The organism is Ramlibacter agri, assembly GCF_012927085.1.
Lineage (GTDB): Bacteria > Pseudomonadota > Gammaproteobacteria > Burkholderiales > Burkholderiaceae_C > Ramlibacter > Ramlibacter agri.
The window spans coordinates 220,551-329,797 of record NZ_JABBFX010000001.1 but is presented as its reverse complement, the minus strand read 5'-3'; the positions used below and the strand labels follow the sequence as shown (position 1 = coordinate 329,797).

General features: G+C 69.2%; 104 protein-coding genes, 1 pseudogene and 1 riboswitch (2 of these 106 cut by a window edge). Of the genes and pseudogenes, 51 read left to right on the top strand and 54 right to left on the bottom strand.

The window, feature by feature from the left end:
• Positions 1 to 378: the 5' portion of a flavin reductase family protein gene (locus tag HHL11_RS01630; protein ID WP_169416639.1), read on the bottom strand. Its footprint begins 132 nt before the window's first position; the window shows 378 of its 510 coding nt (coding positions 1-378); its start codon is at positions 376 to 378; its stop codon lies beyond the left edge, outside the window.
• Positions 379 to 490: 112 nt separating this feature from the next.
• Between HHL11_RS01630 and HHL11_RS01625 the strand changes: the two genes are divergently transcribed.
• Genes HHL11_RS01625 through HHL11_RS01610 form a run of 4 tightly spaced genes read left to right on the top strand, consistent with a single transcriptional unit; the run spans position 491 to position 5,718 of the window.
• On the top strand, positions 491 to 1,270 hold the full coding sequence (locus HHL11_RS01625) for an alpha/beta fold hydrolase (RefSeq protein WP_169416638.1): 780 nt from the start codon (positions 491 to 493) through the stop codon (positions 1,268 to 1,270).
• A gap of 1 nt (position 1,271) precedes the next feature.
• The gene (locus tag HHL11_RS01620) at positions 1,272 to 2,507 is read left to right on the top strand and encodes a serine hydrolase domain-containing protein (RefSeq protein ID WP_169416637.1); all 1,236 of its coding nucleotides are present in this window, start codon (positions 1,272 to 1,274) and stop codon (positions 2,505 to 2,507) included.
• A 10-nt stretch (positions 2,508 to 2,517) separates the two neighbouring features.
• Positions 2,518 to 3,366, top strand: a complete 849-nt coding sequence (locus HHL11_RS01615; protein ID WP_342593158.1) for a M14 family murein peptide amidase A — start codon at positions 2,518 to 2,520, stop codon at positions 3,364 to 3,366.
• 33 nt (positions 3,367 to 3,399) lie between these two features.
• On the top strand, positions 3,400 to 5,718 hold the full coding sequence (locus HHL11_RS01610) for a xanthine dehydrogenase family protein molybdopterin-binding subunit (protein WP_169416636.1): 2,319 nt from the start codon (positions 3,400 to 3,402) through the stop codon (positions 5,716 to 5,718).
• On the opposite strand, the gene HHL11_RS01605 is transcribed toward HHL11_RS01610, so the two are convergent.
• Positions 5,715 to 7,043, bottom strand: coding sequence for a D-amino acid dehydrogenase (locus tag HHL11_RS01605; protein ID WP_169416635.1), 1,329 nt, complete (start codon positions 7,041 to 7,043; stop codon positions 5,715 to 5,717). The genes HHL11_RS01610 and HHL11_RS01605 overlap by 4 nt on opposite strands.
• A 76-nt stretch (positions 7,044 to 7,119) precedes the next feature.
• Here HHL11_RS01605 and HHL11_RS01600 point away from each other — a divergent pair, with 76 nt between their 5' ends.
• Complete coding sequence (locus tag HHL11_RS01600; protein ID WP_169416634.1) at positions 7,120 to 8,058, top strand: LysR family transcriptional regulator ArgP; 939 nt, start codon at positions 7,120 to 7,122, stop codon at positions 8,056 to 8,058.
• Here the strand turns inward: HHL11_RS01600 and HHL11_RS34585 are convergent.
• Positions 8,024 to 8,149 (bottom strand): hypothetical protein, encoded by a 126-nt coding sequence (locus HHL11_RS34585; RefSeq protein ID WP_281068633.1) that lies wholly within the window; start codon positions 8,147 to 8,149, stop codon positions 8,024 to 8,026. The genes HHL11_RS01600 and HHL11_RS34585 overlap by 35 nt on opposite strands.
• Before the next feature lie 107 nt (positions 8,150 to 8,256).
• The gene (locus HHL11_RS01595) at positions 8,257 to 8,679 is read right to left on the bottom strand and encodes a universal stress protein (protein ID WP_169416633.1); all 423 of its coding nucleotides are present in this window, start codon (positions 8,677 to 8,679) and stop codon (positions 8,257 to 8,259) included.
• Between the two features lie 115 nt (positions 8,680 to 8,794).
• Between HHL11_RS01595 and HHL11_RS01590 the strand changes: the two genes are divergently transcribed.
• On the top strand, positions 8,795 to 9,745 hold the full coding sequence (locus tag HHL11_RS01590) for a LysR family transcriptional regulator (protein WP_169416632.1): 951 nt from the start codon (positions 8,795 to 8,797) through the stop codon (positions 9,743 to 9,745).
• Here the strand turns inward: HHL11_RS01590 and HHL11_RS01585 are convergent.
• The 4 genes from HHL11_RS01585 to HHL11_RS01570 all read right to left on the bottom strand — a co-directional run bounded on the left by HHL11_RS01585 (position 9,680) and on the right by HHL11_RS01570 (position 13,354).
• On the bottom strand, positions 9,680 to 10,423 hold the full coding sequence (locus HHL11_RS01585) for an SDR family oxidoreductase (RefSeq protein ID WP_240979982.1): 744 nt from the start codon (positions 10,421 to 10,423) through the stop codon (positions 9,680 to 9,682). The genes HHL11_RS01590 and HHL11_RS01585 overlap by 66 nt on opposite strands.
• Positions 10,424 to 10,487: 64 nt before the next feature.
• On the bottom strand, positions 10,488 to 11,351 hold the full coding sequence (locus HHL11_RS01580; protein WP_169416631.1) for a metallophosphoesterase: 864 nt from the start codon (positions 11,349 to 11,351) through the stop codon (positions 10,488 to 10,490).
• A 16-nt stretch (positions 11,352 to 11,367) separates the two neighbouring features.
• Complete coding sequence (locus tag HHL11_RS01575) at positions 11,368 to 12,336, bottom strand: Bug family tripartite tricarboxylate transporter substrate binding protein (RefSeq protein WP_169416630.1); 969 nt, start codon at positions 12,334 to 12,336, stop codon at positions 11,368 to 11,370.
• Positions 12,337 to 12,397: 61 nt separating this feature from the next.
• Positions 12,398 to 13,354 (bottom strand): LysR family transcriptional regulator, encoded by a 957-nt coding sequence (locus HHL11_RS01570; protein ID WP_169416629.1) that lies wholly within the window; start codon positions 13,352 to 13,354, stop codon positions 12,398 to 12,400.
• A 118-nt stretch (positions 13,355 to 13,472) separates the two neighbouring features.
• Here HHL11_RS01570 and HHL11_RS01565 point away from each other — a divergent pair, with 118 nt between their 5' ends.
• Complete coding sequence (locus tag HHL11_RS01565; RefSeq protein WP_169416628.1) at positions 13,473 to 13,784, top strand: hypothetical protein; 312 nt, start codon at positions 13,473 to 13,475, stop codon at positions 13,782 to 13,784.
• A 12-nt stretch (positions 13,785 to 13,796) separates the two neighbouring features.
• Positions 13,797 to 13,961, top strand: coding sequence for a hypothetical protein (locus tag HHL11_RS01560; protein ID WP_169416627.1), 165 nt, complete (start codon positions 13,797 to 13,799; stop codon positions 13,959 to 13,961).
• Between the two features lie 57 nt (positions 13,962 to 14,018).
• Here HHL11_RS01560 and HHL11_RS01555 read toward each other — a convergent pair whose 3' ends face one another.
• The 5 genes from HHL11_RS01555 to HHL11_RS01535 all read right to left on the bottom strand — a co-directional run bounded on the left by HHL11_RS01555 (position 14,019) and on the right by HHL11_RS01535 (position 19,434).
• Positions 14,019 to 15,269: a D-alanyl-D-alanine carboxypeptidase family protein gene (locus HHL11_RS01555; RefSeq protein WP_240979981.1), complete on the bottom strand. Its 1,251-nt coding sequence runs from the start codon at positions 15,267 to 15,269 to the stop codon at positions 14,019 to 14,021.
• A gap of 262 nt (positions 15,270 to 15,531) precedes the next feature.
• Entirely contained in the window at positions 15,532 to 17,382 is a 1,851-nt protein-coding gene (locus HHL11_RS01550) for a phosphoenolpyruvate carboxykinase (GTP) (protein ID WP_169416626.1), read from the bottom strand.
• A 239-nt stretch (positions 17,383 to 17,621) separates the two neighbouring features.
• Positions 17,622 to 17,768, bottom strand: a complete 147-nt coding sequence (locus HHL11_RS01545; RefSeq protein ID WP_169416625.1) for a hypothetical protein — start codon at positions 17,766 to 17,768, stop codon at positions 17,622 to 17,624.
• Between the two features lie 56 nt (positions 17,769 to 17,824).
• Positions 17,825 to 18,235 (bottom strand): PaaI family thioesterase, encoded by a 411-nt coding sequence (locus HHL11_RS01540; RefSeq protein ID WP_169416624.1) that lies wholly within the window; start codon positions 18,233 to 18,235, stop codon positions 17,825 to 17,827.
• Positions 18,232 to 19,434, bottom strand: coding sequence for a threonine ammonia-lyase (locus HHL11_RS01535; protein WP_169416623.1), 1,203 nt, complete (start codon positions 19,432 to 19,434; stop codon positions 18,232 to 18,234). Before HHL11_RS01535 ends, HHL11_RS01540 begins: the two co-directional genes overlap by 4 nt.
• Before the next feature lie 109 nt (positions 19,435 to 19,543).
• On the opposite strand from HHL11_RS01535, the gene HHL11_RS01530 reads away from it, so the two are divergent.
• Positions 19,544 to 21,844, top strand: a complete 2,301-nt coding sequence (locus HHL11_RS01530; protein WP_205964193.1) for an ATP-binding protein — start codon at positions 19,544 to 19,546, stop codon at positions 21,842 to 21,844.
• Positions 21,845 to 21,848: 4 nt separating this feature from the next.
• On the opposite strand, the gene recQ is transcribed toward HHL11_RS01530, so the two are convergent.
• Entirely contained in the window at positions 21,849 to 23,702 is a 1,854-nt protein-coding gene (gene recQ / locus HHL11_RS01525) for a DNA helicase RecQ (protein WP_169416622.1), read from the bottom strand.
• Positions 23,703 to 23,759: 57 nt separating this feature from the next.
• On the opposite strand from recQ, the gene HHL11_RS01520 reads away from it, so the two are divergent.
• Positions 23,760 to 24,806, top strand: coding sequence for a homocysteine S-methyltransferase family protein (locus tag HHL11_RS01520; RefSeq protein ID WP_169416621.1), 1,047 nt, complete (start codon positions 23,760 to 23,762; stop codon positions 24,804 to 24,806).
• Here the strand turns inward: HHL11_RS01520 and HHL11_RS01515 are convergent.
• On the bottom strand, positions 24,803 to 25,621 hold the full coding sequence (locus HHL11_RS01515) for a ChbG/HpnK family deacetylase (RefSeq protein ID WP_169416620.1): 819 nt from the start codon (positions 25,619 to 25,621) through the stop codon (positions 24,803 to 24,805). The two genes, HHL11_RS01520 and HHL11_RS01515, sit on opposite strands and share 4 nt — an antisense overlap.
• Positions 25,622 to 25,641: 20 nt before the next feature.
• Between HHL11_RS01515 and HHL11_RS01510 the strand changes: the two genes are divergently transcribed.
• The gene (locus HHL11_RS01510; protein ID WP_169416619.1) at positions 25,642 to 26,037 is read left to right on the top strand and encodes a GtrA family protein; all 396 of its coding nucleotides are present in this window, start codon (positions 25,642 to 25,644) and stop codon (positions 26,035 to 26,037) included.
• On the opposite strand, the gene HHL11_RS01505 is transcribed toward HHL11_RS01510, so the two are convergent.
• Positions 25,982 to 27,520: a glycosyltransferase family 39 protein gene (locus HHL11_RS01505; protein WP_169416618.1), complete on the bottom strand. Its 1,539-nt coding sequence runs from the start codon at positions 27,518 to 27,520 to the stop codon at positions 25,982 to 25,984. The genes HHL11_RS01510 and HHL11_RS01505 overlap by 56 nt on opposite strands.
• Entirely contained in the window at positions 27,517 to 28,533 is a 1,017-nt protein-coding gene (locus HHL11_RS01500; protein ID WP_169416617.1) for a glycosyltransferase, read from the bottom strand. Before HHL11_RS01500 ends, HHL11_RS01505 begins: the two co-directional genes overlap by 4 nt.
• Before the next feature lie 204 nt (positions 28,534 to 28,737).
• Here HHL11_RS01500 and HHL11_RS01495 point away from each other — a divergent pair, with 204 nt between their 5' ends.
• The 4 genes from HHL11_RS01495 to HHL11_RS01480 all read left to right on the top strand — a co-directional run bounded on the left by HHL11_RS01495 (position 28,738) and on the right by HHL11_RS01480 (position 34,526).
• Positions 28,738 to 30,129, top strand: a complete 1,392-nt coding sequence (locus HHL11_RS01495) for a metal-dependent hydrolase family protein (protein WP_169416616.1) — start codon at positions 28,738 to 28,740, stop codon at positions 30,127 to 30,129.
• 16 nt (positions 30,130 to 30,145) lie between these two features.
• A riboswitch (S-adenosyl-L-homocysteine riboswitch) is annotated at positions 30,146 to 30,223 on the top strand.
• A 42-nt stretch (positions 30,224 to 30,265) separates the two neighbouring features.
• A complete protein-coding gene (metH, locus tag HHL11_RS01490; protein ID WP_240980126.1) occupies positions 30,266 to 32,965 on the top strand; it encodes a methionine synthase in 2,700 nt (899 codons plus the stop codon).
• Positions 32,966 to 33,050: 85 nt separating this feature from the next.
• Positions 33,051 to 33,503 carry a glycine zipper 2TM domain-containing protein gene (locus HHL11_RS34580; protein WP_169416614.1) on the top strand — a complete coding sequence of 151 codons (453 nt, stop codon included), beginning with the start codon at positions 33,051 to 33,053 and terminating at the stop codon, positions 33,501 to 33,503.
• 51 nt (positions 33,504 to 33,554) lie between these two features.
• A complete protein-coding gene (locus HHL11_RS01480) occupies positions 33,555 to 34,526 on the top strand; it encodes a YihY/virulence factor BrkB family protein (RefSeq protein WP_169416613.1) in 972 nt (323 codons plus the stop codon).
• Here HHL11_RS01480 and HHL11_RS01475 read toward each other — a convergent pair.
• From HHL11_RS01475 to HHL11_RS01460, 4 genes are all read right to left on the bottom strand, one after another.
• Positions 34,433 to 35,611 (bottom strand): MFS transporter, encoded by a 1,179-nt coding sequence (locus HHL11_RS01475; protein WP_169416612.1) that lies wholly within the window; start codon positions 35,609 to 35,611, stop codon positions 34,433 to 34,435. The two genes, HHL11_RS01480 and HHL11_RS01475, sit on opposite strands and share 94 nt — an antisense overlap.
• Positions 35,608 to 36,168 carry a TOL_0243 family YfiR-like periplasmic protein gene (locus HHL11_RS01470; protein WP_169416611.1) on the bottom strand — a complete coding sequence of 187 codons (561 nt, stop codon included), beginning with the start codon at positions 36,166 to 36,168 and terminating at the stop codon, positions 35,608 to 35,610. The genes HHL11_RS01475 and HHL11_RS01470 overlap by 4 nt, the downstream gene beginning before the upstream one ends.
• Before the next feature lie 4 nt (positions 36,169 to 36,172).
• Positions 36,173 to 38,065 (bottom strand): TOL_0244 family TonB-dependent receptor, encoded by a 1,893-nt coding sequence (locus HHL11_RS01465; protein ID WP_169416610.1) that lies wholly within the window; start codon positions 38,063 to 38,065, stop codon positions 36,173 to 36,175.
• An 81-nt stretch (positions 38,066 to 38,146) separates the two neighbouring features.
• On the bottom strand, positions 38,147 to 39,664 hold the full coding sequence (locus HHL11_RS01460; RefSeq protein WP_169416609.1) for a YifB family Mg chelatase-like AAA ATPase: 1,518 nt from the start codon (positions 39,662 to 39,664) through the stop codon (positions 38,147 to 38,149).
• Positions 39,665 to 39,830: 166 nt separating this feature from the next.
• Here HHL11_RS01460 and HHL11_RS01455 point away from each other — a divergent pair, with 166 nt between their 5' ends.
• From HHL11_RS01455 to glcF, 7 genes are all read left to right on the top strand, one after another.
• A complete protein-coding gene (locus tag HHL11_RS01455) occupies positions 39,831 to 40,565 on the top strand; it encodes a TorF family putative porin (protein WP_169416608.1) in 735 nt (244 codons plus the stop codon).
• A gap of 32 nt (positions 40,566 to 40,597) precedes the next feature.
• Positions 40,598 to 40,936: a P-II family nitrogen regulator gene (gene glnK / locus HHL11_RS01450; protein ID WP_169416607.1), complete on the top strand. Its 339-nt coding sequence runs from the start codon at positions 40,598 to 40,600 to the stop codon at positions 40,934 to 40,936.
• Positions 40,937 to 40,963: 27 nt separating this feature from the next.
• Entirely contained in the window at positions 40,964 to 42,493 is a 1,530-nt protein-coding gene (locus HHL11_RS01445; RefSeq protein WP_169416606.1) for an ammonium transporter, read from the top strand.
• A 102-nt stretch (positions 42,494 to 42,595) separates the two neighbouring features.
• A complete protein-coding gene (locus tag HHL11_RS01440) occupies positions 42,596 to 43,450 on the top strand; it encodes an aldose 1-epimerase (protein ID WP_169416605.1) in 855 nt (284 codons plus the stop codon).
• Positions 43,447 to 44,370, top strand: a complete 924-nt coding sequence (locus tag HHL11_RS01435; protein ID WP_169416604.1) for an SMP-30/gluconolactonase/LRE family protein — start codon at positions 43,447 to 43,449, stop codon at positions 44,368 to 44,370. Before HHL11_RS01440 ends, HHL11_RS01435 begins: the two co-directional genes overlap by 4 nt.
• Positions 44,371 to 44,423: 53 nt before the next feature.
• Complete coding sequence (gene glcE / locus HHL11_RS01430; protein WP_169416603.1) at positions 44,424 to 45,491, top strand: glycolate oxidase subunit GlcE; 1,068 nt, start codon at positions 44,424 to 44,426, stop codon at positions 45,489 to 45,491.
• Positions 45,491 to 46,714: a glycolate oxidase subunit GlcF gene (gene glcF / locus HHL11_RS01425; protein WP_169416602.1), complete on the top strand. Its 1,224-nt coding sequence runs from the start codon at positions 45,491 to 45,493 to the stop codon at positions 46,712 to 46,714. Before glcE ends, glcF begins: the two co-directional genes overlap by 1 nt.
• Here the strand turns inward: glcF and HHL11_RS01420 are convergent.
• Both HHL11_RS01420 and HHL11_RS01415 read right to left on the bottom strand, forming a co-directional pair.
• Positions 46,707 to 47,192, bottom strand: coding sequence for a Mut7-C RNAse domain-containing protein (locus HHL11_RS01420; RefSeq protein ID WP_169416601.1), 486 nt, complete (start codon positions 47,190 to 47,192; stop codon positions 46,707 to 46,709). The genes glcF and HHL11_RS01420 overlap by 8 nt on opposite strands.
• Positions 47,189 to 47,674, bottom strand: a complete 486-nt coding sequence (locus tag HHL11_RS01415; protein WP_169416600.1) for a glutathione peroxidase — start codon at positions 47,672 to 47,674, stop codon at positions 47,189 to 47,191. Before HHL11_RS01415 ends, HHL11_RS01420 begins: the two co-directional genes overlap by 4 nt.
• Before the next feature lie 154 nt (positions 47,675 to 47,828).
• Between HHL11_RS01415 and HHL11_RS01410 the strand changes: the two genes are divergently transcribed.
• The gene (locus HHL11_RS01410) at positions 47,829 to 49,451 is read left to right on the top strand and encodes a methyl-accepting chemotaxis protein (RefSeq protein ID WP_169416599.1); all 1,623 of its coding nucleotides are present in this window, start codon (positions 47,829 to 47,831) and stop codon (positions 49,449 to 49,451) included.
• Between the two features lie 38 nt (positions 49,452 to 49,489).
• Here the strand turns inward: HHL11_RS01410 and HHL11_RS01405 are convergent, their stop codons facing one another.
• Positions 49,490 to 50,383 carry a DMT family transporter gene (locus HHL11_RS01405; protein WP_169416598.1) on the bottom strand — a complete coding sequence of 298 codons (894 nt, stop codon included), beginning with the start codon at positions 50,381 to 50,383 and terminating at the stop codon, positions 49,490 to 49,492.
• Positions 50,376 to 51,659 carry a lysophospholipid transporter LplT gene (lplT, locus tag HHL11_RS01400; RefSeq protein ID WP_169416597.1) on the bottom strand — a complete coding sequence of 428 codons (1,284 nt, stop codon included), beginning with the start codon at positions 51,657 to 51,659 and terminating at the stop codon, positions 50,376 to 50,378. The genes HHL11_RS01405 and lplT overlap by 8 nt, the downstream gene beginning before the upstream one ends.
• A 106-nt stretch (positions 51,660 to 51,765) precedes the next feature.
• On the opposite strand from lplT, the gene alr reads away from it, so the two are divergent.
• Positions 51,766 to 52,866: an alanine racemase gene (alr, locus tag HHL11_RS01395; protein WP_169416596.1), complete on the top strand. Its 1,101-nt coding sequence runs from the start codon at positions 51,766 to 51,768 to the stop codon at positions 52,864 to 52,866.
• 24 nt (positions 52,867 to 52,890) lie between these two features.
• Here alr and HHL11_RS34795 read toward each other — a convergent pair whose 3' ends face one another.
• The 15 genes from HHL11_RS34795 to hpaR all read right to left on the bottom strand — a co-directional run bounded on the left by HHL11_RS34795 (position 52,891) and on the right by hpaR (position 65,013).
• Positions 52,891 to 53,052, bottom strand: a complete 162-nt coding sequence (locus tag HHL11_RS34795) for a type II toxin-antitoxin system RelE family toxin (protein ID WP_342593157.1) — start codon at positions 53,050 to 53,052, stop codon at positions 52,891 to 52,893.
• A 90-nt stretch (positions 53,053 to 53,142) separates the two neighbouring features.
• A complete protein-coding gene (gene relB, locus HHL11_RS01385; protein WP_169416595.1) occupies positions 53,143 to 53,355 on the bottom strand; it encodes a type II toxin-antitoxin system RelB family antitoxin in 213 nt (70 codons plus the stop codon).
• Positions 53,356 to 53,442: 87 nt separating this feature from the next.
• Positions 53,443 to 54,360 (bottom strand): DMT family transporter, encoded by a 918-nt coding sequence (locus HHL11_RS01380; protein ID WP_169416594.1) that lies wholly within the window; start codon positions 54,358 to 54,360, stop codon positions 53,443 to 53,445.
• 2 nt (positions 54,361 to 54,362) lie between these two features.
• Positions 54,363 to 55,340: a 2-dehydropantoate 2-reductase gene (locus tag HHL11_RS01375; protein ID WP_169416593.1), complete on the bottom strand. Its 978-nt coding sequence runs from the start codon at positions 55,338 to 55,340 to the stop codon at positions 54,363 to 54,365.
• On the bottom strand, positions 55,337 to 56,095 hold the full coding sequence (locus HHL11_RS01370) for a class II aldolase/adducin family protein (protein ID WP_169416592.1): 759 nt from the start codon (positions 56,093 to 56,095) through the stop codon (positions 55,337 to 55,339). Before HHL11_RS01370 ends, HHL11_RS01375 begins: the two co-directional genes overlap by 4 nt.
• An 8-nt stretch (positions 56,096 to 56,103) precedes the next feature.
• Positions 56,104 to 57,819, bottom strand: a complete 1,716-nt coding sequence (gene ilvD / locus HHL11_RS01365) for a dihydroxy-acid dehydratase (RefSeq protein ID WP_169416591.1) — start codon at positions 57,817 to 57,819, stop codon at positions 56,104 to 56,106.
• Positions 57,819 to 58,631 carry an HpcH/HpaI aldolase family protein gene (locus HHL11_RS01360; RefSeq protein ID WP_169416590.1) on the bottom strand — a complete coding sequence of 271 codons (813 nt, stop codon included), beginning with the start codon at positions 58,629 to 58,631 and terminating at the stop codon, positions 57,819 to 57,821. Before HHL11_RS01360 ends, ilvD begins: the two co-directional genes overlap by 1 nt.
• 8 nt (positions 58,632 to 58,639) lie before the next feature.
• Positions 58,640 to 59,443, bottom strand: a complete 804-nt coding sequence (gene hpaH, locus HHL11_RS01355; RefSeq protein WP_169416589.1) for a 2-oxo-hept-4-ene-1,7-dioate hydratase — start codon at positions 59,441 to 59,443, stop codon at positions 58,640 to 58,642.
• The gene (locus HHL11_RS01350) at positions 59,440 to 59,844 is read right to left on the bottom strand and encodes a 5-carboxymethyl-2-hydroxymuconate isomerase (RefSeq protein ID WP_169416588.1); all 405 of its coding nucleotides are present in this window, start codon (positions 59,842 to 59,844) and stop codon (positions 59,440 to 59,442) included. The genes hpaH and HHL11_RS01350 overlap by 4 nt, the downstream gene beginning before the upstream one ends.
• A 5-nt stretch (positions 59,845 to 59,849) precedes the next feature.
• Complete coding sequence (hpaD, locus tag HHL11_RS01345; RefSeq protein WP_169416587.1) at positions 59,850 to 60,776, bottom strand: 3,4-dihydroxyphenylacetate 2,3-dioxygenase; 927 nt, start codon at positions 60,774 to 60,776, stop codon at positions 59,850 to 59,852.
• Between the two features lie 9 nt (positions 60,777 to 60,785).
• Entirely contained in the window at positions 60,786 to 61,748 is a 963-nt protein-coding gene (locus tag HHL11_RS01340) for a tripartite tricarboxylate transporter substrate binding protein (protein WP_169416586.1), read from the bottom strand.
• A gap of 2 nt (positions 61,749 to 61,750) precedes the next feature.
• The gene (gene hpaE, locus HHL11_RS01335) at positions 61,751 to 63,208 is read right to left on the bottom strand and encodes a 5-carboxymethyl-2-hydroxymuconate semialdehyde dehydrogenase (RefSeq protein ID WP_169416585.1); all 1,458 of its coding nucleotides are present in this window, start codon (positions 63,206 to 63,208) and stop codon (positions 61,751 to 61,753) included.
• Positions 63,209 to 63,215: 7 nt separating this feature from the next.
• Positions 63,216 to 63,968 (bottom strand): fumarylacetoacetate hydrolase family protein, encoded by a 753-nt coding sequence (locus HHL11_RS01330; protein ID WP_169416584.1) that lies wholly within the window; start codon positions 63,966 to 63,968, stop codon positions 63,216 to 63,218.
• Entirely contained in the window at positions 63,965 to 64,582 is a 618-nt protein-coding gene (locus HHL11_RS01325; protein ID WP_169416583.1) for a fumarylacetoacetate hydrolase family protein, read from the bottom strand. The genes HHL11_RS01330 and HHL11_RS01325 overlap by 4 nt, the downstream gene beginning before the upstream one ends.
• Complete coding sequence (hpaR, locus tag HHL11_RS01320; protein WP_169416582.1) at positions 64,579 to 65,013, bottom strand: homoprotocatechuate degradation operon regulator HpaR; 435 nt, start codon at positions 65,011 to 65,013, stop codon at positions 64,579 to 64,581. Before hpaR ends, HHL11_RS01325 begins: the two co-directional genes overlap by 4 nt.
• Positions 65,014 to 65,142: 129 nt before the next feature.
• Between hpaR and HHL11_RS01315 the strand changes: the two genes are divergently transcribed.
• Genes HHL11_RS01315 through waaF form a run of 6 tightly spaced genes read left to right on the top strand, consistent with a single transcriptional unit; the run spans position 65,143 to position 69,591 of the window.
• Complete coding sequence (locus HHL11_RS01315; RefSeq protein ID WP_169416581.1) at positions 65,143 to 65,580, top strand: hypothetical protein; 438 nt, start codon at positions 65,143 to 65,145, stop codon at positions 65,578 to 65,580.
• Positions 65,581 to 65,605: 25 nt separating this feature from the next.
• Positions 65,606 to 66,985: a DNA repair protein RadA gene (gene radA, locus HHL11_RS01310; RefSeq protein ID WP_169416580.1), complete on the top strand. Its 1,380-nt coding sequence runs from the start codon at positions 65,606 to 65,608 to the stop codon at positions 66,983 to 66,985.
• Between the two features lie 13 nt (positions 66,986 to 66,998).
• Positions 66,999 to 67,421, top strand: a complete 423-nt coding sequence (locus tag HHL11_RS01305; RefSeq protein WP_169416579.1) for a glycerate kinase — start codon at positions 66,999 to 67,001, stop codon at positions 67,419 to 67,421.
• A gap of 40 nt (positions 67,422 to 67,461) precedes the next feature.
• Entirely contained in the window at positions 67,462 to 68,400 is a 939-nt protein-coding gene (locus HHL11_RS01300; RefSeq protein ID WP_169416578.1) for a branched-chain amino acid transaminase, read from the top strand.
• Positions 68,401 to 68,402: 2 nt separating this feature from the next.
• Positions 68,403 to 68,621 (top strand): zinc-finger domain-containing protein, encoded by a 219-nt coding sequence (locus tag HHL11_RS01295; RefSeq protein WP_169416577.1) that lies wholly within the window; start codon positions 68,403 to 68,405, stop codon positions 68,619 to 68,621.
• A complete protein-coding gene (gene waaF / locus HHL11_RS01290) occupies positions 68,611 to 69,591 on the top strand; it encodes a lipopolysaccharide heptosyltransferase II (protein ID WP_342593156.1) in 981 nt (326 codons plus the stop codon). The genes HHL11_RS01295 and waaF overlap by 11 nt, the downstream gene beginning before the upstream one ends.
• Positions 69,592 to 69,627: 36 nt before the next feature.
• Here waaF and prpR read toward each other — a convergent pair whose 3' ends face one another.
• A complete protein-coding gene (gene prpR, locus HHL11_RS01285; RefSeq protein ID WP_169416576.1) occupies positions 69,628 to 71,523 on the bottom strand; it encodes a propionate catabolism operon regulatory protein PrpR in 1,896 nt (631 codons plus the stop codon).
• Positions 71,524 to 71,645: 122 nt separating this feature from the next.
• Here prpR and HHL11_RS01280 point away from each other — a divergent pair, with 122 nt between their 5' ends.
• From HHL11_RS01280 to HHL11_RS01265, 4 genes are all read left to right on the top strand, one after another.
• The gene (locus tag HHL11_RS01280; RefSeq protein ID WP_169416575.1) at positions 71,646 to 72,857 is read left to right on the top strand and encodes a CaiB/BaiF CoA transferase family protein; all 1,212 of its coding nucleotides are present in this window, start codon (positions 71,646 to 71,648) and stop codon (positions 72,855 to 72,857) included.
• A gap of 26 nt (positions 72,858 to 72,883) precedes the next feature.
• On the top strand, positions 72,884 to 73,849 hold the full coding sequence (locus tag HHL11_RS01275; protein WP_205964191.1) for a TAXI family TRAP transporter solute-binding subunit: 966 nt from the start codon (positions 72,884 to 72,886) through the stop codon (positions 73,847 to 73,849).
• 14 nt (positions 73,850 to 73,863) lie between these two features.
• The gene (locus HHL11_RS01270; protein WP_169416574.1) at positions 73,864 to 74,844 is read left to right on the top strand and encodes a Bug family tripartite tricarboxylate transporter substrate binding protein; all 981 of its coding nucleotides are present in this window, start codon (positions 73,864 to 73,866) and stop codon (positions 74,842 to 74,844) included.
• 85 nt (positions 74,845 to 74,929) lie between these two features.
• Complete coding sequence (locus HHL11_RS01265; RefSeq protein ID WP_169416573.1) at positions 74,930 to 75,454, top strand: GNAT family N-acetyltransferase; 525 nt, start codon at positions 74,930 to 74,932, stop codon at positions 75,452 to 75,454.
• Between the two features lie 293 nt (positions 75,455 to 75,747).
• Here HHL11_RS01265 and HHL11_RS01260 read toward each other — a convergent pair whose 3' ends face one another.
• From HHL11_RS01260 to HHL11_RS01250, 3 genes are all read right to left on the bottom strand, one after another.
• On the bottom strand, positions 75,748 to 76,941 hold the full coding sequence (locus HHL11_RS01260; RefSeq protein ID WP_169416572.1) for a sensor histidine kinase: 1,194 nt from the start codon (positions 76,939 to 76,941) through the stop codon (positions 75,748 to 75,750).
• An 18-nt stretch (positions 76,942 to 76,959) separates the two neighbouring features.
• The gene (locus HHL11_RS01255; protein ID WP_169416571.1) at positions 76,960 to 77,673 is read right to left on the bottom strand and encodes a winged helix-turn-helix domain-containing protein; all 714 of its coding nucleotides are present in this window, start codon (positions 77,671 to 77,673) and stop codon (positions 76,960 to 76,962) included.
• Positions 77,674 to 77,809: 136 nt separating this feature from the next.
• Positions 77,810 to 79,189, bottom strand: a complete 1,380-nt coding sequence (locus HHL11_RS01250) for an AmpG family muropeptide MFS transporter (RefSeq protein ID WP_169416570.1) — start codon at positions 79,187 to 79,189, stop codon at positions 77,810 to 77,812.
• A gap of 31 nt (positions 79,190 to 79,220) precedes the next feature.
• Between HHL11_RS01250 and HHL11_RS01245 the strand changes: the two genes are divergently transcribed.
• Complete coding sequence (locus tag HHL11_RS01245; protein WP_169416569.1) at positions 79,221 to 80,048, top strand: M48 family metallopeptidase; 828 nt, start codon at positions 79,221 to 79,223, stop codon at positions 80,046 to 80,048.
• A gap of 5 nt (positions 80,049 to 80,053) precedes the next feature.
• On the opposite strand, the gene HHL11_RS01240 is transcribed toward HHL11_RS01245, so the two are convergent.
• Positions 80,054 to 80,692: an MBL fold metallo-hydrolase gene (locus HHL11_RS01240; protein ID WP_169416568.1), complete on the bottom strand. Its 639-nt coding sequence runs from the start codon at positions 80,690 to 80,692 to the stop codon at positions 80,054 to 80,056.
• Between the two features lie 20 nt (positions 80,693 to 80,712).
• Positions 80,713 to 81,228: a MarR family winged helix-turn-helix transcriptional regulator gene (locus HHL11_RS01235; protein ID WP_169416567.1), complete on the bottom strand. Its 516-nt coding sequence runs from the start codon at positions 81,226 to 81,228 to the stop codon at positions 80,713 to 80,715.
• A 211-nt stretch (positions 81,229 to 81,439) separates the two neighbouring features.
• Here HHL11_RS01235 and HHL11_RS01230 point away from each other — a divergent pair, with 211 nt between their 5' ends.
• Genes HHL11_RS01230 through HHL11_RS01200 form a run of 7 tightly spaced genes read left to right on the top strand, consistent with a single transcriptional unit; the run spans position 81,440 to position 88,739 of the window.
• The gene (locus HHL11_RS01230; protein WP_169416566.1) at positions 81,440 to 83,077 is read left to right on the top strand and encodes a tannase/feruloyl esterase family alpha/beta hydrolase; all 1,638 of its coding nucleotides are present in this window, start codon (positions 81,440 to 81,442) and stop codon (positions 83,075 to 83,077) included.
• Between the two features lie 28 nt (positions 83,078 to 83,105).
• Complete coding sequence (locus tag HHL11_RS01225; RefSeq protein ID WP_169416565.1) at positions 83,106 to 84,350, top strand: acyl-CoA dehydrogenase family protein; 1,245 nt, start codon at positions 83,106 to 83,108, stop codon at positions 84,348 to 84,350.
• 16 nt (positions 84,351 to 84,366) lie between these two features.
• Positions 84,367 to 85,281: a VOC family protein gene (locus HHL11_RS01220; protein WP_169416564.1), complete on the top strand. Its 915-nt coding sequence runs from the start codon at positions 84,367 to 84,369 to the stop codon at positions 85,279 to 85,281.
• Entirely contained in the window at positions 85,278 to 85,889 is a 612-nt protein-coding gene (locus HHL11_RS01215; protein ID WP_169416563.1) for a flavin reductase family protein, read from the top strand. Before HHL11_RS01220 ends, HHL11_RS01215 begins: the two co-directional genes overlap by 4 nt.
• A 39-nt stretch (positions 85,890 to 85,928) precedes the next feature.
• Positions 85,929 to 87,182: an MFS transporter gene (locus HHL11_RS01210; protein WP_169416562.1), complete on the top strand. Its 1,254-nt coding sequence runs from the start codon at positions 85,929 to 85,931 to the stop codon at positions 87,180 to 87,182.
• Positions 87,179 to 88,045 (top strand): fumarylacetoacetate hydrolase family protein, encoded by an 867-nt coding sequence (locus HHL11_RS01205; protein WP_169416561.1) that lies wholly within the window; start codon positions 87,179 to 87,181, stop codon positions 88,043 to 88,045. The genes HHL11_RS01210 and HHL11_RS01205 overlap by 4 nt, the downstream gene beginning before the upstream one ends.
• 19 nt (positions 88,046 to 88,064) lie before the next feature.
• Positions 88,065 to 88,739 (top strand): class II aldolase/adducin family protein, encoded by a 675-nt coding sequence (locus tag HHL11_RS01200; protein WP_169416560.1) that lies wholly within the window; start codon positions 88,065 to 88,067, stop codon positions 88,737 to 88,739.
• Between the two features lies 1 nt (position 88,740).
• On the opposite strand, the gene HHL11_RS01195 is transcribed toward HHL11_RS01200, so the two are convergent.
• Entirely contained in the window at positions 88,741 to 89,778 is a 1,038-nt protein-coding gene (locus HHL11_RS01195) for a LacI family DNA-binding transcriptional regulator (RefSeq protein ID WP_169416559.1), read from the bottom strand.
• Between the two features lie 150 nt (positions 89,779 to 89,928).
• Here HHL11_RS01195 and HHL11_RS01190 point away from each other — a divergent pair, with 150 nt between their 5' ends.
• Genes HHL11_RS01190 through HHL11_RS01165 form a run of 6 tightly spaced genes read left to right on the top strand, consistent with a single transcriptional unit; the run spans position 89,929 to position 97,157 of the window.
• Positions 89,929 to 92,154, top strand: a complete 2,226-nt coding sequence (locus HHL11_RS01190) for an arylsulfatase (RefSeq protein WP_169416558.1) — start codon at positions 89,929 to 89,931, stop codon at positions 92,152 to 92,154.
• Positions 92,155 to 92,186: 32 nt separating this feature from the next.
• A complete protein-coding gene (locus tag HHL11_RS01185) occupies positions 92,187 to 93,197 on the top strand; it encodes an ABC transporter substrate-binding protein (RefSeq protein ID WP_169416557.1) in 1,011 nt (336 codons plus the stop codon).
• An 8-nt stretch (positions 93,198 to 93,205) separates the two neighbouring features.
• Positions 93,206 to 93,997 (top strand): ABC transporter ATP-binding protein, encoded by a 792-nt coding sequence (locus HHL11_RS01180; RefSeq protein ID WP_169416556.1) that lies wholly within the window; start codon positions 93,206 to 93,208, stop codon positions 93,995 to 93,997.
• Positions 93,994 to 94,806, top strand: a complete 813-nt coding sequence (locus HHL11_RS01175) for an ABC transporter permease (RefSeq protein ID WP_169416555.1) — start codon at positions 93,994 to 93,996, stop codon at positions 94,804 to 94,806. Before HHL11_RS01180 ends, HHL11_RS01175 begins: the two co-directional genes overlap by 4 nt.
• Positions 94,807 to 94,827: 21 nt before the next feature.
• Complete coding sequence (locus tag HHL11_RS01170) at positions 94,828 to 95,556, top strand: SDR family oxidoreductase (protein WP_169416554.1); 729 nt, start codon at positions 94,828 to 94,830, stop codon at positions 95,554 to 95,556.
• Positions 95,556 to 97,157, top strand: a complete 1,602-nt coding sequence (locus HHL11_RS01165) for an FGGY-family carbohydrate kinase (protein WP_169416553.1) — start codon at positions 95,556 to 95,558, stop codon at positions 97,155 to 97,157. Before HHL11_RS01170 ends, HHL11_RS01165 begins: the two co-directional genes overlap by 1 nt.
• Here HHL11_RS01165 and HHL11_RS34575 read toward each other — a convergent pair.
• The 7 genes and pseudogenes from HHL11_RS34575 to HHL11_RS01130 form a co-directional block, all read right to left on the bottom strand.
• Positions 97,154 to 97,252 (bottom strand): annotated as a pseudogene (locus HHL11_RS34575) (4-hydroxybenzoate 3-monooxygenase); the annotation flags it as partial. The gene HHL11_RS01165 and the pseudogene HHL11_RS34575 sit on opposite strands and share 4 nt — an antisense overlap.
• A 49-nt stretch (positions 97,253 to 97,301) precedes the next feature.
• Positions 97,302 to 99,533 carry a sensor histidine kinase, YfiR-like protein-associated gene (locus HHL11_RS01155; protein WP_169416552.1) on the bottom strand — a complete coding sequence of 744 codons (2,232 nt, stop codon included), beginning with the start codon at positions 99,531 to 99,533 and terminating at the stop codon, positions 97,302 to 97,304.
• The gene (locus tag HHL11_RS01150; RefSeq protein ID WP_169416551.1) at positions 99,533 to 100,093 is read right to left on the bottom strand and encodes a TOL_0243 family YfiR-like periplasmic protein; all 561 of its coding nucleotides are present in this window, start codon (positions 100,091 to 100,093) and stop codon (positions 99,533 to 99,535) included. Before HHL11_RS01150 ends, HHL11_RS01155 begins: the two co-directional genes overlap by 1 nt.
• Positions 100,090 to 101,988 (bottom strand): TOL_0244 family TonB-dependent receptor, encoded by a 1,899-nt coding sequence (locus HHL11_RS01145; RefSeq protein ID WP_169416550.1) that lies wholly within the window; start codon positions 101,986 to 101,988, stop codon positions 100,090 to 100,092. Before HHL11_RS01145 ends, HHL11_RS01150 begins: the two co-directional genes overlap by 4 nt.
• Before the next feature lie 103 nt (positions 101,989 to 102,091).
• Positions 102,092 to 104,014: a PAS domain-containing hybrid sensor histidine kinase/response regulator gene (locus HHL11_RS01140; protein ID WP_169416549.1), complete on the bottom strand. Its 1,923-nt coding sequence runs from the start codon at positions 104,012 to 104,014 to the stop codon at positions 102,092 to 102,094.
• A gap of 105 nt (positions 104,015 to 104,119) precedes the next feature.
• Positions 104,120 to 107,308, bottom strand: coding sequence for a PAS-domain containing protein (locus HHL11_RS01135; protein ID WP_169416548.1), 3,189 nt, complete (start codon positions 107,306 to 107,308; stop codon positions 104,120 to 104,122).
• 24 nt (positions 107,309 to 107,332) lie between these two features.
• On the bottom strand, positions 107,333 to 108,217 hold the full coding sequence (locus HHL11_RS01130) for a DMT family transporter (RefSeq protein WP_169416547.1): 885 nt from the start codon (positions 108,215 to 108,217) through the stop codon (positions 107,333 to 107,335).
• 92 nt (positions 108,218 to 108,309) lie between these two features.
• Here HHL11_RS01130 and HHL11_RS01125 point away from each other — a divergent pair, with 92 nt between their 5' ends.
• The 3 genes in view from HHL11_RS01125 to pyrF are tightly spaced (at most 43 nt apart) and all read left to right on the top strand, a layout consistent with a single transcriptional unit that may run on beyond the window.
• Complete coding sequence (locus HHL11_RS01125; protein WP_169416546.1) at positions 108,310 to 108,648, top strand: hypothetical protein; 339 nt, start codon at positions 108,310 to 108,312, stop codon at positions 108,646 to 108,648.
• On the top strand, positions 108,617 to 108,988 hold the full coding sequence (locus HHL11_RS01120) for a hypothetical protein (RefSeq protein ID WP_169416545.1): 372 nt from the start codon (positions 108,617 to 108,619) through the stop codon (positions 108,986 to 108,988). Before HHL11_RS01125 ends, HHL11_RS01120 begins: the two co-directional genes overlap by 32 nt.
• 43 nt (positions 108,989 to 109,031) lie before the next feature.
• Positions 109,032 to 109,247, top strand: partial view of an orotidine-5'-phosphate decarboxylase gene (gene pyrF / locus HHL11_RS01115; RefSeq protein ID WP_169416544.1) — the 5' portion only. Its footprint extends 624 nt past the window's final position; the window shows 216 of its 840 coding nt (coding positions 1-216); the start codon lies at positions 109,032 to 109,034; its stop codon lies beyond the right edge, outside the window.

The window sequence follows — 109,247 nt, the reverse complement described above, 5'->3', positions numbered from 1 at the left end:
GCACTCGAAGGTGGCGGCCGCGCCATGCAGCAGCGGTGCGCCGCCGGCGCCGGCATCGAAACCCACGCCGCTCCAACGGTCGGCGACGCGCGAGGCGAAGCGTTCGGCCAGCGTCTTCTGGTCGGCCGCGAGGATGTTGATGGCGTAGTGCGAGCCGGCGCTGAACACGGCCATCGAGGCGGCGGCGCGCGCCAGGCTCCACAGCACCAGCGGCGGCGCCAGCGAAACCGAGTTGAAGGAATTGGCGGTGAGGCCGATCAGCGCGCCATCGGCGCTGCGCGCCGTCACGATGGTGACGCCGGTGGCGAACATGCCCAGCGCCGCCCGGAATTCCAGGGGCGAAAAAGTGGGCGGCTGGGCTTGGCGCGGCGGGTTCATCGAGACGCGGATTGCATGAAATTTCATGTATTATGGCCGCAAGGGGAGACCACCGCCGGATGCAGCTGGAAACCATGGAAGCCGCGGGGCCGGGCGCCCCTCGGGAGCGCGCGTGACCACCGTCCCCGCGTTCACGACACTGGGTGGCGGGCCCACCGTGCTGATGCTGCACGGCGTGGCCGGCGGCCACCTGGCCTTTGCGCCGCAAGTAGAGACCCTCGCCAGCGCCGGCTACCGCGCCGTCGCCTGGGACATGCCGGGCTACGGCCACAGCGCACCGATCGAACCCTATACCTTCAAGGGCCTGGCCCAGAGCTGCATCGCGCTCATCGAAGCGCTGAAGTGCGAACGCGTGGTGCTGCTCGGGCAGGGCCTGGGTGGCATGGTGGCGCAGGAGGTCGTGGCGCGCCGGCCCGAGCTGGTGGACAAGCTGGTGTTGTGCGGCACCTGGGCCGCCTTCGACTTGCCGCAGCCCGAAGCCTTCGTCGCCGAACGGGTCGCGCCGCTCGATGCGGGCCAGGGCATGGAACAGATCGCGCAACTGGAGGTGCCGCAGATGGTGGGCCCCGGCGCGCTGCCGGAAGGCGTGCGGCTGGCCAAGCATTGCATGGGCCAGGTCCCTGCGGCCACCTACCGGCGCGCGCTGGAATGCATGGTCACCTTCGACCGCCGCGCCAACCTGGCCAACATCCTGGTGCCCACGCTGGTGCTCGCCGGCGAGCATGACCCGCTGGCGCCACCGGCAGCGATGAAGCGCATGGCCGATGCCATCCCCTACAGCACTTTCCTGGAGCTGAAGGGCGTCGGCCAGCTCCAGAACCTGGAAGCGCCGGACGACTTCGACGGCATGCTGCTGAATTTCCTGGCGCTGCCCGCGCAGTTGCTGCACTGAGATGCGAATCCGCGCGCTGCTGCCGGCCCTGGCGCTCGCCGCGCTGGCAGCGCACGCGGAGCCGGACGCCGAGCGCCTCGGCGCCGATGCCGGCTACCCGCCGGGCGACAGCCGCACCTGTGCCCAGGAGCGTTACCGCGTCGCCTGCTGGTCCGCGCTGGACCATGTGCGGGGCATGCAGGTGCGGCGCGTGGCGCCCTCCGCCGCGCCGCTGCCGCTGCCCGCGATGGCGAATCCGCCGGCCATCCGCTATCGGTTCCGCAACCTCGAATACACGCTGGACGAGTACCTGGAGCGCCAGCGCGCCACCGGCATCCTGGTCCTGAAGGACGGCCAGGTCGTCGTCGAGCGCTATCGCTACGGGCGCCAGCCCGACGCGCACTTCCTGTCCTTCTCGATGGCCAAGAGCGTGACCTCGTTGCTGGTTGGCGCGGCGCTGGAGCGCGGAGCCATCGCTTCGCTGGATGACCCGGCCGACAAGTACGCGCGTTCCCTGCAAGGCAGCGCCTATGGCGGCACGTCCATTCGCGACCTGCTGCACATGTCCTCGGGCCTGACCTTCAGCGAACGCTACGACGGGCATGACGACGTCGCGCGCATGGGCCTGGCCTTCGCCACGGCGCCCGATGGCAATCTCTCCGTGCTGCGCAGCATCAGCGAGCGCCACGATCCGCCTGGCGCGGTGTTCCGCTACGCCAGCGCCGAGACCGAGGTGCTGGGGCGTGTGCTCGCAGGCGCCACCGGCAAGACCCTGGCGGAGCTGACGCAGGACTGGCTGTGGCAGCCGCTGGGCGCCGAGAGCGAAGCCTTCTGGCGCATCGGCCGCGATGGCCAGGAGGGCGCGTCCGGCTGGTTCAATGCCACGCTGCGCGACTGGGGCCGCCTGGGCCTGCTGCTGGCGCTCGATGGCCGCGCCGGCGAGCGGCAGGTGGTCGGACGCGACTACCTGCTGGCGGCCACCGATGCGGCGCACCAGCCCGAGCCCTTTCGCCCCGGCTACCAGGGCCGTGGCTATGGCTATGGCTACCAGTTCTGGCTGCTGCCTTATCGCGAGCGCAGCTTCGCGCTGCAGGGCGTGTACGGCCAGGGCGTGTTCGTGCAGCCGGCAAGTGGCATCGTGATGGTGGTCACGTCCGTGTGGAAGGATCCCAGCGCGCAGCAGGACCCGGCGCCGGCCGCGGAGCGCGCCGCTCTCTGGCGCGGCGTGCTGCGCTCGCTGGGCGGCGCGGCCGATTGAGGAGCAAAGCGTGAAGAACAAGTGGCTGTGGACCCTGCTCGCCGGCTGCACGCTGGCCGCCCAGGCCTCGGCGCCGATGCCACCTGTCCCGCCCTGCGACCGCTTCGTCGGCAAACTGCCCAATGTGACGCGGCCGCTGTGCGAAGGCGCGGCGCTGAAGGACAGCGGCGCCCGCTCGGTCCAGGGCATGCCGCTGTACCTGCGCGATGTCGGCGAACCCAACGCCAAGCTGCGGGTGCTGGTCATCGGCGCCATGCACGGCGACGAGCCGTCTTCGGCCGCGGTGGCGCTGCACTGGATCCGCCTGGCCTCGCAGGAAGGGATGGAGCTGCCGCAGGCCGTGCACTGGCGCTTCGTGCCCATGGTCAACCCGGACGGCATGCTGGCCACGCCGCCGCGGCGCACCAACGCCCATGGTGTGGACCTCAACCGCAACTTCCCCACGCCCAACTGGGAGCGCGATGCGGCGCTGTACTGGCAGAAGCGCACCGGCAAGGATCCGCGGCGCTGGCCCGGTCCCAAGCCGGCCTCCGAGCCGGAGACGCGCTTCCTGCACGAGCAGATGCAAAGCTTCAAGCCGAACCTGATCGTGTCCATCCACGCGCCCTACGGCCTGCTGGATTTCGACGGCCCCTCGGTGCCGCCTTCGCGCCTGGGCCGGCTGTACCTGGACCAGGTCGGCATCTTCCCGGGCTCGCTCGGCAATTACGGCGGTGTCCAGAAGGGTGTCCCGGTGGTGACCATCGAGCTGCCGAACGCCCTGCGCACCCCGCTGGACGCCGAAATGCGCCAGATGTGGCTGGACCTCCTGCGCTGGATGGCCGCCCGGGTTCCAGGGGAGGGGCCCTCTGCCCGCTGACGAAAGGCGCGAAATCGGCGAGACTCCGCCGTCATGAGCACCGACATCGCGCAACGCTTCGGCAGCGGCCAGTCCGTCCGCCGCCTCGAGGACGACGGCCTGCTGAAGGGCGTGGGCCAGTACACGGACGACCTGCAACCCGCCGGCCAGCTGCGGCTGGTGTTCGTGCGATCGCCGTACCCGCACGCGAAGATCACGTCCGTCGACACCGCCAACGCGGCGTCCATGCCGGGCGTGAGGAAGGTGGTGACGGGCGAGGAGCTGGCTGCGGCCGGCGTCAAACCCATTCCCTCGATGCCCGCCATGCCCGATGGCTCGCCGGTGAAGACGGCGCCGCGCCTCGTGCTGGCGCGCGAGCGGGTGCGCTACGTGGGCGAGCCGGTGGCGCTGGTCGTCGCCGAGACGCTGCAGCAGGCGCGCGATGCGGCGGAAGCGGTGTGGGTGGAATACGAGGAGCTGCCGCACGTCACCGACCTCACGCAGGCGGCGGAAGCCGGTGCGCCCGAAGTGTACGAAGGCGCGGGCACCAACATCGCTGCGCAGCTGCGGCACGGCGATGCCCAGGCCTGTGATGCCGCCTTCGGCCAGGCCGCGCACGTGGTCAAGCTGGAGATCGTCAACCAGCGCGTGAGCGCACTGACGATCGAGCCGCGCTCGGTCCTTGCCTGGATCGCGGACGATGGTCGCCTCACGATGCGCATGAGCACGCAGATGCCCTCCGGCGTCAAGACGTCGATCACGCAGGACATCCTGGACCTGGCGCCGGAACAGGTTCGGGTCACGGTGGGCGACGTCGGTGGCGGCTTCGGCATGAAGACCGGCATCTATCCGGAAGACGCGGCCGTCGCCTGGGCCTCGTGGACCTTGAAGAAGCCGGTGAAGTGGGTGGCCGATCGCAGTGAGGAATTCCTGTCCTCCTTCCACGGCCGCGACCAGCGTGCGCGCGCGGAGCTGGCGCTGGACCGCGAGGGCAAGATCCTCGGGCTGCGCCTGCGCACGCTCGCCAGCACCGGCGCCTATGCGACGGCCACCGGCATGCTGATCCCGCTGCTGATCGGGCCCTGGGTGCAGACCAGCATCTACCACGTGCCGGTGATCGACTTCCAGCTGCAGGCGGTGCTGACCAACACCGCATCGACCGGTGCGTACCGCGGCGCCGGCCGGCCGGAGGCGATCTTCATCATGGAGCGTCTCATGGACGAGAGCGCGCGCCAGCTCGGCATCGATCGCATCGAGCTGCGCCGCCGCAACTTCATCCAGCCCGCACAGATGCCGTACACCAGCCCGATGGGGCAGATCTACGACGTCGGCGAGTTCGAGAAGATCATGGAAGAGGGCCTGGATCTGGCCGACTGGAGCGGTTTCGAGAAACGCGCCGCGCAGAGCAAGGCACAAGGAAAGATCCGTGGGCTGGGCATCTCCACCTTCCTCGAATGGACCGGCGGCAACGTGCTGACCGAGCGCGTCACGGTGGACATCCAGGCCGACGGCGTCATCGAGGTGTTCTCCGCCGTCAACCAGATGGGGCAGGGCATCGCGACCACGCTGGCGCAGCTGGTGGTGGACGCCTTCGGCGTGCCCATGGACAAGGTGCGCGTGGTGCTGGGCGACACCGATCGCGGCGAAGGCTTCGGCAGCGCGGGTTCGCGCTCCATCTTCACCGGCGGCTCGGCGCTGAAGCTCGGCTCCGACAAGGCGCTGGACCAGGCGCGCGAGCTCGCGGGCAAGGAGCTGGAGGCTTCGGCGGCTGACCTCGAATATGCCGCCGGGCGCTTCACGGTCAAGGGCACCGACCTCGGCATCGGCCTGTTCGAGGTGGCGGCGAAGCAGCCGCGGGGCCACATCTTCGTCGAGCACACCAACACCGTGGCCGGACCGAGCTGGCCCAATGGCTGCCATGTGAGCGAGGTGGAGATCGATCCCGCCACCGGCAGCGTGCAGGTGGTGAAGTACTCGAGCGTCAACGACGTCGGCCGCGTGGTGAACCCGATGATCGTGCGCGGCCAGCTCGATGGCGGCGCGGTGCAGGGCATCGGCCAGGCGCTGCTGGAGCAGATGGTCTACGACCGCGACAGCGGCCAGCCGGTGACCGGCAGCCTGATGGACTATGCGGCGCCGCGCGCCGACGTGGTGGCGTGCGAGTTCGTCACGGAGATGAACGAGACCGTGCCCTGCACCAACAACCCGCTGGGGGTGAAGGGCGTAGGCGAACTGGGCACCATCGGCGCCGCGCCCAGCGTGGTGAACGCAGTGGCCGATGCGCTGGCGCGGGCGGGCCGGAAAGACGCAGCGCGGTCGCTGCAGATGCCGCTGACCGCGCCGAAGGTGTGGGGGATGTTGAACGGCGTCTAGGCGTTGACCAGTGCGCCTTCGTAGCGCCGCTCGCCCTTCCCGTACCCGTAGAAGTCGAACGCCATCCGCGGCTGCCGGCCGCCGATCAGTTCGGCCATCGCCTTGCCGGAGCCGGCGCCGTGGGTCCAGCCCAGGGTGCCGTGGCCGGCGTTCACCCACAGGCCTTGCACCTTGGTGCGGCCGATGTAGGGAATATTGGTCGGCGTGGCCGGACGCAGGCCGGTCCAGAACTGCGGATCGCCGCCTTCTTCCGGCAGGCGCGTGTCGCAGACGCCCGGCAGGATCTTCTCCACGCGTTCGGCCAGCATTCGGCAACGCGCTTGCGAAACCGCGCTGTTCAAAGTCGCGTCCCAGCCCGACACCTCGATCGTGCCGGCCACGCGCAGCGTGTCGCCGAGGCGGCTCATCGCCACCTTCACCTCGTCGTCGATGGTGCTGACGAAGGGCGCGTCGGCCGGCTTCTTCAGCTTGAAGGTGGCGCTGTAGCCCTTGCCGGGATAGATCGGCAGGCTCACGCCCACCTGGCGCAGCAACGGCGCCGTGTAGGAGCCCAAGGCGACGACCACTTCGTCGGCGGCGAGCCGTTGCGCCACGCCGGTCGCGCGATCGCGCACATGCACAGCGGCGATCGTGCCGGCGGCGGTCTCGAGGCGCTCGATATCGCGTCCGTAGAGGAACTGGACTCCGCGCGCCGCACACAGCTGGGCCAGCTTCTGCGTGAACACGCGGGCGTCACCGCTTTCGTCGCTGGCGGTGAAAGTGCCGCCGACGATGCGGTCGAAATTGCGGAAGGTCGGCTCGATGGCGAACAGCTCGTCGCGGCTGACGACCTTGCGGTTCACGCCGTGCTTCTGCATCAGTTCGGCGGCCGAACCGGCGTCGTCGAAGGCCTTCTGGTCGGTGTAGAAGTGCGCGATGCCGCGCTCGAGCCGCTGGTACTCGATGCCCGTGGCAGAGACGACGTCCTTCAGCGCGGCATGGCTGTAGTTGCCCAGCGCCACCAGCTGCTGCACGTTGCGCTCGAAAGCCGCGTCATTGCACTGGCCCAGGAAGGCGAGGCCCCAGCGCCATTGCTGCCAGTCCAGCCGCGGGCGGAACAGCAGCGGCGCTTCCTTGCTGAACATCCATTTGACGAGCTTGGCGGGCGCATGCTTGTTGGCCCAGGGCTCGCAGTAGCTCACCGAGATCTGCGCGCCGTTGGCGAAGCTGGTCTCCAGGCCGGCATCCGGCTGGCGATCCACGACGATGACTTCATGGCCGCGCTCGGCGAGATGCCAGGCGGTGCTGATGCCGATGATGCCGGCGCCGAGGACGAGGGTCTTCATGCGTCGCAGTTTGCGGCGGCTCGCCGGATTTCAAAAGCCAAATTAAACTGTTTGCCGGAGCATCAGATCTGCTTATATGAGCACCTACGACCCCGCCGCCCTGGAATGCCTCGCTGCCATCGTCGAAGAAGGCGGCTTCGAGCGCGCCGCGCAGCGGCTCAACATCACGCAGTCCGCGGTATCGCAGAGGTTGCGCGCGCTGGAGGCGCAGGTCGGCACGGTGCTGATCGTGCGCAGCCGGCCGCTGAAGCCCACGTCCGCCGGCAACCTGCTGTTGAAGCACACGCGCCAGCTGAGGCTGCTGCGGGCCGACCTGGAGCTCGATCTGCGCGAGCTGGCGCCCAGCACCACCGGCGGCGCCCGCGAGGAAGAGCGCATCGCCATCGCGGTCAACGCGGACAGCATCGCGACCTGGGCGCTGCCCGCCATGAACGGGCTGGCGCGGCAGGGGCTGCCGCTGGAGATCATCACCGACGACCAGGACTTCACGCACGAGTGGCTGCGCGAAGGCCAGGTGATGGGTTGCGTCACCACGGTGAAGCAGGCGCTGCGGGGCTGCAAGGTGGTGCCGCTGGGCGCGATGCGCTACGTGGCGATTGCGGAGGCGGCCTTCGCGAAGGAGAAATATCCGCAGGGGCTGACGCCGCACAACTTCCGCGAAGCGCCCTTCATTGCCTTCAACCGCAAGGACGACATGCAGTCGGAGTTCGTCGGCAAGGCCTGCGGCCTCAAGCGCGTGGCGCTGAACCAGATCTTCGTGCCCAGCTCCGAAGGCCAGGTGCGCGCGGTGCTGGCCGGCTGGGGGCTCAGCGTGGTGCCGGAACTGCTGGTGCGCGGACTGCTGGAGGAGGGCCGGCTGGTGAACGTCGCGCCGCAAGCGGCCCTGCCGATCCAGCTCTATTGGCACTGCTGGAACCTGCAGTCCGAAGTGCTGGACGGGCTCAGTGCGGCGTTGACGAAGGCGGCGGAAGGTGCGCTGGTCAGCGCGGAACGATCGCGCCCTGCGGCACGCTGAAATCGGTACCGTCGGGCCCCACGAGCGCGAACAGGACCGCTGCAGCGACGGCAGCGATCCAGACCAGCGTATGGACCCACAGCGGTTTCATGGTGCCTCCCGGCATCAGGTGAATGTCCCTAGTGTCCGCGAGGCACTCTTCGCGCAGGCTTCGCTTGTGTAAAGGCCCGGTGCTTTTTGTTCTAAGGCGTAAGACGTTCAGCGGATCAACAAAACCGGCACGCCGCATTGCGCGAGCACCTGCGTGCTCACCGACCCCATCACCAGTTGCGCCAGTGACTTGTGGCCGTGGCTGCCCATGATGATCATGTCGTAGCCGCCTTCACGCGCGGCCGCGGCGATGGCGTCGCCGGCCGACCCCATCTTCCAGCTGCCCTGCGCCTCGAGGTCCTGCGCTTTCAGCGTGGCCAGGGCGGGCTGCAGCACGCGTTGTGCCTCTTCCTCGTGGTACGCCTGCACCGCGGTGGTGCCCAGGGCGGAACGCGCGTGCGGCGGCAAGGGCGGTTGCGCGTGGAACAGCGTGTAGCTGTGGCTGGCGTCGAACAGCGAGCGGTTGGCGACCACGTACTCCAGCATCTTGCGCGTGTAGTCGCTGCCGTCCACGGCGAGCAGGATCTTCATCGGAGCTCCTTATGTTGCGGTGCTGGCAGGCTGTGGGTCAGGACACTAGCACGCGGCCAGGCCGCCAAGTGCTGAGCGGGACCAGGTCCGGCGCACGGGTAACATGGACCACTGCATGCTGCAGCTCCGCCAACTGAAGACCTTCCTGGCCGCGGCCGAAACCCTGAGCTTTACCAGGGCCGCCGAACGCGTGCACCTGTCGCAACCCAGCGTGACGGAGCAGGTGCAGGCGCTGGAGCAGTTGCTGGGGCAGCCCTTGTTCATTCGCACGAACAACAAGCTGGCGCTGACCGCCGCAGGCGAACACCTGGCCGCGCGGGGGCGCGAGCTGCTGGCGCTGGCGGACGAGACGCTGGCGGCCGTGCGCGACAACACGTCTGCGGGCGCGGGAGAGGTGCGCGTGGCGGCGCCGCAGACCCTGTGCGCGGCCCTGCTGGCGCCGCTGGTCGCGGAACTGGCGGGCGAGCATCCGGCCGCGTGCGTCATCTTGCTGGAGTGCGACTCCCGCGCGACCGAGCAGGCCGTCCTGGAGGGCCGAGCGGACTTCGGCCTGCTGCACGGCTGGCCGGTCAGCAGCGAGCTGCAGGCGCAGGAGCTCTTGCGAGACCAGCCGGTGGCCTTGCTGGCCGCGGGGCACCCGCTCGCCGGCGAGAGCGAGCTGGACGCCGAGGCGCTGGTCGCGTTCCCCGTCTTGCTGACGCCGCCCGGTTGCCGCTACCGCGCTTACGCCGAGACCTTGCTGCTGGGCGCGCGCGTCCGCCCGCAGATCGCCGGCGAGGCCGGTGACGTGTACAGCTTGGCGCGCATGGTGGCGGCGGGCGCCGGCGTCGCCGTGCTTCCGCGGCTGGCGGTGCAGGCAGCCGCGGCGTCGCTTGACGTCGAAGCGCGCGCCTTGCGCGGTGCCGAGGCCGGCCTGGCCATCTGCCTGGTCTCGTCGCCGCGGCGGGCGCTGCGTCCCGCTGCGGCCGCCTTCGCGCGCATGGTGCGCGCCGCGGCTGCGTCAGACGAGCCGATGCCCACCCTCGACGTGCAGCACCGTGCCGGTGGTGTAGCCATTCGCCAATAGGAACAGGATCGCGTGCGCGATGTCCGCCGCCGTGCCGATGCGTCCGACCGGCAGGCGTTCCGCCATCGCCGCGAGCATCTTCTCGCTTTCCGCGCCGGCTACGTCCTGCCAGATGGGCGTGCGTACCCAGCCCGGCGACACCGCATTGACGCGCAGCGGCGCCAGCTCCACTGCCATCGCGCGCACTACACCTTCCAGCGCGGAGTTGATCGCCGCCACGGCCACGCCGCGCGGCCGCGGTCGGTAGGCCGCGATCCCCGAGGTGAGCGTGAGCGAACCGCCGGCCGCCAGCCGCGGCGCGCCGTGCTTGGCCAGCAGGATGGGCGCGACCACCTTGGAGCGGATCGCCCGGTCGATCGCTTCCAGCTCCAGCGCCGGCAGCAATTCGTAGGAGCCACGCACGTCCGCTGCCGTGCAGACGATGTCGTGGAGCGGTCCACAGCTGGCGAAGAGCCGTTGTACCTCGTCTTCCTGCGTGACGTCGGCCACGTGGGCGGACACCTTGCCGGCGCTGCCCAGCCGAGAGATTGCAACATCCAGCTTGTCGCGCGAGCGGCCGGCGACCAGCACCTCGCAATTGCGCCTGAGCAATTCCTCGCACAGGGCCAGGCCCATGCCGGAGTTGCCGCCCACCACCAGGATTCTTCGTCCTGCCAGTTCCTTGTCCATTGCTTGCATCCAGAAAGTCCTTGAAAGGCGCGGATGCTGAAGGCGGCGGCGCCGATGCGCCAGCAGGAAGTGGCTATGGACGGATCGGCGCTTCCTGGTGAGGGGTGCGGGGCCGCGCGGGATCCACCTCGATGCACAGCGCCGGGTGGAAGCCCTCCTGCTCGCCCTTCTGCGCGTAGCCCAGCGGGTTGGCGACGACGCGGCAGCCCTCCACCCTGTAGTCGTGCGGGCAGTGCAGGTGGCCGTGCACCCAGAGGTCGGCACGCGGGATCAGGTCGTCCATCGAATTGCAGAAGCCCGCCGTGCCAGGCGTCATCCCGTAGCGCGGGTCGGCACTGCGCAGGCTGGGTGCGAAGTGGGTCACGACCACCGTCGGCCCCGCGAATGAACGCGCCAGCGCTTCGCGCAACCAGGCTTCGCAGGCCAGCGCCTGTTCGCGCCAGCCTTCGGCCAGCCAGGGCTGGCCATGGCGCTGGGCCGCGGCCTTCTCCAGGTAATAGTTGGCGGCGCGGAAGGCCTTGTTGCGTGCCTTCAGCAACTGCGGCAGCGTGGGCTCGGGCTTGCCCGGGGCGAGCAGCAGCGCGTCGAAGTCCGCCCACAAGGTGGTGCCGACGAAGCGCACGCCGTGCAGCACCTTCTCTTCGCGCTCGAGCCAGGTGATGCCCAGGCGCTCGCAGGTGCTGCGCAAACGCGCATGCGTCTCGTCGAAGTCGAGGTTGTCGTACTCGTGGTTGCCCGGCACATAGAGCACCGGCACCGGCCAGCCGTGGCGCGGCGAGAAGCGGGCCAGGCCGAAGTCTTCGTCCAGCAGGCCCGAGCCGCGCTGGTAGGACCCGATGTCGCCTGCCAGCACCAGCAAGTCGGCGCCGGGAGCGGGGCGCGGGTGGTAGCCGGGATGCGACTCCAGGTGCAGGTCCGACATCAGCTGGAATTTCACCCCGCCATTGTCACGCCTACAGCTTCACGCCAGCGCCCTTCACCGTCGGCGACAGCTGCGCCACCTGTTCCTTGACGAAGGCGGCGAAGGCCGGCTGGCTCACCGGCGAGGTGGTGATGCCCAGGTCCACCATGCGCTTCTTGAAATCGGCCGAGGCCAGCACTTCGTTGGTCGCCGTATTGAGCCGAGCGACCACATCGGCCGGCATCTTCGGTGGACCGGACAGGCCGAAGAAGTTGTCCAGCACCAGCTGGCGATGGCCGCTCTCCACGACGCTCGGCACATCGGGCACCAGCGGCGAACGATTGGCGGAGGTCACCGCCAGCGGCACCAGCTGGCCGGCCTTGAAGTACTGCACGAAGGCCGTCACCACATCGATGCCCACCGGCACGACGCCGGCGATCAGGTCCGTCGTCATGGGCGCGCCGCCGCGGTAAGGCACGTGCACCATGTTGATGCCGAGGTTGGCCTTCATCAGCTCGCCGTAGATGTGGCCGATGGACGCCGGGCCGCCGGAGCCGAAGTCCATGCGCCCGGCCTTCTTCGCCGCGGCTTCCAGGTCGGTGAGGGTCTTGAAGCCGGTCTTGGGATTCGCCATCACGACGCAGGGCGCGGAGCCGATCAGCGCGATGTGCGTGAAGCCTTCCACCGGGTCATAAGGCTGCTTGTCCAGCGCGAAGGGGCCGATCGAGATCGGCGTGGAGTTGGACAGCATCAGCGTGTAGCCATCGGGCGCGGCCTGGTGCACGACCAGCCCGCCGACGCTGCCACCGGCGCCGGGGCGGTTGTCGATGACGATGGCCTGGCCCAGCTTGCCGGCCAGTTGCTCGCCCAGCTGGCGCGCGACGATGTCGCTGGCGCCGCCCGGCGGGAAGGTGACGACGACCTTGATCGGCCGCTCGGGCCAGGCCGCGAAGACGGGCAGGGTGGCCGCGGCGGCGCTGCCGGCCATGGCACGCAGGATGGTTCGGCGGGATGTGGACATGCGTAGGGCCTCCTGCGGACCAGCGTACGCAAGCCCCGTGCCGCCGTCCATGTCCCGCGCCCTAGGAGAACGCCTCCTTCGCCGCCGCGTCCAGCGCCACCCGCAGCCAGGCGTGGTCGCTGCGCTGGCCCATGCGGCGGATCCACAGCGCGTCGACGTGCACCGGCGCCACTTCGAAAGGCAGTTCGCGCAGCGCGAACTGATCGGCGCGGCCCGTGGCCTCCACGAAGTGCCGCGGCAGCACGGTGAGCAGGTCGGAGTTCACCACCACCCGGCCGGCCGTGAAGAACTGGTTGACCGTCAGCACGACCCGCCGCGTCTCGTTCAGTGACGCGAGTGCCTCGTCCATGAACCCGAAGGGGCGTCCCGAAAAGCTCACCAGCATGTGGCGCGCGGACAGATAGCGCTTCAAGGTCATCGGCCCGCTCGCCAGCGGGTGGTCCTTGCGCATCACGCAGACGTACTCGCCCTCATACAGGCGCTGGTGATCGAAGGCGGGGATGCTGCCGGCTTGCGCCTGCGCAGTGAGGTCGGCCAGCACCGCGGGGAAGAAGCCCACGGCGACGTCGATCTGGCCTTCGTCCAGCAGCCGCCGCGGGTCGCGCGTGGTGAGCGGCACCGTCCGCATCGAGACGCCCGGGGCGTCGCGTTCCAGGATCTCCACCAGGCCCGGCATCAGCATCGCCGCTGTAGCGTCGGCCATGGCAAGGGTGAAGGTGTTGGTGGCCGTCGAGGCCTGGAAATCGCCCGGCGTGATGGCGCTTTCCAGTTGCCGCAAGGCGTCCGCGATGGCGGGCCACAGCGCCAGCGCCCGCGGAGTGGGCTCGACGCCGTAGCCGCTGCGGGTGACCAGGCGGTCGCCCAGGCCCTCGCGCAGCCGGTTCAGGGCGTTGCTGACCGCCGGCTGGGTCATGGCCAGGTTGCGGGCGGCGCGGGTCAGGTTGCGCTCGGCCATCACCTGGTCGAAGACCCGCAGCAGGTTCAGGTCGAGGGTGCGGAAGTTGGGTGTTACAGACATACGATTAGTGAATGATACGTATCACTAATCTAAAGTAGCTAAATATCAGGGTAGACCCTAGTATTCATCCCACGCACCCGGCAATTCCGCCACAAGCGTAGTCAAAAGGGGAAGAGTCATGGCAGGTTTCATCCAAATCGAACAATCCAGCGTCGGCGTCGAGCGCATGATCCGCAAGACGGCTGGCGCCCAAGCCGCCGGCAACCTGGTGGCCAACATCATCGTCGGCGCCCTGGCCCTGGTTGGCCAGCCCGTCACCCGCGCCGTCGCCAAGATCGGCGCCGTGCTGGAAGCCCAAGCCGCTGCCCACAAGCAGCGCCGTGAAGACGAGCGCCTCTGGTCCGTCGCCCTGCAGGACGCCCGCGTGATGGCCGACCTGAGCCGCGCGATGAGCCAGTCCGCCGAGCGCGACCTGCGCAACTTCTACTGAAGCGAGGCGACTGTGAGCCTGCTTGCACCGGCGACCTGGGTCGGCCCGCTGTTCCGGCTGATCCCGCCGCCGCTGCTGCGCCGGCTCGATGCCTGGTCGCACCGCCGCGCCGTGCAAAGGCAGCTGCAGCGCCAGGAAGCCTGGCTGCGCCGGCGCTCCAGCGGGCAGGCCTCCTGAGTCCGTCCTGAAAAGTTTCGCCGAAGGCCCCAGTCCTGGACTGGGGCCTTTTTGTTTTTACTTGCCGAACAGCTTGGCCACGTGCTGCCAGGCGCGCAGCATGAAGCCCGCGCGTTCCACGTCGGCCTGCGCCACCAGCGGCGCTTCGCCCACCGGCTTGCCGTTGGAGGTTGCCACCACCTTGCCGACCACGGCGCCCTTGGCGACCGGCGCTTCCAGCGCAGGATTGAGCTGCACCGCGGTCTGCACCTGCTGGCCGCGCGGCACGGTCAGGGACCAGGGCGAGCCCAGGCCCGCGGCCACGGTGTCGGCCTTGCCGAAGCTGACCTTGGCCGTCCCCACCACCGTGTTCGGCTGGATGGGGGTCGCCTTCTCGAAGTTGCTGTAACCCCAGCCGAGCAGCGTGCGGGTTTCATCGGCACGCGCCTGGGCGCTGTTGGTGTTCAGGATGACCGTGATCAGGCGCATCCCGTTGCGCTTGGACGAAGTGACCAGGCAGTAGCCCGCCGCTTCGGTGTGGCCGGTCTTCAGGCCATCGACCGTGGGGTCGGTATAGAGCAGCGCGTTGCGGTTGCCCTGCTTGATGCCGTTGTACTTGAACTCGCGTTCCGCGTAGATCGGGTAGTAGTCGGCGCTGTCCTTGATGATCGCGCGGGCCAGGATGGCGAGGTCTCGCGCCGAGGACTTGTGCTCGGGGTCGGGCAGGCCGGTGGCGTTGACGAAGTGCGTGTGCGTCATGCCCAGGCGCTGGGCCTCGGCGTTCATCAGCTTGGCGAAGCCCTCTTCGGAGCCGGCCATGTGCTCGGCGATCGCCTTGGACGCGTCGTTGCCCGACTGGATGATGATGCCGCGCAGCAGGTCGATCACCGTCGCCTGGCCGTTCAGCGGCAGGTACATGCACGACTCGGTGCTGGAGCCGCGGCACCAGGCGTTCTGGCTGACGGTGACCAGGTCGTCCTTCTTGAGCTTGCCCGAGCGCAGCGCCTGTTCGACCAGGAAGCTGGTCATCATCTTGGTCAGCGAGGCCGGCGGCAGCGGCTCGTCGGCGTTGGCCGAGGCGAGCACCTGGCCGGAGTCGAAATCCATCAGCAGCCAGGCCTTGGCGGGCAGCGAGGGCGCGCCGCCGGCCACGGCGGTCTGTCCGGGGGCGGACGGCGCCGCGGGCGCTTCGGCCGCGGCCTTCTTGTGGGCGGCCTTGGCCGGGTGGTGCGGGGCGGCGAAGGACGCCGCGCTGGGAAGCAGGGTGCCCGCTGCGATGGCGACGACGAGCGGGGCGAGGAAGAAACTCTTGGTGGGCATGGCGTTCATGGGCAGAGGGAACATTGTGGCGGATCAGCGTCGCGCGTGGTCCGCGGCGGCTACACCTGCTTGCATCCGCGCTGAGCGACGGCTGGTTTCGCTGCCCATGCATGAGCCAGATCCCTCGCTGAAGTTCCGCGCGGCCATTGCAAACCGCTGCTGCTGGACATCGGCATGCCGGGCATGAACGGCCTGGAGGGGGCCGCGGCGCACGCGCGGCATTGAAAGAAAAAAGGCCACCTGCGGTGGCCTTTTTCAAGTGCTGCGGGGATCAGGCCGCCAGGCGCTTCTCGATCTGCGCCTTGTGCGCCGTCAGTTCCTTCGGCAGGTTGTGCGCCAGCTGCTGGAACAGCTCCTGGTGCAGGTCCAGTTCCTTGCGGAAGTCGGCGAGGTCGATGCCGATCACCTTGGCGAACTGCTCCTTGCTGAAGTTCAGGCCTTCCCAGTTCAGCTCGCCATAGCTCGGGCTGACACCGAAGACGTGCTTCTCGCCCTGGGCCGAGCCTTCGATGCGGTCGATCATCCACTTCAGGACGCGCATGTTCTCGCCGTAGCCGGGCCACACGAACTTGCCGTCGTCGCCCTTGCGGAACCAGTTGGTCGTGTAGATCTTCGGCAGCTTGGCGCCGGACGCCTGCAGCTTGGCGCCCAGGTTCAGCCAGTGCTGGAAGTAGTCGCTCATGTTGTAGCCGGTGAAGGGCAGCATGGCGAACGGGTCACGGCGCACCACGCCTTGCTGGCCGGCGGCCGCGGCGGTGGTCTCGGAGCCCATGGTGGCAGCCATGTACACGCCTTCCACCCAGTCCTGCGCCTCGGTCACCAGCGGCACGGTCGTCGAGCGGCGGCCGCCGAAGATGAAGGCGTCGATCGCCACGCCCTTCGGGTCGTCCCAGGCGTCGTCCAGCGCGGGGTTGTTGATGGCGGACACGGTGAACCGCGCGTTCGGGTGGGCGGCCTTGGCGCCGGTTTCCTTGGCGATCTGCGGCGTCCAGTCCTTGCCCTGCCAGTCGACCAGGTGCGCGGGCGCGTCGCCCATGCCTTCCCACCACACGTCGCCGTCGTCCGTCAGCGCCACGTTCGTGAAGATGACGTTCTTGTCCAGGCTGGCCATGCAGTTGGGGTTGGTCAGCGTGTTGGTGCCGGGGGCGACGCCGAAGTAGCCCGCTTCCGGGTTGATGGCGTACAGGCGGCCGTCGGCGCCCGGCTTGATCCAGGCGATGTCGTCACCGATGGTCGTGACCTTCCAGCCCTGGAAGCCCTGGGGCGGGATCAGCATGGCGAAGTTGGTCTTGCCGCAGGCGGACGGAAAGGCCGCGGCGACGTGGTACTTCTTGCCGTCCGGCTTGGTCACGCCCAGGATCAGCATGTGCTCGGCCAGCCAGCCCTGGTCGCGGCCCATGGTGGAGGCGATGCGCAGCGCGAAGCACTTCTTGCCCAGGAGGGCGTTGCCGCCGTAGCCGGAGCCATAGGACCAGATCTCGCGCGTCTCGGGGTAGTGCACGATGTACTTGGTCTTGTTGCAGGGCCAGGACACGTCCTTCTGGCCAGCCTGCAGCGGCGCGCCGACGGTGTGCACGCAGGGCACGAACTCGCCGTCCACGCCCAGCACGTCGTACACGGCCTTGCCCATGCGGGTCATGATGCGCATGTTCACGGCGACGTACGGGCTGTCGGACAGCTCGATGCCGATGTGGGCGATGGGCGAGCCGAGCGGGCCCATGGAGAAGGGCACGACGTACATCGTGCGGCCCTTCATGCAGCCGTCGAACAGGGGCTGCAGGGTGGCGCGCATTTCATTGGGCGCCATCCAGTTGTTGGTCGGGCCGGCGTCTTCCTTCTTCTGCGAGCAGATGAAGGTGCGGTCTTCCACGCGGGCGACGTCGGTCGGGTCCGACCAGGCCAGGTAGGAGCCGGGGCGCTTGGCGGCGTTCAGCTTCTTGAAGGTGCCGGCGTCGACCAGCTGCTGGCACAGGCGGTCGTATTCCTCCTGGCTGCCGTCGCACCAGTACACCTGGTCCGGCTTGCACAGGGCGACCATGTCGGCCACCCAGGCGATCAGCTTGGCGTTCTTGACGAAGGCGGGCGCCTTCACGTTCAGGCCCTGCATGACGGGAGAGTTCATGGGCAAAAAGCTCCTAGTTTGAAAACGTGTTTTCAAAAGGGAGCCGTGGCACGGGGCGCCCTTTTGAAAGCAGGCTTGGCTGGAACGCTTATTTTAGGAAGGACACCTGCTGGGCCAAGGCGATTCCATGCAAAAGAAGCATGACCTTATGCATACACCCTGGCCGAGCCGAAAAAGGCGATGCCCCCGGGCCTGGCGGCACCGGGGGCATCCGGGTAACTCTGGAAGCGCTTTGCGCGTCAGGCCATGTAGATGGCGATGAACGCCAGCAGGAACATCAGCACGCCGCCGACCAGCGGCAGCACGATCGGGATCACGGGCACCACCGCTTCCACGGCGTCTTGCGGCTCGAACTCGTTGTGCGGCTCATGGGGGCTGCTGGACATGGTCACCTCTGTTCTTGGGTTGGAACTTATTTTAGCAAGCGGCCATGTGAATTCCGTCACAGCAGTGCGTAAGTGGTGCTGGCGCGGCAGACGCTCTTGCCGTCCTCGGCGCCGCGGATGTCGATTTCGCCGAAGGCCAGGGTCTTGCCGCTGCGCAGCACCCGCGCCTGCACCAGCGCATCCTGGCCGGACAGCGGCTTGAGGAAGCTGGTGTTCATCTGCACGGTGGTGCAGGGCCGGAAGGCGCCGGACTGCGCGATGAGGGCCATCACCATCGCCGTATCGGCCGCGGCCATCATGGCCTGGCCGCACAGCATGCCGCCGTGGCGCGCCAGCTGCGCGTTCTGCGGCAGCCGCAAGGTGACGCTGTCCGCGTCCACGTTCTCTGCCTTCAGGCCGAGCGCCTGCACCCAGGGCGCGAAGTACTCGGCCAGCGCCGCATCGAGCGTGTGCGTATCCACCGTCATCGCTGTTCCTCCGCCTCGAAGCCGGCGGCGCGCAGGGCCTGCAGCACCGCCTCGATGTGCGAGCGGCCGCGGGTCTGCAGCACGAACTCGATCTCCACGTTCTGCGCCGCCAGCGCGGTGAAGGCGCGCTGGTGATGCACTTCGTCGATGTTGGCGCCGGCCTCGCCGACCACCGCCGTGATGCGCGCGAGCGAGCCGGGCACGTCGCGCGCGCACACGCGCACGCGCGTCAACCGCCCGGCGCGCACCAGGCCGCGCTGGATGATGGCCGCGAGGAGCATGGGGTCGATGTTGCCGCCGCCGAGCACCAGCCCGACCTTCCGGCCGGCAAAGCGCGCCGGCTCCTTCATCAGCGCGGCCAGCGGTGCCGCGCCGGCGCCTTCGACCAGCGTCTTCTCGATGTCCAGCAAGGTCACGATGGCGGCCTCGAGGTCTCCCTCGTCGACCAGCACCAGGTCATCGACGTAGCGCTCCACCAGTTGGTGCGTCAGGGTGCCCGGCCGACCGACGGCAATGCCCTCGGCAATGGTCGAGGCACCCTGCGGCAGCATGGAGTGCTTGACGGCGTTGAACATGTTGGGAAAGCGCAGTGCCTGCACGCCGACCACCTGGATCGATGGCTTCAACGCCTTGGCCGCTGCGGCGACGCCGGCGATCAGGCCGCCGCCGCCGACCGCCACCACCAGCATGTCCAGCTGCGGCACGGCCTCCATCATTTCGATGCCTACCGTGCCCTGGCCGGCGATGATGTCCGCGTCGTCGTAAGGGTGCACGAAGGTGAGGTCCTGCTCCTGCGCGAGCGTCCGCGCATGGGTGCTGGCTTCCTCCAGCGTGTCGCCGTGCAGCACGACCTCCGCGCCGAAGCTGCGGGTGCGTTCCACCTTCACGCCCGGGGTGAAGCGCGGCATCACGATCACGGCCCGCAGCCCGAGCCGCTGTGCGTGGTAAGCCACGCCCTGGGCATGGTTGCCGGCGCTCATGGCGATGACGCCCCGCCGCCTTTCCTCATCGCTGAGCTGGGCCAGCTTGTTGCAGGCGCCCCGCTCCTTGAAGGAGGCGGTGAACTGCAGGTTCTCGAACTTCAGGAACACCTGGCAGCCGGCGATTTCCGACAGCGTCTTCGATTCCACGCAGGGGGTGTTCAGCACCTGCCCTTGGAGGCGGACGGCGGCTTGGCGGATTTCCGGAAGTCCCAGCATGTCCCCATTCTGCACGGAGGCCCGGCCCGCCGTGCGGCGCCCACCGGCGGCGTCTTCCATGTAGCATCGACCCGCGTTATCGTTGCGCCACCACCCGGAGGGAGGTTCATTGGCCAAGCGTTCGCTCGATGTGCAGCTGCTGCCCTCACCGGGTCTCAAGGACGCGCCGGTGCTGGACCTGATGTGCTCGCACTTCGTGCTGACGCTCGCCGCCAAGCAGGGCGCCAAGTTCAATGTGCGCCGCGACCTCAATGGCCTGCTGTCGCTGGCCGGCCGCCACCTGGTGTGGCCGGCGCCTTCGCTGGAGCGCCTGCGCGAATTCCTCGGCCGGCGTTGCAGGGACAACGAGTTCTGGCGGGGCCACGAGTCGCTGGCCATCCGCGAATTCCTGGACCGGCACGGCGTCTGGCGCGGGCCTTACGAAGAAGGCACGCTGTTCTTCTACCTGGACGAATACGCCAAGGACCAGCCCAAGGACCTGCTGTCGGTGCTCACCGTCACCGGCGAGTGGCTGACGCACGCGCTCAAGAAGCACTCCACCCTGGTGGAGAAGAACATCGACGCGCTGGCCAACCTGCTGCAGTTGAACAAGGCGGAGCGCGCGCTGCTGCTCTATGGAACCCTGGCGCGCTACCAGCGCGACCTGCGCAGCCTGCTGGTCGAATTCAAGGTGAACAACGCGCCTGAGGCTTATGCGGCCATCGCGGAGGTCGCCGGCGTCAACGCCGCCGAAGTGGGCGAAGCGTTGCGCGCCGGCTCGCGCCTGGAGCGCATCGGCCTCGTCGAGAACCTGATCTCCGAACACAACATCACCGACCTCGCGGACCTGATGAAGGTCAGCGAAAAGCTGCCGCCGGTGCTGATGCGCGAATACCGCGACCAGAGCGAACTGATGGCGGTGTTCACGCGGCCTTCGGCCAAGAGCGAGCTGACGCTGTCCGACTTCTCCTTCGTGGACGAAGACGGCCGCATGCTGCGCTCGCTGCTGCGCAACGCCGTGGCGCGCAAGGAGCCGGGCGTCAACGTGCTGCTGTATGGCCCGCCCGGCACCGGCAAGACCGAGCTGGCCAAGGTGGTGGCGCAGGCCGCGGGGCTGGAGCTGTTCGAGGTGGAATACGCGGACCGCGATGGCAACTCCCTGAGCGGCCGCGACCGCTACCGCTCGCTGCAGATCGCGCAGGTGTTCCTGAAAGGCAGCGCGCAGGCCGCGCTGCTGTTCGACGAAGTCGAGGATGTCTTCCCGCCGATCTCCAACGAGGCGGCGCAGATGATGGCGCGCGCCGAACAGGTGGTGGCGCCGCCTTCGGGCAGCGTGAGCGGCAAGGCCTGGGTCAACCAGATCCTGGAGTCGAACCCGGTGCCGACCATCTGGGTCACCAACCGCATCGAGCAGATCGACCCCGCCTTCCGGCGCCGCTTCGCCTACCACCTGGAGCTGAAGTCGCCGCCGCCCGGCGCGCGCGAAGGCCTGGTGCGCAAGACGCTGGATGGCGTGCAGGTGTCGGAAGCCTTCGTCGCGCGGCTCACAGAGCGCAAGGGCCTGACGCCGGCGCAGATCCGCACGGCGGTGCGCTTCGCCGGCCTGGCGGGCGAGCAAGGCGCGACGGCGGAGGCCTTGATCGATCGGCAACTGCGCAACGCCGATCAGGCCCTGGGCAACCGCAGCGGCGAAAGCGGCACGCGCCGCTGCGTCACGACCTATGACCTCGCGATGCTGAACGTGGAGTCGCGCTTCGAGGTGCCGCGCATCGTCGAGGCGCTGAAGGCGCGCGGCCACGGCACCTTGTGCTTCTATGGCGCGCCCGGCACCGGCAAGACGGCGCTGGCCGAACACATCGCCCGCGCGCTCGACAAGCCGCTGCTGGTGAAGCAGGCCAGCGACCTCATGAGCAAGTTCGTCGGCGAGACCGAACAGAACATGGCCGCCATGTTCCGCGAAGCCGAGAGCGAGCAGGCCGTGCTGCTGCTGGACGAAGCGGATTCCTTCCTGCAGGACCGGCGCGGCGCCCAGCGCACCTACGAGGTGACCGAGGTCAACGAGATGCTGCAGGGCATGGAGCGCTTCGCCGGCATCTTCGTCTGCACCACCAACCTGATGGACCGCATCGACCAGGCCGCGCTGCGGCGCTTCGCCTTCAAGATCAAGTTCAAGGCACTGACGGCGGTCCAGCGCGAGAAGATGTTCGTCACCGAGGCGATGGGCGGCGATGCGTCGCTGCTGCTACCCGCGCTGTCCGCGCGCCTGGCCAGGCTGGACCAGCTGGCGCCCGGCGACTTCGCGGCGGTGAAGCGGCAGGTGGAGATCCTGGCGACGGCCTTCACGCCCGAGGAATTCATGGAGCAGCTGGAGTCCGAGCACCGCATCAAGCCCGAAGTGCGCGAGGCGCGCAGCATCGGGTTCGTGCAATGACAACTCAGGCCAGCGCCTGCAGCACGTCCAGCACCTGCGTCCCATAGCTGTCCAGCTTTTTCGCCCCGATCCCGCTCACTTCCATCAGGTCGTCCAGCGAACCTGGATTCAGCGCCGCGATCGCCGCCAGCGTGGCGTCCGGGAAGATGATGTACGCCGGCAGGTTGTGCGCCTTCGCCACTTCCGCGCGCCACGTCTTCAGCGCCGTGAAGCGCTGCTGGCCCGGGCCGCTGAGGCCGGCCGCCACGGCCACCGCGGCGGGCGTCTTGCCGCCCCGGCTGCGCGAGCGGGACGCCGGCTGGTTGATCGACTCGCGCAGCAGCACCTGGCGCTCGCCCTTCAGCACCGAGCGGGATTCCGCCGTGAGGTGCAGCGTGTTGAAGGCGGACGCGTCCACCGCCAGCGTGCCGGTGGCTATGAGCTGCCGCAGCACGCCGCGCAGCTGCTGCTCGCTGAAGGCCGCGCCGATGCCGAAGGTGGACAGCTTCTGGTGCCCGCGCTGGGTCACCTTCTCGGTCTCCTTGCCGCGCAGGATGTCCATGACGTGGCCGGCGCCGAAGCTGATGCCGCTGGCCTGCTGCACGCGGTAGACGGTGGACAGCAGCATGCGCGCCGCTTCCGTGCCGTCCCACATGTCGGGCGGGTTCAGGCAGTTGTCGCAGTTGCCGCAGGGCTCGGACGCCTCGCCGAAATAGGACAGCAGGCGGACCCGCCGGCAATCGGTGGCCTCGGCCAGCGCCAGCAATGCATCGAGCTTGCCGCGCAGCACCTGCTTGAATTCCTCCGCCGCGGGGCTCTCGTCGATCATGCGGCGCTGGTTGACGACGTCCTGCAGGCCGTAGGCCATCCAGGCGTCGGACGGCAGGCCGTCGCGGCCGGCGCGGCCCGTTTCCTGGTAGTAGCCCTCGATGTTCTTCGGCAGGTCCAGGTGGGCGACGAAGCGCACGTCCGGCTTGTCGATGCCCATGCCGAAGGCGATGGTGGCCGTCATCACCACGCCCTCGTCGCGCAGGAAGCGGTCCTGGTGCTTTTGCCGCACCTCGGAGTCGAGGCCCGCGTGATAGGGCAAGGCGTCCATGCCTTCCCGGCACAGCAGCTCGGCGATCTCCTCCACCCGCTTGCGCGACTGGCAGTAGACGATGCCCGCTTCGCCGGCGTGCTCGCGCTCGATGAAGCGCAGCAGCTGCTGGGTGGCGTCCTTCTTCTCCGCGATGGAGTAGCGGATGTTGGGGCGGTCGAAGCTGCTGACGAACTGCTGCGCCTCGTCCAGCTGCAGGTGCTGCACGATGTCGGCGCGGGTGGTGTCGTCCGCCGTGGCCGTCAGCGCGATGCGCGGCACGCCGGGATAGCGCTCGTGGAAGACGGCCAGCGCCCGGTACTCCGGCCGGAAATCGTGGCCCCACTGGCTGACGCAATGCGCCTCGTCGATGGCGAACAGGGCCAGCTGGCGCTTCTGGTACAGGCCGTCCAGCAGCGACAGGAAGCGCGGCGTGGCCACCCGTTCGGGCGCGGCGTACAGCAGCGTCAGTTCGCCGCGCAGCAGCTGCCTTTCGACCGCGTTGGCCTCCTCGCCGCTCAGCGTGGAATTGAGGAAGGCGGCCTTCACGCCCACCTCGTGCAGCGCCCCCACCTGGTCGTGCATCAGCGCGATGAGGGGCGACACCACGATGCTGACACCCTGGCCGGCCTGCTGCCGCGCCAGGGCCGGCACCTGGTAGCACAGCGATTTGCCGCCGCCGGTGGGCATGAGCACCAGGGCGTCGCCGCCGGCGACGACGTGGTCGACGATCTGCGCCTGGGCCCCGCGGAAGGCGGTGTAGCCGAAGACGTCCTTGAGGATGGTGAGCGGGATGGACAAGCCTGAATTGTCGGTGAGCCTGAGGGCTCAACGCTTTGTTCTTAGAATTGGCCGACCATGAAACCTGTGATCTATACCCGTGGCCAGGCCCTCCCGGGCCTGCTCGAAAAGCGCATCGTCATCCTGGACGGGGCCATGGGCACCATGATCCAGCGCTTCAAGCTCACCGAGGCGGACTTCCGCGGCGAACGCCTCAAGGACCACCCCAAAGACCTGAAGAACAACAGCGACCTGCTGGTGCTGACCCGCCCGGACGTGATCCGCGACATCCACGAGGGCTACCTCGCGTCCGGCGCCGACATGATCGAGACCAACACCTTCGGCGCCAACTCGGTCGCCCAGGACGACTACGGCCTGGGCCACCTGGCGCGCGAGATGAACGTCGCTGCGGCGAAGCTGGCGCGCCAGGCCGCCGACAAGTTCTCCACGCCCGACAAGCCGCGCTTCGTGGCCGGCGCCCTGGGCCCGACCCCGCGCACGGCCAGCATCAGCCCGGACGTCAACGACCCCGGCGCGCGCAACGTCGATTTCGAGCAGCTGCGCGCGGCTTACCACGAGCAGGTCGAAGGCCTGATGGAAGGCGGGGCCGACCTGCTGCTGGTGGAGACCATCTTCGACACGCTCAACGCCAAGGCGGCGCTGTTTGCGATCGAGGAAGTGTTCGCCGAGACCGGCGAGCGGCTGCCGGTGATCATCAGCGGCACCGTCACCGATGCCTCCGGCCGCATCCTCAGCGGCCAGACCGTCAGCGCCTTCTGGTACAGCGTGCGGCACGCGCAGCCGCTGGCCATCGGCCTGAACTGCGCCCTGGGTGCCGCGCTGATGCGGCCCTACATCCAGGAGCTGAACCGGATCGCCCCCGAGACCTTCATCAGCTGCTACCCCAACGCGGGGCTGCCCAACCCCATGAGCGAGACCGGCTTCGACGAGACGCCGGAAGACACCTCGCGCCTGCTGCGCGAGTTCGCCGCCGAGGGGCTGGTCAACATCATCGGCGGCTGCTGCGGCACGACGCCGGAGCACATCGGCGCCATCGTGCAGGCGGTGCAGCCGCTGCCCACGCGCACGGTGAAGCGGGAGTTCTTCTACAAGGACGCGGCTTAGGCCGGCATCCGGCTGAAGGGCACCACCCGCAGGCCGAGCCGCGCCAGCAGCTCGGCGAACTCCGGGCCGGCCAGCACCTCGTACTCGTTGCGCCGCGCCGGCGCGATCGGGTCGGTCACCGGTGTACCCAGCGCCGGATGGCACATCAGCAGGTCGCCGTCGGTGCTGGCGGCGAGCCAGTCCGCCAACAGGGCAAGATAGCGGTCCGCCCCACCGCGGAAGTCATACACCCCCAGCAGATGCCTGTTCACCCTGTAGCCCTTGTCGGCGGCTGCCCGCGCCCAGGCGCGGCCGCCCAGCGTCTCGATCAGCCAGGCCTTGCGGGCCGGCTCGCCCGCCGTGCGGCGCGTGCTGCGCAGCCAGGGCCGGCTGCCGCCGCGGTAGCGCGCCTCCAGCACCGCCAGCAGCGTGCCGCGTATCCAGGGCAGCTGGTGGACGTGCTGGTGGCCGTCCACGTGGGCGGGCGCCCGGCCCAGCGCCTGCTCGAAGGCGTCGAGCTGGCGTTCGATCTCGGCGCGCAGCGCGGCGCGCGGGACCAGGCCCAGGTAGCTGCGGGCAATCCACTGCTCCAGCGGCTTGCGCAGGCGCGCGTCGAAGGGGTGTTCGGTCAGGTCCAGGTGGAGGCCGGCGTCGAAGCGCGTAGGCGCCACTTCGCGCAGCAGCGCCGCGCCCTCCTGCCAGTGCGGCGCCCCGGTCATGCAGCTGGTGGCGCTGATGCGTCCCGCCACGGCGAGCCGCAGCACCGCCTCGTCGACCCCGGCGTCCAGGCCGTAGTCGTCCACGCAGACCGCGATGCGGCGTTCCAGCACGCGCATCGCTTCAGCCTCCGCACCGCATGAAAGCCACCGTCATTCGGCTCGCCTGGTTCGTGTTCGTCGGCTGCACCGCGGCTGCCGTGCACTTCGGCATGGTGGTGCTGCTCGTCGAGCGCCTGGGCTGGGCGCCGCTGGTGGCCAATGTGGGCGGGTGGCTCGTTGCTTTCATCGTGTCGTTCTGCGGGCAGTCGCTGCTGACCTTCCGCGGCCATGGCACGCCGGTGCTGCATGCCCTGCCGCGCTTCTTCCTGATCTCGCTGCTCGGCTTCCTCGCCAACGAGTCCAGCTATGCGATCCTGCTGCACTTCGTCGCGGTGCGCTACGACGTGCTGCTGGCGCTGGTCCTCGTCGGCGTGGCGATCATGACTTATCTGCTGAGTTCGCGCTGGGCTTTCCGGCGCAAGTCCCCGGCTTGACGCGCCATAGCGCCGTCTTCTTGGCCGTGGCCACCTGCTGCGAGCCGCGCAGCGCCTCGTAGCGCGAAGCCTCATCGACGCTGCCCACCACCCAGGTGACGGCGGGCCCGCACAGGATCTGCGGCACTTCCGCCGGCTTGCGCAGCAGGCGCCGGGCCTCGTCCGGCGCGAAGTGGCCGGCGTCCGCCAGCTCCTTGCGCCAGTTGTCGCGCTGGTAGACGGAGGGATCGTCCCAGTCGTCCACCACCATCACCGGCGCCCGGAGACGCGTGTTGAACGGCATGTCGAAGTAGGCGCCATGCAGGAACACCACCTGGTCGCCGGGCTGCAGCTGCGAGCGCAGGGCCCGGGCCAGCGCCAGGTTGGAGCCGGGCGCGACCACCGTCACGCCCACCACCGCCGCCACGCACACCACCACCGCCACGGCGGCGCCGGCGCGCCACAGCATGTTGGCGCGTGCACTGCCGGCGCGGCGCACGAAGCTGTCCGCGGCCAGCAGGGCCAGCGGCACGGTGGCGGGGAAGATGTAGCCCACCAGCTTGGAGGCCGGCAGCGAGAAGAAGCCGAGGATCGCCAGCAGCCACACCCACAGCAGCAGGCGCAGCGCGCCGCGGCCCGGTTCGGCCAGCATGCCGCGCCGCAGGCCGGCCAGCATCCAGGCCGACCAGGGCAGCGCCAGCACGCCCAGCACCACGACGTAGAAGAACCAGGGCTGCTTGTTGTTGAAGCCGGCGGTGGCGAAGCGCGAGAAGTGCTGCACCACGAAGAAGTAGTGGTTGAACTCCGGGAAGCGCTGCTGCATGGCGATGAACCAGGGCCCGGCCACCACGAGGAACAGCACGATGCCCGGCAGCCAGAACAGCTTCAGCAACACGCGCCATTGCCGGCGCAGCAGCAGCCACGCCACGATCACCAGCCCGGGCAGCACCAGGCCGATGAGGCCTTTGGCCAGGACGCCCAGCGCAGCGAACAGGTAACCGGCCGCCAGCGCGCCGGACGCGCGCTGCCCTTGCTCCTGCACCAGCGCCGCGTGTGCGACAGCCAGCACGGTGGCGGTGATGCAGCCGGCCACCAGCATGTCCAGGTTGGCGTACTGGCCGCCCAGGAAGAACAGCGGCTGCGTCACCAGCGCCAGCAATGCCAGCCGGGCCTCGCGCTCGCCGAACCAGCGGCGCGCGAACAGGAACAGCGACACCGCGCCGAGCGTTGCGCCTGCCAGCGGCGCCAGCCGCGCCGCCCATTCATGCGGGCCGAACAGGCCCAGCGCGCCGGCCGTGATCCAGTAGAACAGCGGCGGCTTGTGGAAGTAGGGCAGGCCATCGAGCTCGGGCACCAGCCAGTTGCCGCTGGTGAGCATGTGCCAGGCCACGCCGACGTAGCGGCCTTCGTCCGGCACGGCCAGCGGCCGCGCCCAGATGGTGAACGCCAGCCAGGCGATGGCGAGCGCCAGCGGCGCCCAGGAAACTTGCAGGAATTTCTTCACCGTGTCTGTGCCGCCAGGCCCTGTCCGAGTTCACGCCGCACCAGGTAAAGCGGGCGGCCTTTCACTTCCTCGAAGATGCGGGCGATGTACTCGCCGATGATCCCGAGGAAGATCATCTGCACGCCGGAGAACAGCATCAGCGCCACCACGATCGTGGTCCAGCCCGAGATGTTGTGCCCGTACAGCATGTACAGGAAGGTGAGGTAGCCGCCGTAGGCAAAGGACGCCAGCGCGAGCAGCACGCCCAGCGCCCCGACGATGCGCAGCGGCCAGTTGGCGAAGGCCGTCAGGCCGTCGATGGACAGGCGGAACAGGCTGCGCTTGCTGAAGTGCGTGCGGCCGTGGGCGCGCGGCGCCGGCATGTAGGGCAGGGGCACGGCCTTGAAGCCGATCCAGGCGTACAGGCCCTTCATGAAGCGGTTGCGCTCCGGCAGCGCCAGCAGCGCGTTGACGGCCTGGCGATCGAGCAGGCGGAAGTCGCCCGCGCCTTCCGGCACCTCGAAGCGGTGGAACTGGTTCAGCAGCTTGTAGAACATGCGCGTGCCGATGCGCTTGAAGGCCGGCTCGTCCTCGCGGCTTTCGCGGATGGCGTAGACCACGTCGGCGCCTTCGCGCCAGCGGGCGATCATCTCCTCCACCAGCGCGGGCGGATGCTGGAGGTCGGCGTCCATCATCACGACGACGTCGCCGGCGGCGGCTTCCAGGCCGGCCGTCAGCGCCGCTTCCTTGCCGAAATTGCGCGACAGCTGCAGCGCGCGGAAGCCTGGCAGGCGCGCCCACTCGGCCATCACCTTGCTGGTGTCGTCGGTGCTGCCGTCGTCGACGAGCACCACTTCCCAGCGCGCCGCCAGGCGCGGCAGCCACTGGCACAGCTGCGGCAGCAGCACGGCCAGGTTGCGCGCCTCGTTGCGGCAGGGAATGATGAGGGAGAGGGACATCGGGCCGCTGCGGTCGGACGGATCCGGTGCGTCCTGCAGCTGCGACACCGGGATGCGGTCGCGGACGGTGTTCATTGCTTGCGCCTCCTGCGCTGTGCTCGGTGGCGAGTGTCGCGGAAGGAACTTAAGAGGCACTTAAGGCCCCGTGGTCAAGCCGGAGCGCGCAACAAATGTCGCGCCGTGCGGGCCGGATAGGGCGGCCTGGACATAGGTACCAAGGTCCAATGGCTGGGCCCGAGCGGCGGCGCGATGCTCCCCGACCGCTCAGGGGAAATTCAGATGAACACTTTTTCCCGCACCGTCTGGCAGCGCTGGCTGCTGCTGCTGACGGCGCTGGTCGCGGTCCTGGCGACTGGCTGGATCCACGCGCAGCAAGCCGCGGCGCCGGCGGCCCCACCCGGCGAGAGTGGGGTGCTCTTCACCAACGTGCGCGTGTTCACCGGGGCGCCTACCCTGTCGGCACCCTCGAACGTGCTGGTGGTCGGCAACGTCATCCGCACGATCTCCACCGGCGCGATCCCGACCGAGGGGCTGGGCCGGGTCACGCGCATCGACGGCGGCGGCCGCACCCTGATGCCCGGCCTCATCGATGCCCACTGGCACACGATGTTCGTGCGGCCGACGCCCGCGGAGATGATCACCGGCGACTTCGGCTACTTCACCCTGATGGCGGGCGCCGAGGCCACGGCCACGCTCATGCGCGGCTTCACCACCGTGCGCGACATGGGCGGCCCGTCCTTCGGCCTGAAGCAGGCCATCGATGCGGGCCTCCTGCCGGGGCCGCGCATCTACCCCTCGGGCGCGATGATCACCACCACCGGCGGCCACGGCGACTTCCGCTCGCTGACCGAGCTGCCGCGCACCGGCAGCGGCCAGAGCCACATCGAGCAGGTCGGCGCCGCCATGATCGCCGACAACCCCGACGAAGTGCGCCTGCGCGCGCGCGAGCAGCTGGCCCAGGGCGCTTCGCAGATCAAGCTGATGGCCGGCGGCGGCGTCGCCTCGCCGCACAGCCCGATCGACGTCTCCACCTTCACCGAGCCCGAGCTGCGGGCCGCCGTCGAAGCGGCGGAGAACTACGGCACCTACGTCGCCGTCCATGCCTACACGTCGGTCGCCGCCCAGCGCGCCATCGCCGCCGGCGTCAAGGTGATCGAGCATGCCCACCTGATCGACGAGCCGACCGCGCAGCTGATGGCGCAGAAGGGCATCTGGCTCAGCACCCAGCCCTTCCTGGACGACGAGGACATCCCGCGCATGCCGCCGGGTTCGCCCCAGTACGCGCGCTTGCGCCAGGTGCTGGAAGGCACGGACCGCATCTACACCTTCGCCAAGAAGTACAAGATCAAGACCGTCTTCGGGACCGACATCCTGTTCGACGCCCAGCTGGCAACGCGCCAGGGCGCGCAGCTGCCCAAGCTGGCCAAGTGGTTCAGCAACGTCGAGATCCTGAACCAGGCCACTGCCAATACCGGCGAAATGCTCGCGCTGTCGGGCCCGCGCAACCCGTATCCCGGCAAGCTCGGCGTGGTGCAGAACGGGGCGCTGGCCGACCTGCTGCTGGTCGACGGCGACCCGCTGAAGGACATCAACCTGGTGGCCGACCCCGAGCGCAACTTCCTGGTGATCATGAAGGACGGGAAGGTCTACAAGAACAAGCTGGCGCCGTAGCGCGTAAAATCCGGTCCTGCTCAAGGAGCGCTGCAGCGGATGGGGTGGGCCCCGACGTCAGGCTTGAGATGGACCCCAACCGCGCTCACCCTTGTCAACCAACGGTGAGCGCATGCAGCAGACCCCTCCCGCCCCCATGAAGCTTTCCGGCCTGGAGCCTGTCTCCATCGGCCCGGGCAGCCTGTTCGTCAACATCGGCGAACGCACCAACGTCACCGGCTCCAAGGCGTTCGCCCGCATGATCCTGGCGGGCCAGTTCGAACAGGCCCTGGCGGTCGCCCGCCAGCAGGTCGAGAACGGCGCTCAGGTCATCGACATCAACATGGACGAGGCCATGCTCGATAGCAAGGCCGCCATGGTGCGCTTCCTGAACCTGATCGCCAGCGAACCCGACATCGCCCGCGTGCCGGTGATGGTCGACTCCTCCAAGTGGGAGGTCATCGAGGCGGGTCTCCGCTGCGTGCAGGGCAAGGGGATCGTCAACTCGATCTCGCTGAAGGAAGGCGAGGAGCAGTTCAAGCGCCAGGCCACCCTGGTCAAGCGCTATGGCGCCGCCGCCGTGGTGATGGCCTTCGACGAGCAGGGCCAGGCCGACACCTACCAGCGCAAGACCGAGATCTGCGCGAGGGCCTATCGCATCCTGGTGGACGAAGTCGGCTTCCCGCCGGAAGACATCATCTTCGACCCCAACATCTTCGCCATCGCCACGGGCATCGAGGAGCACAACAACTACGCGGTCGACTTCATCGAAGCGACGAAGTGGATCAAGGAGAACCTGCCCGGCGCCAAGGTCAGCGGCGGCGTCTCCAACGTGAGCTTCTCCTTCCGCGGCAACGACCCGGTGCGCGAAGCCATCCACACGGTCTTCCTGTTCCACGCCATCAAGGCCGGCATGGACATGGGCATCGTCAACGCCGGCATGGTCGGCGTGTACGACGAGGTCGAGCCGCAGCTGCGCGAGCGGGTGGAGGACGTGGTGCTGAACCGCCGCCCCGATGCCGGCGAGCGCCTGGTGGAAATCGCCGAACAGGCCAAGGGCGCGGCCAAGGACGATACCAAGAAGAACGAGTGGCGCGCGCTCACCGTGGAACAGCGCCTGGCGCATGCGCTGGTGCACGGCATCACCGACCACATCGTCGCCGACACCGAGGAGATGTACCAGAAGGTCGTCGCCAAAAGCGGCGGCCGGCCGCTGCACGTCATCGAAGGCCCGCTGATGGACGGCATGAACGTCGTCGGCGACCTGTTCGGCGCCGGCAAGATGTTCCTGCCGCAGGTGGTGAAGTCGGCGCGCGTGATGAAGCAGGCCGTGGCCCACCTCATTCCCTATATCGAGGAAGAGAAGAAGCAGCAGGAAGCCGCTGGCGAGGACGTCCGCGCCAAGGGCAAGATCGTCATCGCCACGGTCAAGGGCGACGTGCACGACATCGGCAAGAACATCGTCACCGTCGTCCTCCAGTGCAACAACTTCGAGGTGGTGAACATGGGCGTGATGGTGCCCTGCCACGAGATCCTGGCGAAGGCCAAGGTCGAGGGCGCGGACATCGTCGGCCTGTCGGGGCTGATCACGCCTTCGCTGGAGGAGATGCAGTACGTCGCCAGCGAAATGCAGAAGGACGAGCACTTCCGCATCAAGAAGATCCCGCTGCTGATCGGCGGCGCCACGTGCAGCCGCGTGCACACGGCCGTCAAGATCGCGCCGCACTACGAAGGCCCGGTGGTCTACGTGCCGGATGCCTCGCGCAGCGTCAGCGTGGCCCAGAGCCTGCTGTCGGAGCAGGCGGCGAAGTACATCGCCGAGGTCAACGCCGATTACGACAAGGTGCGGCTGCAGCACGCCAACAAGAAGCAGGTGCCGCTGTGGCCGCTGGCCAAGGCGCGCGAGAACAGGACGCCGCTTGCCTGGAAGGCGTACACGCCGCCGAAGCCCAAGTTCATCGGCCGGCGCGTGTTCAAGAACTACGACCTGGGCGAGCTGGCGCGCTACATCGACTGGGGCCCGTTCTTCCAGACCTGGGACCTGGCCGGGCCGTTCCCGGCGATCCTGAAGGACGAGATCGTCGGCGCCGAAGCGGTGCGCGTGTTCTCCGATGGCCAGCGCATGTTGAAGCGCCTGATCGAGGGCCGCTGGCTCAGCGCGAATGCGGTCATGGGCTTCTGGCCGGCCAACACGGTCAACGACGACGACATCCAGCTTTATGCCGACGAAAAGCGCGAGCAGCCGGTGCTCACCTGGTACGGCCTGCGCCAGCAGACCGAGAAGCAGGTGATCGATGGCGTCACGCGTCCGAGCCGCTGCCTTGCCGATTTCGTCGCGCCCAAGGGCGTGGCGCCGGACTATGTCGGCGCCTTCGCCGTGACGGCGGGCCTGGGCGTCGACAAGAAGGTGCAGTACTTCATGGACGACCACGACGACTACTCCGCGATCATGCTGAAGGCCTTGGCCGACCGCCTGGCCGAAGCGCTGGCCGAGGCGCTGCACGAACGCGTGCGGCAGGACCTGTGGGGCTACGCGGCGGACGAAGGCCTGTCCAACGAGGACTTGATCAAGGAGAAGTACCGCGGCATCCGCCCGGCGCCCGGCTATCCGGCCTGCCCGGACCACAGCGTCAAGCGCGACATGTTCGACCTGCTGCAGCCGCAGGAGATCGGCATGGAGCTCACCGAGTCGATGGCGATGGCGCCGGCGGCCAGCGTCAGCGGCTTCTACCTGGCCCATCCCGCCAGCACTTACTTCAATGTCGGCCGCATCGGCCAGGACCAGCTGGAAGACCAGGCGCGGCGTCGCGGCGCGGATGTCGCGCTGCTGGAGCGCCTGCTGGCGCCGAATCTGTGACGAATGACACGAATTGTTGAGCTTGGGCGGTCCCCGCGCGGCTAACCTCAGCCGTTGAAGGGAAACAAGGAGAAGGAGTCCCCCCATGAACAAGTTCGCAATCGCTCTCGTGGTCATCGCTACGGCCGCCACCGCCTTCGCCGCCCAGGCCGAAGGCAACCCCCACGGCCTGCCGCCCGGCATCGCCAAGAAGCTGCACGCTTCCTGCGACGACTGCGCGGCCGTGACCGCCGTCGTCAAGGAAAAGCGCAAGGGTGAAGGCGGCGCCGTCGGCATCGTGGGCGGCGCCGTGGTCGGCGGCCTGGTCGGCAACCAGTTCGGCGGCGGCACCGGCAAGACGCTCGCCACCGTGGGTGGCGCCGTTGCGGGCGGTTTCGCAGGCAACGAAGTGCAGAAGCACGTCACCAGCAAGGAAGTCTGGGTGACCAAGGTGCAGATGAAGAACGGCACCGTCCGCAGCTTCGAGCAGGCCGCGCAACCCGGCTGGAAGACCGGCGAGATCGTCAAGGTCCACAAGGACCACGTCACTGCCCTGTAATCGGGGTTCTTCCGACAGACTTCAGCCCGGCCGGCGCGCATGCTTGCGCGCATGGCCTGGCAGGACAAGCTTCCGCGCTGGTTGCAGGGGCCGGCGCACATCCTGGATCCGCTCTTCCGGGCCGGCTCGCTGTGGAGCGGCGCCGGCGGCACCACCATGAGCGCGGCGATGTCCTTCTACGGCATCCTGAGCCTGGCGCCGCTGCTGCTGGCCATCGTGGCGCTGCTCGGTTGGTGGATGGACCGGGCGGTCCTGGAGCAAGGGCTGGTGCACGAGATCGGCGGCATCATCGGCGAGCGCGGCGCCAGCCTGCTGGCCGACGCCATGCGCAATTCGACCCAGGGGTCGCAAGGCCTGGTCGCCAGCATCGTCGGATTCGTCGTGCTGCTGTCCGGCGCCACCGGCGTCTTCAACGAACTGCAGCAGGCGCTCGAGAAGGTCTGGACCGAAGGCCGTGCGCCGCTGCCCCGCTCGGCCGGCTTCCGCTACGCCGCCGCGCTGCGGCTGCGCGGCGTGGGCTACATCCTCGTGTTCGGCTTCCTGCTGTTGATCTCGCTGGTGGTCTCCACCTTGCTGTCCATGTTCTCGGGCTGGGCCGGCGACCGGCCGCTGCTGGAGTGGCTGCTGCGCATCCTGAACGAGGCCGTCGCCTTCATCATCTGCGCCGCGCTCTTCACCGGCCTGATGCGTTTGTCCGGCGGCCCCCAGCCGCGCATGCGCTGCCTGGTGGCCGGCGGCTGCATCGGCGCCATCCTGTTCACGATCGGCCGGCAGTTGCTGACAGCCTACCTGTCGAAGGCGGCGGTGGTGTCGGCCTATGGCGCCGCCGGCTCGCTGGTGGTGCTGCTGATGTGGATCTACTTCTCCGCCTCGGTGCTGCTGTTCGGCGCCGCCTGCGCGCGGGCGCTGGACGAACGCGTGCCGGCCGCTCAGCGCGGAAGCAGCGCGCGCCTCTGGGCGGCCACCAGCGCCAGCGCGCAGAGCACGCCCGCGGCCAGCAGCAGCAGCAGCCCCCAGCGGTAGCCCGCCTCGCGCGTCCACAGCACGCCCAGCAGCACCGGCGAGATGGCACGCGCCACCGCAGTCGGGATGCCCATGGCGCCATTGAGCGAGGCGACGTGTTCGCGGCTCACGTACTGCGCGATCGCCGTGCCCTTGACGATGGTGAGCATGCCGTTGCCCATGCCATAGAGCAGCACGAACAGCAGCGCCGCCGCCGGATGGCTGGCGCCCGCCACCAGTGCGGCCAGTGCCAATGGGATCAGGAAGGGGATGACGCGGTTGGCCACGTGCAGGTCGAAGCGGTGTTCGAAGAAGAACAGCAGCAGCCGGCCCAGCACCTGCACCACGCCGATGGCGGCAGGCACCGCGATCACCCACCCTTCGGGCAGCCCGCCTTCGCGCAGCAGGCTGATCAGGTGCGGCGGGATGGCGGCGGTGATGGCCATCATGCCGATGGTGAAGAACGTGATCAGCAGGAAGGGCGCGCTGCGCAGCAGCTGCGTCGGCGAATCGCGCGTCTGCGCCGCGGGCAGCGGCGGCGGCGCATCGCGCAGGCACCACGCGTGCAGCGGCGCGTTCAGCAGCAGGTGCAGCGCCGCCAGCACCAGCAGCGCGTGGCGCCAGCCCAGCGTGGCGATCAGCCAGGCCGAAAGCGGGATGAACACGCTGCTGGCGAGCCCGCCGAGAAAGGTGAGCGTGATGATCGCGCGGCGGAAGTCGTCCGGGTAGCGGCGCGTGACCACCGCGAACACCGGCGTGTAGAGCGTCGCGGCCAGCGCGGCGCCAAGCAGCAGCCACGCCAGGTAGAAGCCCGCGGCCATGTGCACCTGCGAATGCAGCACCAGGCCCGCGGCGACCAGCAGCGAGCCGCCCGTCATCACCGCGCGCTCGTGGCCGCGGTCGATCCAGCGTCCCACGGGATAGGCCAGCACGCCCTCGGCAAAGAGTGCGAGGCTGAAGGCCAGCGAGGACTGCGCGCGCGTCAACCCCAGTTCCTGTTCCACCGGGCCGAGCAGCAGCGCGAACGTGTAGAAGACGCTGCCCCAGGTCACCAGCTGCGCCAGCGACAGCCACAGGACCAGGCGGCGATCGTGGCCGCCGTTCACTGCACGATCCGCGCGATGGCCAGCAGCCTGGGGCTCAGGCGCAGCTTCTGCCTGGCGGCCGCGTCCGGCGAGACGCCGAAGCGCACGCGGCCGTCCTCCAGGTAGAAGCTGAGGACGGCGCCGCGCGGGTGGGCGCCGTCCGAATCGGCGATGGTCAGGGTGCCTTCCGGCACGCCGGCCAGCAGGTCGGCAATGCGCGCCGGCGAGCTCGCCTTGATGTACAGGATGTGGAAGCCGGCGAGCGCATCCGCGGGCGCCAGCCGCGCCACCTGCACCGGGTGGCCGTCGCGGTCGCGGTCGTGCGCGAGCTCGTTGAGGTCGCGCCACAGCAGGTCGTCGCCCAGGATGCCGATGCGCAGCGGCGCATCCGCCTTGGGGAAGGCGCCGGGCGGCCACTCCACGAAGCTGGCGAACTTGTGCAGGAAGGCCGCCTTCACCAGCGTGTCGCGCGGCGGCGCCAGCCCTTGCGCGCCCGCTGCCAGCGGCAGCAGCGCGGCGGCCGCGGCCAGCAGCCGGCGCCGGGCGCGGTCGGGGGGCAGGGCAGGGCGGACGCTCATGGCCTCACAGGCGCCAGACGGCCTTCAGCTGGAAGGAGCGCGGGATCTCCGCGCGATTGCCGGCGGCGCCCCACTCGACGTGCTGCGGGTCGTTGAGGTTGCGCACCAGGAAGGACAGCTCGAGGTCCGGCCGGATGCGCCAGCCCCAATGCAGGTCCACCGCGCTGTACGCCGGCACCTGCGGGTCGGGCAGCGCGCCGACGTAGCGCGCCTGCACGTCCAGCTCCATGTTGTGGGCGAGGTCCCAGCCCAGGCCCACCTGGCCGCGGTTGCGCGCATCGTTGCCCAATTGGGCCGCGCTCGTGGGCAGCGTCGTGCTGCTCCCGATGGGCCCCAGCTGCAGGCGCTGCCAGGTATAGCCCGCCTGCAGCCGCAGCTGCGGCGCGAGCCGCCAGCTGCCCCAGGTCTCGATGCCGGTCAGGTGGCCTTCGAAGCTGTTGCCGAAGGCGATGCCCCCGGGCAGCACGTCCACCGAGCGCAGGTCCTCGAAGCGGTGGCGGAACAGCGTGAGCGAGTAGCTGAGGTCGCTGCGAGGCTGGCCGCGCAGGCCCAGCTCGTAGACCTGCGCCACCTCCGACTGGAAGTCGCTCGCGCCAAGGTTCACCGCGGGCACGACCACGTCGCGGTCGATGCGCGAGGGCGTGCGCACCGCGCGCGAGGCCGAGGCCCACAGCAGGTGCTGCGCGCTCAGCTGCCAGGCGATGCGCCCGGTGGGCAGCCATTCGAGGCCGGTGTAGGTGTTGTGTTCGGCCTTCAGGCCCAGCGTGATGCGCATGCCCGGCGCCACCACGAAGTCGTCCTGCGCGAACAGGTTCCACAGTTGCAGCTTCCGCTCGGGCGGCTGGAACGCGAGCACCGAGGGCGCGATGTTGTTCGCGTTGTCGTTGTAGAGCCGGTAGCCGGTGCCCCACAGCAGCTCGTGGCCCTCGGCGGGGCGCCGGCTTTGCTGCAGCTCGACGTCCCAGGTGTCCATGGTGTCGTCCACGGCGCCCGGCTGGTTGCGTCCGGCGCGGTCGAAATAGGCCTGCAGCTGGGTGCGGACGCCGGTGCCTTCCTCGCGCGACCAGCGTCCCAGCAGGTTGGCGCCGGAAACCTGGCGCGGCGCCGGCAGCTGGTCGAACTGGCCTTCGTAGATGTCGCCCTGCAAGGTGAGCTGGTCGCGCTCGCGCACGCGGTCCGTGCGGAAGCCGGCCTGCTTGCGGCGGCCGCTGTCGTGGCTGGAACCGCCGCTTTCGAGCTGCGTGTCGTCCGTCGCGTACTGCTTGGCATAGATGCGCCAGGGCTGGCCGGTGGTGGCGCCGCCGTTGCCATAGCGCACGGCCGCCGACCGTTCCTGGTTGCCGCCGCCGGCCTTCAGCAGCGTGCCGGTGGTGTCGGCCGCGCTGCGGGTGATGATGTTGATGACGCCGTTGACGGCATTGGAACCGTACAGGGTGCCGCCGGCGCCGCTCAGGACCTCGATGCGCTCGATGTCTTCCACCACCAGGTCCTGCGCTTCCCAGAACACGCCGGAGAACAGCGGCGAATAGACGGTGCGGCCGTCGATCAGCACCAGCATCTTGTTGGCCAGCACGCTGTTGAAGCCGCGGGCGCTGATGGCGTACTGGTTGGCGTCGGCGCGCGCCACCTGCAGGTTGGGCGCCAGCCGCAGGATCTCCGGCAAGGTCACGGCGCCGGAGCGGCGGATGTCTTCCTGCTGGATCACGTAGACCGAGCCGGCGACGTCCGAGAGCCGCTGCACGCGCTTGCCGATGGAGGTGACCTCGATGCTGGAAAGCTGCTCCAGTGACAGGTCGGTGAGGTCGGCGGGCTGCTGCTGCGCGAGCGCGCCGGCGCTGGCCGCCGCCAGCAGTCCGGCCACGCAGATGGCGCGGTGATACGGCGGGCGCTTTTTCATCGTTGTCTCGTGGTGCCGGCGGAAAAATGATTATTGATGACCCTGGCGCGAGGGGCATGCTGCGGCGGCCGGACTGCGGCGTCAGTGCAACGCGCGACGGTACTGTGCTGCCTCGGCGACGTGTTCCACGTCCACGGCAGTGCTGTCCGCGAGATCGGCGATCGTGCGTGCAACCTTTAGTACGCGGTGGGTCGCGCGCCCGCTCCAGCCCAGGCGGGCCGCCGCATTGCGCAGGAAGCCGGTGGCCGCCAGCGACGCGCCGGCATGGGCGTCGATGGCCTCGCCTTGCAGCGCGCTGTTGGCGTGGCCCTGCCGCCGCAGCGCACGGGCATGGGCGGCCTCGCAGCGCGCCTGCACGGCGGCCGTGGGCTCACCGGCCGGCGCGTCCAGCAGTTCGGCGGGCGCGAGCGCCGGCACTTCCACGTGCAGGTCGATGCGATCCAGCAGCGGGCCACTGAGCTTGCCCTGGTAGCGCGCCACCTGCTCCGGCGTGCAGCGGCAGCTGCGGCCGGAGCCCAGCCAGCCGCAAGGGCAGGGGTTCATCGCGGCCACCAGCTGGAAGCGCGCCGGGAATTCGCAGCGCCGCGCGGCGCGGGCGATGGTGATGCGGCCGGTCTCCAGCGGCTCGCGCAGCGCCTCCAGCGCGGCCCGGGGGAATTCCGGCAGTTCGTCGAGAAAGAGCACGCCGTGGTGCGACAGCGAGATCTCGCCCGGCCTGGGCGGCGAACCGCCGCCCACCAGCGCCACGGCGCTGGACGAATGGTGCGGCGCGCAGGTGGGCCGCACCGCCCACTGCGCGATGCTGAAGCGCTCGTCCAGGCTGGCGACCGCCGCGCTTTCCAGCGCCTCCTGCACGCTCATGGGCGGCAGCAGCCCGGCAAAGCGCTGCGCCAGCATCGACTTGCCGGCGCCGGGCGGGCCGACCATCAGGAGGCTGTGACCGCCAGCCGCGGCAATCTCCAGCGCCCGCCGGGCGCCGGCCTGCCCGCGCACGTCCGCCAGGTCCGGATAACGGGCGGCCGCCGCCGGCGCCCGGCTGGACAACACCGCCCAGCCTTCGCCGGACGGCAGGCTGCCGGGCCCGCGCTGGAACTGTGCGACCACGTCCAGCAGGTGGCGGGCGCGCACCACGCGGGCGCCGGGCACCAGGGCGGCCTCCTCCGCGCTGCCGGGCGGCAGCACCAGCCGGGCCGTGGAGCCGGCCACGTGCAGCGCCAGGCTGGTCGCCAGCGCCCCGCGCACCGGCCGCAGCTGCCCGGACAGCGACAGCTCGCCGGCGAACTCATGGCCGGCCAGCGCATCGCCATCGATCTGGCCGGTGGCGGCCAGCACGCCCAAGGCGATCGGCAGGTCGTAACGGCCGCTGTCCTTGGGCAGGTCGGCCGGCGCCATGTTGACCGTGATGCGGCGGGTGGACGGGAATTCGAGGCCGGAAGTGAGGATGGCCGAGCGCACCCGCTCCCGGGCTTCCTTCACTTCCGTATCGGCCAGCCCGACCAGGAAGAAGTTGGGCAGTCCATTGGACAGGTGCACCTCCACGGTGACTGGCGCGGCTTCCAGCCCCAGCAAGGCGCGGCTTTGCACCAAAGACAGGCTCACGGCGCGGCTCCTCCCCATTCAGGTGCGCGCCGGACCCGGCGCACCCCTCCGGTGCCCGCTTAACGCGACAGCGAAGGGGCTGGAGGACCTTCCAAAGGTGGAGGCGGCGCATGGCACGCCTCCTGCTATCAGCCTCTGCTGCCATCACCAACAAACGGAGAACTCCATGAAACTTGCCGTGCTCGCCTTGTCCCTGCTCGCATGCGGTTCCGCCTTCGCCCAGGCGGCGGCCACCGCGCCCGAGCCGGACTACACCGCTTCCGTCAATATCGGCGCGGTCACCGATTACCGCTACCGCGGCATCTCGCAGTCGCGCCTGCAGCCTGCCCTGCAAGGCGGCGCCGACTTCGCTCACAAGAGCGGCTTCTATATCGGCACCTGGGCGTCCAGCATCAAGTGGGTGAAGGACGCCGGCGGCAATGCCGACGCCGAAGTCGACCTGTACGGCGGCTACAAGTTCAACGGCGGCCCGGTCGCCTTCGACGTGGGCGCGCTGCGCTACCTGTATCCCAGCTCGCAGCTGGCCGTGAGCCCGAACACCACCGAGCTGTACGTGTCCGGCACCTATGGCCCGGCGACGCTGAAGTACTCGCATGCCATCACCAACCTCTTCGGCTTCGCGGACAGCAAGAACAGCTACTACGTCGACCTGAACGCCACCTTCGACACCGGCTACTGGGGCCTGACGGTCACGCCGCACATCGGCTACCAGGGCATCAAGAACAACAGCGGCTTCTCGTACACCGACTGGTCCGTGGCCCTGGGCAAGGACTTCGGCAACGGCTTCAGCGCGTCGCTGGCCTACGTCGACACCAACAACAGCAACTACCGCAGCCCCGACGGCAAGGACCTGGGCCGGGCCACCGCGGTGCTGGGCGTGAAGTACACGTACTCGTTCTGAACCTCGAGCGGGCCCGTCCCGAAGGAGCAAGCATGAAACTCGTCACCGCCATCATCAAACCCTTCAAGCTCGACGAAGTTCGCGAGCAGCTCTCCGGCATCGGCGTGCAGGGCATCACCGTCACCGAAGTCAAGGGCTTCGGGCGCCAGAAGGGCCACACCGAGCTGTACCGCGGCGCCGAATACGTCGTCGATTTCCTGCCCAAGGTCAAGATCGAAGCGGCGGTGGCCGACGACCTGGTCGACCGGGTCATCGAGGCCGTCGAGGGCGCGGCGCGCACCGGCAAGATCGGCGACGGAAAGATCTTCGTGTACGACCTGGAGCAGGTCGTGCGCATCCGGACCGGCGAGACCGGCAAGGAAGCCCTCTAAAACCTTCACACACCTGAGAGACATACCATGAGGAAATTGATCGCTTCCCTGGCCGTCGGCCTGGGGCTCCTGATCGGCAGCGTCGCAGCTGTCGCCCAGGCCCCCGCCGCCGCGCCGGCTTCCGCGCCCGCTGCTACCGAGGCACAAGCCGCACCCGCGGCTGCCGCGCCGGCTGCGCCCGCCGCAGCGGCTCCCGCTGCTGCAGCTGCTGCTTCCGCACCCGCGGCTGCCGCCGCTCCGGCGCCGGTCCCCAACAAGGGTGACACCGCCTGGATGACCGTCGCCACGGCGCTCGTCATCTTCATGACCATCCCCGGCCTGGCCCTGTTCTACGGCGGCCTGGTGCGCAGCAAGAACATGCTGTCGGTGCTGATGCAGGTGTTCGTCGTCACTTCGCTGATCTACGTGCTGTGGGCCATCTACGGCTACAGCGTGGCGTTCACCGGCGGCAACCAGTTCTTCGGCGGATTCAGCAAGATCTTCCTGTCGGGAATGACGCCGGATTCGACCGCCGCCACCTTCAGCAAGGGCGTGGTGATCCCGGAACTGACCTACATGTGCTTCCAGGCCACCTTCGCCGCCATCACCTGCGCGCTGATCGTGGGCTCCTTCGCCGAGCGCATGAAGTTCTCCGCGGTGCTGCTGTTCGTGGTGCTGTGGTTCACCTTCAGCTACCTGCCGATCGCCCACATGGTCTGGTACTGGGACGGCCCGGATGCGATCACCGACGCCAAGACGCTGGAAACCGTCACCGCCAACGGCGGCTGGCTGTGGGCCAAGGGCGCGCTCGACTTCGCGGGCGGCACCGTGGTGCACATCAACGCCGGTGTCGCCGGCCTGGTGGGCGCCTACCTGATCGGCAAGCGCGTGGGCCTGGGCAAGGACTCCTTCGCCCCGCACAGCCTGACGCTGACGATGGTCGGCGCGGCCATGCTGTGGGTGGGCTGGTTCGGCTTCAACGCCGGCTCCAACCTGGAAGCCAATGGCGGCGCCGCCCTGGCCTTCGCCAACACGCTGCTGGCCACGGCCGCCGCGACGCTGTCCTGGATTGCCGGTGAGGCGCTGACCAAGGGCAAGGCCTCGATGCTGGGCGCCGCGTCCGGCGCCGTCGCCGGCCTGGTGGCCATCACCCCGGCCTGCGGCTTCGTGGGCACCATGGGCTCCATCGTCATCGGCCTGATCGCCGGCCTGGTCTGCCTGTGGGGCGTCAACGGCCTGAAGCGCCTGCTGGGCGCCGACGACTCGCTGGACGTGTTCGGCGTCCACGGCGTGGGCGGCATCACCGGTGCGCTGCTGACCGGCGTGTTCGCCTCGCCCAGCCTGGGCGGCGTGGGCATCTACGACTACGTGGCCAACAAGGTGAGCCCGGACTACTCGATCGGTGGCCAGGTCTGGATCCAGTTCCAGGGCGTGCTGACCACGGTCGTCTGGTCGGGCGTCGTGGCCTTCATCGCCTACAAGATCGTCGACCTCCTGATCGGCCTGCGCGTCACCGAAGAGGAAGAGCGCGAAGGCCTCGACATCAGCAGCCACGGCGAAACCGCCTACAGCCGCTGAGGCACAGTTCCCGAAAGCAAGTCTCCTTTGGATGTTGGGCCCGCTTCGGCGGGCCCTTTTTTTCTGCACAATGAACGGCAGAACAACAGGAGACGCGTGGCCATGATCGAATTGCGCTCAGGCGCTTTGCGTTGCGAGCTGATGCCCGAGCTCGGCGGCTGCATCGCCGGCTTCTGGCTGGACGACGTGCCGGTGCTGCGCTCCACTCCGGCCGCCCAGCTGCAAAGCGCTCGCCAGTCCGGCTGCTATCCGCTCGTGCCTTTTTCCAACCGCATCGGCCAGGCCACGCTGGTCTGGCAGGGCACGCAGCATTCGCTGGTGCGCAACGACGGCGACGAGCCGCACGCGATCCATGGCGTCGGCTGGCAGCGGCCCTGGGCGGTGCTCGACGCCGATGAGCGCAGCGCCATGCTGGCCTACGAGCACCGGCCCGACGCCAGCTGGCCCTTCGAATTCGACTGCTCGCAGGCCTTCCGCCTTGGCGAAGACAGCCTGGAGCTGACCCTGGCCCTCACCAACCAGTCGGCGCAGCCGGCCCCGGTGGGCCTGGGCTGGCATCCGTGGTTTCCGAAGCGGCCCGATAGCCATCTCGCCTTCCACGCCAGCGGGCGCTGGGAGATGGGCCCCGACAAGCTGCCGACCACGCGCGCGCCTTCGACCGGCATCGCCGCCGACTGCGCGCAGCTCGATGTCGACCATTGCTACGACGGCTGGGACGGCCAGGCGGAGCTGCGCGACGGGATGCTGCGCGTGCGGCTCGAATCCAACCTGCAGCGCCTGGTCGCCTTCACCAACGCCGCGCGCGAGTACGTGGCCGTGGAACCGGTCAGCCACGTCAACAACGCGGTGCACCTGTACGCGTCCGGCGCCGCCGCCACCGAGCTCGGCCTGGTGGTGTTGCAGCCGGGCGAAAGCATGATGGCGCAGCTGGCCATCACCGTGGAGCGCGCCGCATGAAGTGGGAAGTCGCCGTCGACACGCCGGACGCGCTGGGCGAGTCGCCCTTCTGGCATCCGCGCGAGCAGCGCCTGTACTGGATCGACATCGCCGGCAAGCTGGTGCGGCGCCTGCACCCGCAGTCCGGCGCGCTGGAGTCGTGGGAGCTGCCGCAGGAGCCGGGCTGCATGGCGCCTGCCGTGAACGGCGGCCTGGTGCTCGGCCTGCGCGACGGCATCTACCGTGCCCGCAGCTGGGGCGGCACCCTGGCGCCTCTGGTGCGCTTCAACCATGGCGCCACCACGCGCTTCAACGACGGCAAGGCCGACCCCGAAGGGCGTTTCTGGGCCGGCACCATCTACGAGCCCAAGGACGCGCGCAAGGCCGACCTCTACTCGCTGGACTGCCGCCCCGGCAACGGCGCGCACGGCCAGCCGCTCGTGCAGCTGAAGGCCTGCAATGCCACCACCGCCAACGGCCTTGCCTGGTCGCCGGCGGCGGACCGCACCTACTGGGCCGACACGCCGCGCCACGAAATCTACGCCTGGGACTGGGAACCCGGCCCCAACGTGCTGCGGCACCACCGCGTGTTCAAGCGCTTCCCGGCCAAGCCGGCGGGCTGGCAGCCGGGCGACCCCGGCTATCTCGGGCGACCCGATGGCGCCACCGTCGACGTCGAAGGCCACTACTGGTGCGCCATGTACGAGGGCAGCCGGGTGCTCCGGCTGTCCCCGCAGGGAGACATCGTGGCCGACATCGAACTGCCGGTGCGCTGCCCCACCATGCCCTGCCTCGGCGGCCCGGACGGCCGCACCTTGTACGTGACCAGCGCCCGCCAGGGCCGCTCGCCCGAGGAGCTGAAGGCGCTGCCACTGAGCGGCTGCGTGCTGGCCATGCGGGTGGACGTGCCGGGCCTGCCCGTCAATTTCTTCATCGACTGACCGCAGAAACTTTCAAGCCGGCCGGCGACGGGCGGCCGCTTAACATCGCCGGCATGGATCCCGCCCTGGCCCCCTTGATCGAGCGCGTGCGCGCCGCCGCCGCGGCCGGCACGCCCCTGCGCATCCGCGGCAGCGGCAGCAAGGACTTCTATGGCGAGCCACCGCAAGGCGAATTGCTGGAGACGGCGCCGCTTCGTGGCATCGCCAGCTACGAACCGAGCGAGCTGGTGGTGACGGTGCGCACCGGCACGCCGCTGGCGGAGCTGGAACAGGTGCTGGCGCAAAGCGGCCAGTCGCTCCCTTTCGAGCCGCCCCACTTCGGCCCCGGCGCCACCGTCGGCGGCATGGTCGCCACCGGCCTCTCGGGCCCGGCGCGGGCCAGCGTGGGCAGCGTGCGCGACTACGTGCTGGGGCTGGAGCTGGTCAACGGCCGCGGCGAACACCTGGTGTTCGGCGGCCAGGTGATGAAGAACGTGGCCGGCTACGACGTCTCGCGGCTGATGGCAGGCGCGCTCGGTACGCTGGGCCTCATCACGCAGGTGAGCCTGAAGGTGCTGCCGGTCGCGCCGGCGGAAGCCACGCTGCGCTTCGAGATGACGCAGGCGCAGGCCCTGCAGCAACTGAATGCCTGGGGCGGCAAGCCGCTGCCCCTGAACGCGAGCCGCTGGCAGGACGGCGTGCTGTGGCTGCGCCTGCGCGGCGCGGTGGCGGCGGTGGAGGCCGCGACCCGCGCACTGGGCGGCGAGCGCTTGGAGGCTGGGTCCGACTGGCAGGCGGTGCGCGAACAGGCCTTGCCCTGGTTTGCCGAGCGCGGCGAGCGCGAGCTGTGGCGCCTGTCGCTGCCGCAGACGGCGCCGATGCTGGAGTTGCCCGATTCGCCCCTCGTCGAATGGCACGGCGCCCAGCGCTGGGTGCGCGCGGACGCCGCCGACGCGGCCCGCCTGCGCGAAGCCGCGCAGCGCGCCGGCGGCCACGCCACGCTGTTTCGCAGCGCTCGTCCGCAAGCGACCGGCCGCATGGCGCCGTTGCCGCCCGTGCTGGAACGCATCCAGCAGGACTTGAAGCGCCAGTTCGACCCGGCCGGCATCTTCAACCGCGGCCGCCTCTACCCGCAGCTCTGATGCAGACCCATCTCTCGCCCGAATTCCAGGGCACGCCCGAAGGCGCCGAGGCCGAAGCCATCCTGCGCAAGTGCGTGCACTGCGGCTTCTGCACCGCCACCTGCCCGACCTACCAGGTGCTGGGCGACGAACTCGACGGGCCGCGCGGCCGCATCTACCTGATCAAGCAGGTGCTGGAAGGCGAGCAGCCCACGCGCAAGACGCAGCTGCACCTGGACCGCTGCCTCACCTGCCGCAATTGCGAGAGCACCTGCCCGAGCGGCGTGGACTACGGCAACCTGGTCGACATCGGCCGCGGCATCGTGGAGCGCAAGGTGGGGCGCGATGCGCCCTCCCAGGCTTTGCGCTGGAGCTTGAAGGAAGGCCTGACCTCCGCCGCCTTCAAGCCGGCGATGAAGCTGGGCCAGGCCGTGCGCGGGCTGCTGCCCGGCGTGCTGCGCGACAAGGTGCCGCCGCCGCAGCGCGCGGGCGCCTGGCCGCGCCGCACGCATGCGCGCAAGATGCTGCTGCTGGAAGGCTGCGTGCAGCCGGCGATGATGCCCAACATCAACAGTGCCACGGCGCGCGTGCTCGATGCGGCCGGCATCCAGTCGGTGGTCGCCTCGGCGGCGGGCTGCTGCGGTGCACTCAAGTTCCACCTGAACGACCAGGACGGCGGCCGCGCGCAGATGCGCGCCAACATCGATGCCTGGTGGCCTTTCGTCGAGCGTGGCGAGGTCGAGGCGATCGTGATGAACGCCTCCGGCTGCGGCGTGACCGTGCGCGAGTATGGCCACCACTTGCAGCACGATGTGGCATATGCGAAGAAGGCGGCGCGCATCTCGGAGCTGACGCGCGACCTGAGCGAGCTGCTGCCGGAGCTGGTGACGGCGCTGCGTGACAAGGTGAAGCCGGCGCCCGGCCTGTTCGCCTACCACCCGCCCTGCACCTTGCAGCACGGGCAGAAGCTGCGCGGCGGCGTGGAGCAGGGCATGGCGGCGCTGGGCTTCGAAGTGCGCGTGGCGATGAACGAATCGCACCTGTGCTGCGGCTCGGCGGGCACCTATTCCGTGCTGCAGCCGGACATCGCGCACACGCTGCGCGATCGCAAGCTGGGCCATCTGGGCGCGCTGCAGCCGCAGGCGATCCTGTCGGCCAACATCGGCTGCATCCAGCACCTGCAGTCGGGGACGGCGATGCCGGTGAAGCACTGGGTGGAAGCGCTGGACGCGGTGCTCACGTAGCGCCCCAGCCGGGCAGCACCTGCTCCAGCGCGCGGCGCATGCGGCGCGCATGCGAGCCATCCCAATAGAGCTTGCGGCAGATCGGGCAATGCAGCACCGGGCCCGAAGGCGCGTGCTCCATGCCGGCGAGCAGCAGTTCCTGTTCGCGCGCCGACAGCGGCACCAGCAAGGCGTTGCACAGCAGGCAGCGCGAGAACATCGCCACCGGGCCCGTCAGCGCGAGTTCCTGCGCGACATCGCGCAGCTGCTGCAGCGGATCGTCGACGCGCACTTCCACGGCGCGCTGCGGCCGGAGGTCGCGCAGCAGGTGGCGGTCGCGCGTGAGCAGGATGCGGCCTTCGGCGTTGGCGAGTTCCACCAGCACCGGGTCGGCGATGGCGATGTCGTAGGCGGTGTCGAAGCCCAGCGCGCGCAGCCACCGCGCCAGCCGGCCCAACATGGCGTCGGCGGCGAAGCGGGGCGCGTCTTCAGGGCTCAAGCAGCCAGGGCCTGCTCGATGTCCTGCGCCAGCTTCTGCGGCGTGTCCTGCGGCGCGAAGCGCTTGCGCACCTGGCCGTCCTTGCCGACGAGGAACTTGGTGAAGTTCCACTTGATGAATTCGGTCCCCAGCATGCCGGGCTTCTCGTGCGTGAGCCACTTGTACAGCGGGTGCGCCTCGGGGCCGTTGACCTCGATCTTTTCCATCATCGGAAAGCTCACGCCGTAGTTGGCCTGGCAGAAGCCGGCGATCTCGTCGTTGCTGCCCGGGTCCTGCTTGCCGAACTGGTTGCAGGGAAAGCCCAGCACCACCAGGCCTTGCGGCCCGTACTTCTTGTTCAACTCCTCCAGCCCGGCGAACTGCGGCGTGAAGCCGCAGGCGCTGGCCGTATTGACGATCAGCAGCACCTGGCCGCGGTATTCCGCCAAGCGGGCTGGCGTGCCGTCGATGTGCTGCGCTTCGAAGTCGTAAACAGAGGACATGGCGCCATTCTGCGCGCGGGAAGCGTGATCGATTGCACGGTGTTCGCCATAGGCCGTATGGACTCGTTGTAACTAAACGTGCAAGGTGAGGCCGTGGCGTGGCGCCTGCCTGGCACCCCCCATGGGTCGTACCTGTAACGAGACGGAGCATGGCATGGGAACAGCATCGGGGGGCCGCCTGCGCGGCACCAGCATCGGCGTGCGCCTGGGTTTGGCCTTTCTCGCGTTCACGCTGGTGCTGCTGGTCATGGGCCTGGCGGGCCTGTGGCGCATCGTGCAGCTGGATGGCGTGACCACGCGGCTGGCGACGGTGAACATCCGCATGGAGCGCCTGGTGGCCGCCTGGCACACGGAGACCAGCACGAACCTGGTCCGCAGCCTGGTGCTGGCGCGCACCACCGACCCGGACCTGGAGCAGCAGCTGAAGCCCGAGCTGGACGCCACCAGCCGCCGCATCTCGCAGTTGCAGCAGCAGGTGGAGGCGCTCGATACCGACGAAGAAGGCAGGGCACTGATCGACGCGGTGGGAGCGAAGCGCAAGGTCTACCTGGCCGCGCGCGCCGAGATCCTGCAACGCAAGAAAGCCGGCCAGGGCGCCGAGGCGCTGCGCATGGTGGACAGCGCCATGGTGCCGGCCGTGAAGGCCTACATCGGCGCGATCCAGGCCATCCTCGACTACTACAAGGCGCAGGTCGATGCCTACCCGCAGACCGCCCACGCGAGCGCCGAAGCGGGCCGCCGGCTGCTGCTGGCGCTGTGCATTGCCGGCGTGCTGCTCGGCGTCCTGTCCTCGTGGCTGATCACGCGCTCCATCACGCGGCCCATCGCCAGGGCCGTGGGGACGGCGCGGCAGGTGGCGGACGGCGACCTCACGGCCCGCATCGAAAGCCGCAGCCGCGACGAGATGGGCCAGCTGCTGCGCACGCTGTCGGACATGGCGGCCAGCCTGCGGCGGCTCGTCGCCCAGGTGGCGCAGGGCGCGCATTCGCTGGCCGACACCAGTGCACAGATCGCGCAGGGCAACCATGACCTGTCCACGCGCACCGAGGAACAGGCGACCACGCTCGAGGAAACGGCGGGGGCCATGGAGGAACTGACGGCCACGGTGGCCCGGAATTCCTCGCATGCGGACCAGGCGGCCCGGTTCGCGGCCGATGCGTCGGCCGTCGCCAACCGCGGCGGCCAGGTGGTGTCGGAGGTGGTGCGCACCATGGACGAGATTTCCGAGTCGTCACGCCGCATCAGCGACATCACCGGCGTGATCGACGCCATCGCCTTCCAGACCAACATCCTCGCGCTCAATGCCGCAGTGGAAGCGGCGCGCGCGGGCGAGCAGGGCCGCGGCTTCGCGGTGGTGGCGGCGGAGGTGCGCAACCTGGCGCAGCGTTCCGCTGCCGCGGCCAAGGAGATCAAGGCGCTGATCCAGGATGCGGCCGGCAAGGTCGAGACCGGGACGCGCCTGGTGCGCACGGCGGGCGGCGCCAGCGGGCAGGTGGTGGAAGCGGTGCAGCAGGTCAGTGCGCTGGTCGCCGAGATCGCGGCCGCCAGCCGCGAGCAGGCCGGCGGGATCGAGCAGGTGAACACCGCCGTCGTGCAGATGGACCAGGTGGTGCAGCAGAACGCGACGCTGGTGGAAGAGGCCGCGGCCGCGACGGAATCGATGAAGATGCAGGCAGCGGCGCTGCTGGAGCTGGTGGCGCAGTTCCGGCTGGAGGAGGCGCGCGGCGGCGATGCATCGTCGCCCGCGTTCAGGCCCGTCCTCGTCGCTGCCATGTAGGCCGGGTTGCGCCCCAGCGCACCCCAGCTAGTTCCCGTTCACACCGCCCGCGCCGACCGCTGCGGCCACGCCGACCACGCGGCGGCGGCGAGGATCAACGCCCCGCCCGTCAGCACGCCCGGCGACAACTGCGCCGCGCCCAGCGCCACCGACGAGAGGCTGGCGAACACCACTTCCGACAGCATCACCAGCGCCGTCGTATGCGCCGGCAGGCGCGCGGCGCCGTATTGCAGCGCGACGTTGCCGCCCAGGAAGGCCACGGTCAGCAAGGCCCCGATCACCAGCGAACCGGGCCCCAGCGCCGGCACCGGCAGGACCAGCCCTTGCGCCAGCCCGAGCGCCGCCACCACCACGGCCATGACGGCGCCGCCGCCGAACATCGCGACCAGGCGTGCCTCGCCCGGCACCGCATGCAACCGCCGCAGCATGACGTTGGTCAGCGCGAAGCTGCAGCCGCCCATCAGCGCCAGCAGGTCGGCCGGTTCGCGCGGCCAGGGAAAGCCGTTGCCCGGCTGGTGCAGCACGATCACGACGCCGACCAGCGCCAGCAGCAGCCGCGCCAGGGCGGCCGGCGTGGGCTTGTCGCCCAGCAGCAGCCAGGCCAGCAGCACCGACCAGGCCGGCATCAGGTAGAACAGCAGGACCACGCGCACGACGTCGCCCACGGTCACCGCCCAATTGAAGCCGACGTTGGTGAGGCCGGCGGCGCCGGCCAGCAGCCAGAGCAAGGGCTGGCGCGAGAACTCCGCCAGCGCCGCCGGCCGCACGGCCAGCGCGCAGGCCAGGGCCAGCAGGTACATGAGCGCCGTGGACCATAGCGGGTGCAGCCCCTGCTCGTGCAGCTGGCGGAAAGGCCACCAGGACACGCCCCAGACGAAGGCATTGCACACCAGGGCCAGCACCGGCCCCGAAACCCCGCGCTTTTCAGCCATGCACGTTGTCGTGGCGCGCGACTTCCAGCAGGTGATCGACTTCGTCCTTGTGCACCACGGTGTTGCGGCGGTGCCAGCGCTGGATCAGCCACATGACGCCGGCCACGACCAGGCCGAAAGCCGTGATGGCGCCGAAGGCCGACATGCCCAGGCCGGCGGACAGGCTGTAGAAGGCGCCCAGGCCCAGGATGCAGGCCTGCTCGTTGAAGTTCTGCACCGCGATGGAGCGGCCCGCGCCCATCAGGTTGTGGCCGCGGTGCTGCAGCAGCGCGTTCATCGGCACCACCAGGAAGCCGGCAATGGCGCCCATGCCGATCAGGAAGGGCACGGCCACCCAGACGCCGGTGATGAAATTCATCAGGATGATCAGCACGCCCAGCGCGATGCCCAGCGGGATGACGCTGGTGGCCTTGTCCAGCCGCATGCGCATGGACGCGACCACCGCTCCGATGGCCGTGCCCAGCGCCACCACGCCGCTCAGCGCCGAGGCCTGGGTGGTGCTGTAGCTGAGGGCCGCGGCGCTCCAGGCCAGCATGATGTAGCGCAGGTTGCCGGTGACGCCCCAGATCAGGGTGGTGCTGGCCAGCGAGATCTGCCCCAGCTTGTCGCGCCACAGGCGGGCGTTGCAGCTCCAGAAATCGGGCACCAGCTCCAGCACGTTGCGCGGGATCGGCCGCATCTCCACGCCGGTCAGCGGGATGCGCGTGTTGAACCAGGCCGCCACGATGTAGACCAGGATCAGCACGAAGATCGCCGCTTCCGGCGGCGTGTCGATGGCCGTGTCGATCAGCGGGAAGTCCCAGGCCAGGATGCGGCTGGAGATGGCGTGCCCCACCAGCTGGCCCCCGAGCAGGATGCCCAGGATGATCGAGGCGATGGTCAGGCCTTCGATCCAGCCGTTGGCCTTGACCAGCTGCGAAGGCGGCAGCAGCTCGGTCAGGATGCCGTACTTGGCCGGCGAGTAGGCTGCTGCGCCCAGGCCGACGATGGCATACGAGAACAAGGGGTGCGAGCCGAACAGCATCAGCAGGCAGCCCACGACCTTGATCGCGTTGCTGACGAACATGACCTTGCCTTTGGGCAAGGCGTCCGCGAAGGCGCCGACGAAAGGCGCCAGCACCACGTAGAACAGGGCAAACATCGGCACCAATGCGGCGGCTTGCCACGTCGGTGCCTTCGACGATTTCAGCAGTTCAACGGCGGCAATGAACAGCGCGTTGTCGGCGAGCGACGAGAAGAACTGCGCCGCCATGATGGTGTAGAAGCCGCGCTTCATCCGGGTGCAATTGGGGCGAGCATCAGCCTGGCTGATCCCCGCCTATTTCTGCTGTCTCCAAGCGATGCGGGGTTATATCACGGTGGGTAATGACAAAATCCTCCTCATGCCCCGCCCGATCCAGGCCACGATCCACCAGCCCGCCCTCCGCAGCAACCTGGCGCGCGTCCGCGCCGCCGCTCCCGACGCCAAGGTCTGGGCCGTCGTCAAGGCCAATGCCTACGGCCACGGCATAGAGCGGGCGTTCGAAGGCCTGCGCGGCGCCGACGGCTTCGCCCTGCTCGACCTGCTGGAAGCCGAGCGGGTCCGGGCCCTGGGCTGGCGCGGCCCCATCCTGCTGCTGGAAGGCGTGTTCGAGGCCCGCGACCTGGAGCTGTGCTCCCGCCTGGGCCTCTGGCACGCGATCCACAGCGACGAGCAGATCGACATGCTGGCGGCCCACAAGACGCAGGTGCCGCACCGGGTTTTCCTGAAGATGAACTCGGGCATGAACCGCCTGGGCTTCACGCCGCAGCGCTACCGGTCCGCCTGGACCCGGCTGGACGCTTTGCCGCAGGTGGAGGAAATCTCGCTGATGACGCACTTCAGCGATGCCGACGGCGCCCGCGGCATCGGCCACCAGGTGCGCGTGTTCCTGGAGGCGACCCGCGACCTGCCCGGCGAGCGCTCGCTGTGCAACAGCGCGGCCACGCTGCGCCACGCCGGCCAGTCCGAGGTGCGCGGCGACTGGGTGCGGCCCGGCATCGCCGTCTACGGCAGCGCGCCGGACTACCCGGAAAACGACGCCGCGCACTGGAAGCTGCAGCCCACCATGACGCTGGCCACGCGCATCCTGGGCGTGCAACAGCTGCAGGCCGGCGACACGGTGGGCTACGGCTCCAGCTTCACGGCCGACGGCCCGACGCGCGTCGGCATCGTCGCCTGCGGCTACGCCGACGGCTACCCGCGCCACTGCACCACCGGCACGCCGGTGCTGGTGGAGGGCGTGCGCACCCGCCTGCTCGGGCGCGTCAGCATGGACATGATCGCGGTGGACCTGGGGCCGGTGCCGCAGGCCGGCTTCGACAGCGAAGTGACGATGTGGGGCCGGGCGTCCAACGGCGCCATCCTGTCGATCGACGAAGTCGCGCAAAGCGCGGGGACCCTGGGCTACGAGCTGATGTGTGCGCTGGCGCAAAGGGTGCCGGTGGTGGTGGACGAGGATTGAAGACTGCGAATCTCCGCGGCTCGTTCAACGATAGATCTCGCGTCTGTTCCCGACGCGCAGAACCCGAACGACAATGCGCCCGTCCTGGATGTCGCAGATGATGCGCCAATCGCCGACGCGATACTTCCAGTAGCTTCCGAGCGTTGCCCCCGCAAGCGCCTCCCCCAGGCTGCGCGGGTCCTCCATGGGAGCAAGCCGATCGCGAAGGAGCCGTAGATTCGACGCTGGACCTGTTTGTCCAGCTTCCTCAGGTCCTTGACCGCGTCCGGATCGAATTCAATCGCCCAGGCCAAGCTGCCGCCCCACTTCCTCCAGCGGAATGGTCTTGCGATTCTTGCGCGCGCGGGCTTCGGCCAGGTAATAGTCCTCGAGGTCGTCGATGTACTCGAGGATGGCTTCGCGAGCCAGCGTGGTCTTGGTGCGGCCGGTCTCCTGCGCGAGGGCATCGAGGCGCTGCTCGATCTCGGCCGGTAGTCGGATGGCAAGCACGGGTGGATTCCTTCCCTGCTATACGTGTATAGCTAGCCTACGCCTGGCCACGCATCGTCGCAAGCAGGGCGCAATCGTGATCCGCGGTCAGCGCTTGCGCAGCCCCAGCCAGATCACCGCGCCCACCACCAGCAGGGCGCCGACCACCTGGATGGTCGCGATGGTCTGCCCCAGCACCAGCCAGGCCATCACCAGCGCCCACACCGGCTCCACGTTCATGATGGCCGAATTGCCGACCACGCCCAGGCGCGGCAGCACCGTGAACATGATGGTGAAGGCAGTGCCGTACAGGAAGGTCAGCGCCAGCAGGCCGCCCCAGCCCGGCGCGGCCTGCGGCAGGTGGAAGCCGCCCTGCGCCACCACGGTGGCCAGGCCTACGAGGCCGGCCATGGTCATGGTGGTCGCCGTGCGGACGCGGCCGTCGACGTCGCCCGCCTCGTGCTGCGTCAGCACCAGCGCCAGGCCGAAGGTGCCGGCCGCCGCCAGCGCGAAGGCCACGCCGGCGCCGATCTGCGCCCACTGCCCTTGCGCGCCCAGGCCCGAGGTGGCGCCGAAGACGTCCAGCGCGAGCGCCAGGCCGACCAGGATCACCGGCGACGCAAGCAGCATCGCCTGCTCGGGCTTCTGGCGATAGAGGATCAGCGACCAAAGCGCCGTCCACATCGGATAGGTGTTGAAGGCCAGCAGCGCCAGCGCCACTGGCAGCCGCGCCACCGCCGAATAGAGGCACAGGCTCTGGACGCCCACCAGCAGGCCGATGGCGGGCAGCATGCGCCGGTGCCGCGCCGTGAAGCGCACGCGCACCCGCTGCACGGAGATGATCGCGACCAGCACCACCGCGGTCACCGTGCTGCGGAACACCACCGCAGTGGCGACGTCGGCCCCGTAGTTGAAGGCGATGCGCGCCGCGACGTGGTTGGACCCCATCATCAGCGCGATCAGCAGCAAGGTGGCGAAAGCCGTGCCGCTGATGGCCTTGGTGGCCGGAATAGGGATGGCAGACATGCTCAATAGAGGCCGTGGATGCGGGCGTGCAGCCGGGCCAGGCCCAACAGCGCGTCGGTAAAGGGCGTCGGCGTGCCGGTCAGCGCGCCCAGTTCCTTCACCACCGTCACCAGCGCGTCCAGTTCCACCGGCTTGCCGGCTTCCACGTCCTGCAGCATCGAGGTCTTGAAGGCGCCAAGCTTGCGCGTCACCTGGTGCCGGTCTTCCGGCTGCTGCGCGATCGGGATGCCGATGCGGCCGCCGATCTCGCGCGCCTCCAGCATCACCGCGGAGATGAAGCCGCGCACCAAGTCGTCGTTGAGGATCAAATCCGTCGTTGCGCCGGTGACGGCGCTGACGGGGTTCACCGTCATGTTGCCCCACAGCTTGTACCAGGCGTCCTTCTGGATCTGCTCGGACAGTTCCACTTCGTGGCCGGCCTTCTGCAGCAGCGCCACCAGTTGCTGCACGCGCTGGGTCTTCTGGCCGCTGGGCTCGCCGATGATCAGCTTGTTGCCGAAGTGGTGCTGCACGTAGCCCGGCTCGCGCAACGCGCAGCTGGCGTGCACCACGCAGCCGATGATGTGCTTCCCGGGGATGGCCGCGGCGATTTTTCCTTCCGGATCCACAGCCTTCAGGCGGGTCCCCTGGAACTGGCCGCCAAAGCCTTCGAAGAACCACCACGGCACGCCGTTCATCGCGGTCAGCACGATGGTGTCCGGCCCCAGCAGCGGGGCGATGGCCGCGGCGACGTCGGCCATCGCCGGCGCCTTCACGGCCACGATCACGAGGTCCTGCTCGCCCAGGTCGGCGGGCGAAGCGCTGGCCTTCGCCTTGGCAGCCAGCGTCTCGCCGCCCACGTTCAGGCGCAGCCCGTTCTGCTTCAGCGCTGCCAGCGTCGCGCCGCGCGCAACCACGCTCACGTCGCAGCCGGCCTGCGCCAGCCGCATGCCGATCCAGCCGCCGATGGCGCCGGCGCCGTAGATGCAGACCTTTTTCATGCCTTGTAGCCCGCGCCGGTGCGGGCCTCCATCAGGCGTGTCATCGCGTCGAAGACATCCTGGCCGGCGCCGAACTGCGCGTCGAACTGGAAGGAGTCGTGCGTGGTCTTCTTCGCCACCGCCTCGGGGATGCGAATGGCAGGGCCCAGCGCGGCCTGGGTCACCTGGATGTCGCAGGCGCGCTGCAGGGTCCACAGGCGCACGAAAGTCAGCGGGAGGGTCGGGCCCGCGGCCAACAGGCCGTGGTTGCGCAGGATCATCAGCGGCTTCGCGCCCAGGCTCGCCAGCAGGCGCGGCGCCTCGTCGGCGTGGATGGTGATGCCCTCGAAGTCATGGTAGGCCACCATGTCGTGCAGCTGCGCGGAATAGAAGTTGTTCTGCGCCAGCCCCACTTCGCTGCAGGCCACGGCCAGTCCGTTGGTGGTGTGGGTATGCATCACGCAATGCGCTTCCGGCACGCTCTCGTGGATGGCTGCATGGATGGTGAAGCCCGCGGGGTTCACCGGCCACGGGTTGTCCACATCCAGCTTGTTGCCGTGTACGTCGATCTTCAGCAGGTTGCTGGCCGTGACCTCGGAGTAGTGCAGGCCGAAGGGGTTGATCAGGAACTGCTTCTCGCCCTTGGTCACGGAGTCGGGCAGGCGCACCGTGATGTGGTTGTAGATCATCTCGGTCCAGCCGAGCATGTCGAAGATGCGGTAGGCGGCGGCCAGTTCGACGCGCGCCTTCCATTCGTCGGGGTGAAAGTCCTTCATGCTTGTCCTCAGCTAACGTCCCGCAGCCAGGTGACGGCGCCCGAATGGGTCACCGCGCCCTGGTGCGCGGGCCGCACGGTGGCGGCGTATTTCTCGAGCAGGCCGCCGCGCGGGGCGGGGCGTGCTTGCAGCGTGGCCAGACGGCCCCGGATTTCTTCTTCGCTCAACTCCACGCGGATGCTGCGCGCCTGCGGCCGCGCGTCGATGTGGATGCGATCGCCGTTGCGCAGCGCCGCGATCGGCCCGCCAGCCGCGGCTTCAGGACCGGCGTAGCCGATGCACAGGCCGCGCGTGGCGCCGGAGAAGCGGCCGTCGGTGAGCAGCGCCACCTTGTCGCCCATGCCCTGGCCATAGAGCAGGGCGGTCAGGCCCAGCATCTCGCGCATGCCGGGGCTGCCTTTCGGCCCTTCGTTGCGGATGACGATGACGTCCCCCGCTTCGTAGCGGCGGTTCTGCACGGCCGACTGCGCTTCTTCCTCGTTCTCGAACACGCGCGCAGGACCGCTGTGCACCAGCGTCTGCAATCCCGCCACTTTCAGCAGCGCGCCGTCGGGGCAGAGGTTGCCTTTCAGAACCGCGAGGCCACCATCGCGCGAGAGCGCTTCTTCGACGCGGCGAATCACTTCACCGTCGGGCGCGTTCGCGTCGGCCAGTTCCTCGGCCAGCGTGCGACCGGTCCAGGTCAGCGCGTCGCCGTGCAGGAAGCCGTGCGCCAGCAGTTCCTTCATGATGACCTGCGCGCCGCCGGCGTAATAGACGTCGCGCGCCAGGTACTTGCCGCCGGGCGAGAGGTTGCCGATCAAGGGCGTGCGGGCAAAGATCTCCGCCACGTCGTCCAGGTGGAAGGCGATGCCCGCCTCGTGCGCGATCGCCGGCAGGTGCAGCGCCGCGTTGGTGGAACCGCCGGTGGCGGAGACCACGGCGCAGGCGTTCTCCAGCGCCTTGCGGGTGACGATGTCGCGCGGCAGCGGCGCTTCGCCCATCACGGCGGCCATCAGCTGCTTCGCGGCGCGGCGCATCAACGGCGCGCGCTCGGCAAACACGGCCGGCACCATCGACGAGCCGATCGGCGCCAGGCCGAGCGCCTCGGACACCATGCCCATGGTGTTGGCGGTGAACTGGCCCGCGCAGGCGCCCGCCGTCGGCAGGCAGTTGGCGCTCATCGTGTCCAGCTGCTCGCGCGTGGCAGCGCCGGCCAGCACCTTGCCGATGGTTTCGTAGGTGTTGACGACGTTGACGTCGCGGCCTTCCACTTGCCCGGGAATCGCCGCGCCGCCATGCACGAACACGCCCGGCACGTTGCAGCGGACGATGCCCATCATCAGGCCCGGCAGGTTCTTGTCGCAGGCGCCGATGGCGAAGATGCCGTCCCACTGGTGGCCGCGCGTGGAAGCTTCGACGCTGTCGGCGATGAGCTCGCGCGAGATCAGCGAGAAGCGCATGCCCGAATGCGCCATGGTCAGGCCGTCGGAGATGGACACCACTGGGCACTCGTGCGGCATGCCGCCGGCGGCGTAGATGCCGGTCTTGGCGTGTTGCGCCTGCTCGCGCAGGTTGGTGTTGCACGGGCTCATCTCGCCGCCGGTGTGGAACACGCCCACGTGCGGGCGGCGGATCTCGTCCTCGTCCATTCCCAGGCCGCGCAGGAAGCTGCGCGTGGTGGCGCGCACCAGGCCTTCGTAGAGGGTGGCCGAGCGGAACGGCCGCTTCGGTTCGCCGGCCATCAGTAGTTCTGCTTGCCCGAGGCGGACGGCGCGGGCGCGCCCTTGAACTTGGCAACCAGCGCGTTGGTGGCCTTCAGCATCAGGCTGGTGTCGGTGGCCACGGCGACGAAGGTCGCGCCCATTTCCACGTGCTGCTTCGCCAGCGCCTCGTCCAGCGTCAGGATGCCGATGGCCTTGCCGGCGCGCTGGATGCGGCGGAAGCTGTCCGCGATCACCTGCTGCATCTCCGGATGCCACGGGTCGCTGACGTGGCCGAAGGCGGCCGACAAATCCGAGGGACCGATGAACACGCCGTCGACGCCTTCGACGGCGGCGATCGCGTCGAGGTTCTCGATGGCCTCGCGCGTCTCGGCCTGCACCAGCAGGCAGACCTGGTCGTTGGCTTCCTTGGCGTAGTTGGCGATGCGGCCCCAGCGCGAGGCGCGCGCGCCTGCCATGCCGCGGATGCCTTCGGGCGGGTAGCGCATGCAGCGCACCAGCTCGCGGGCCTGCTCCGGCGTGTCGACCATCGGCACCAGGATGGTCTGGATGCCGAGGTCCAGGTACTGCTTGATCAGCGCCTGGCCGACGTAGCCGTGGCCCATGGGCACGCGTGCGATCGCGTGCGTGTCGGGATAGCCGGCAATGATCTGCGCTTGCTGCAGCAGGTTCTCCGGGTCGTTGGGCGTGTGCTCGGCGTCCAGCAGCAGCCAGTCGAAGCCGGCGCCGGCACAGATCTCGGTAGGGATGGCGCCCAGCATGCTGCACCACAGGCCGATTTGCGGCCGGCCTTCGGCCAGCGCCTTCTTGAAGGGATTGACGATGGTCTGCATGGAATCTCTCAGACGAAGCGGAATTCGAAGCGGCCGAGCGGCCCGTAGTCGGCGTCGAAGACGTCGCCGCGCTTGGCGCCCACCGGGCGCGTGAAGGAGCCGGCCAGCACGACCTCGCCGGCTTCCAGGCCCTCGCCCCAGGGCGCGAGCTTGCGCGCGAGCCAGGCCACGCCGATGGCGGGATGGCCTTGCACGCCGGCAGCGAGGCCGGTCTCTTCGACCACGCCGTTCTGGCGCAGGATGGCGCCGCACCAGGGCAGGTCCACCTCGCGCGGATGCACCTTGCGGCCACCGAGCACGATGCCGGCGTTGGCGGCGTTGTCGCTGATGGTGTCCTGCACCTTGCGCGCGACCTTGGTGTGGCGGTCGAACTGTTCGATGCGGGCGTCGATGATCTCGATGGCCGGCTGCACGTACTCGGTGGCGGCGAGCACGTCCTCCATCGACACCTCGGCGCCGCGCAGCGGCTGCTTGAGGATGAAGGCCAGCTCCACCTCCACGCGCGGCGCGATGAAGCGCTCGGTGGGGATGTCGCCCGGCGTGAAGAACATGTCGTCCAGCAAGGTGCCGTAATCCGGCTCGTCGATCTGGCTGGACTGCTGCATGGCGCGCGAGGTCAGGCCGATCTTGTGGCCCAGCGCCTTGCGGCCCTCGGCGATCTTCATCTGCACCCAGGCGCGCGAGACGGCGTAGCCGTCTTCGACAGTCATGCCGGGGAAGCGCTTGGAGAAGTGCTCCACCTGCTGGCGGGTGCGCTCGCTCTCGTGCAGCTCGCGGGCGAGCTGCTGGATGGTGTCGGGGAGGAAGCTCATTGGTTGAACAGGGGGTGCAGGGTGCTGTGCTTGCCGTCGTAGACCTGGCCGGGGCTTTCGTCGATCTGCAGGGTGATGCCCACGAGCTCCTGCTCGAAGATGGGCTTGAAGTGTTCCTTCACGACGTCGAGCAAGCGGTCGCCGGCCATCTTCTTCACGTCCGCGCTGCGGCCGCTGGCCATGCGGATGTTCAGGTACATGAAGCCGTAGTCGCCCTTGCCGTCCGCCACGGCGTAATGCGCGGCGGGATAGGCCAGCACGCGCGTGCCGCCGGTGGGGAACACCTGCTTGCCCGCTTCGTCCTGGATCGTGAGCATCTGGTCCGCCAGCTTGCGGCACAGGACACTGACGTCCGTCTTGGCGTCAAGGTTGGGTGTGTAGAGGATGACGCAGTGGGGCATGTTCGTCAGAGCCGCTGGTTGATGTTGGTATAGCCCTCGGCGGCGGAAGCCTGCGCCTTGGGGATGGCGTCGCCGCTGACCGGCAGCACCGGGAACAGCGCGTTCATCTGGCCGGTGCCGGAAGCGCCGAAGTAGGGCGTGATGATTTCCGCCTTGCCGGTGTATTCGGACCAGCCCAGCGCGCCTAGCAGCATCGCTGTGTCGTGCATGAAGCCTTCGCCGTGGCCCTTGCTGGCGTATTCGGGCAGCATGCCGCAGAAGGCCTTCCACTCGCCGGCTTCCCACATGCGCACGACTTCGCGATCGAGCTGCTCCAGGAAGGGACTCCAGATCTTGAAGGCGAACTCCGGCGCCAGGCCGTTCTGCGCGAAGCGGTGCGACAGCGAGCCGCTGGCGAAGAAGGCCACGGTGCCGTCGTAGTGGTCCTCCACCGCGCGCCGCATGGCCCAGCCCAGGCGCGCGCTGTCGTTGAGATAGTGCGCCTGGCACAGCGCCGACACCGAGACCACCTGGAAGTTCTGGTCCTGGTTCATGTAGCGCATGGGCACCAGCGTGCCGTACTCCGGCGCCAGCGTCGTGCGGTCATGCGCCAGCGTCTCCACGCCCCAGTCGTTGCAGACCTGGGCCAGCAACTTCCCCAGCTTCGGATTGCCGGGGAACTCGTAGGACATGTTGCTGATGAAGTGCGGCAGCTCGTTGCTCGTGTAGAGCCCCTTGAAGTGCTCGCCGCAATTGATGTGGTAGTTGGCGTTGACCAGCCAGTGGGTGTCGAACACCACGATGGTGTCCACGCCCAGCTCGCGGCAGCGCCGGCCGATTTCCGCATGGCCGTCGATCGCGTCCTGGCGCGAGCCCTTGCGCTCGCCCGGCAGCTCGCTGAGGTACATCGACGGGACGTGCGTGATCTTGGCGGCGAGAGCCAGCTTGCCCATGGTCGTCTCCTAGCCTTCGGCCGTGATGTTGGCGCGGCGGATCACCTCCGCATAGCGCGCGATCTCGGACTGGATGAAATCGGCGAACTGCGCGGGGCTGCCCGAAAGCGAGGCGATGCCGCCCTTCTGGAAAGCCTCCAGCACTGCCGGCGCGGCCAGCGCCTTGTTCACGTCGGCGTTCATGCGCTGCACGATCGCGTCCGGCGTGGCGGCCGGCGCCAGCAGGCCGTTCCAGGAGTTGGACTCCACCTTCACGCCCTGTTCGGCGAGGGTCGGGATCTGCGGCGCATAGACCGAGCGTTTCGCCGTCGCCATGCCCAACGCCACCAGCTTGCCGGAAGCGATGTGGCCGCGGAACTCCGGCCAGTTGCCGAACATCATGGTGACCTGGCCACCGAGCAGGTCGGAGAGCGCGGGGGCCTGGCCCTTGTACGGCACGTGCACGATGTCGGCGCCCAGCTGCGCCTTCAGCATCTCGCCGGCCAGGTGCGCGGATGTGCCCGAGCCGAACGACGCATAGCTGAGAGGCTTGCTGCGCGCCAGCGCCACGATGTCGGACACCTTGAGGAGGCCGCTGCCCGGGAAGGTGCACAGCACGTGCTCCGACATGCCCATGAGCGCGACGGGCCGCAGGTCGTGCACCGTGTCGTAAGGCAGCCTCTTCAGCAGGGTGGCGTTGACGCAGAAGCTGTTGGCGACCGTGACGAAGGACAGGCCGTCCGGCGCCGACTTGGCGACGTTGTCCACGCCGATCACGGTGCCGGCGCCGGGCCGGTTCTCCACGACGACCGGCTGGCCCAGGGTCTTCGGCAGTTCGGCCGCGACGAGGCGCGTGACGAAGTCGGTGGTGCCGCCGGGCGTGAAGGGCACGACCAGCCGCAGCGGCCGCGCGGGCCACGCGCCTTGCGCCTGTGCGAATGCGGGCAGCAGGCCGGCGCCCGCGGCGCCCAGCAGGAAGGAGCGGCGCTGCATCTTCAGGCGCCCCAGTGCGGGATGTGGTGGTTGCCCAGCGACACCGCCACGTTCTTCGGCTCCAGGAACACTTCGTAGCTCCAGGTGCCGCCTTCGCGGCCGGTGCCGGACGCTTTCGTGCCGCCGAAGGGCTGGCGCAGGTCGCGCACGTTCTGGCTGTTGACGAAGCACATGCCGGCCTCGATGGCCGCCGCCACGCGGTGCGCCTTGCCGATGTTCTCGGTCCACACGTACGAAGACAGGCCGTACTGCGTGTCGTTGGCGATGCGGATCGCGTCGGCTTCGTCCTCGAAGGGGATCAGGCAGGCCACCGGCCCGAAGATCTCGTCCTGCGCGATCTTCATGCTGTTCTTGACGTCCGCGAAGACGGTAGGCGCGACGTAGTTGCCCTTCTTGACGCGATTCGGCAGCGACGGAACCTCGAGGCCGCCACACAGCATCTGCGCGCCTTCCTTCTGCCCCTGTTCGATGTAGCCGCGCACCTTGGCCAGGTGCGCTTGCGAAATCATCGGGCCGATGATGGTGCGTTCGTCCAGCGGGTCGCCGACGGAGATCTTCTTCGCCCGTGCGACGAACTTGTCGACGAAGCTGGCGTAGATCGACTTCTGCACCAGGATGCGGCTGCCCGCCGTGCAGCGTTCGCCGTTGTTGGAGAAGATCATGAACACGGCGGCGTCCAGCGCGCGGTCCAGGTTGGCGTCGTCGAAGATGACGAAGGGCGACTTGCCGCCCAGCTCCATGCTGAACTTCTTCAGGCCCGCGGCCTGCACGATGCGGTTGCCGGTGGCGGTGGAACCGGTGAAGGAGATGGCGCGCACGTCGGGGTGCTTTACCAGCGGCTCGCCCGCGTCCTTGCCGTAGCCGTGCACGATGTTCAGCACGCCGGCCGGGATGCCGGCTTCCAGCGCCAGCTCGCCCAGGCGCGCCGCGGTCAGCGGCGACAGCTCGCTCATCTTCAGCACCGCGGTGTTGCCGAAGGCGAGGCAGGGCGCCACCTTCCAGGTGGACGTCATGAAGGGCACGTTCCACGGCGAGATCAGCGCGCAGACGCCGACCGGATGGAACAGCGTGTAGTTCAGGTGGGTGGGCGTGGGATAGGTGTGGCCGTCCACTCGCACGCACATCTCGGCGAAGTAATAGAAGTTGTCGGCCGCGCGCGGCACCAGCTGCTTGCCGGTCTGCGCGATCACCTGGCCGGTGTCGTTGGTCTCGGTCTGCGAGATCTCGGGCACGTTCTTCGCGATCAGGTCGCCGAGGCGGCGAACGAGCTTTGCGCGCTCGGTCGCCGACATGCCGGCCCAGGACGGGAAGGCCGCCTTCGCCGCGGCGACGGCGTCGTTCACTTCCTGCTCGCCGCCGGAAGCCACTTCGGCCAGCACTTCCTGCGTGGCGGGGTTGACGGTCTCGAAGTAGTCGCGGCCGGCGACGGACTTGCCGTTGATCAGGTGCTCGATGCGCATGGAGTGTTCAGGAGATGGTGTTCATGAGGGCGCCGATGCCCTCGATTTCGGTGACGACCACGTCGCCGGCCTGGCAGTCGACCACGCCATCGGGCGTGCCCGTCAGGATCAGGTCGCCGGGGTTCAGCGTCATGAAGCTGGAGAAGTACTCGACGAGGAAGGGCACGTCGAAGATCATGTCCTTCGTGTGGCCGCTCTGCGTGACCTGGCCGTTGACGGTGGTCTTCAGCGCCAGGTTCATCGGGTTGGGGATGTCCCTGGCGTCGACCAGCCACGGGCCCAGCGGCGTGGCGCCGTCGCGGTTCTTCACGCGCAGGTTGGGGCGGTACCAGTTTTCCAGGTAGTCGCGGATCGCGTAGTCGTTGGCCGCCGTGTAGCCGGCGATGAAGTCGTAGGCGTCGTCGCGCTTGACCTTCTTCGCGGCACGCCCGATCACCACCGCGAGCTCGCACTCGTAGTGCATGAAGGTCGCGTCGGCGGGGCGCTGGGTGAACTGGCGGTGGCCATTGAGCGCGCGCTCGCCCTTCAGGAAAACCAGCGGCTCCTTGGGCGGCGCCTTGAAGGCGAGTTCCTTGGCGTGGTCGGCGTAGTTGAGGCCAAGGGCCAGGATGGTCCGTGGCTTTTCCAGCGGCTTCAGGGGCGGCAGCCAGGTGACGGCGTCGGGCGACACCAGCTGGCCGTCGTCCAGCAGCAGGCGCCAGCCGTCCTTCTCGGTGGCGGCGTGCACCACTCCCTGGTAGACAACGCGGGCGTGCTTCATGCGGCCTCCGCGACGAGCGTGTTGGTGAGGGTGCCCAGGGCGGGCATGGAGATGTCGATGCGGTCGCCGGCCTTCGCGCGCGGGCGGCCCACGTCGACGCCCAGCATCAGCATGTCGCCGGGGCCCAGGGTCATGAACTCGCTGACGTCGGCCAGCAATTGGTCGGCGGAGCGCACCAGCTGCGAGAAGCGCACGGTCTGGCACAGTGAGCCGTTGATGCGCACTTCCAGCTTGAAGACGGCAGGGTCGCCGGCCTCGTTGCGCGAGCGCATGCGTTCGCCGATGGCGAGGAAGCCATCGAGGCAGTTGAACTTGACCGGCGGGCGGTAGAAGCTGTCCTGTGGCAGCGACAGGTCGTTCATCAGTACGTAGCCGGCGATCTCGCGCGCGGATTTCATCACCATCGCCACCGTGGCGCCGATCTCCACTTCGCCGGGAACGGCGATGGTGGCGTTGTTCTCGCTCCAGGTGTTGGCGGGTTTCACGTACAGCACGGGCGCCTTGGGCGGCGCGTTGTACGGTGCGGCATTCATCTTCGCGCCCAGTGCATCCAGCTCGCCCTTGAAATTCATCAGGGTGCCGTACACCGTGCCGCGCGCCATCTCAGGAATCATGGCTCGTGCTCCAATGCGATCAGTTGATCCAGCAGCTCGTAGAGCTGCGCCAGTTTCTGCTTGCCCAGCGACTGTTCCAGCCACTGGTAGTGCATCTCGATCGTGGTGGACAGGCGGTCCACCATCTTGCGGCCCTTGGCCGTCGCCTCCACCACGGTGCGGCGCTGGTCGGCCGGGTCGCGCTCGCGCTGGATGAGGCCGTCGCGCTCCATCCGCGCCAGCACGCCCGTGAGGCTGGGGCCCAGGATGTAGGCCTCGCGGGCCACGCGGCCCGTCTCTACCATCCCGTGTTCGCCCAGCACCCGCAGCACGCGCCACTGCTGGTCCGACAGCCCGTGCTCGCGCAGGCTGGGCCGCGTGTGCACCATGACTGCTTCGCGCGCCTGCAGCAGCAGGCGGGGCAGGTTGCGGTGCTGGAAAGTGGTGCTCATCTTGGCGGCCGAGTTATTTAACATGTTAAATGTTCGGCGGCGGCTCCACAAGCGGGTCAGCCCGGGGTTCAGGGATTTACCCAGCCGCGCCGCGCGGCAGCTGGGGCAGACTCCGGCCCGGAGGTGCCCATGATCCTGGTGAAGACGGCAGCTGGCCAGCAGGTCCTGAAGGACCGCTCGGTGCCGCTGACGCCCGTGCAGCGCGCGGCATTCATCCTGTTTGACGGCAAGCGCGACCTGAAGGACGTGCTCAAGAGCACGGCGGCGATGGGCGTCACGCAGGCCGACGTGGACCAGCTGCTGGCGCTGGGCCTGCTGGCCGGTCCGCCCGAGCCGGCGCAGCAAGAGGCGGTTCCGGACTCCGGCCGCACGCCGCAGGAGCGCTTTGCCGAGGCCTACCCGATCGCGTCCAGGCTCAGCGCGGGGCTGGGCCTGCGCGGCTTCCGGCTGAACCTGGCGGTGGAAGCCGCCACTTCTTACGAGCAGTTGCTGGGAGTGTCCGAGAAGATCCGGGAAGCCGTGGGCGAGAAGGATTTCGCGCCGCTGGAGCAGGCCTTGAAGGGGTAGGCTGGGCGACCTCTACACTTCGGCCATGGCGAAGGACAAGACGGTTTACAGCTGCTCCGAGTGCGGCGGCAGCACCCCCAAGTGGCAGGGCAAGTGCCCGCACTGCAACGCGTGGAACACGCTCATCGAAGGGGTCGCCGAAGCGGCAGGCGGCGGCAATCGCAACCGGTTTGCTTCGCTGGCACCGGCCTCCGAAGTGGCCGTGCTGGCCGACATCGAAGCGGCCGAAGTGGCGCGCACGCCCACCGGCATCGGCGAACTGGATCGCGTGCTCGGTGGCGGCATCGTCGAAGGCGGCGTGGTGCTGATTGGCGGCGACCCCGGCATCGGCAAATCCACCCTGCTGCTGCAGGCGCTGGACGGCCTGCAGCGCCAGGACGTGCCCACGCTTTACGTGACCGGCGAGGAAAGCGGCGCGCAGGTGGCGCTGCGCTCGCGGCGGCTGGGCCTGGACCACTCGCAGGTGAAGGTGCTGGCCGAGATCCAGCTGGAAAAGATCCTGGCGACCGTGCAGGCGCAGCGGCCGACGGTGGCCGTGATCGACTCGATCCAGACCGTCTATTCCGACCAGCTCACCTCCGCGCCCGGCTCGGTGGCGCAGGTGCGCGAATGCGCGGCGCACCTGACGCGCGCGGCCAAGGCGGGCGGCACCACCATCGTGCTGGTGGGCCACGTGACCAAGGAAGGCGCGCTGGCCGGCCCACGCGTGCTGGAACACATGGTCGACACCGTGCTTTATTTCGAGGGCGACACGCATTCCAGCTTCCGGCTGGTGCGCGCCATCAAGAACCGCTTCGGCGCCGTCAACGAGATCGGCGTGTTCGCCATGACGGAAAAGGGCCTGAAGGGCGTGGCCAACCCCAGCGCCATCTTCCTGTCGCAGCACACCGAGCCGGTGCCGGGCAGCTGCGTGCTGGTGACCCTGGAAGGCACGCGGCCGATGCTGGTGGAGATCCAGGCGCTCGTGGACAGTGGCGGCCCCAGCCCGCGCCGGCTCTCGGTGGGCCTGGACCGCGACCGCCTCGCCATGCTGCTGGCGGTGCTGCACCGGCATGCGGGCGTGGCCTGCATGGACCAGGACGTGTTCGTCAACGCCGTGGGCGGCGTGCGCATCAGCGAACCGGCGGCGGACCTGGCGGTGATGCTGGCCATTACCTCGTCGCTGCGCGGCCGGGCGCTGCCCAAGGGCTTCATCGCCTTCGGCGAAGTGGGCCTGGCCGGCGAAGTGCGGCCGGCGCCGCGCGGCCAGGAGCGCCTGCGCGAAGCGGCCAAGCTGGGCTTTTCCGTGGCCATCGTCCCGAAGGCCAATGCGCCCAAGGGCAACGTGCGCGACCTGGAGGGGCTCACCATCCACCCGGTCGAGCGGATCGAGGAGGCCCTGGAGGTCGTCCGCGGCCTGCAGTGACAATAGCGGGCTTATGAACCTGCAAAAGATCTTCGGACCCGTCATCGCCGTGGTCCTCGTCGTGGTGGCCTGGCAAGGCTATGGCTGGAAGGGCGTGGCCTTCGTCGCCACCGGCATCGTCATGTGGATGCTGATGCACTTCACCCGCATGATGAAGGTGCTGCAGCGCGCTTCGAACCGCCCGGTCGGCTACTGCGACAGCGCGGTGATGCTCAACGCCAAGCTGAAGCCTGGCGTCAACCTGCTGCACGTGATGGCCATGACCCGCTCCCTGGGTGAACTGCTCAGCGAGAAAGACAAGCAGCCGGAAATCTTCCGCTGGAAGGACAACTCCGAGTCCAGCGTCACCTGCGAATTCGCCAGCGGCAAGCTGGTGAAATGGGAGCTGTACCGGCCGGAAGCCCCCGCGGAGGCCGCTCCCCCGACCGCGCCGTAAAATCAAGGGTTTCCGCGAACACCTCCCAAAGGACACTCTCATGAGCCCGGTAGTACCTTCGATGGCCGACCGTGACGGCAAGATCTGGATGGACGGCGAGCTGGTCGACTGGCGCGACGCCAAAGTCCACGTGCTCACCCACACGCTGCACTATGGCTGCGGCGCGTTCGAGGGCGTCCGTGCCTACAACACGGTCAATGGCACCGCCATCTTCCGGCTGCAGGAACACACCGACCGCCTGTTCAACAGCGCCAAGATCCTGCGCATGCAGATGCCCTTCTCCAAGGAGCAGGTGAACGAAGCGCAGAAGGCGGTGGTGCGGGCCAACAAGCTCGAGTCCTGCTACATCCGCCCGCTGGTCTGGATCGGCTCGCAGAAGCTGGGCGTCAGCCCCAAGGGCAACCAGATCCACTGCATGATCGCCGCCTGGGCCTGGGGCGCGTACCTGGGCGAGGAAGGCATGCAGCGCGGCATCCGCGTCAAGACCTCCAGCTACACCCGCCACCACGTCAACATCACGATGACGCAGGCCAAGGCGGTCAGCAACTACAGCAACTCGATCCTGGCGAACATGGAAGCGCTGGACGACGGCTACGACGAGGCACTGCTGCTGGATAGCTCCGGCTTCGTGTCCGAAGGCGCCGGCGAGAACGTGTTCGTGGTCAAGGACGGCGTCATCTACACGCCCGACCTGTCGGCCGGCGCGCTGAACGGCATCACCCGCAACACGGTGTTCCACATCGCCCGCGACCTGGGCATCGAAGTCGTGCAGAAGCGCATCACCCGGGACGAGATCTACATCGCCGACGAGTGCTTCTTCACCGGCACCGCAGCCGAAGTCACGCCGATCCGCGAACTGGATCGCGTGGAGATCGGCATCGGCCGCCGCGGCCCGATCACCGAGAAGCTGCAGACGGCCTTCTTCGACATCGTGAACGGCCGCAATCCCAAGTACGCCCACTGGCTGACCAAGGTCTGAGCATGACGGTAGCGAACAAGGAAACCGTCGTCGAATTGACGGCCAAGGACCTCAACGGCAACGGCGGCGTGTTCTGCCCGAGCCCCATCGCCGGCATGAAGCTGTGGAACGGCCACCCGCGCGTCTTCCTGGACATCGCGTCCAGCGGCGCGGCGAAGTGCCCGTACTGCGGCACCGTGTACAAGCTCAAGGAAGGCGAGCACTTCGGCGGTGGCCACTAACTCCCTCGTCATCGCTCCGCAATGGATCGGTGACGCGGTGATGACCGAGCCGCTGCTGCGCCGCCTCCACGCGCGCGGCGAGCGGCTGACCGTGGGGGCGTTGCCCTGGGTAGCGCCGGTCTACCGCGCGATGCCGCAGGTGGACGCGGTCCTCGAATTCCCCTTTGCCCACGGCGGCCTGCAATTGAAGGCGCGCCGCTCGCTGGGCAAGGAACTGGCCGGCCGTTTCGACACGGCCTACGTGCTGCCCAATTCGCTGAAAAGCGCGCTGCTGCCCTTGCTGGCCGGCGTGCCGCGCCGCGTCGGCTATCTCGGCGAGGCGCGCGTCGGGCTGCTCACGCATCGCCTGAAGAACCCCAAGGACAAGCCGCCGATGGTGGCGTTCTACTCCGCGCTGAGCGGCGAGACGGGGCTGGAGCAAGACCGGCCGCAGCTGGCGTTGCCAGCGGGCGAGGTCGACGACGTGCTGGCGAAGCACGGCCTCGTGCGCGGCGGCTATGTCGTGATGGCGCCGGGCGCGGAATTCGGGCCGGCCAAGCGCTGGCCGCATTTCGGTGTGCTGGCGAAGCTGCTGGATCGTCCCGTGCTGCTTCTCGGCTCGGGCAAGGAGGCGGATCTCTGCGAAGCGATCCGCGACCAGGCGCCGGTGGTGTGCCGCAACCTGGCGGGCCAGACTTCGCTGATGGAAGCCTTTGCGCTGATCGCCGGTGCGGGGCAGGTGGTGAGCAACGATTCGGGGCTGATGCACGTGGCGGCTGCTTTCGGCGTGCCGCAGGTGGCTTTGTATGGGTCGTCCAGCCCCTTGCATACGCCGCCCTTGAACGAGCGGGCGCAGGTCGTGTGGCTGAAGCAGGACCCGGGTTACCAGCCGCCGCTGGATTGCGCGCCATGTTTCCAGCGGGAGTGTCCGCTGGGGCATTTCCGGTGTCTCAATGACGTGAGCGCGGAGCGGGTTCGCGGGCTTCTGTAGTCGCTGGGGTCGCTCGCTTCGAGGCGCGAAGCCAGCCTACGATACAGCCGGGCCACTCTTCAACCGCCGCCACAAGGTCGCGCGGCTGATCCCCAACTGCTCTGCGGCGCGGCCGCGATGCCCGCCGCAGGCGGCGAGCACTTCCGCGGCTGAAGGGCCGGCGGAGACGGGTGTCGCGCCCAGCTCCGGGCAATCGAACCCCAGCACCTCCAGCGGCACCTGCGTCACGCGCTCGTACTGCGCGAAGAACACCGCGATGCGGTCGCACACGTTCTCGAGTTCGCGCACGTTGCCCGGCCAGGCATAGGCGGCCAGCATCGGCCGCACGCGCGCCAGCACCTCGCGCGCATCGAGCGGGCTTTGCAGCTGCGCCAGCCGGCGGTGCAGCGCGCCCAGCGCCAGCAGCTCGATGTCGCCCTCGCGTTCGCGCAGGGAGGGCAGGGCGAGCTGCAGCAGGTTGAGGCGGTAGAACAGGTCGGCGCGGAAGCTGCGCTGCGCGATCATGCTGCGCAGCGGCTGGTGGGTGGCCGCGATGATGCGCACGTCCACCGGGATCGGCGTGGTGCTGCCCAGGCGCGTCACCTCGCGCTCCTGCAGCACCCGCAGCAGCCGCGTCTGCAGCGGCAGCGGCATGTCGCCGATCTCGTCGAGGAACACGGTGCCGGTGTGCGCCGCCTCGAACAAGCCCGGCTTGCCGCCACGGCGCGAACCGGTGAAGGCGCCTTCTTCGTAGCCGAACAGCTCGCTTTCCAGCAGCGCCTCGGGCAGGGCGGAGCAGTTCAGCGCCACGAAGGGCCGGCTGGCGCGCACGCTGGCGCCGTGGATCGCCTGGGCAAACAGCTCCTTGCCGGTGCCGCTCTCGCCGGTGACCAGCACGCTGAGGTCGGTGCCGGCGAAGCGGCGCGCCGCCTGCACGGCACGCTGGAAGGCCGGGCTCGCGCCTTGCAGGTCGGCGAAGGAATAGCGCACGCCGCCCTGGCGGCGCCGGCGGCGCTGCGTGCGCAGGCTGGTGTCCGCCTCCTCGATGGCACGGCCGTCGTAGAGGGCGAGCACCGCGCCCGTCACCTGGCCGGATTGCCGCAGCGGCGTGCGCGACGCGATCCAGTCGCGGCCGCCGAACTGCAGCACGAGGCCGCGCTCCTCCTCGCCGCGCTGCAAGGTTTCCAGCAGCGACAGGTCGGGCGCGACATCGCGCAGGTCGCGCCCCTGCACGGCGGCCAGCGGCGCGCCCAGCAGCTTCTGCATGGTGGCGTTGATCGCGGTGATGCGATGCGCGGCATCGGTGGCCAGTACCGCTTCCTGCAGGTTGTGCAGCAGCGCGTGCACCTGTTGATGGCGGCTGGCCTCCAGCCGCGCCAGGCGGCCCATCTCGATCGCATCCTCGATGCCTTGCCGCACCGACGCCGCCGAATAGGCCAGGATGCCGTGCAGGCCTTCCTGCTCCGCCATCTCCACCACGATGCTGGAGCCCACGATCACCTGCCGGCCCTCGGCGGCGAAGGCGCGGAAGCAGGCGCGCGCCTCGTCGGCCGTGCGATAGGCGCGCTGGGCGACGTCGATGTTCAGCAGCTGCTTGACGCGATCGAGCTCCGCGATGATGCCGCCGAAGGTGACCACGCCGACCCGCTCGCCGTGCTGGCGCGCCCGCAGCAGCGCCAGCAGGATGTCGTAGCCGTTCACCTGGATGGTCGCCACCGGCGCGCTCAGCGCCTCGCGCAGCAGCGCCGCGTTGGAGCCGGCGCTGACGAAGGCGTCCACCGTGCCAGCCTGCTCACGCGCCCGCGCGGCCGACACGGCCGGCTGGAAGCTGGCCTCCACCACCTCGATCTCCGCGCGGCCGGCGAATTCGTCGAAGACCGAGCTCGCCAGTTCGCTCAGGTGGCGGTAGCTGAGGAAGCACAAGCGGACCGGGGCGTCGTCGGAATGTTTCATGGGTGTTGCGCCGACTGTTTCATGAGAGCGCATCCTGCAACATCCGGATTGACCCGGCCCAATGAAATCAAGGACTTGGGCGCGGTCCACCGTGCGGCACGCTCCTTGCGCCCGTGTCACGCATGGCAGCACTGGCAGGCATCACCGTCCTCGACCTCACCCACATGCTCTCCGGCCCTTACGGGGCCATGCTGCTGGCCGACCTGGGCGCGCGCACCATCAAGGTGGAGCCGCCCGGCCGCGGCGAGGGCACGCGCGAGCTGCTGCGCGGCGACCCGCAGTACGCGCGCGAAGGCATGGGGGCCTATTTCCTCACGCTGAACCGCAACAAGGAAAGCGTTGCCATCGACCTGAAGAACCCGCAGGGCCGCGCCGTGTTCCTGGACCTGGTGCGGCAGGCCGACGTGGTGTTCGACAACTTCGCCGTGGGCGTGACTTCACGCCTCGGCATCGACCATGCGGCGCTGGCGGAAGTGAACCCGCGCATCGTCACCTGCTCCGTCACCGGCTTCGGCGAGACCGGCCCGGGCGCTGACCGCCCCGCCTTCGACCAGGTGGTGCAGGCCATGGGCGGCGGCATGTCCATCACCGGCCAGGCGGACGGCCCGCCCACGCGCGCCGGCATCCCGATCGGCGATCTCGGCGGCGGCCTGTTCGGCGCCATCGGCGTGCTCGCCGCGCTGCAGGAGCGCGAGCGCACCGGCCGCGGCCGGCACGTCGACATCTCGATGCTGGACGCGCAGGTCTCGCTGCTGAATTACATGGCCACCATGCACCTGATGTCGGGCGTGGTGCCGCAGCGCATCGGCAACGGCCACTTCGTGCACGTGCCGTACAACACTTTCCGCACGGCCGATGGCTGGATCATCATCGCCTGCCTGGGCGACGCCTTCTTCGAGCGCCTGCTCACCGTGCTGCAGCACCCGGGCCTGCGCGACCCGGCCTTCCTGCAGCAACCGGGGCGCCATGCCGCCAAAGCCCGCATCGAGGCGATGGTCGAAGAGGAGCTGGCGAGCGCCGGCACGCAGGAATGGCTGCGCCGCCTGGGCGAAGCCCGCGTGCCCTGCGGGCCGGTCAACGATTTCGCGCAGGCCCTGGCGGATCCGCAGGTGCTGGCGCGCGGCATGGTCGTGGACGTGCCGCTGAAAAGCGGCGAGCAGCTGCGCATGCCGGGCAACCCGGTGAAGCTGCGCGACGCCGCCGGCCGCGAAGAGCCCACCCACTACACCAGCCCGCCCGCCCTGGGCGAGCACACGGCCGATGTGCTGGGCAGCCTGCTTGGCTACGAAGCACAACGCATCGCCGCGCTGCGCGCCGGCGGTGCCATCGCCTGAACCGATCACAACGAGGAGACGAGACCATGGCATTGCATCAGGACCCGCGGCTGCAGCTCACGATGGTGGGCGATTGGGGGACGGCCAACTTCCACACCATCTGGGGCTGGGTGTCGGCCCACCTGCGCTGGCGCTCGGCGCCGCTGTCCAAGTTCAACATCCGCATCGGCAGCGCCTACCGCGACAACGTGGAACTGGTGGGCACGGGCGAGGCGGACCTCTCCGTCACTACGCCCATCCACGCCGGCGTGCGCTGGGCGCGCGAAGGCAAGCACTTCTACGCCGGCCGCGCCTTTCCCAACCTGCGCACCCTGGGCCACCTGCCGCAGGACGACCGGCTGACCCTGGCCGTGCGTGCCGACACCGGCATCCGCTCCTTCGCCGACATCCGCGAGAAGAAGCCGGTGCTGCACATCTCCATGCCGCCGCGCGACGGCGATTGCCTGTGCAGCTACGTCATCGACCTGATCTTCCGCGCGCACGGCATCGAGCCGATGGACATCGTCAAGTGGGGCGGCAGCTACTTCGAGCACGAGAACCCGCGCGCCTGCATCAAGCGGGCGCAATCCGGTGAATGCAACGCCGTCTTCAACGAGGCCATCATGGTCTCCAACTGGAGCGAGCTGGTCGCGCAGTACCCGATGAACTTCATCCCCATCGAGCCGGAGGCGATGCGCATCCTGGTCGATGAATACGGCCTGCGCCCGGCGGCGGTGGAGAAGGGGCGGCTGCGCAACGAGCAGGACGTGCCCTGCCTCGACTGGTCCAACTGGGGCATCCTGTGCCGCGACGACATGCCGGAAGACGTGGCCTACCGCGTGACCGCGGTGCTGGTGGAGGAGCGCGCCGAGTTCGAGGCGCGCTTCCGGCACATCCCGGTGCACCAGAGCCCGCTGACCTATCCGATCGACCCCAAGCGCATGCCGCATGGCGTGGAGGCACCGCTGCATCCCGGCGCCGAGCGCTACTACCGCGAGCACGGATACCTGTGAGCGAAGGAGCCATGATGGAGAACAAACTTCCTCTCGTGCGTCGCCGCAGCATGCTGGCCGCCGGCGCAGCCGCCGCCCTCGCGCCCTTCGCCCACGCGCAGACCTATCCCTCGCGCGTGGTGACCATCGTCGTGCCCTTCGGTCCCGGCAATGCTTACGACCAGATGGTGCGCTACCTCGCCGACAAGATGCGGGAGGCCACCGGCCAGGCCTTCATCGTCGACCCGAAGCAAGGCGCGCTGGGCGGCGTCGCCGCGTCGTACGTGGCGCGCGCGCAGCCCGACGGCTACACGCTGCTGTTCGGCGCCAACTCCACGCACGCGGCCAACGTGCACCTGTTCCGCAAGCTGCCCTACGACCCGGTGGCAGACTTCGCGCCGATCACGACGCTGGCGACCATTCCGCAGGTGCTGGTGGTCTCGCCCACGCTGAAGGTGAACAACCTGCAGGAGCTGATCGCGCTGGCGAAGGCGCAGCCGGGCAAGCTCAATTACGGCAGTTCCAGCGCCACGGGCCGGGTGGCCTCGGAGGCTTTCCGCCAGCAGGCCGGCATCGACGCCGTGCACGTGCCTTACAAGACCTCGTCGCAGGCGATCACCGACCTCGTCGGCGGGCAGCTGCACTTCCTGATCACCGATGCGGCGCTCGGTGTCGCCCAGTCGCAGGGCGGCAAGGTCAAGGCGCTGGCGGTGACGTCTGCGCGCCGCGTGCCGGCGGTGCCGGACCTGCCGACCATCGCGGAAGCCGGGTTGCCCGGCTACGAGTTCGTTGCCTGGCTGGCGCTGTTCGCGCCGGCGCGCACGCCGCAGCCGGTGATCCAGCGGCTGGCGGACCTGGCCAACGGCATCGTGCGCAGCCCCGGCATGGAGGAATACCTGGCGAAGATGTATGCGCTGCCTTTCCCTGGCGATGCGGAATCATTGAAGCAGCTGATCGCACGCGACACCGCGCGCTGGGGCAGCCTGATCCGGGCGGCTGGCATCGAACCGGAGTGATGCATGGGCGCATGCGCGCCTTGCATTGGCGTGCGGCACGCCGTGGGCGCTACATTGGACTGCCCATCCTCTTGAGGAGTCCGGCATGCCGCAGCCCGAGATCACCATCCGCAGCATGGAGCCCGAGGACGCGCTCGCGGTCTCCGCGCTCCTGGGCAGCGTCGGCGCTTTCGAAGGCACGCTGCAGATGCCGGACATCCCCGTCGCTTCGCGCGTGGAGACGCTGCAGCGCAATGAGCCGGGCTCCTGCCGGCTGGTGGCGCTCGCCGGCGGCGAGATCGTCGGCATGGCGGGACTGCACGTCCTGCAGCCCACGCTGCGTCGTTCGCACGTGCGGCTGCTGGGCATTGCGATCGCGGCGCCCTGGCAGGGCCGCGGCATCGGCCAGCAGTTGATCGAGCGGCTGCTGGCCTGGGCGGACAACTGGGCCCATGTGCTGCGCGTCGAACTGACCGTGCACGTCGACAACGAGCGCGCGATCGCGCTGTACCGCCGCCTGGGCTTCGTCGAGGAAGGCCGGCATCGCGGCTATGCGCTGAAGCACGGGCGTTACGTCGACGCGCTGACGATGGCGCGGCTGCATCCCGCGCCGCCGCGCATCGAGAGTTAATGGCCCTGGACGGCCCATTGGCGTAGCATGCGCGCAACTGGACCGTAACCGAGTGCAGCAAAAAAAACAGCCACCTTGCGGTGGCTGTATCAAGTCCTTGGAAGGACGTCGTTGGGAGACTTGAATCCGGTTGTCCTGAACGATGCGTGACAGTCTCAGCACTCTAGCCTTCAACCCCGGCTTTTTCGATCGCTCTTTTGGCGGAGGTTGAGGCCCGTATCGTTGGGGCAGGGAATTGATGATCCTAAAACAGCCCGCGCTTGGCGAGCGGCGTTGATCTTTATTACTCCAGATTACATTTGCTCACATGGAAGCGTGAGCACGAAGCATGCCCCGCCGCCCGGGTTGTCCTCGCAATGCACACTTCCCTGATGCCTTTGTGTGATGGACCGCACAAGGGCCAAGCCCAGGCCGACGCCGCCCTCCCGCTCGCTGGCGCCGCGTAAACGGTAGAAGGGCTCGAAAATCCGCTCGCGCTCGGCCGGCGGCACGCCCGGACCCCGGTCGCACACCCGCAGCACGGCCTGCCGGCCGCTGCGCTGCACGGTCACTTCGACCGGCCCGCTGGTGTAGCGGCGGGCGTTCTCCAGCAGGTTGCGGATGGCCCGGCGCAGCAGCTTGGACACGCCCTGCACGACCACTGCCTGTTCGTCCGCCGTGGCGGCCAGTTCGGCGCCGGTGCGCGCGGTTTCCTCGGCGGCCAGGCCGGTCAGGTCGACCTGCTCGATCAGGCCCACGTCGCTTTCGCGCGCGTCCAGCCGGCTGGCCAGCAGGACTTCGTCGACCAGCTGGTCCAGCTCGGTGATGTTGCGGGCGATCTCGTCGCGGGCGCGCTCGGTCGAAGGCCCGCCCTCCATGAACTCCAGGCTCATGCGGATGCGCGCCAGCGGCGAGCGCAGTTCGTGCGAGGCATTGGCGAGCAGCGACTTGTGCGTCTTGACCAGCGTCTCCACGCGCTCGGCGGCGTGGTTGAAGCGGTGGGCCAGGAAGGCCACTTCGTCGCGGCCCCGCTCAGGCACGCGCACGCTCAGGTCGCCTTCGCCCCAGCGCTCGACGCCGCGGCGTAGTTCCTCCAGCCGCAAGGTCAGGCGCCTCACCACGGGGTAGCTGCCCAGGGCGACGGCCAGCCCCACCATCCCCAGCAGCCACAGGAAGCCTTCGGGCCCGCGCGGGATCCAGGGCCGTGCCCCCGGCCGGTCACCGGCCTGCCGCGGGCGCGGCGGCAGCTGCACGGTGATCGTGCGGCCGTCGTTCATCTGCACGTCGAACTCGACGCCCTGGCCCGGCACGCGCTGCGGCCGCACCATGCTCTGGCCCAGGATGGCGTCGTTCTGGTCGCGGATGATGATCTCGCGCATGGGCACCGGCTCGGTGTTCATGCGCCAGAGGTAGCCGAAGGCGATGGTCAACAGGCCGACCGTGACGATCACGGCCAGCCAGATGCGAAGGTAGAGGGGAAAGCGCCAGCGCGCGTTCCAGGAGGTCATGCCTCGACCATACCAGCCTCAATCCTGCTGCTTGGCGAAGACATAACCCACGCCGCGCACCGTGAGGATGCGCTTGGGGTTCTTGGGGTCGGCCTCGATCGCGGCGCGGATGCGCCCCATGTGCACGTCGATGGAGCGGTCGAAGGCTTCCAGCTCGCGGCCGCGCACGGCTTCCATGATCTGGTCGCGCGTCAGCACGCGGCCGGCGCGTTCCGCCAGCACGACCAGCAGGTCGAACTGGTAGGACGTGAGGTCGACCGGCTTGCCGGCCACCAGCACGGTGCGGGCGTCGCGGTCGATCTCGAGCGAGCCGAAGCGCATCATCTTGGCCGGCGCTGGCATGCCCTCGGTGCGGCGGCGCAGGATGGCGCGGATGCGGGCCAGCAGCTCGCGCGGCTCGAAGGGCTTGGGCAGGTAGTCGTCCGCGCCCAGTTCCAGGCCGACGATGCGGTCCATGGGGTCGCCCTTGGCCGTGAGCATCAGCACCGGCACCTTGCCGGTCTCGCCCGGCAGCGCGCGCACGCGGCGGCAGACTTCGAGGCCGTCGAGGTCCGGCAGCATCAGGTCCAGCACCACGAGGTCGGGTGCGGAGCCCGTGGGCGGCTCTTCGAGCAGGTGCAGGCCCGCCTTGGCGTCGGCGGCGTGGGTGAAGGCGAAGCCGGAGCGCTCCAGGTACTCGCCGACCATCTGCGCGAGGCGGCTGTCGTCTTCGATCATCAGGAGTTGCTGCATGAGTCTGGATGGTAATCATTGGGCCGCCACCGCGGGGCCCTTGCTTTACATGGTCTCCAGACCCCATGGCCGTCCATTGAACCCGCCGTAAAGTTAGGTAAACAGAGGTCTCGGGGCGCTGCCTCCCGACAGAAATTCACGCCTTGTGGCCGGATCCCTCGCGTCCGTGCATGCGCCACAGCAGCAGGAACAGGATCAGCGGCGGGATCGCCGTGAGGCCGGTGGCGATGAAGGACGTCGCGTAGGCGCCCAGCAGCCCGTAAGTCGGGGTCAACGAATCCACCGCCACGCCCGAGAAGCCCTTGAGGAACTTGCCCAGCAAGGCATAGACCGACGACAGCATCGCGTACTGCGTGGCGGTATAGCCCAGGCTCGTCAGGCTGGACATGTAGGTGACCAGGGCGACGCCCGCAAAGGCCTGCGCGAAGGAGTCGAGCGACATCACGGCGGCGAAAGTGATGTCGCTGGCATGCAGCGCGAGCAGCGCGAAGGCCGACGTGCCCAGGGCTTCCAGCACCAGGCCCAGGATCAGCGTCGGCAGCAGGCCGATGCGCAGCGCGGTCAGGCCGGCCGCGGCCAGCCCGACGAACGTGGCCACCAGCCCGAAGGAACCGCGCACCACCGCCACCGTGTCCTTGCTGATGCCGAGGTCGTGGTAATAGGGGTTGTACATGGGCCCCATGATGAAATCCGGCAACCGGTAGAGCGCCACTGCGAGCAGGATCACCAGCCCAGCCAGCTTGTGCTTGTGGAAGAAATCGACGAAGGGCCCGATGATCGCGTCGACCAGGCCGCGCCGCGTCCACAAGGGCGGCTTGGCCTGCAGGACCTGGTCGGCGCGCCGCGGCTCGAAGGCGAAGAAGGTCGCGACGATGCCCACCACCATCAGCACGGCCATCGCTACATACGACAGTTGCCAGCCGATACGCGCCGCTGCCGCGATGATGGCCGCGTCGGTGATCAGCAGCGCGATGCGGTAACCGAGTTGCGCCGCCGACGTGAGCAGGCCCACCTCCTCCTGGTCGGAGGCGGCCTCGATCCGCCAGGCGTCGATGGCGATGTCCTGCGTCGCCGAAGCAAACGCCACCAGCAGCGCGAAGGCGCCGATCACGCCCAGCCCGGCCGACAGGCCGACCACCGACATGCCGACCAGGCCGATCGCCACGAGGATCTGGCACAGCAGCATCCAGCCGCGGCGGCGTCCGAGGCGGCCGAGAAGCGGCACGTCCAGCCGGTCCACCAGCGGCGACCAGTACACCTTGAAGGCATAGGCGAAGCCGACCCACGACAGGAAGCCGATGGTCTTGAGGTCGGTGCCTTCGTCGCGCAGCCAGTAGCCGAAGGTGTTGGCCGTCAGCAGGAAGGGCAGGCCCGAGGAGAAACCGAGCGCAAGCATCATCGCCACCTTGGGCTGGCGCAGTTCGCGCAGCACCTGCAGGGCGGAGCGCTTGCGGCGCTTTTCGGGAGCCGGACTGGCAGGCGCGGTTCCGGCTGTACTGGCGTTAGGGTCTGACATGCGGCGACTTCTTCGTTTGTATTATTCAACCATGTGCCAGCTCTGCGATGCAAAACAGCCCGCTTCGCCGCGCCGCGGGTTCCTGATGGCGGCCATGGCGGCTGCTGCGGCGCCGGCGCTGGCGCAGGTCGACGTCGGCCAGCCTTCGCAGCTGCGCTCGCTGGTGCCGGCCGACGACCTGGAGCGCGCGGCCGCGCAGGAATACAGCCAGCTGCTGCAGCAGGCGCGCGCCAAGCACGCGCTGGCGCCGGACAGCCACCCGCAACTGCAGAGGCTGCGCGCCATCTCGCGCCGGCTCATCGTCGATGCGCCGCGCTGGAACCCGCGGGCGCGGGAATGGCGCTGGGAAGTGAACCTGATCGGCAGCGAATCCATCAATGCTTTCTGCATGCCGGGCGGCAAGATCGCATTCTTCACCGCCATTCTCGACAAACTCAAGCTCACCGATGACGAAGTCGCGATGGTGATGGGCCACGAGATGGCACACGCCTTGCGCGAGCACGCGCGCGAGCGCATGGCCAAGAGCCAGGGCACGGGCGCCTTGCTGTCGCTGGGCGCGCAGCTGTTCGGGCTGGGGCAGCTGGGCGACCTGGCGGCCAACGTCGGTACGCAGCTGCTCACGCTCAAGTTCAGCCGCGACGACGAGACCGAAGCCGACCTGGTGGGCCTGGAGATGGGCGCGCGCGCCGGCTACAACCCGGAAGCGGCCGTGAGCCTCTGGGAAAAGATGGGCCGCGTGTCCGGCAGCGATGCCGGAACGGCTTTCCTGTCCACCCACCCCAGCGGCCCGGACCGCATCGCCCGCTTGCGCGAGAACGTGCCGCGCGTGATGGGGCTGTACGAGCAGGCGAAGAAGTAAGGGCGTCAGGTCCCGCCGACGTAGGGATTCGTCTGCCGCTCGCGCCCGAAAGTGCTCTCCGGCCCGTGGCCCGGAATGAACACCGTCTCGTCGCCCATTGGCCAGAGCCGCTGCGTGATGCTGGCGATCAGCTGCTCGTGGTTGCCCTGCGGAAAATCGGTGCGGCCGATGCTGCCCGCGAACAGCACGTCGCCGACGAAGGCGCGCTGCATCTCCGGTGAGTGAAACACCACGTGCCCCGGCGTGTGGCCCGGGCAGTGCCGCACGTTCAGCACGTGGCCGGCCAGTTCCACCGTGTCGCCATCCTGCAGCCAGCGCGTGGGCACAAAGGGCTCGGCCGGCGGGAAGCCGAACATCGCGCCCTGCTGCGGCAGGCCGGTGATCCAGAACTGGTCGCCGGGATGCGGACCAATGATCGGCAGGTCCAGGCGGCGCGCGAGTTCCGCGGTGCCGCCTGCGTGGTCGATGTGTGCGTGGGTCTGCCAGATCTGTTCCAGCTTCAGTCCGTGCCGGTCGATCTCGGCGAGCAGCCGATCGAGGTCGCCGCCCGGGTCGATGATGGCGGCTTGCCTGGTCTGGTCGTCGTAGACGACGGAGCAGTTCTGCTGGAAAGGGGTGACGGGGAGGGTGAAGTAGCGGAGCATCTTTTCTCGCGGGGCCGGCCTCAATTGTCCCCGTCCAGCATGGCCATGTTCTCGTAGAGCCGATGCAGCATGTCCTTGAGCAGCGCGACGTGCTGCTTCGGGATGCCCGCAACGGCGACGCGTTCATAGAGGTGGGCCAGCGGGATGATGCGCTCGGTCAGCGCTACGCCCTCCGGCGTCAGGCTCAGGGCGAGCGCCCGCGCGTCCGCCCCGCTGCGGTCCCGCACGAGCACCTTGCGCTGCATCAGGCTGTCCACGGTGCGCGAGAGCGTGGACGGTTCGGCCGCGGTGTTCTGCGCCAGGTCCGACAGCCGTTGATGCGGCCTGTGGTGCAGCGACGCGCAGACGCGCCATTCCGTCAGGTTGAGATCGAAGGCCTTGAGCTGCTTCGAGAACGCCTGCCCCATGCGCATGCCGGCGCGCGCGACGAGCGCTGGGACGGCATGGTCCATGTCGAAGTCAAGCGCAGGCGCGCTCCCTTCTTCGCTGCCGCTGCGCGCCGCCTTGGCCGCCGTCCGGGAAGGCTCGGTTTTCATGGCGCCGATCGTAGCAAAGGGCCTGGCAACGCAGGGTAAACCCGCGCACTTATTGCTTGCAAACGCAAGTAATCTCCGCCCGTCGGTCTAGCGCATCTCCAATATTTAAGAGATACACGGCCCGACATATGCAGCAAATGCTAAGTTGCAAATGCAAGCGAAAAAAGTGGCCATCGCGCCCGCGGAACCGGGCGCCCACAAGGAGACAAGCATGCCGGTCAAGAGAGCTTCCTGGTCCCAAGCACGTTGCGCCGTCGTCCTGCTGGGCGTGGCAGCGCTCGCGCAAGGATGCGGAGGCGGCGACGACGCAGCCGCCCCCGCGGCCGATGTCACGAGCGCCAACATTCCGCCTGCAATCGCCTGCGCGAACCTGCAGGGCCTGCAGCTGGCGCACGGCACAGTGACCGCCGCGCAAGCCGTTCCCGCCGGGTCCTACCAGCCGCCAGGCAGTGCGACCGCTTTCGCGGGCCTGCCGGCCTTCTGCCGGGTCACGGCGACGCTATCGCCGGTGCCCGGCTCTTCGACTTCGATGGAGTTGTGGCTTCCGGCGACCGGATGGAACGGCCGCTACCTGCAGGTCGGCACCAACGGGTTCGGCGGCACCATCGCGTGGAACACGATGGCACCGCAACTGCAGCGTGGCTTCGCCACCGCTTCGGGGGACAGCGGCCACACCAGCCCGGGCGGCTTCAGCTCCAGCTGGTTCTTCGAATCGCCGGAGCGTTTTGCCGACTTCGCAGGCCGCAGCGTCCACGAGGTGGCCGCCGGCGCCAGGCAGGTCGTCCAAGCCTACTACGCGCAGGCCGCCCGCTACGCGTACTACAGCGGCACGTCGACCGGCGGCCGCGATGGCCTGCGCGCGGCGCAGAAGTACCCGACCGACTTCGATGGCATCCTGGCGGGAGCCGCGATCCAGCACTTCACGCGGGGTGCGACCCAGATGCTGTTCACGAGCCAGCGGCTGGCGCAAAGCGGCTTCCAGGGCGCGGCGGGGAACGCCTTGCTGAACCTGGTGCAAAGAACCGCGGTGGCGCAATGCGATGCCGCCGATGGTGTCGTCGACGGCATCATTCGCGACCCGCGGGCCTGTACCTGGGATCCGCACGCGCTGGTGTGCGCGGCAGGCCAGGACCCGGCCACCTGCCTCACGCCCGCGCAGGCCGATGCGGTGGCGGCAAGCACGTCGCCCCTGCGCGACCCGGTCACGCAGCAAGCCTTGTTCGTCGGCCAGACGATCTCATCGCAGGCGGACTGGATCAGCTTCATCGTGAACCCGGCCTATTCGCTGGCGGTGTACCAGATGGGCCTGGACGACCCGGCCTGGAATGGATCGACCTTCGACATGCATCGAGACCTGCCCTTGCTCGAGGCGGCGCTCAGCTCCAACAACGCGACCAACCCGGACCTTTCCGCCTTCCAGGCCGCGGGTGGCAAGCTGATCCAGTACCAGAGCTGGGAGGACGGCGTGGCCTTGCCGCAGGCGGCCTTGCAGTACTACGACCAGGTGCGCGATGCCACGACGGGCGGGGACCGGACGGTGCAACGCAGCTTCTACCGCCTGTTCATGATCCCCGGCACCTCGCATGGCGGCACCGGCCCGGGGCCGTACGACATCGGCCAGATCGGCCAGACGCCGGTGTCGAACGACGCGTCGCACGATGCCATCACCGCCTTGCAGGCCTGGGTCGAACGAGGAAGCGCGCCGCAGCAGTTCATCGCCACGAAGTTCAGGAACAACGACCGTGCGCAAGGCATCGCCATGCAGCGCCCGATCTGCCTCTATCCCAGCCAGGCTGTCTACAAGGGCAGCGGCGACACCAACGATGCGGGCAACTTCTCCTGCCAGTAGCCGCCGCATCCATCCCGAAGGAAATCGCATGACCCCAGAGACCGGACTTCTCGATCGCCCGCCGCGCGCCACGGCGGGCGCCCCCGCCACGCGCCCTGGCTTCGACGAACTGCTGCAGCGCGCACGCGAGCTGCGCCCCTTCCTGCGCGAGCGCGCCCAGCAGACCGAGCGCGACCGGCGCGTGGGCAGCGAGGTGAGCGGCCTGTTGAAGGAGGCAGGCCTGTACCGCGTCGTGCAGCCCCGCCGCTTCGGCGGCTGGGAATTCGGGCTGGAGGAGCTGCGCCAGCTGGCCTTCGAGCTGGGGCGCGGCTGCACGTCCACCGGCTGGTGCTACGGCCTGAGCGCGGCGAACGCCTGGACGCTGGGCATGTTTCCCGAGCAGGCCCAGGCGGACGTGTGGGCCGCCGACCCCGACGTGCTGCTGGCCGCCTGCATCGCGCCCACCGGCAAGGCAAGTCGCGTCGAGGGTGGCTACCGGCTGGACGGCCGCTGGGGTTTCGCGAGCAACTGCGACAACGCCGGCTGGCTGGCGCTGGGCACGATGGTGGACGACGGCTCGGGCCAGCCGCCGCGGCCCATGTACTTGCTGGTGCCGCGGGGCGACTACGAGATCGTCGACAACTGGCACACCGTGGGCCTCGCCGGCACCGGCAGCAAGGACATCGCCATCGAGCGGGAGGTGTTCGTGCCCGCGCATCGCAGCGTGAGCTTCGCGGACGTGCTGGAGCAGCAGGCGCCCGGCGCGCTAGTCAACGAGGCAGCGCTGTTCCGCATCCCCTTCCTGAGCGGCTTCCCGCCGCTGCTCGCCAACCCCGCCGTCGCCGCCCTGCAGGGCGCGCTGGATGAATTCGTGGACAGCGTCGCTGCGCGCACCACGCGCGGCGCCTTCGCCGGTGGCGGCTCCACGATCGCGCAGTTCGGCCACGTGCAGACGGCGGTGGCCGAGGCCGAAGCGGCGATCGACGCGGCGCAACTGATCCTGCAGCGCGATCTGCGCTCCGCCAGCGAGCTGGCGGCAGCCGGCGTGAAGCTCACCAAGGAGCAACGCATCGCGTTCCGTCGTGGCCATGCCTACGCGGTCAAGCTTTGCGTGCACGCCGTCAACGGCCTCTACGACGTGGTGGGCGGCACCGGCATCCACCTCGAAAGCGGCATCCAGCGGGCCTGGCGCGACGTCAATGCCGTGGCGCACCACATCAGCGTCAACTGGAACGCGGTGTCCACCATGGCGGGCCAGCTGCGGCTCGGCCTGCCGCCGCGCGGCCAGTTCTGAACCCGCAGGCACAGCCATGATCCGATACCAGAAATTCGGCCGGGTGGAACTGAACGTCACCGACCTCGCGCGTTCGCGGCGCTACTATGAGGACATCGTCGGCCTGCAGTTCGTGGAGCAGGGTCCGGAGGGCGAGGTCCTGCTGCGGTGCGACCACGACCACCACAACGTCGTGCTTCACGCCGCCGCCAGCGCCGGCCTGCGGGTGGCGGGCTTCGGGCTGGAAGACGAGTCCCAGTTCGAACCGCTGCGCGAGCGGCTGCGCGCGGCCGGCCTGGATGCGCGCGAGATCCCGCCGGCGCTGTGCGCCCGCCACCGGCAGCAGCGCGCACTGCGCGTGTTCGAACCCCGCGTCGGCGCGGTGATCGAGTTCTACCTGCCGCTCGCTGATACGGCCCGGCCGTTCCGTCCGGGCGTCGCGCGCATCCAGCGCCTGGGACATGTGGTGTTCAACACGCCGCGCGCCGCCGAGGCCATCGCGTTCTGGCGCGACGTGCTCAACTTCCGCGTGTCCGATGCGGTCGGCGAGATGGTCACTTTCCTGCGCGTGTGGCCCAATCCCTGGCACCACGGCATCGGCATTGCGTCAGCGCCGGAATACAGCCTGCACCACGTGAATTACATGGTGAGCGAGATCGACGACATCGGGCGGGCCCTGGCGCGCCTGCGCAAGGCGCAGTCGCCCGTGGTGTTCGGGCCGGGACGCCACCCGGCGTCCGAGAGCGTTTTCCTGTATTTCCTGGACCCGGACGGCCTGACGATGGAATACAGCTTCGGCATGGAAGCCTTTCCCGAGCGTTTCGCGCGCGAGCCGCGCCAGCTGCCGCTGGCGCCGGAGTGGCTGGATGCGTGGGGATCGGAGCGCGATCCGCGCTGCTTCACCGGCGCGGCCCCGAACGCGCCGCTCGAAGCCGCCATGGAGGGCGCATGAGCACCGCACGTGCCGCCACCCACGACGCGCTGGCCGCCGAACTGGCCTGGTGGACGGCCGCCAACGATTCCTTCGATGCCGCGGTCGCCGCTGCCTCGCTACCGGCGCCGGGTGACCTGCCCGTCGATCCGCGCGAATTGCGCAATGCGCTGGGCCGCTTCGCCACCGGCGTCTGCGTGGTGACGACGCGCACCGCCACGGGACAGGCGGCGGGCCTGACGGTGAACTCCTTCAGCTCCGTGTCGCTGGACCCGCCACTGGTCGCCTGGTGCCTGGGCCGCAAGGCGCCCAGCTTGCGCGCTTTCGCGCAGGCGGAACACTTCGCGGTGCACGTGATGGCGCAGGACCAGCATGCGCTGGCCATGCACTTCGCGCGGCCCGCCGAAGACAAGTTCGCTGCCGTGCGCGAGGCCTTCGAGCCGGGGCTGGGCGAAGTCCCGGTGCTGAAGGATGCGTTGGCCCGCTTCGAGTGCCGCAAGGCGTCGACGGTGGAGGGTGGCGACCACCTGATCTTCATCGGGCGGGTGGAGCGCTTTGCGTACGCGGACCGCGCGCCGCTGCTGTTCCACGCCGGCCGCTTCCTGGACCGCGGCGACGCCGCGGCCTGAGCTTTCCGTTCCCCGGTGCATCAACAAGAGGAGACAAGCGTGAACGTCTTTCGCAACCCCTGGTGGATCGTCTTCGGCTCCGTGCTCGGCCTGGTCGTCGGCAACGTCACCATCCTCCAGTTCTCCACCTCGGTCCTGATGAAACCCATCATGGCCGAATTCGGTTGGTCCCGCACGGTGCCCTCGGCGGCCGTGGGCCTCGGCTCCCTGTTCGCGGCGATCGCGACGCCCTTCGTGGGCCGCTTCATCGACCGGCGCGGCATCAAGCCCGTGACCCTGGCGGCCATCACGCTGTTCGCCCTGGCGACGGCGGCGATGGCGTTCGCGCCGGCCACGGCCTTCGTGTTCTGCGCGATGTTCTCGCTGGTGGGGCTGTTCAGCGGCGGCCAGGCGCCGCTGCCCTACGCCAAGTCGATCGCCGCGGCCTTCGACGACAAGCGCGGCATTGCATTGGGCGTCGCGATGACGGGCGTGGGCCTGGGCGCGGCCATCATCCCCAAGCTGTCGCAGGTCTACCTGGAGCACTTCGGCTGGCGCGGCGCCTTCCTGGCGCTGGGCGCGACGGTGTTCGTCGTGGCCTTCCCCGCCGTCGCGCTGTTCCTGCGCGAGCCCGCGGCCCGTGCCGCCCCGGGCCAGGCCGCCCCGGCGTTGCCCGGCATGGACGCCCGCGAAGTCGTGCGCAGCCGCAACTTCTGGATCATGGCGCTGGTCTTCACCTGCATCCCCGTGGTGGCCAACGGCATCATCTTCCACCTGGTGGCGCTGCTCACCGACCGCGGCATCCCGGCCGATCGCGCCGTGGCGGTGTTCGCCGCCATCGGACCCTCGCTGATCTTCGGGCGCCTGCTGTGCGGCTGGTTCCTCGATCGCTTCCACGGTCCCTACGTCGCCGTCGCCTTCATCGCGCTGCCGGCCCTGGGCGTGCTGGTGCTGCTCTCGGGTTCCGATCCCAAGGTGACCGCGGCTGGTGCCGTGTTGGTCGGACTGGGCCTGGGCGCGGAGGTGGACCTGATCGGCTACCTGCAAAGCCGCTACTTCGGCCTGAAGGCTTTCGGGCAGGTCTACGGCTACCTGTTCGCCATCTTCACCGTCGGCACCGGCATCGGGCCTTTCGTGATGGGCGCGAGCTTCGACGCGACCGGCTCCTACCGGCCGGTGCTGCTCGCCTTCGTCGTCGTGCTGGCCGCCGCAGCCGTGGCCATGCTGCGCCTGCCGCGCACCTATCCCTTCCCGGTGGCCCGCAGGGGCCTCGCCGCGGGTCGCTCCGAACCCTCCATTTCCCTGCAGGCATGAAACTCGTCACCTACAGCCACGGCGGCCGCACTTCGATCGGCAAGGTCGAAGGCGACCGCATCGTCGACCTCCCGTCCGCGGACAAGGCGCTTCCCGCCACGATGCTCGAACTGCTGCGCGCGGGGCCGGACGCCCTGGCCCGCGCGCAAGCTGCGGACGGCTCGCGCCACATGGTGCCGCTGGCGGCGGCCCGCCTGCAGGCGCCGCTGCCCAACCCCTCGAAGTACCTCGCGATCGGCATGAACTACCGCAAGCACGTCGCCGAGGCCGCGAAGGTGGGCGTGGCCACGCCGCCCACGCAGGTCTGGTTCAACAAGCAGGTGTCGTGCATCAACGGGCCCGGCGGCGAAGTGCACCTGCCGCGCGTGTCGGCGCAGCTCGATTACGAGGTGGAGCTGGGCGTGGTGATCGGCCGGCGCTGCCGCCACGTGAAAGCGCAGGAGGCGCGGTCCGTCATCGCCGGCTACACCGTGTGCAACGACGTTTCCGTGCGCGACTGGCAACTGCGCACGCAGACCATGACCTTGGGCAAGTCCTTCGACACCTGCGGCCCCACCGGCCCGTGGATCGTCACTGACGACGAAGTGCCGGATCCGCATGCCCTTGGCCTGCGCCTGTACGTCAACGGCGAACTGCGCCAGCAAGACGTGACCGGCAGCATGATCCACGACATCTACGCGCAGATCGCCTACCTGTCGACCGCCTTCACGCTGGAGCCCGGCGACCTGATCGCGACCGGCACGCCGTCCGGGGTGGGCGTGGCGATGGAGCCGCAGCGCTTCCTGCAGGTGGGCGACGTGATGCGGTGCGAGATCGACGGCATCGGCGTGCTGGAGAACCGCGTCGTGCCCGAGCCCGTGTGAGCGCATGGCCGCCTGTTCGATGAAAGACCTGGCTGCGCAGCAGCGCGACGTGCGCCTGCTCGCCCGCGCTTGCGACCGCGCGGGCCTGGCGACCGCCTACGGGCATTGCAGCGTGCGCCTGGACGCGTCGTCCTTCCTGGTGTGTGCGCCCAAGCCGATGGGGCTGGTGACGCCGCAGGACCTGGGCAGCATCGTCCACCTGGATGCGCCCCTGCCCGAAGGCGTGCTGGGAGAGGTGCGCATGCACCGCGAGGTCTATCGCCTGCGGCCGGATGTGAACGCGATCCTGCGCTTCATCTCGCCGCACGTGACCGCGCTGGCCGCCTTGGGCCGCACGCCGCGGCCCCGGCATGGCTTTGGCGCCTATTTCGCGCCGCAGGTGCCGCTGTGGCCGAACCCGGAACTGGTCCGCAACGATTCCGCCGCCGAAGGCGTGGCCCGCACGATGGGCAAGAACGCGGGCGTGGTGGTTTCCGTCAACGGCGCGCTGGTCGGCGGGGCCGACGTCGCGCAGGCGCTCACGCTGGCCATCTTCCTGGAGGATGCCGCCCGGGTGGAACTCTGCGCACTGCAAGGGGGTTGCGCCGACCAGGCGGGCCTCTCCGCCGAACAATGCGCCGCCCGCGCCACCTGGGCCGGGCGCGTGGCGGAGCGGCAATGGGAATACTGGGTCCGCGGCGATCCGGAGCAGTGAGCTAGGTGCCCGTGGATGCGTTGACGCCATCCCCAAACACCAGCGCCGGCTGGATCTCGATCACCGGCCGCTTGCCGGCCAGGCCGTCGTCGATGATCTGGAAGGCCTTGGCCAGCAGGCCCCGCACATCCTGGCGCACCATGATCAGCGGAAAGCGCAGGTGCATCGCGAACGGGTCCCAGTCGTAGCAGCCGAAGGTGCAGGCGGCCAGTTCCTCGGGTGGCAACTGGCTGAGGAAGCGCACCACGCCTTCGAGCGCGATCGTGGAGTTGATGAACAGCGCGCGCGGCAGGCCGCCCAGGTCGGCGTGCAGGGTGCGCACGGCGGCTTCGGCCAGCTCGCCTTCGTACCCGCACGGATTCAATTGCGCGGGCAGCACTTCGCCCAAGTGCGCCTGCACCGTGTCCTTGAAAGCTTCCATCCGCCGCTGCGTGGCGTAGTCCGACGCCAGTCCGCCCACGAAGTAGGGCCGGTTGCGCTTGCGTGAGCGCTGCGTGCGCGAGCGCGCGATCAATTGCTCGGTGAGTTGCCGCGCGCCCGAATAGTTGTCGGAGATGACGGACGCGGCCATCGTGCCGGGCAGGTCCACGTTGACGTGGGCGACCCCATGGCCGTTGCACACGCGGCTGACCGAGTCGGGGTCGGTCGCGCCGACCACCAGCAGGTGTTCGACGCGGTAGGAGATCAGCGTGCGCACGGTCTCGAGTTCGAGCGCCGGGTCGCGCAAGGTGCTGACGACGATCGGGTACCAGCCGCGCGCGCGGGCCAGCCCTTCGAACACCTGCGCCATCTCGCTGAAGAAGCGGTTGTCGTGCAGCGGGATGATCATGCCGATCAGGCCCGACCGGCTCTTGCGCAGGCCGCTGGCCTGGCGGTTGACGCTGTACTTGTGCGAGTCGGCCAGGTGCTGCACCTTCAGCGCGGTGGCTTCCGCGATCCGCCGTTCGCGCCAGTTGCCGCTCAGGACCGCGCTCACCGTGGAGGCCGAGACGCCGGCCAGGCTGGCCAGGTCGTAGATCGTCGACTTTCCGCTCTTCATGGGTCCCCTGTTCCTGCGCCCGCATTGTGCGCGTGCTGCTCGTGGCCGGCGGGGCACGGGAAAACCCTCGCAGCCTCCGGGCCTCGCGTGCTTAAGATCCGCACAATCGATTGCGCACTTTGCGCAGATTGTGCACCGCCTGAACCCCCAATGGCCTCGTCCCGACCCAAAACCGTTTTCGACGCCCTGCCCGCGTGGCCGCGTCGCCCCACGCCGGGACGCGCCGCTCCCAACATCGTCTGGGTCGTCCTCGACGACTGCGGCTTCGCGCAGCTTGGCTGCTACGGCTCCTCGATCCGTACGCCTGCCATCGACCGCCTGGCCGGCAAGGGCCTGCGCTACACCAACTTCCACGTCACGGCCATGTGCTCGCCCACGCGCACCTGCCTGCTGACGGGACGCAACCATCACGCGGCGGGCATGGGCTACCTCGCGGACTTCGACACCGGCTTCGACAACGCCCGCGGCGCGATCTCGCCGCGCGCCGCAACGCTGGCCGAAATGCTGCAGCAAGGCGGCTACGGCACCTATGCACTGGGCAAGTGGCACCTGGTGCCGCCGGCGGAGTGCAGCCCGGTGGGCCCGTTCGACAACTGGCCCACGCAGCGCGGCTTCAACCGCTACTACGGCTTCCTCGGCGGCGAGGAAGACCAGTACGCCCCGGAGCTCTGGTACGACCAGCACTACGCGCCGCTGCCAAAGCGCGAGGGCTATCACCTCAGCGAGGACCTGGTCGATCGCGCCGAGGAGTTCCTCTCCGACCACCTGGCCGCGACGCCCGAGCGCCCCTTCTTCCTCTACCTGGCCTTCGGCGCCTGCCATGCGCCGCACCAGGCGCCGCAGTCCTACCTGGACAAATACCGCGGCCACTTCGACGAAGGCTGGGACGCCGAGCGCGAGAAGGTGCTGGCGCGCCAGCAGGCGATGGGCATCGTGCCACCGCACACGCAGCTGGCGCCCAAGAACCCGGGCACGCGCGACTGGAGCTCGCTGAGCCCCGACGAACAGCGGCTCGTCGCGCGCATGCAGGAGGTCTTCGCCGGCTTCACCGAGCACACCGATGCGCAGATCGGCCGCCTGGTGGACTTCCTGGAAAAGCGCGACAAGCTGCGCGACACGCTGTTCGTGGTGCTGTCCGACAACGGCGCCAGCGGCGAAGGCGGCGACTTCGGATCGGTCAACGAGTACCGCTACTTCCTCGGGCTGCCGGACAGCCTGGAGGAAAACCTCGCGGACATGGACAAGCTGGGCAGCGCCTGGACCCACAACCACTATCCGTCCGCCTGGGCGCAGGCGGGCAACACCCCGCTGAAGTTCTACAAGAAGTACACGTTCGGGGGCGGCGTGCGCGCGCCCCTCATCGTGCACTGGCCCGCGCGCCTGGGCGAAGAGGGCGGCTTGCGCGAGCAGTTCCACCACGCCATCGATCTCGCGCCCACCATGCTGGACCTGGCCGGCGTTCCCGCGCCCACGGTGTACCGGGGCGTCGAGCAATTGCCCGTGCACGGCACGTCGATCGCCTACACCTTCGACGACCAGCAGGCGGCATCGACGCGGCACACCCAGTACTTCGAGATGGGCGGCCAGCGCGGCATCTACCACGAGGGCTGGAAGGCGGTCACCAACCACCGCTCCGGCGACGACTACGAAGCGGACCGCTGGGAGCTCTACGACCTGCGCAGCGACTATTCGGAATGCGTGGACCGCGCGGCCGACGAACCCGGGCGCTTGCAGCAGATGATCGCGCTCTGGTGGCGCGAAGCCGAAGCCAACCACGTGCTGCCATTGGACGACCGCGCACAGGCCCGCGCCTTCGCCCGCGACCCGGCCACCAGCAGCCGCGACAACTTCACGCTGTACCCAGGTGTGCGCCTGATGACGCCGAACACCGGCCCGAACTTCTCGCTGCGCCCTTTCAGGATCCGAGCGTACACCGAGCGCGCCGACGACAGCAGCGAAGGCGTGCTGCTCGCCTATGGGCGCCGCGCCGCCGGTTTCTCGCTCTTCGTGCAGGGCAACCGCCTGTGCTTCGACTACAACCTCGCCGGCCGTCACACGCTGGTGGTCGCCGACGCGCCGCTGCCCGCCGGCCCGCATGTCCTCGGCTGCGAACTCGTCATCGACGGCGACCAAGTGCGCGCGGAACTGACGCTGGACGATCACCTGCTGGTCGCCGCGAAACTGCCGATGGCCTTCCCGGCCGGCTTCGGCCTGCTCAGCACGCAGTGCGGGATGAACAACCCGTCGCCGGTGTCGGCGCGCTACGAGGCGCCGTACACCTTCAACGGCGGCCTCGACCGCGTGGAGATCGAACTCGGCGCGGCCGACAACGAAGCGGTGGCCGGCCTCTGGCACGCGGCCGTGCGCAGCCAATGACGGCGTCAACCAGCGAACACCCAAGGAGACCCATGAAATCCTCATCCATCCTCAGATTCGTCGGCGGGGCCCTGCTCGCGGTCTCCTTGTGCGGGCAGGCCGCCTTCGCGCAGGGACCGACCACGGTGCGCATCGGCGCCGCGTCCAACGTGCTGTTCGGGCCGGTGTTCGTGCTGGCCGATTCAAGCAACGGCATCGCCGCCAGGCACGGGCTGAAGGTCGAATCGCGCATCTTCAACTCCGGCATCGCCACGATGGAAGCGGCCCTGGCCGGCGACCTGGACGTCGCCTTCCCCAACACGCGCATCCTGCTGCCGCTGCTGAAAAGCGGCAAAGCCTGCTTCAAGGCCGGCATCGCCTTCGTCGACGTCAACACCGTGGGCATGGTGACCAGGTCCAGCATCACGCAGCCCAGGCAGCTGGAAGGCAAGAAGATCGGCACGCGAAAGGGCGGCATCGGCGAAGTGGCGCTGCACATGTGGCTGGCCAAGCAAGGCATCCCGCGCGACACGGTGCAGACCGTCAACATCGCGGAAGAGGACCTGCCCATCGCGCTGGCCAAGGGCAACGTGGACGGCATCATCTGGCCGGAACCGACGCCGTCGCAGGCGCTGGAAGTCGGCGGCTCCGACGTGCACCGCTTCGGCGACATCGGCTCGGCCTTCCGCGACACCTCGGTCGTCAACGTCACCTGCGACTGGGTCAAGAAGAACGGCGACGACGCCATGCAGCGCCTCACCGCCGCCTGGGTCGATGCCGTCGACCTGCTGAAGAAGAACCCGGACGCCGGCGCCGCCGTCACCGCCAAGGCCCTGCAGCTCACGCCCGACGACGTCAGGAAGATCTGGAAGAACGGCGGCTGGCCGGCCGGCTGGCCCGGCACGCTGACCGACGGGCAGATCGACATGTACTACACGTACGGCGACTACCTGAAGGCCAACAAGGAAATCGACAGCATGCCGGACATGGGCAACTGGATCAGCAGCAAGTGGCTGAAGGCCGTGGACCCGAAGCGCGTGCAGCTGTCCAAGTACAAGCTCTGAGGCGGCCGATGACCAGTGCGATCCGCATGCGCGACGTGGAGATGAACTTCTCCGGCGGGCGCGACGGCAGTTCCTACCTGGCGCTGCGCAACGTCAACCTGGAGATCCGCGAAGGCGAGTTCTTCTGCCTGCTCGGCCCTTCGGGCTGCGGCAAGACCTCGCTGCTGAACCTGATCGCGGGCTTCGTCACGCCGACCCGCGGCAAGGTCGAAAGCCGCGGCGCAGCAGTCGCCCATCCGGGCAAGGACCGCGGCGTCGTGTTCCAGTCGGACCGCGCGCTGTTCGACTGGCTGACCGTGGAGGAAAACGTCTCCTTCGGTCCGCGCATGCGCGGCGAGCCGCAGGCACAGTGGCGGCCCGTGGTCGACGAGATGCTCGAACTGGTCGGGCTGGCGGACCACCGGCGCAAGCTGCCGCGCGAGCTGTCAGGCGGCATGAAGCAGCGCGTGCAGATCGCCCGGGTGCTGGCCAACAGCCCCGACATCCTGCTGATGGACGAGCCCTTCGCGGCGCTGGACGCCTACACGCGCGGCGTCATGCAGAAGGAAGTCACCCGCATCTGGGACGCCTCGCGCCGCACCGTCGTCTTCGTCACGCACGACATCGCCGAAGCCATCTGGCTGGCCGACCGCATCGGCATCATGACGCGCGGCCCGGGTTCGCACATCCGCCAGGTGTTCGAAGTCGACCTGCCGCGGCCGCGCGAGCGCATGACCACCGGCTTCGTCGAACTGTTCAACCGCCTGAGCGAGGCCATCGACGCCGAAGCCGGGCATTCCGCGAAAGCCCCCTTGCAATGAACGGCAGCGAACCCTTGCCGGCGCCCGTCGTATCCGCACCGTCCTCTTCCATCCGCAACGCGATCTGGAAGCACGGTACGACGCCTCTCGCGGTCGCCGCCGCATTGCTGGTCTGGGCCGCGGCGTCGGCGATGACGTCCCCCTTCTTCCTGCCTTCGCCGCTGGCGGTGGGCCGGGCGCTGTTCAACCTGACCGCGGACGGCACCTTGCCGAAGGCGGTGGGCATCAGCTACTTCCGCATCCTGGTCGGCTGGGCGGTCGGTTGCCTCGCCGCGGTGCCGCTGGCCGTGGCTGCCGGCCGCATAGGCATGGTCCGGCGCACGGTGGAACCCTTCTTCAACTTCTTCCGCTTCGTGCCGCCGATCGCCTTCCTGGGCGTCGCGATCCTGTGGTTCGGCATCGGCGAAGGCTCGAAGGTCGCCATCATCATCTACACCTCGCTGTTCACGGTGTTCATGAACACGATGGCGGGCGCGGCCTCGGTGGACGAAAGCCCCAGCCGCGCGGCCCTGTGCCTGGGCGCCACGCGGCGCCAGGTGCTGTGGCGCGTGGTGCTGCCGGCCACGGTGCCGGCCATCCTGGTCGGCATGCGCATCGGCATGGGCTTCTCGTTCATGAGCGTGGTGGCGGCGGAAATGATCGCGGCCAACGAGGGCGTGGGCTTCATGATCTACAACGCGCGGCTGTTCCTGAAGACGGCCAATGCCTTCGCCGGCATCTTCGCGCTGGGAGCCATGGGCCTGCTGGCGGACTACCTGTTCCGGCTGGCCGCCCGCAAGCTGTTCCCGAAGCACGCCTTGCCGTTCTGAACGCGAACCTGGGAGGGAACCATGACTGGATGCATGAAGGGAAAGGTCGCGGCCATCACCGGCGCCGCGTCCGGGATCGGGCTGGCGTGCGCGCGCACGCTGCTGGCGGAGGGCGCCAAGGTCGTCCTGGTGGACCGGGCCAAGGACAGGCTGGAGGCCTTGTGCGCGGAGCTGGGCGACAACGCCATCCCGCTGGTCGTCGACCTGCTGCAGCCGTCCGAGGTGGACGGAATGCTGCCGCGCATCCTGGAACGCGCGGGCGGGCTCGACATCTTCCATGCGAACGCCGGCGCCTACGTCGGCGGCCCCATCGAGGAGGGTGACGCCGACGCGTGGGACCGCATGTTGAACCTGAACGTGAACGCGGCTTTCCGTTCCGTGCGCGCCGTCGTGCCCCACATGGTGGCGCAGAAGACGGGCGACATCCTCTTCACCAGTTCCATCGCGGGCGTGGTGCCCGTGGTGTGGGAGCCGATCTACACGGCCTCCAAGTTCGCCGTGCAGGCCTTTGTCCACACCACGCGCCGCCAGCTCGCGAAGCATGGCGTGCGGGTGGGCGCGGTGCTGCCGGGGCCGGTGGTGACGGCGCTCCTCGACGACTGGCCCCAGGCCAAGATGGAGGAGGCGCTGGCCTCCGGCAGCCTGATGCAGCCGCAGGAAGTCGCCGATGCGGTGCTCTTCATGCTGTCGCGGCCGCGGAACGTGACGATCCGCGACCTCGTGATCCTCCCCAACAGCGTCGACCTCTGATGGAACCGCGCTACGTCATCGGCGTGGACGTCGGCACGGGCAGTGCTCGCGCCGGCCTCTTCGACGCTTCCGGCCGCATGCTGGCCGCGGCCAAACGCGACATCTCGCTGTTCCAGGCCCAGGGCTCCATCGTGGAGCAATCCAGCAATGAGATCTGGCAGGCGGTGTGCGCCTCGGTGAATCAGGCCGTCGCGGAAGCCGGCGTGCCGCCGGAGCAGGTCGGCGGCATCGGCTTCGACGCGACCTGCTCACTGGTCGTGCTGGGGCCGGGCGGCGAGCCGCTCGCGGTCGGGCCGTCGGAGGATCCCGAGCGGAACATCATCGTGTGGATGGACCATCGCGCCGTAGCCCAGGCCGAGCGCATCAATGCGAGCGGCCACGCGGTCCTGAAATACGTGGGCGGCCGCATCTCGCCGGAGATGGAAACGCCCAAGCTGCTGTGGCTGTTGGAGAACCGGCCGGCGCAGTTCGATGCGGCGTGGCAGTTCTTCGACCTGGCGGACTTCCTCAGCTGGCGCGCCACCGGCGACCTCGCGCGCTCGACCTGCACGGTCACCTGCAAGTGGACCTACCTCGCGCACGAGAAGCGCTGGGACGGGAGCTACTTCCGCCAGGTGGGGCTAGGCGTGCTTGCAGAAGAGGATTTCGCGCGCATCGGCCGGCAGATCGTCGAGCCGGGCACGCCGGTGGGGAACGGGCTGACCGAGGCCGCAGCGCGCGAGCTGGGGCTGCGCCCCGGCACGCCGGTGGGCGCCGGCATGATCGACGCGCACGCGGGCGGCATCGGCACGGTCGGCGCCGGCGGCGATGCGCAGGCCAGCATGGCCTACGTGTTCGGCACTTCGTCCTGCACGATGACCAGCACGCGCGAGCCGGTGTTCGTGCCCGGCGTGTGGGGGCCGTACTTCTCCGCGATGGTTCCGGGCCTGTGGCTCAACGAAGGCGGCCAATCGGCGACCGGTGCAGCCATCGACCGGCTGCTGGCCATGCATCCCGCGGCAGCCGAAGCCCGGCGGCGCGCGGAAAGCGCCGGCGAGTCCCTGCCCGAAATGCTCGCCGGTCTCGCCGCGCAGAAGGCGGGCGGCCTGTCGCAGGCGGCGCAGCTGCTGGCCGGGCTGCACGTCGTGCCCGAGTTCCTGGGCAATCGCGCGCCCTTCGCCGACCCGCATGCGCGCGCGATCATCGCCGGCCTGGACATGGAGTCGGACCTGGACAGCCTCGTCGCGCTCTACGTCGCGGGCCTGTGCGGCATCGGCTACGGCCTGCGGCAGATCATCGAAGTGCAGGCGACGGCCGGCGCTCCGATCGCGCAGGTGGTGATCAGTGGCGGCGCCGGCCGCGGCGACCTCGTGCGGCAGCTGCTGGCCGACGTCACCGGCAAGCCGGTCCTCGCCACCGAAGCCGAAGAGCCCGTGTTGCTCGGCGCCGCGATGCTGGGTGCGGTGGCCGGCGAGCTCAGCCCCGACCTGCAATCCGCCATGGCCAGCATGTCGCACATCGGCAGGACCTATGCGCCCGCGCAAGGCGAGATCGCGGCCCTGCACGAGGCGCGCTATCGCGCCTTCGAGCAGCTGCAGATGGTGGGACGCGAGATCCGCTAGAACGGCAGGCCCACGTAGTTCTCCGCCAGCGCGCCCAGTGCGCGCGGCGACGAGAACAGGTAGGCCAGCTCGGTGTCCTGCAGCTTGCGCTCGAAGTCGCTCCGGGGCCGTGGACACGCTGGCAAGCTTCGCGCTGCGTCAACCCTAGGCGAGGCGCCGCAGCAGGTCTTCCAGCAGCGCCGGGTCCACCGGCTTCGTCAGGTGATGGTCGAAGCCTGCTTCGCGCGCCCGCTCGCGATCCTGCTCGCCGCCCCAGCCCGTGAGGGCGACCAGCTTGAGCGGCGCGAGCTCCGTGTCCGCGCGCAAGCGCCGCGCCACGTCATAGCCGTCCAGGTCCGGCAGGCCGATGTCCAGCAGCACGACGTCCGGCTGGAACTCGCGCGCCCGCTCCAGCGCCGCCTGGCCGGAGTGCGCCTGGCGCGCCTGCACGCCCTGCATCTCCAGCAGCACGGCCAATGTCTCGGCGGCATCGACGTTGTCGTCCACCACCAGCACGCGGGTCGCGACTTCGCCGGCACGCACCACCGGCGCGCTGTCGTGGCCCGGCGCCGGTGCGGCCGCCGGCGGCAGGCAGGGCAGCCGCACCGTGAAGGTGGCACCGAGTCCCTTGCCTTCGCTCGTTGCCGTCACGTGGCCGCCATGCATTTCCACCAGCGTGCGCACGAGGAAAAGGCCGATGCCCAGTCCGCCTGCCGCAGCGCGGCCGGTGTTGCCTTCCACCTGCGTGAAGAGCGAGAACACGCGTTCCAGCATTTCCGGCGGGATGCCGACGCCGTTGTCGCGGACCTCGACGCAGGCTTTCTCGCCTTCGCGCCAGGCCCGCACCCGGATGCTGCCACCGGCCGGCGTGTAGCGCGCCGCGTTGTTCAGGAGGTTGCCGAAGACCTGGGCCAGCCGCGTCTCGTCGCCTTGCAGCGCGATGTCGGGGTCGGGCAGTTCCACCTGCAGCGCATGGCTCGCGGCGTCGATGGCGGGCCGCGCCAGCTCCAGCGCGGTCTGCAGCGCCGCGCGCAGCGAGGCCTGTGCGAGCTCCAGCCGGATCTTGCCGCTGTTGATGCGCGAGATGTCCAGCAGGTCATCGATCAGCCGCACCATGTGCGTCAGCTGGCGCTCCATCATGCCCAGCGTGCGCTGCTGCATGGCCGGCGCAGCGCGCGGGTTCTTCAGGATCTGCAGGCCGGTGCGCAGTGGCGCCAGCGGGTTGCGCAGTTCGTGCGCCAGCGTGGCGAGGAAGGCGTCCTTGGCGCGATTGGACTGCTGCAGCAGCAGCTCGGAGGCCTTGCGTTCCGAGATGTCGATCAGCGAACCGGCCATGCGGTAGGCGCGCCCGGCGTCGTCGCGCGCGGCCATGCCGGCCACCATGAACCAGCGCCACTGGCCGGCGTGGTCGCGCAGCCGGCACTGCACCTGGAAAGGCGCGTCGTGGTCCAGGTGGACTTGCAGCGCGGCGTCCACCTCGGGCCGGTCCTCGGGATGCATGCGCTCGGCCAGCGAGCCCGGCACGTCGGGGAACTCGTCCTCGCTGTAGCCGAGCGTGCCGCGCAGCCGTGGCGAATAGAACATCGCCCCGCCGTCGATGTCCCAGTCCCACAGGCCGGCGCTGGAGCCGCGCACCGCCAGCTGGTAGCGCGCATCGCTGGAACGCAGCGCCTCGTTGGTCTCCTGCAGCACGCGGGCGCGCAGGCCCAGTTCGTCCAGCATGGCGTTGAAGGCGTCCACCAGCTGGCCCACCTCGTCGGCGCTGCGCTTGCGCGCGCGCACGTCGAAGCGGCCTTCTTCCAGCACGGTGCGGGCCACGCCGCTCACCTCCCGGATCGGGTCGGTCAGCGAATGCTGCAGCCGGCGCGCGAGCAGCAGCGCGCCGAACATGCTGACCAGCACGGTGAAGACCAGCAGGCCCAGGTAGGCGGCCACTTCCTGCAGCACGCCGTGCCGCACGGCGACGTACACGCGGCCGATGGCCTCGCCGTTCGACAGCACCGGCCGCACCACGCTCGCGGTCTGCAGGCCGAATTGCATGCCCACCGGCGGCGCGCTTGGCGGCAGCGAGGTTGCGTCGGCGCCGGGTGCGAGGAAGCGCGCGAACTGGCGTCCCTGCGTGTCGTACAGCGCCGCCGCCGTCACCTGCGGCAGCGCCTGCAACACGCGCAGGTTCTGCTCGCCGACCTTGGTGTCGCCGAAGGCCAGCGCCGCCTCGCTGGCCAGGCCCACGATCTCGGCCTGCGCCGCCAGGCTGTCCTTGGCGCCGCGCCATTCCTTGCCGGCTTCCACCACCAGCAGCGCGCCGCTCGCCAGCAGCAGCGCCAGGCCCACGGTCAGGGCCAGGATCAGGTCCAGCTTCTTCTGCAGGGTGCGCACTTGCGCCAGGCCGAACATCAGCGCCCCTCCACCTGCAGTGCCACCGTCAGCAGCCTGGAGCTGAGTCGCAGGTTGCGGGCCGCCGCGGCCGTGAGCGAAGCGCCGAAGCGCACGCGCCCATCCTCCAGCGAGAAGTACAGCACCGGGCCGGTGCTGCCGGCCGCGGGGCTGTCGGTGACGGTCAGCACCGGGCCGCGAGCAGCCGCTGCGATCTCGCGCGCGCGCCCCAGGCGCGGGCCGCCGGCATACAGCAGGTGGACGGTGCCGAGGATGTCGCCGTCGTAGATGCGGCGCACCTTGATCGCGTGGCCGTCGATCGTGCGCCCGCTCGTGATCTGTTCCAGCTCCGACGCGACGCCGTCGTCGCCGTACACGGCGATCACGAAGGGATCGGCCGGTGCGCGGAACACGCCGGCAGGGTACTCGACGAAGCTGCAGAACTTGTAGAGGAAGGCGGCCTTCACGGCGGCCTCGCGCGCCAGGCCGACCGGCTGGCCCAGCGCGGGCGCGAATTCACCCGCCACCGTGCCGGCGCCCAGCGGCAGCACGAGGAGCAGGCAGGCGCGCCGGCGGTTCATAGCTGCAACACCGCCCGCAGGAAGACCATGCGGCCGAACTCGCTGGCCGTGGCGGTGGCATTGAACTCCACGTGCCGCTCGTCCAGCAGGTTCTGGGCGAGCAGCGAGAGCTCGAGGCGCGGCGTGGCCTGCCAGCCCAGGCGCAGGTCGATCGAGGTGTAGGCCGGCACGGCAGGCGAGGGCAGGCCGCCGACGCGCCGGGCCATCAGGTCCAGCTCGGTGCGGTGCGGCAGGTCGAACTGCGCGCGTCCGGTCCACTGGAAGGCCGGGTCGTTGCCCAGGTTCGGGATCGAGGTGGGGTCGGTGGGCAGGTCGGCGAAATGCAGGTTCTTGCGCTGGCCGAGGTAGCCGAGGCTGAAGCGCGCGATCTCGGCGGGCTGCCATTGGCCCCAGGCTTCGAGGCCGTCGACGTAACCGTCGATGCGATTGGAGATCAGGGCCGGCAGCGTGGCGGTCCCGGCGCGCAGGCCCCGGTATTGCTGGCGGAACAGCGTAGCGGACCAGGACAGGTCGCGCCCCCACTGGCCGCGGTTGCCCAGCTCCAGCACGTTGGCGATCTCGGAGTTGAAGTCCGGTCCGCCATTGATGATGTAAGGCGCCTGGCCGGGGAAGTGGAAATCGCGGTCGATCGGCGAGGGCGCGCGCACCGCGCGCGACAGCGCGACCCACGTCGTCGCCTTGCCGCCATGGTCGTAGGCGGCGCGCACGCTGGGCATGAACTCCACGCCGGTATACGTGTTGCGCTCGGCCTTCGCGCCCATCGTCACCTGCCAGCGGTCGAAGCGCCGCTGGTATTGCGCGAACACATTGGCCCAGTCCAGCCGGCGGTCCTCGGGCATGAACGCGACCAGCACGCTCGGGTCGTTGGCCACGCGTCCGCTGCGGTAGCCGGCGCCCCACAGCAGCTGCTGGCCGGCGGCCATCAGCGGCTCGTGGGTGAACTCGAGGTCCAGCACCTGCGCTTCGTTGCGGAAACTGGTGACCTCGTCGCGCGCCTGCAGGTCGTACCAGGCCTGCAGGCGGTAGGGGCCGCCGTTGTCCAGCCGGCTTTCCCAGCGGGCCAGCAGGTTGGCGTCGTGCAGCTTGGGCGCCGCGCCGCTGGCCGGGTCGTCGCCGCCGCGGTAGATGTCGCCCTGCACCGTGAGGCCGCCCGCGGGCAGCGTGAAGTCCGAGCGGAAGCCGGCCTGGTGCTTGGTGGCCGCGTCGTCCAGTTCGGTGCCGTTCGGGTGCCTGGTGTTGTCGCGGTCGATGGCCAGCGCGTAGAGGCGCACACGGCCTGCTTCGCCGAGCTTGCCGCCCCAGCGCGCCGCTTCCTGGCCGCCATGCGCCGAGCGCGTCGCGTCGACCAGCGTGCCCTGCGTGGCGCCGGCCGGCTTGGTGATCACGTTGATGATGCCGTTGACCGCGTTGGCGCCCCACAGCGTGCCGCCCGGGCCGCTGATCACCTCGATGCGGTCGATGTCCTCCAGCACCAGGTCGTGGAAGTCCCAGAACACGCCGGAGAACATGGCGGAGTAGACGACGCGGCCGTCGACCAGCACCAGCAGCTTGTTGGCGATCGAGTTGTTGAAGCCGCGCGCGCTGATCGCGTACTGGCCGGCGTTCAGGCGTGCCACCTGCAGGTTGGGCGCGAGGCGCAGCGCCTCCGGCAGGCTGGTGGCCGCCGAACGCCGGATGTCTTCGGAGGAGATCACATACACCGAAGCCGGCGCGGTGCGCAGGCTTTCCGGCCGGCCCGTCACGGAGGTGACGGGCAGGTCGCTGAGCTGCTCCAGGCTCAGTTCCGCCAGGCCGGCGGCCGCGGCCACCTGCTGCGCGTGCGCGCCTGCGGCCAGCAGCGCGAGCGCCAGCCAGCCCGCGGCGGCCTTCCAGCGTTTTCGAGCACGCGTTGCCATGTTTGTCTCCCCCGACTCCAAAGACAAAACCCGCGATGTTAGGAGTTCAATGGCTGAGCCGGCCGCCGCGTGCGCGTTTGGCGGCGCCGTCCTACAGGTCGGCTTATGCCGGCCGGCCGGCCTGTCGCGCGCGTGCTTCGGTCAGCAGCGTGATCAGCGCGTCCAGTTCCACCGGCTTCGTCAGGTGCGCATCGAAGCCGGCCGCGCGCGTGCGGCGCTTGTCGTCTTCGTTGCCGAAGCCGGTCATGGCGACGAAGTAGGCGTCCTGCGCCAACTCCTCGTTCAGCAGCAGCTTGCGCGTTTCGTAGCCGTCCAGGCCCGGCATGGCCAGGTCCAGCAGGATCACCTGCGGCTTGAAGCGCCGCACGAGGGCCACGCTCGATTTGCCTTCGTAGGCGGTTTCCACCCGGTTGCCCAGCAGGCGCAGCACGTCGGTGGCGCTGTCGGCCGAATCGCGGTTGTCGTCCACCACCAGCACGCGCAGGCCACCGGCGTCGTCGCCCTGCTCGTCGTCCGCAGCCGGCGCCGGCCTGTCCTGCGCGATGGGCAGCCGCACGATGAACGTGCTGCCCCCGCCCGCCCCGGGGCTGCGCGCCTCGATGGTGCCGCCGTGCATTGCGGTGAGGGAGCGCGCCAGAGTGAGCCCGATGCCCAGCCCGCTTTCGCTGGGGGAGGACATCGCCGTGTCCGCCTGCATGAACAGCTGGAAGATGTTCTCCAGGTTCTCGTGGGCGATGCCCCGGCCGTTGTCGGTGACGGCGATGTCGACGAAGCCGCCCTGCACGGTCACCCCCAGGGTGATGTGGCCGCCTTCCGGCGTGAACTTGGCCGCGTTCACCAGCAGGTTCTGCAGCACCTGCGCCAGGCGGGTGGAGTCGCCGTGCAGGTAAACCGGCTCCAGCGGCTGCTGGATGTCCAGCGTGTGGCGGCGCGCGGCGATGAAGGGCCGCGCCGTCTCGACGCTGCGGCCGATGACGTCCGCCAGCTTCAGCAGCTCCTTGCGCAGCTTGACCTTGCCGGTGGTGAGGCGCCCCACGTCCAGCAGGTCGTCGACCAGCCGGGTCACGTGCGTGAGCTGGCGGTCGATCACGTCGCGGCAGTTGCGCAGCACCGGGCTGTGCAGCGTCTCCAGCTGCATGATGGTCACCGCGTTGCGGATCGGCGCCAGCGGGTTGCGCAGCTCGTGGGCCAGCATGGCGAGGAACTCGCTCATGCGGCGGCTGGACTGCTCCAGCTCCTCCAGCCGGCGCTGTTCGCTCATGTCGCGCGTGACCTTGGCGTAACCGAGCAGGCTGCCGCTCGCGCCGTACACCGCCGTCACCACCACGTTGGCCCAGAACAGGCCGCCGTCCTTGCGCACGCGCCAGCCTTCGTTTTCCACGCGGCCGTTCGCGCGGGCGTCCTTCAGCTCGATTTCCGGCATGCGCGCAGCGGCGTCCTGCGGCGCGTAGAAGGTGCGGAAGTGGCGGCCGACGATCTCGCTCGCCACGTAGCCGTGGATGGCCTCGGCGCCGGAGTTCCAGCTCTGGACGATGCCGTCCGGGTCCAGCATGAAGATGGCGTAGTCGCGCACGCTGTCCACCAGCAGGCGGAAGCGTTCCTCGCTGGCGCGCAGTTCCTCTTCGTGCTGGCGGCGCTCGGTGAGGTCGCGCGTGATCTTGGCGAAGCCCTGCAGTTCGCCGGCGGGCCCGTACAGCGCGGTGATGACCACGTTGGCCCAGAAGGGCGTGCCGTCCTTGCGCAGGCGCCAGCCTTCGTCCTCGAAGCGCCCGCGCAGCTTGGCCAGGCGCAGTTCCTCCTGCGGCCAGCCGGTGGCCACGGCTTCGGGTGGGTAGAAGACGGAGAAGTGCTTGCCGAGGATCTCCTCGCGCGTGTAGCCCTTCAGCTTCTCGGCGCCGCTGTTCCAGGACACGACGTGGCCGGACGGGTCGAGCAGGAAGATGCCGTAGTCGACGACCGCCTCGATCAGCAGCTGCATGCGCTGCTCGATCGTGTTCTCGTGGTGGGGGGCGTCCAGCTCGTTCATGGCGAGGAATCGACCATTATGGGCAGCGCCGTGGATGGGCTGACCTCCTGCTGACCCAAATGCGGCTGTGTCCTACAGAAACTCCGGTGCGCGGGAACGTTCGGCCTACCAGCTGGCGGAGGCCGCCAGGAATTCGTCGAGCAGGGCAGCCAGGCCTTCCAGCCCGGCGCCAGCCTCGTCCAGCCGCCCGGACTGCGCCTCGAGCTCCAGCGCCTTGGCCCGCTCGCGCAGGGGGTCGGCGCCGACCATGCCGGCGGAACCGGCGAAGGAATGCAGGTGCCGGTGCAGGTCTTCGGCCTGGCGGCCGGCGAAGGCCTCGCGCGCTGCCTGCAGAACCTTGGGCGCGTGCTCCCGGAAGGAGGCCAGGGCCACGGCCAGCAGTTCCTCGTCGCCGCCCAGGCGGTCGAGTGCCTGGACGCGCTGGAAGCCGGGGCCCGCGGGCGCGGCGGCCGGCTGGTCCCGCGCCGGGGCGGCCGCCTCGCCGGGCAAGGTCCACTCGCCCAGCACCTGCGCCAGCCGCGCGGCGTCCACCGGCTTGGCCAGGTAGTCGTTCATGCCGTGGGCCAGGCAGCGTTCGCGCTCACCGGCCGCGGCATTGGCCGTGAGGGCGACGATGGGCGCGGTGAAGCCCTGGGCGCGCAGCCGCATGCTGGCCGCATAGCCATCCAGCACCGGCATGCGGCAGTCCATCAGCACCAGGTCGTAGTCCTCCAGCAGCGCGGCGTCCACCGCCTGCTGGCCGTCGTCGACGATGGTGACGTCGCGGTAGCCGGCTTGCGCCAGCAGCCCGCGCACCACCACCTGGTTCGTCGGGTTGTCTTCGGCCACCAGGATGCGGGCCCCGCGGTTCGCGGCGGGCTGGCGCGGGAGCGCGGCTGCGCCGGCGGCAGCGGGCGCGCGCGCCGGCCGCAGCGGCAGCTCCACGCGGAAGGAGGCGCCGCGGCCCGGCTCGCTTTGCAGCAGCACGCCGCCGCCCATCTGGTCGCACAGCTGCTTGACGATGGCCAGGCCCAGCCCGGTGCCGCCGTACTGGCGGCTGGTGGAGCGCTCGGCCTGCGTGAAGCGGGTGAACAGGCGCTGCTGCTTGTCGTAGGGGATGCCGATGCCGGTGTCGTACACGGTGAAGCGCAGCAGGTTGCTACCGCGACTGGCGTCGGTGCGCCGCACCAGCAGGCCGAACTCGCCGCGCTCGGTGAACTTCAGCGCGTTGGACAGCAGGTTGTTCAGGATCTGGCGCAGGCGCCCGGCGTCGCCGCTGACACTGGCCGGCACGTCGGGCGCGACCTCCAGCTCGAAGCGCAGGCCCTTCTCGCGCGCGCGCAGCTGGTACAGCTCGTCCAGCTGCCCCAGCAACTCGTCGAGGCGGAAGGGCGCGTCCTCCAGCTCCATGCGGCCGGCCTCGATCTTGCCCAGGTCCAGCAGGTCGTTGATCAATTCCAGCAACGAGGACGCGCTGGCGTCGGCCAGCTGCACGTACTGCCGCTGCTGCGGCGTCAGGTTCTCCGCCAGCAGCAGCCGCGTGAGCCCCAGCACGCCATTGAGCGGCGTGCGGATCTCGTGGCTCACGTTGTCCAGGAAATCGCTCTTGGCGCGGTTGGCGGCCTCGGCGGCCTCCTTGGCGGCGTTCACCTCGCGTTCGGCGGCGCGCTGCGCCGTGATGTCGCGGAAGGTCCACACGCGCCCGGGCCGGCCGCCCAGTTCGATGCGGCGGCTGCAGCGTTCGAACACGCGGCCGTCGCGCAGCTCCAGGAGGTCCTGGCTCTGCGCCACGTCGCTGCCGTGCAGTTCCTCGCTGCGCTCCAGGAAGGCGGCGGGATCGCGGACCTGCGCGCGCACCATGCGCGCCAGCGCCAGCGCGTCGGCGCCTTCCACGTGCGGCGGGAAGCCCCACATCTGCAGCAGGCGCGCGTTGTGCAGGATCACCTTGCGGTCGGCGTCGATCACCGCGATGCCTTCGGCCGCGGCCTCGATGGTGGCGCGCGTCAGCGCGGCGGCGCGCTCGTGTTCCAGCTCCGCCAGCTTGCGTGCCGTCACGTCCTGGTTGGTGCCGGTGGCGTACAGGGCGCGGCCGTCGGCGCCGCGCAGCGTCACCCGTCCTTCGCTGTGGATCCAGGCGTGGCTGCCGTCCTTGCGGATGACGCGGTGCTCCACGGCGTAGCTGTCCGCGTCGCCCTTCAGCAGGTCGCGCAAGGCGTTGCGCAGGCTGGCCTGTTCTTCCGCCGGCACCAGCTCCGCCAGCGCCTGCGGCGTGGTGATGGTGGGCGTGGCCGGCCCCCCGAGCAGCTGCGACCAGTTCTCGGACAGGTACATCCAGCCCGAGTCGATGTCCAGTTCCCACAGGGCCAGCCGCGAGGCGTCGAGCGCGCGCTTCTGCCGCTCCTCGCTTTCGCGCAGCGCCCGCTGCGCACTCTTGACGGAGGAGACGTCGAGATAGGTGGTGACGAAGCCGCCGTCCGGCAGGCGCGCCGAACGAATGTCCAGCGCGGTTCCATCGGGCCGCACGCGCTGCATCTGCCGGCCGTCGTGCGCGTAGCCTGCCACGCGCGCCACCTGCCCCTCGACGTCGCCGGGGCCGTATTCGCCGCGCTGCGCCTGGTAGCGGACGATGTCCTCGAACGGCGGTTGCGTGTCCAGCAGGTCCTGCGGCAGTTCCAGCTGGCGCTGGAACAGGTGGTTGTGCGCGCTCAGGCGGCCGTCCGGGCCGTAGACCGCCAACCCGCAGGGCAGCGCCTGCACGACGTCGGTCAGCAGGTCGTGCGCCTCGCGCAGCTCGCGCGTTTCCTGCACGCCCAGGCGCTCGCGCTGCAGCATGGCCCAGCGGGCGACCGCGGCCAGGTCGCGCAGGGCGGCCAGCTGCTCCGGGTGCAGCGCGCCGGGCTGGCGGTCGATCACGCACAGCGTGCCGATGCGCTCGCCGGTGGGCATGGTGATCGGCGCGCCGGCGTAGAAGCGGATGTGCGGCGCGCCGGTGACCAGCGGGTTGGCCTCGAAGCGGGCGTCGCGGGTGGCGTCCTGGACTTCCATCACCGCGTCGCTGCGGATCGCGTGGTCGCAGAACGCCAGCGAGCGCGGCGTCTCCTCGACGCCGTCGAGACCGGTATTGGCCTTGAACCATTGCCGGTCCTCGTCCAGCAGGCTGATCAGGGCGATGGGCGTGCCGCACACTGCGGCGGCAATGCGCACGAGGGCGTCGAACACCGGCTCCGGCCTGGTGTCGAGCAGGCGGAGCATCCTCAACCGGGCGAGCCGGCGGTGTTCCAGGTCATCGGAGGGCGGCAGCGGAACGGCAGACATGCGGTATGGCTCACCCCATCATAGTCAGGATGGCCGCCGGCCGGGCCAGAGCACGGTTGCGATGGCCAGCACCATCAGCCCGACCGCGGCCCAGTCCTGCCAGTGCAGCGCCTCGTGCAGCCACACGGCGCCGCTGAAGACGCCCAGCACCGGGATCAGCATGACGCTGAGCGTCGAGGCGACCGGCGGCAGGTTGCGCGCGAGGTAGATCCAGGCCGCCTGGGCGAAGCCGAAGATCAGCACGGCGTTGTACAGGATGGCGGCGCCGGCCGTGGCGTCGGGCATGCGCCATTGCGAGGACTCGAACACGGTCGCCAGCACCGTCATCAACAGCGTGGTGAGCACCGTCATCCAGAACGCGATAGTGAGCGCCGGCTGCGCGATGCGCGTGCGGCGCAGCTCCTGGGTGCCCAGCGCCCAGGTGGCCGCGGCCACCAGCGCGAGCAGCACGCCCCAGGGCCGGCCGGCGAAGCCGGTCAGCTCGTGCCACAGGAGCAGCAGCACGCCCAGCGCCGCGGCGCCCACGCCGCCCCAGGCCCGGCGCGGCAGCGGCGTCTGGTAGACCAGGGCGCCCAGCACCGCGGAAAAGATCGGCATGGTGTAGCCGAGGATGGCCGAGCGCCCGCTGGACAAGGTGCGCACCGCGAACAGGATGGCCACGTGCCAGACGAACATGTTGGTGGCGCTCAGCCACAGCAGCTCGCGCCAGCTGGCGCGCGGGATCCGGAACGGCACCTTCAGCAGCACCAGCCCCAGCGCCAGCACCGGCAGCCCCAACCACATCGACAGGGTGCGGAAGGTCAGCGGCGGGTAGACGGTCACCCCCAGCTTCATCACGGGCCAGTTGATGCCCCAGGCGAGGGTGATGAAAGCGAGGATGACCAGCTGCTGGCGGCTGAGGGCTTGCATGGGCGGCCATTGTGACGGTCTCGCAGGCGGACTACTTTGTGACGCCTTTCGCTTGGAACGCGGCGGCACCGGCGATACAACGACTCCTCGTGGTGACCAGGAAGAAGCCTGCTCCGTCCACAGGGACGATCACTCTCTACCGCGCGGTCGAGGAGCCCGAGCGCGCTTCTATCATGGCCACGGGCAAGTTCTCTTGGGGACCCCTGCCCACGTTCATGAAGCAGTTCGGACGGGATCTGGAGGAGGTCCGTGCCTTCGCCGCGGCGAACTCCGATTGCACGGCGATCGTTGAGGTAGTCGTCGCCTCACATGCGGCGCGCGGGGCGCATTTCTCGACGAACATCGATGCGCATATTTTCCGAAGCGGTGTGTACACTTTCAACCAGCTGGACATCCTCAATGGCGCGATCCAATCCCTCCGCTGGTACTGACGCCTGCCTGAAGGCAGTTGTCAGTTTCCAGGATCCGACTCTGGCGGGGCGTGCTCTTGACCAGGTCGCTCGTTCTTACCGGCCGCTGCTGGATGTGCGACCGGGAGAATGGATGTCGTGCCGTTTTGAGCGCATCGGTTCCGGCGCTGGCGGACTGAAGCTGTACCACCCTTACGATGTTCTGATCCGGCTCGAGCAGCTCGACGAACTCCAGCGCTTTCACCACAAGGATATCTGGCAGCTCTTCGCAATTGGCCGCGCGCTCACGATGATGGTCATGCCCGATCGCGTGGTGGCCACGGGAACTGTCAAGGGCTTGGGGCTCGACTCCCGGCGCTGAGCGCCAGCGTCGTCGTGCCAAGCCCTCGGGGGATAATCTGGGCATGACATTCCTCGAACGGCTGCAGGCGGCGCAACGGCAGAACGGCTCCATGCTGTGCGTGGGCCTGGACCCGGAGCCGACGCGCTTCCCCCAGGGCATGAAGGACAACGCGGCGCGCATCTACGACTTCTGCGCCCGCATCGTCGACGCCACCGGCGACCTGGTGATCGCCTTCAAGCCGCAGATCGCCTACTTCGCGGCGCACCGCGCCGAGGAG

What these genes read in the sequence shown, in the direction of transcription:
- HHL11_RS01620 (WP_169416637.1), top strand. Translation starts at nt 1,272, where the DNA reads ATGCGAATCCGCGCGCTGCTGCCGGCCCTGGCGCTCGCCGCGCTGGCA.
- HHL11_RS01610 (WP_169416636.1), top strand. Translation starts at nt 3,400, where the DNA reads ATGAGCACCGACATCGCGCAACGCTTCGGCAGCGGCCAGTCCGTCCGC.
- HHL11_RS01605 (WP_169416635.1), bottom strand. Translation starts at nt 7,043, where the DNA reads ATGAAGACCCTCGTCCTCGGCGCCGGCATCATCGGCATCAGCACCGCC.
- HHL11_RS01600 (WP_169416634.1), top strand. Translation starts at nt 7,120, where the DNA reads ATGAGCACCTACGACCCCGCCGCCCTGGAATGCCTCGCTGCCATCGTC.
- HHL11_RS34585 (WP_281068633.1), bottom strand. Translation starts at nt 8,149, where the DNA reads ATGAAACCGCTGTGGGTCCATACGCTGGTCTGGATCGCTGCCGTCGCT.
- HHL11_RS01595 (WP_169416633.1), bottom strand. Translation starts at nt 8,679, where the DNA reads ATGAAGATCCTGCTCGCCGTGGACGGCAGCGACTACACGCGCAAGATG.
- HHL11_RS01590 (WP_169416632.1), top strand. Translation starts at nt 8,795, where the DNA reads ATGCTGCAGCTCCGCCAACTGAAGACCTTCCTGGCCGCGGCCGAAACC.
- HHL11_RS01585 (WP_240979982.1), bottom strand. Translation starts at nt 10,423, where the DNA reads ATGCAAGCAATGGACAAGGAACTGGCAGGACGAAGAATCCTGGTGGTG.
- HHL11_RS01575 (WP_169416630.1), bottom strand. Translation starts at nt 12,336, where the DNA reads ATGTCCACATCCCGCCGAACCATCCTGCGTGCCATGGCCGGCAGCGCC.
- HHL11_RS01570 (WP_169416629.1), bottom strand. Translation starts at nt 13,354, where the DNA reads ATGTCTGTAACACCCAACTTCCGCACCCTCGACCTGAACCTGCTGCGG.
- HHL11_RS01565 (WP_169416628.1), top strand. Translation starts at nt 13,473, where the DNA reads ATGGCAGGTTTCATCCAAATCGAACAATCCAGCGTCGGCGTCGAGCGC.
- HHL11_RS01555 (WP_240979981.1), bottom strand. Translation starts at nt 15,269, where the DNA reads ATGAACGCCATGCCCACCAAGAGTTTCTTCCTCGCCCCGCTCGTCGTC.
- HHL11_RS01550 (WP_169416626.1), bottom strand. Translation starts at nt 17,382, where the DNA reads ATGAACTCTCCCGTCATGCAGGGCCTGAACGTGAAGGCGCCCGCCTTC.
- HHL11_RS01545 (WP_169416625.1), bottom strand. Translation starts at nt 17,768, where the DNA reads ATGTCCAGCAGCCCCCATGAGCCGCACAACGAGTTCGAGCCGCAAGAC.
- HHL11_RS01540 (WP_169416624.1), bottom strand. Translation starts at nt 18,235, where the DNA reads ATGACGGTGGATACGCACACGCTCGATGCGGCGCTGGCCGAGTACTTC.
- HHL11_RS01535 (WP_169416623.1), bottom strand. Translation starts at nt 19,434, where the DNA reads ATGCTGGGACTTCCGGAAATCCGCCAAGCCGCCGTCCGCCTCCAAGGG.
- HHL11_RS01520 (WP_169416621.1), top strand. Translation starts at nt 23,760, where the DNA reads ATGAAACCTGTGATCTATACCCGTGGCCAGGCCCTCCCGGGCCTGCTC.
- HHL11_RS01515 (WP_169416620.1), bottom strand. Translation starts at nt 25,621, where the DNA reads ATGCGCGTGCTGGAACGCCGCATCGCGGTCTGCGTGGACGACTACGGC.
- HHL11_RS01510 (WP_169416619.1), top strand. Translation starts at nt 25,642, where the DNA reads ATGAAAGCCACCGTCATTCGGCTCGCCTGGTTCGTGTTCGTCGGCTGC.
- HHL11_RS01500 (WP_169416617.1), bottom strand. Translation starts at nt 28,533, where the DNA reads ATGAACACCGTCCGCGACCGCATCCCGGTGTCGCAGCTGCAGGACGCA.
- HHL11_RS01495 (WP_169416616.1), top strand. Translation starts at nt 28,738, where the DNA reads ATGAACACTTTTTCCCGCACCGTCTGGCAGCGCTGGCTGCTGCTGCTG.
- metH (WP_240980126.1), top strand. Translation starts at nt 30,266, where the DNA reads ATGAAGCTTTCCGGCCTGGAGCCTGTCTCCATCGGCCCGGGCAGCCTG.
- HHL11_RS34580 (WP_169416614.1), top strand. Translation starts at nt 33,051, where the DNA reads ATGAACAAGTTCGCAATCGCTCTCGTGGTCATCGCTACGGCCGCCACC.
- HHL11_RS01480 (WP_169416613.1), top strand. Translation starts at nt 33,555, where the DNA reads ATGGCCTGGCAGGACAAGCTTCCGCGCTGGTTGCAGGGGCCGGCGCAC.
- HHL11_RS01470 (WP_169416611.1), bottom strand. Translation starts at nt 36,168, where the DNA reads ATGAGCGTCCGCCCTGCCCTGCCCCCCGACCGCGCCCGGCGCCGGCTG.
- HHL11_RS01465 (WP_169416610.1), bottom strand. Translation starts at nt 38,065, where the DNA reads ATGAAAAAGCGCCCGCCGTATCACCGCGCCATCTGCGTGGCCGGACTG.
- HHL11_RS01455 (WP_169416608.1), top strand. Translation starts at nt 39,831, where the DNA reads ATGAAACTTGCCGTGCTCGCCTTGTCCCTGCTCGCATGCGGTTCCGCC.
- glnK (WP_169416607.1), top strand. Translation starts at nt 40,598, where the DNA reads ATGAAACTCGTCACCGCCATCATCAAACCCTTCAAGCTCGACGAAGTT.
- HHL11_RS01445 (WP_169416606.1), top strand. Translation starts at nt 40,964, where the DNA reads ATGAGGAAATTGATCGCTTCCCTGGCCGTCGGCCTGGGGCTCCTGATC.
- HHL11_RS01440 (WP_169416605.1), top strand. Translation starts at nt 42,596, where the DNA reads ATGATCGAATTGCGCTCAGGCGCTTTGCGTTGCGAGCTGATGCCCGAG.
- HHL11_RS01435 (WP_169416604.1), top strand. Translation starts at nt 43,447, where the DNA reads ATGAAGTGGGAAGTCGCCGTCGACACGCCGGACGCGCTGGGCGAGTCG.
- glcE (WP_169416603.1), top strand. Translation starts at nt 44,424, where the DNA reads ATGGATCCCGCCCTGGCCCCCTTGATCGAGCGCGTGCGCGCCGCCGCC.
- glcF (WP_169416602.1), top strand. Translation starts at nt 45,491, where the DNA reads ATGCAGACCCATCTCTCGCCCGAATTCCAGGGCACGCCCGAAGGCGCC.
- HHL11_RS01415 (WP_169416600.1), bottom strand. Translation starts at nt 47,674, where the DNA reads ATGTCCTCTGTTTACGACTTCGAAGCGCAGCACATCGACGGCACGCCA.
- HHL11_RS01410 (WP_169416599.1), top strand. Translation starts at nt 47,829, where the DNA reads ATGGGAACAGCATCGGGGGGCCGCCTGCGCGGCACCAGCATCGGCGTG.
- HHL11_RS01405 (WP_169416598.1), bottom strand. Translation starts at nt 50,383, where the DNA reads ATGGCTGAAAAGCGCGGGGTTTCGGGGCCGGTGCTGGCCCTGGTGTGC.
- lplT (WP_169416597.1), bottom strand. Translation starts at nt 51,659, where the DNA reads ATGAAGCGCGGCTTCTACACCATCATGGCGGCGCAGTTCTTCTCGTCG.
- alr (WP_169416596.1), top strand. Translation starts at nt 51,766, where the DNA reads ATGCCCCGCCCGATCCAGGCCACGATCCACCAGCCCGCCCTCCGCAGC.
- HHL11_RS34795 (WP_342593157.1), bottom strand. Translation starts at nt 53,052, where the DNA reads ATGGAGGACCCGCGCAGCCTGGGGGAGGCGCTTGCGGGGGCAACGCTC.
- HHL11_RS01380 (WP_169416594.1), bottom strand. Translation starts at nt 54,360, where the DNA reads ATGTCTGCCATCCCTATTCCGGCCACCAAGGCCATCAGCGGCACGGCT.
- HHL11_RS01375 (WP_169416593.1), bottom strand. Translation starts at nt 55,340, where the DNA reads ATGAAAAAGGTCTGCATCTACGGCGCCGGCGCCATCGGCGGCTGGATC.
- HHL11_RS01370 (WP_169416592.1), bottom strand. Translation starts at nt 56,095, where the DNA reads ATGAAGGACTTTCACCCCGACGAATGGAAGGCGCGCGTCGAACTGGCC.
- ilvD (WP_169416591.1), bottom strand. Translation starts at nt 57,819, where the DNA reads ATGGCCGGCGAACCGAAGCGGCCGTTCCGCTCGGCCACCCTCTACGAA.
- HHL11_RS01360 (WP_169416590.1), bottom strand. Translation starts at nt 58,631, where the DNA reads ATGCAGACCATCGTCAATCCCTTCAAGAAGGCGCTGGCCGAAGGCCGG.
- hpaH (WP_169416589.1), bottom strand. Translation starts at nt 59,443, where the DNA reads ATGAGCTTCCTCCCCGACACCATCCAGCAGCTCGCCCGCGAGCTGCAC.
- HHL11_RS01350 (WP_169416588.1), bottom strand. Translation starts at nt 59,844, where the DNA reads ATGCCCCACTGCGTCATCCTCTACACACCCAACCTTGACGCCAAGACG.
- hpaD (WP_169416587.1), bottom strand. Translation starts at nt 60,776, where the DNA reads ATGGGCAAGCTGGCTCTCGCCGCCAAGATCACGCACGTCCCGTCGATG.
- HHL11_RS01340 (WP_169416586.1), bottom strand. Translation starts at nt 61,748, where the DNA reads ATGCAGCGCCGCTCCTTCCTGCTGGGCGCCGCGGGCGCCGGCCTGCTG.
- hpaE (WP_169416585.1), bottom strand. Translation starts at nt 63,208, where the DNA reads ATGCGCATCGAGCACCTGATCAACGGCAAGTCCGTCGCCGGCCGCGAC.
- HHL11_RS01330 (WP_169416584.1), bottom strand. Translation starts at nt 63,968, where the DNA reads ATGAAGCACGCCCGCGTTGTCTACCAGGGAGTGGTGCACGCCGCCACC.
- HHL11_RS01325 (WP_169416583.1), bottom strand. Translation starts at nt 64,582, where the DNA reads ATGATTCCTGAGATGGCGCGCGGCACGGTGTACGGCACCCTGATGAAT.
- hpaR (WP_169416582.1), bottom strand. Translation starts at nt 65,013, where the DNA reads ATGAGCACCACTTTCCAGCACCGCAACCTGCCCCGCCTGCTGCTGCAG.
- HHL11_RS01315 (WP_169416581.1), top strand. Translation starts at nt 65,143, where the DNA reads ATGATCCTGGTGAAGACGGCAGCTGGCCAGCAGGTCCTGAAGGACCGC.
- radA (WP_169416580.1), top strand. Translation starts at nt 65,606, where the DNA reads ATGGCGAAGGACAAGACGGTTTACAGCTGCTCCGAGTGCGGCGGCAGC.
- HHL11_RS01305 (WP_169416579.1), top strand. Translation starts at nt 66,999, where the DNA reads ATGAACCTGCAAAAGATCTTCGGACCCGTCATCGCCGTGGTCCTCGTC.
- HHL11_RS01300 (WP_169416578.1), top strand. Translation starts at nt 67,462, where the DNA reads ATGAGCCCGGTAGTACCTTCGATGGCCGACCGTGACGGCAAGATCTGG.
- HHL11_RS01295 (WP_169416577.1), top strand. Translation starts at nt 68,403, where the DNA reads ATGACGGTAGCGAACAAGGAAACCGTCGTCGAATTGACGGCCAAGGAC.
- prpR (WP_169416576.1), bottom strand. Translation starts at nt 71,523, where the DNA reads ATGAAACATTCCGACGACGCCCCGGTCCGCTTGTGCTTCCTCAGCTAC.
- HHL11_RS01280 (WP_169416575.1), top strand. Translation starts at nt 71,646, where the DNA reads ATGGCAGCACTGGCAGGCATCACCGTCCTCGACCTCACCCACATGCTC.
- HHL11_RS01275 (WP_205964191.1), top strand. Translation starts at nt 72,884, where the DNA reads ATGGCATTGCATCAGGACCCGCGGCTGCAGCTCACGATGGTGGGCGAT.
- HHL11_RS01270 (WP_169416574.1), top strand. Translation starts at nt 73,864, where the DNA reads ATGGAGAACAAACTTCCTCTCGTGCGTCGCCGCAGCATGCTGGCCGCC.
- HHL11_RS01265 (WP_169416573.1), top strand. Translation starts at nt 74,930, where the DNA reads ATGCCGCAGCCCGAGATCACCATCCGCAGCATGGAGCCCGAGGACGCG.
- HHL11_RS01260 (WP_169416572.1), bottom strand. Translation starts at nt 76,941, where the DNA reads ATGACCTCCTGGAACGCGCGCTGGCGCTTTCCCCTCTACCTTCGCATC.
- HHL11_RS01255 (WP_169416571.1), bottom strand. Translation starts at nt 77,673, where the DNA reads ATGCAGCAACTCCTGATGATCGAAGACGACAGCCGCCTCGCGCAGATG.
- HHL11_RS01250 (WP_169416570.1), bottom strand. Translation starts at nt 79,189, where the DNA reads ATGTCAGACCCTAACGCCAGTACAGCCGGAACCGCGCCTGCCAGTCCG.
- HHL11_RS01245 (WP_169416569.1), top strand. Translation starts at nt 79,221, where the DNA reads ATGTGCCAGCTCTGCGATGCAAAACAGCCCGCTTCGCCGCGCCGCGGG.
- HHL11_RS01240 (WP_169416568.1), bottom strand. Translation starts at nt 80,692, where the DNA reads ATGCTCCGCTACTTCACCCTCCCCGTCACCCCTTTCCAGCAGAACTGC.
- HHL11_RS01235 (WP_169416567.1), bottom strand. Translation starts at nt 81,228, where the DNA reads ATGAAAACCGAGCCTTCCCGGACGGCGGCCAAGGCGGCGCGCAGCGGC.
- HHL11_RS01230 (WP_169416566.1), top strand. Translation starts at nt 81,440, where the DNA reads ATGCCGGTCAAGAGAGCTTCCTGGTCCCAAGCACGTTGCGCCGTCGTC.
- HHL11_RS01225 (WP_169416565.1), top strand. Translation starts at nt 83,106, where the DNA reads ATGACCCCAGAGACCGGACTTCTCGATCGCCCGCCGCGCGCCACGGCG.
- HHL11_RS01220 (WP_169416564.1), top strand. Translation starts at nt 84,367, where the DNA reads ATGATCCGATACCAGAAATTCGGCCGGGTGGAACTGAACGTCACCGAC.
- HHL11_RS01215 (WP_169416563.1), top strand. Translation starts at nt 85,278, where the DNA reads ATGAGCACCGCACGTGCCGCCACCCACGACGCGCTGGCCGCCGAACTG.
- HHL11_RS01205 (WP_169416561.1), top strand. Translation starts at nt 87,179, where the DNA reads ATGAAACTCGTCACCTACAGCCACGGCGGCCGCACTTCGATCGGCAAG.
- HHL11_RS01200 (WP_169416560.1), top strand. Translation starts at nt 88,065, where the DNA reads ATGAAAGACCTGGCTGCGCAGCAGCGCGACGTGCGCCTGCTCGCCCGC.
- HHL11_RS01195 (WP_169416559.1), bottom strand. Translation starts at nt 89,778, where the DNA reads ATGAAGAGCGGAAAGTCGACGATCTACGACCTGGCCAGCCTGGCCGGC.
- HHL11_RS01190 (WP_169416558.1), top strand. Translation starts at nt 89,929, where the DNA reads ATGGCCTCGTCCCGACCCAAAACCGTTTTCGACGCCCTGCCCGCGTGG.
- HHL11_RS01185 (WP_169416557.1), top strand. Translation starts at nt 92,187, where the DNA reads ATGAAATCCTCATCCATCCTCAGATTCGTCGGCGGGGCCCTGCTCGCG.
- HHL11_RS01180 (WP_169416556.1), top strand. Translation starts at nt 93,206, where the DNA reads ATGACCAGTGCGATCCGCATGCGCGACGTGGAGATGAACTTCTCCGGC.
- HHL11_RS01175 (WP_169416555.1), top strand. Translation starts at nt 93,994, where the DNA reads ATGAACGGCAGCGAACCCTTGCCGGCGCCCGTCGTATCCGCACCGTCC.
- HHL11_RS01170 (WP_169416554.1), top strand. Translation starts at nt 94,828, where the DNA reads ATGACTGGATGCATGAAGGGAAAGGTCGCGGCCATCACCGGCGCCGCG.
- HHL11_RS01165 (WP_169416553.1), top strand. Translation starts at nt 95,556, where the DNA reads ATGGAACCGCGCTACGTCATCGGCGTGGACGTCGGCACGGGCAGTGCT.
- HHL11_RS01155 (WP_169416552.1), bottom strand. Translation starts at nt 99,533, where the DNA reads ATGTTCGGCCTGGCGCAAGTGCGCACCCTGCAGAAGAAGCTGGACCTG.
- HHL11_RS01150 (WP_169416551.1), bottom strand. Translation starts at nt 100,093, where the DNA reads ATGAACCGCCGGCGCGCCTGCCTGCTCCTCGTGCTGCCGCTGGGCGCC.
- HHL11_RS01145 (WP_169416550.1), bottom strand. Translation starts at nt 101,988, where the DNA reads ATGGCAACGCGTGCTCGAAAACGCTGGAAGGCCGCCGCGGGCTGGCTG.
- HHL11_RS01140 (WP_169416549.1), bottom strand. Translation starts at nt 104,014, where the DNA reads ATGAACGAGCTGGACGCCCCCCACCACGAGAACACGATCGAGCAGCGC.
- HHL11_RS01135 (WP_169416548.1), bottom strand. Translation starts at nt 107,308, where the DNA reads ATGTCTGCCGTTCCGCTGCCGCCCTCCGATGACCTGGAACACCGCCGG.
- HHL11_RS01130 (WP_169416547.1), bottom strand. Translation starts at nt 108,217, where the DNA reads ATGCAAGCCCTCAGCCGCCAGCAGCTGGTCATCCTCGCTTTCATCACC.
- HHL11_RS01120 (WP_169416545.1), top strand. Translation starts at nt 108,617, where the DNA reads ATGGCGCGATCCAATCCCTCCGCTGGTACTGACGCCTGCCTGAAGGCA.